98 protein-coding genes and 3 pseudogenes (1 of these 101 running past the window's edge) are annotated in these 115343 nt (G+C 70.6%); 53 read left to right on the top strand and 48 right to left on the bottom strand.

Annotated elements, in window-relative coordinates; genetic code table 11:
• Both hemW and ACIBK3_RS22540 read left to right on the top strand, forming a co-directional pair.
• A protein-coding gene (gene hemW / locus ACIBK3_RS22545; protein WP_399368033.1) for a radical SAM family heme chaperone HemW crosses the window boundary here: on the top strand, window positions 1-1218 show its 3' portion. The gene continues 15 nt to the left of window position 1, outside the view; only the last 1218 of its 1233 coding nucleotides appear in the window; its start codon lies off the left edge, out of view; its stop codon occupies window positions 1216-1218.
• A gap of 102 nt (window positions 1219-1320) precedes the next feature.
• Entirely contained in the window at window positions 1321-1911 is a 591-nt protein-coding gene (locus tag ACIBK3_RS22540) for a Uma2 family endonuclease (protein ID WP_399368031.1), read from the top strand.
• Here the strand turns inward: ACIBK3_RS22540 and ACIBK3_RS22535 are convergent.
• Both ACIBK3_RS22535 and ACIBK3_RS22530 read right to left on the bottom strand, forming a co-directional pair.
• A complete protein-coding gene (locus ACIBK3_RS22535; RefSeq protein ID WP_399368029.1) occupies window positions 1889-2701 on the bottom strand; it encodes a DUF3097 domain-containing protein in 813 nt (270 codons plus the stop codon). The two genes, ACIBK3_RS22540 and ACIBK3_RS22535, sit on opposite strands and share 23 nt — an antisense overlap.
• 34 nt (window positions 2702-2735) lie before the next feature.
• On the bottom strand, window positions 2736-3473 hold the full coding sequence (locus ACIBK3_RS22530; RefSeq protein ID WP_399368027.1) for an MBL fold metallo-hydrolase: 738 nt from the start codon (window positions 3471-3473) through the stop codon (window positions 2736-2738).
• A 165-nt stretch (window positions 3474-3638) separates the two neighbouring features.
• On the opposite strand from ACIBK3_RS22530, the gene hrcA reads away from it, so the two are divergent.
• The 10 genes from hrcA to ACIBK3_RS22480 all read left to right on the top strand — a co-directional run bounded on the left by hrcA (window position 3639) and on the right by ACIBK3_RS22480 (window position 14517).
• Window positions 3639-4655 carry a heat-inducible transcriptional repressor HrcA gene (gene hrcA / locus ACIBK3_RS22525; protein WP_399368025.1) on the top strand — a complete coding sequence of 339 codons (1017 nt, stop codon included), beginning with the start codon at window positions 3639-3641 and terminating at the stop codon, window positions 4653-4655.
• Window positions 4656-5792, top strand: a complete 1137-nt coding sequence (dnaJ, locus tag ACIBK3_RS22520; RefSeq protein ID WP_030928419.1) for a molecular chaperone DnaJ — start codon at window positions 4656-4658, stop codon at window positions 5790-5792.
• Window positions 5793-5995: 203 nt separating this feature from the next.
• Complete coding sequence (locus ACIBK3_RS22515) at window positions 5996-7078, top strand: nitronate monooxygenase (protein ID WP_399368022.1); 1083 nt, start codon at window positions 5996-5998, stop codon at window positions 7076-7078.
• Window positions 7078-7827 carry a 16S rRNA (uracil(1498)-N(3))-methyltransferase gene (locus ACIBK3_RS22510; RefSeq protein WP_399368020.1) on the top strand — a complete coding sequence of 250 codons (750 nt, stop codon included), beginning with the start codon at window positions 7078-7080 and terminating at the stop codon, window positions 7825-7827. The genes ACIBK3_RS22515 and ACIBK3_RS22510 overlap by 1 nt, the downstream gene beginning before the upstream one ends.
• Window positions 7828-7844: 17 nt before the next feature.
• A complete protein-coding gene (locus ACIBK3_RS22505; RefSeq protein ID WP_399368018.1) occupies window positions 7845-8237 on the top strand; it encodes a VOC family protein in 393 nt (130 codons plus the stop codon).
• A gap of 75 nt (window positions 8238-8312) precedes the next feature.
• Window positions 8313-8843 (top strand): hypothetical protein, encoded by a 531-nt coding sequence (locus ACIBK3_RS22500; RefSeq protein ID WP_399368017.1) that lies wholly within the window; start codon window positions 8313-8315, stop codon window positions 8841-8843.
• 74 nt (window positions 8844-8917) lie between these two features.
• The gene (locus tag ACIBK3_RS22495) at window positions 8918-12145 is read left to right on the top strand and encodes a S41 family peptidase (protein WP_399368015.1); all 3228 of its coding nucleotides are present in this window, start codon (window positions 8918-8920) and stop codon (window positions 12143-12145) included.
• A gap of 81 nt (window positions 12146-12226) precedes the next feature.
• Entirely contained in the window at window positions 12227-12580 is a 354-nt protein-coding gene (locus ACIBK3_RS22490; protein ID WP_399368013.1) for a histidine triad nucleotide-binding protein, read from the top strand.
• 18 nt (window positions 12581-12598) lie between these two features.
• The gene (locus tag ACIBK3_RS22485) at window positions 12599-13504 is read left to right on the top strand and encodes a ribonuclease Z (protein WP_399368011.1); all 906 of its coding nucleotides are present in this window, start codon (window positions 12599-12601) and stop codon (window positions 13502-13504) included.
• Window positions 13505-13524: 20 nt separating this feature from the next.
• A complete protein-coding gene (locus tag ACIBK3_RS22480) occupies window positions 13525-14517 on the top strand; it encodes an adenosine deaminase (protein ID WP_399368009.1) in 993 nt (330 codons plus the stop codon).
• 48 nt (window positions 14518-14565) lie between these two features.
• Here ACIBK3_RS22480 and ACIBK3_RS22475 read toward each other — a convergent pair whose 3' ends face one another.
• Window positions 14566-15354, bottom strand: coding sequence for an IclR family transcriptional regulator (locus ACIBK3_RS22475; RefSeq protein WP_399368007.1), 789 nt, complete (start codon window positions 15352-15354; stop codon window positions 14566-14568).
• 129 nt (window positions 15355-15483) lie between these two features.
• Here ACIBK3_RS22475 and ACIBK3_RS22470 point away from each other — a divergent pair, with 129 nt between their 5' ends.
• From ACIBK3_RS22470 to ACIBK3_RS22430, 9 genes and pseudogenes are all read left to right on the top strand, one after another.
• Complete coding sequence (locus ACIBK3_RS22470; protein WP_399368005.1) at window positions 15484-16434, top strand: 5-dehydro-4-deoxyglucarate dehydratase; 951 nt, start codon at window positions 15484-15486, stop codon at window positions 16432-16434.
• The gene (locus ACIBK3_RS22465; protein ID WP_399368003.1) at window positions 16431-17720 is read left to right on the top strand and encodes a glucarate dehydratase family protein; all 1290 of its coding nucleotides are present in this window, start codon (window positions 16431-16433) and stop codon (window positions 17718-17720) included. The genes ACIBK3_RS22470 and ACIBK3_RS22465 overlap by 4 nt, the downstream gene beginning before the upstream one ends.
• A gap of 117 nt (window positions 17721-17837) precedes the next feature.
• Entirely contained in the window at window positions 17838-18965 is a 1128-nt protein-coding gene (locus ACIBK3_RS22460) for a carbohydrate kinase family protein (RefSeq protein WP_399368001.1), read from the top strand.
• A gap of 215 nt (window positions 18966-19180) precedes the next feature.
• A complete protein-coding gene (locus tag ACIBK3_RS22455) occupies window positions 19181-20239 on the top strand; it encodes a PhoH family protein (protein ID WP_399367999.1) in 1059 nt (352 codons plus the stop codon).
• Between the two features lie 14 nt (window positions 20240-20253).
• Entirely contained in the window at window positions 20254-20751 is a 498-nt protein-coding gene (gene ybeY / locus ACIBK3_RS22450; RefSeq protein ID WP_030675542.1) for an rRNA maturation RNase YbeY, read from the top strand.
• A pseudogene (locus ACIBK3_RS22445) lies at window positions 20748-22043 on the top strand (hemolysin family protein); the annotation flags it as partial. The gene ybeY and the pseudogene ACIBK3_RS22445, both read left to right, overlap by 4 nt.
• A gap of 110 nt (window positions 22044-22153) precedes the next feature.
• Window positions 22154-22513, top strand: coding sequence for an MmcQ/YjbR family DNA-binding protein (locus tag ACIBK3_RS22440; RefSeq protein ID WP_399367997.1), 360 nt, complete (start codon window positions 22154-22156; stop codon window positions 22511-22513).
• Between the two features lie 49 nt (window positions 22514-22562).
• Window positions 22563-22913: a cytidine deaminase gene (locus ACIBK3_RS22435; RefSeq protein WP_399367995.1), complete on the top strand. Its 351-nt coding sequence runs from the start codon at window positions 22563-22565 to the stop codon at window positions 22911-22913.
• Window positions 22914-23144: 231 nt separating this feature from the next.
• Window positions 23145-23621 carry a hypothetical protein gene (locus ACIBK3_RS22430; RefSeq protein WP_399367993.1) on the top strand — a complete coding sequence of 159 codons (477 nt, stop codon included), beginning with the start codon at window positions 23145-23147 and terminating at the stop codon, window positions 23619-23621.
• Window positions 23622-23732: 111 nt separating this feature from the next.
• On the opposite strand, the gene ACIBK3_RS22425 is transcribed toward ACIBK3_RS22430, so the two are convergent.
• Window positions 23733-24071 (bottom strand): P-II family nitrogen regulator, encoded by a 339-nt coding sequence (locus ACIBK3_RS22425; protein ID WP_399367991.1) that lies wholly within the window; start codon window positions 24069-24071, stop codon window positions 23733-23735.
• On the bottom strand, window positions 24068-25396 hold the full coding sequence (locus ACIBK3_RS22420; protein WP_399367989.1) for an ammonium transporter: 1329 nt from the start codon (window positions 25394-25396) through the stop codon (window positions 24068-24070). The genes ACIBK3_RS22425 and ACIBK3_RS22420 overlap by 4 nt, the downstream gene beginning before the upstream one ends.
• 193 nt (window positions 25397-25589) lie before the next feature.
• Between ACIBK3_RS22420 and era the strand changes: the two genes are divergently transcribed.
• Window positions 25590-26549, top strand: coding sequence for a GTPase Era (gene era, locus ACIBK3_RS22415; protein ID WP_399367987.1), 960 nt, complete (start codon window positions 25590-25592; stop codon window positions 26547-26549).
• Between the two features lie 109 nt (window positions 26550-26658).
• Here era and ACIBK3_RS22410 read toward each other — a convergent pair whose 3' ends face one another.
• The 4 genes from ACIBK3_RS22410 to ACIBK3_RS22395 all read right to left on the bottom strand — a co-directional run bounded on the left by ACIBK3_RS22410 (window position 26659) and on the right by ACIBK3_RS22395 (window position 30660).
• Window positions 26659-27909: an MFS transporter gene (locus ACIBK3_RS22410; RefSeq protein ID WP_399367985.1), complete on the bottom strand. Its 1251-nt coding sequence runs from the start codon at window positions 27907-27909 to the stop codon at window positions 26659-26661.
• Entirely contained in the window at window positions 27906-29240 is a 1335-nt protein-coding gene (locus ACIBK3_RS22405) for a GH1 family beta-glucosidase (protein WP_399367983.1), read from the bottom strand. The genes ACIBK3_RS22410 and ACIBK3_RS22405 overlap by 4 nt, the downstream gene beginning before the upstream one ends.
• Window positions 29241-29301: 61 nt before the next feature.
• Window positions 29302-29568, bottom strand: coding sequence for a protealysin inhibitor emfourin (locus ACIBK3_RS22400; RefSeq protein WP_399367981.1), 267 nt, complete (start codon window positions 29566-29568; stop codon window positions 29302-29304).
• 21 nt (window positions 29569-29589) lie between these two features.
• The gene (locus tag ACIBK3_RS22395; RefSeq protein ID WP_399367979.1) at window positions 29590-30660 is read right to left on the bottom strand and encodes a M4 family metallopeptidase; all 1071 of its coding nucleotides are present in this window, start codon (window positions 30658-30660) and stop codon (window positions 29590-29592) included.
• A gap of 349 nt (window positions 30661-31009) precedes the next feature.
• On the opposite strand from ACIBK3_RS22395, the gene leuA reads away from it, so the two are divergent.
• The 5 genes from leuA (at window position 31010) to ACIBK3_RS22370 (ending at window position 37838) form a co-directional block, all read left to right on the top strand.
• A complete protein-coding gene (gene leuA, locus ACIBK3_RS22390; protein WP_399367977.1) occupies window positions 31010-32731 on the top strand; it encodes a 2-isopropylmalate synthase in 1722 nt (573 codons plus the stop codon).
• A gap of 185 nt (window positions 32732-32916) precedes the next feature.
• Window positions 32917-33612: a TerB family tellurite resistance protein gene (locus tag ACIBK3_RS22385; RefSeq protein ID WP_399367975.1), complete on the top strand. Its 696-nt coding sequence runs from the start codon at window positions 32917-32919 to the stop codon at window positions 33610-33612.
• Window positions 33613-33760: 148 nt separating this feature from the next.
• The gene (locus ACIBK3_RS22380) at window positions 33761-35839 is read left to right on the top strand and encodes an MMPL family transporter (RefSeq protein WP_399367973.1); all 2079 of its coding nucleotides are present in this window, start codon (window positions 33761-33763) and stop codon (window positions 35837-35839) included.
• A 152-nt stretch (window positions 35840-35991) separates the two neighbouring features.
• Complete coding sequence (locus tag ACIBK3_RS22375; protein ID WP_399368900.1) at window positions 35992-37176, top strand: sensor histidine kinase; 1185 nt, start codon at window positions 35992-35994, stop codon at window positions 37174-37176.
• On the top strand, window positions 37173-37838 hold the full coding sequence (locus tag ACIBK3_RS22370; protein WP_399367970.1) for a response regulator: 666 nt from the start codon (window positions 37173-37175) through the stop codon (window positions 37836-37838). The genes ACIBK3_RS22375 and ACIBK3_RS22370 overlap by 4 nt, the downstream gene beginning before the upstream one ends.
• A 23-nt stretch (window positions 37839-37861) precedes the next feature.
• Here the strand turns inward: ACIBK3_RS22370 and ACIBK3_RS22365 are convergent, their stop codons facing one another.
• From ACIBK3_RS22365 to ACIBK3_RS22350, 4 genes are all read right to left on the bottom strand, one after another.
• Window positions 37862-38797, bottom strand: coding sequence for a dihydrodipicolinate synthase family protein (locus tag ACIBK3_RS22365; protein ID WP_399367968.1), 936 nt, complete (start codon window positions 38795-38797; stop codon window positions 37862-37864).
• Window positions 38797-38934 (bottom strand): hypothetical protein, encoded by a 138-nt coding sequence (locus ACIBK3_RS22360; RefSeq protein WP_399367967.1) that lies wholly within the window; start codon window positions 38932-38934, stop codon window positions 38797-38799. Before ACIBK3_RS22360 ends, ACIBK3_RS22365 begins: the two co-directional genes overlap by 1 nt.
• Window positions 38935-39013: 79 nt before the next feature.
• Window positions 39014-39979 (bottom strand): hypothetical protein, encoded by a 966-nt coding sequence (locus ACIBK3_RS22355; RefSeq protein WP_399367965.1) that lies wholly within the window; start codon window positions 39977-39979, stop codon window positions 39014-39016.
• The gene (locus ACIBK3_RS22350) at window positions 39976-40539 is read right to left on the bottom strand and encodes a SigE family RNA polymerase sigma factor (RefSeq protein WP_399367963.1); all 564 of its coding nucleotides are present in this window, start codon (window positions 40537-40539) and stop codon (window positions 39976-39978) included. Before ACIBK3_RS22350 ends, ACIBK3_RS22355 begins: the two co-directional genes overlap by 4 nt.
• Window positions 40540-40618: 79 nt before the next feature.
• On the opposite strand from ACIBK3_RS22350, the pseudogene ACIBK3_RS22345 reads away from it, so the two are divergent.
• Window positions 40619-40963 (top strand): annotated as a pseudogene (locus ACIBK3_RS22345) (protein phosphatase); the annotation flags it as partial.
• Window positions 40964-41059: 96 nt separating this feature from the next.
• On the opposite strand, the gene ACIBK3_RS22340 reads toward ACIBK3_RS22345, so the two are convergent.
• Window positions 41060-43756, bottom strand: a complete 2697-nt coding sequence (locus ACIBK3_RS22340) for an RICIN domain-containing protein (RefSeq protein WP_399367961.1) — start codon at window positions 43754-43756, stop codon at window positions 41060-41062.
• 462 nt (window positions 43757-44218) lie between these two features.
• Between ACIBK3_RS22340 and ACIBK3_RS22335 the strand changes: the two genes are divergently transcribed.
• Window positions 44219-45052, top strand: coding sequence for a FadR/GntR family transcriptional regulator (locus ACIBK3_RS22335; RefSeq protein ID WP_399367958.1), 834 nt, complete (start codon window positions 44219-44221; stop codon window positions 45050-45052).
• 391 nt (window positions 45053-45443) lie between these two features.
• On the opposite strand, the gene ACIBK3_RS22330 is transcribed toward ACIBK3_RS22335, so the two are convergent.
• From ACIBK3_RS22330 to ACIBK3_RS22300, 7 genes are all read right to left on the bottom strand, one after another.
• Window positions 45444-45803 (bottom strand): hypothetical protein, encoded by a 360-nt coding sequence (locus ACIBK3_RS22330; protein WP_399367956.1) that lies wholly within the window; start codon window positions 45801-45803, stop codon window positions 45444-45446.
• Between the two features lie 184 nt (window positions 45804-45987).
• The gene (locus ACIBK3_RS22325) at window positions 45988-47604 is read right to left on the bottom strand and encodes an alpha/beta hydrolase (protein WP_399367954.1); all 1617 of its coding nucleotides are present in this window, start codon (window positions 47602-47604) and stop codon (window positions 45988-45990) included.
• A 170-nt stretch (window positions 47605-47774) separates the two neighbouring features.
• Window positions 47775-48467: a response regulator gene (locus ACIBK3_RS22320; protein WP_399367952.1), complete on the bottom strand. Its 693-nt coding sequence runs from the start codon at window positions 48465-48467 to the stop codon at window positions 47775-47777.
• A complete protein-coding gene (locus ACIBK3_RS22315) occupies window positions 48464-49660 on the bottom strand; it encodes a sensor histidine kinase (protein WP_399367949.1) in 1197 nt (398 codons plus the stop codon). The genes ACIBK3_RS22320 and ACIBK3_RS22315 overlap by 4 nt, the downstream gene beginning before the upstream one ends.
• Window positions 49661-49920: 260 nt before the next feature.
• On the bottom strand, window positions 49921-51417 hold the full coding sequence (locus ACIBK3_RS22310) for an alpha/beta hydrolase (protein ID WP_399367947.1): 1497 nt from the start codon (window positions 51415-51417) through the stop codon (window positions 49921-49923).
• Window positions 51418-51483: 66 nt separating this feature from the next.
• On the bottom strand, window positions 51484-51675 hold the full coding sequence (locus ACIBK3_RS22305; protein WP_399367945.1) for a DUF397 domain-containing protein: 192 nt from the start codon (window positions 51673-51675) through the stop codon (window positions 51484-51486).
• Window positions 51657-52487: a Scr1 family TA system antitoxin-like transcriptional regulator gene (locus tag ACIBK3_RS22300; RefSeq protein WP_399367943.1), complete on the bottom strand. Its 831-nt coding sequence runs from the start codon at window positions 52485-52487 to the stop codon at window positions 51657-51659. Before ACIBK3_RS22300 ends, ACIBK3_RS22305 begins: the two co-directional genes overlap by 19 nt.
• A gap of 115 nt (window positions 52488-52602) precedes the next feature.
• Between ACIBK3_RS22300 and ACIBK3_RS22295 the strand changes: the two genes are divergently transcribed.
• From ACIBK3_RS22295 to ACIBK3_RS22280, 4 genes are read left to right on the top strand one after another with little or no spacing between them, the layout of a single operon-like run.
• Window positions 52603-52809, top strand: a complete 207-nt coding sequence (locus ACIBK3_RS22295) for a hypothetical protein (protein ID WP_399367941.1) — start codon at window positions 52603-52605, stop codon at window positions 52807-52809.
• Window positions 52810-52814: 5 nt separating this feature from the next.
• Window positions 52815-53030 carry a hypothetical protein gene (locus ACIBK3_RS22290; RefSeq protein ID WP_399368898.1) on the top strand — a complete coding sequence of 72 codons (216 nt, stop codon included), beginning with the start codon at window positions 52815-52817 and terminating at the stop codon, window positions 53028-53030.
• A 37-nt stretch (window positions 53031-53067) separates the two neighbouring features.
• The gene (gene recO / locus ACIBK3_RS22285) at window positions 53068-53817 is read left to right on the top strand and encodes a DNA repair protein RecO (RefSeq protein ID WP_030928269.1); all 750 of its coding nucleotides are present in this window, start codon (window positions 53068-53070) and stop codon (window positions 53815-53817) included.
• A 57-nt stretch (window positions 53818-53874) separates the two neighbouring features.
• Window positions 53875-54708, top strand: a complete 834-nt coding sequence (locus tag ACIBK3_RS22280) for an isoprenyl transferase (protein ID WP_399367939.1) — start codon at window positions 53875-53877, stop codon at window positions 54706-54708.
• A 77-nt stretch (window positions 54709-54785) separates the two neighbouring features.
• Here ACIBK3_RS22280 and ACIBK3_RS22275 read toward each other — a convergent pair whose 3' ends face one another.
• The 4 genes from ACIBK3_RS22275 to ACIBK3_RS22260 all read right to left on the bottom strand — a co-directional run bounded on the left by ACIBK3_RS22275 (window position 54786) and on the right by ACIBK3_RS22260 (window position 57923).
• The gene (locus ACIBK3_RS22275; RefSeq protein WP_399367936.1) at window positions 54786-55196 is read right to left on the bottom strand and encodes a Fur family transcriptional regulator; all 411 of its coding nucleotides are present in this window, start codon (window positions 55194-55196) and stop codon (window positions 54786-54788) included.
• Window positions 55197-55276: 80 nt separating this feature from the next.
• Window positions 55277-56179 (bottom strand): metal ABC transporter permease, encoded by a 903-nt coding sequence (locus ACIBK3_RS22270; RefSeq protein ID WP_399367934.1) that lies wholly within the window; start codon window positions 56177-56179, stop codon window positions 55277-55279.
• Window positions 56179-56946: a metal ABC transporter ATP-binding protein gene (locus tag ACIBK3_RS22265; protein ID WP_399367932.1), complete on the bottom strand. Its 768-nt coding sequence runs from the start codon at window positions 56944-56946 to the stop codon at window positions 56179-56181. The genes ACIBK3_RS22270 and ACIBK3_RS22265 overlap by 1 nt, the downstream gene beginning before the upstream one ends.
• A 17-nt stretch (window positions 56947-56963) precedes the next feature.
• Window positions 56964-57923, bottom strand: a complete 960-nt coding sequence (locus ACIBK3_RS22260; RefSeq protein ID WP_399367930.1) for a zinc ABC transporter substrate-binding protein — start codon at window positions 57921-57923, stop codon at window positions 56964-56966.
• A gap of 196 nt (window positions 57924-58119) precedes the next feature.
• On the opposite strand from ACIBK3_RS22260, the gene ACIBK3_RS22255 reads away from it, so the two are divergent.
• From ACIBK3_RS22255 to ACIBK3_RS22240, 4 genes are all read left to right on the top strand, one after another.
• A complete protein-coding gene (locus ACIBK3_RS22255) occupies window positions 58120-59502 on the top strand; it encodes a glycine--tRNA ligase (RefSeq protein WP_399367928.1) in 1383 nt (460 codons plus the stop codon).
• Window positions 59503-59609: 107 nt separating this feature from the next.
• Window positions 59610-60218, top strand: a complete 609-nt coding sequence (locus tag ACIBK3_RS22250; protein ID WP_399367926.1) for a LysE family translocator — start codon at window positions 59610-59612, stop codon at window positions 60216-60218.
• A gap of 127 nt (window positions 60219-60345) precedes the next feature.
• Entirely contained in the window at window positions 60346-61350 is a 1005-nt protein-coding gene (locus ACIBK3_RS22245) for an aldo/keto reductase (RefSeq protein WP_399367924.1), read from the top strand.
• Window positions 61351-61376: 26 nt separating this feature from the next.
• On the top strand, window positions 61377-61994 hold the full coding sequence (locus ACIBK3_RS22240) for a TetR family transcriptional regulator (protein WP_399367922.1): 618 nt from the start codon (window positions 61377-61379) through the stop codon (window positions 61992-61994).
• Between the two features lie 12 nt (window positions 61995-62006).
• On the opposite strand, the gene ACIBK3_RS22235 is transcribed toward ACIBK3_RS22240, so the two are convergent.
• The 3 genes from ACIBK3_RS22235 to ACIBK3_RS22225 all read right to left on the bottom strand — a co-directional run bounded on the left by ACIBK3_RS22235 (window position 62007) and on the right by ACIBK3_RS22225 (window position 65013).
• Entirely contained in the window at window positions 62007-63152 is a 1146-nt protein-coding gene (locus ACIBK3_RS22235; protein ID WP_399367920.1) for a serine hydrolase domain-containing protein, read from the bottom strand.
• Window positions 63153-63233: 81 nt separating this feature from the next.
• Window positions 63234-63440 (bottom strand): hypothetical protein, encoded by a 207-nt coding sequence (locus ACIBK3_RS22230; RefSeq protein WP_399367918.1) that lies wholly within the window; start codon window positions 63438-63440, stop codon window positions 63234-63236.
• A gap of 145 nt (window positions 63441-63585) precedes the next feature.
• The gene (locus ACIBK3_RS22225) at window positions 63586-65013 is read right to left on the bottom strand and encodes an MFS transporter (RefSeq protein ID WP_399367916.1); all 1428 of its coding nucleotides are present in this window, start codon (window positions 65011-65013) and stop codon (window positions 63586-63588) included.
• Window positions 65014-65166: 153 nt separating this feature from the next.
• Between ACIBK3_RS22225 and ACIBK3_RS22220 the strand changes: the two genes are divergently transcribed.
• Genes ACIBK3_RS22220 through ACIBK3_RS22210 form a run of 3 tightly spaced genes read left to right on the top strand, consistent with a single transcriptional unit; the run spans window position 65167 to window position 71129 of the window.
• Window positions 65167-66087, top strand: coding sequence for a helix-turn-helix domain-containing protein (locus tag ACIBK3_RS22220; protein WP_399368896.1), 921 nt, complete (start codon window positions 65167-65169; stop codon window positions 66085-66087).
• 59 nt (window positions 66088-66146) lie between these two features.
• Window positions 66147-66653, top strand: a complete 507-nt coding sequence (locus tag ACIBK3_RS22215) for a hypothetical protein (RefSeq protein ID WP_399367914.1) — start codon at window positions 66147-66149, stop codon at window positions 66651-66653.
• 9 nt (window positions 66654-66662) lie between these two features.
• A complete protein-coding gene (locus ACIBK3_RS22210; RefSeq protein WP_399367912.1) occupies window positions 66663-71129 on the top strand; it encodes an HAD-IC family P-type ATPase in 4467 nt (1488 codons plus the stop codon).
• A 102-nt stretch (window positions 71130-71231) separates the two neighbouring features.
• Here the strand turns inward: ACIBK3_RS22210 and ACIBK3_RS22205 are convergent, their stop codons facing one another.
• The 3 genes from ACIBK3_RS22205 to ACIBK3_RS22195 all read right to left on the bottom strand — a co-directional run bounded on the left by ACIBK3_RS22205 (window position 71232) and on the right by ACIBK3_RS22195 (window position 73086).
• Window positions 71232-71765 carry an SMI1/KNR4 family protein gene (locus ACIBK3_RS22205; protein WP_399367910.1) on the bottom strand — a complete coding sequence of 178 codons (534 nt, stop codon included), beginning with the start codon at window positions 71763-71765 and terminating at the stop codon, window positions 71232-71234.
• Window positions 71759-72301: a hypothetical protein gene (locus ACIBK3_RS22200; RefSeq protein WP_399367908.1), complete on the bottom strand. Its 543-nt coding sequence runs from the start codon at window positions 72299-72301 to the stop codon at window positions 71759-71761. Before ACIBK3_RS22200 ends, ACIBK3_RS22205 begins: the two co-directional genes overlap by 7 nt.
• A 236-nt stretch (window positions 72302-72537) precedes the next feature.
• A complete protein-coding gene (locus tag ACIBK3_RS22195) occupies window positions 72538-73086 on the bottom strand; it encodes a hypothetical protein (RefSeq protein WP_399368894.1) in 549 nt (182 codons plus the stop codon).
• A 342-nt stretch (window positions 73087-73428) separates the two neighbouring features.
• Here ACIBK3_RS22195 and ACIBK3_RS22190 point away from each other — a divergent pair, with 342 nt between their 5' ends.
• On the top strand, window positions 73429-73557 hold the full coding sequence (locus ACIBK3_RS22190) for a hypothetical protein (protein WP_399367906.1): 129 nt from the start codon (window positions 73429-73431) through the stop codon (window positions 73555-73557).
• On the opposite strand, the gene ACIBK3_RS22185 is transcribed toward ACIBK3_RS22190, so the two are convergent.
• Both ACIBK3_RS22185 and ACIBK3_RS22180 read right to left on the bottom strand, forming a co-directional pair.
• Entirely contained in the window at window positions 73542-73994 is a 453-nt protein-coding gene (locus tag ACIBK3_RS22185; protein WP_399367904.1) for a hypothetical protein, read from the bottom strand. The genes ACIBK3_RS22190 and ACIBK3_RS22185 overlap by 16 nt on opposite strands.
• Before the next feature lie 164 nt (window positions 73995-74158).
• The gene (locus tag ACIBK3_RS22180) at window positions 74159-81769 is read right to left on the bottom strand and encodes a DNRLRE domain-containing protein (RefSeq protein ID WP_399368892.1); all 7611 of its coding nucleotides are present in this window, start codon (window positions 81767-81769) and stop codon (window positions 74159-74161) included.
• A 1256-nt stretch (window positions 81770-83025) separates the two neighbouring features.
• On the opposite strand from ACIBK3_RS22180, the gene ACIBK3_RS22175 reads away from it, so the two are divergent.
• Window positions 83026-83619, top strand: a complete 594-nt coding sequence (locus ACIBK3_RS22175; protein ID WP_399367902.1) for a hypothetical protein — start codon at window positions 83026-83028, stop codon at window positions 83617-83619.
• 380 nt (window positions 83620-83999) lie between these two features.
• Here ACIBK3_RS22175 and ACIBK3_RS22170 read toward each other — a convergent pair whose 3' ends face one another.
• The gene (locus ACIBK3_RS22170) at window positions 84000-85439 is read right to left on the bottom strand and encodes an MFS transporter (protein WP_399367900.1); all 1440 of its coding nucleotides are present in this window, start codon (window positions 85437-85439) and stop codon (window positions 84000-84002) included.
• A gap of 94 nt (window positions 85440-85533) precedes the next feature.
• Between ACIBK3_RS22170 and dusB the strand changes: the two genes are divergently transcribed.
• Window positions 85534-86709: a tRNA dihydrouridine synthase DusB gene (dusB, locus tag ACIBK3_RS22165; RefSeq protein WP_399367897.1), complete on the top strand. Its 1176-nt coding sequence runs from the start codon at window positions 85534-85536 to the stop codon at window positions 86707-86709.
• 40 nt (window positions 86710-86749) lie between these two features.
• Here the strand turns inward: dusB and ACIBK3_RS22160 are convergent, their stop codons facing one another.
• The 3 genes from ACIBK3_RS22160 to ACIBK3_RS22150 form a co-directional block, all read right to left on the bottom strand.
• A complete protein-coding gene (locus ACIBK3_RS22160) occupies window positions 86750-88702 on the bottom strand; it encodes a CDP-alcohol phosphatidyltransferase (RefSeq protein ID WP_399367895.1) in 1953 nt (650 codons plus the stop codon).
• Window positions 88703-88905: 203 nt separating this feature from the next.
• Window positions 88906-90843 carry a glycogen debranching N-terminal domain-containing protein gene (locus ACIBK3_RS22155; RefSeq protein ID WP_399367893.1) on the bottom strand — a complete coding sequence of 646 codons (1938 nt, stop codon included), beginning with the start codon at window positions 90841-90843 and terminating at the stop codon, window positions 88906-88908.
• Window positions 90844-91043: 200 nt separating this feature from the next.
• A complete protein-coding gene (locus tag ACIBK3_RS22150; RefSeq protein WP_399367891.1) occupies window positions 91044-92429 on the bottom strand; it encodes an MGH1-like glycoside hydrolase domain-containing protein in 1386 nt (461 codons plus the stop codon).
• Between the two features lie 214 nt (window positions 92430-92643).
• Between ACIBK3_RS22150 and ACIBK3_RS22145 the strand changes: the two genes are divergently transcribed.
• Together ACIBK3_RS22145 and ppdK are read left to right on the top strand one after the other, a co-directional pair.
• Complete coding sequence (locus ACIBK3_RS22145) at window positions 92644-93846, top strand: ROK family protein (RefSeq protein WP_399367889.1); 1203 nt, start codon at window positions 92644-92646, stop codon at window positions 93844-93846.
• Between the two features lie 403 nt (window positions 93847-94249).
• Window positions 94250-96997, top strand: a complete 2748-nt coding sequence (gene ppdK, locus ACIBK3_RS22140; RefSeq protein ID WP_399367887.1) for a pyruvate, phosphate dikinase — start codon at window positions 94250-94252, stop codon at window positions 96995-96997.
• A 262-nt stretch (window positions 96998-97259) separates the two neighbouring features.
• Here the strand turns inward: ppdK and ACIBK3_RS22135 are convergent, their stop codons facing one another.
• From ACIBK3_RS22135 to ACIBK3_RS22115, 5 genes are all read right to left on the bottom strand, one after another.
• Entirely contained in the window at window positions 97260-98006 is a 747-nt protein-coding gene (locus ACIBK3_RS22135; RefSeq protein WP_399367885.1) for a phosphotransferase family protein, read from the bottom strand.
• Window positions 98007-98195: 189 nt separating this feature from the next.
• Complete coding sequence (locus ACIBK3_RS22130; protein ID WP_399367883.1) at window positions 98196-98621, bottom strand: TIGR03668 family PPOX class F420-dependent oxidoreductase; 426 nt, start codon at window positions 98619-98621, stop codon at window positions 98196-98198.
• 179 nt (window positions 98622-98800) lie between these two features.
• Window positions 98801-99289, bottom strand: coding sequence for an excalibur calcium-binding domain-containing protein (locus ACIBK3_RS22125; RefSeq protein WP_399367880.1), 489 nt, complete (start codon window positions 99287-99289; stop codon window positions 98801-98803).
• A 140-nt stretch (window positions 99290-99429) separates the two neighbouring features.
• On the bottom strand, window positions 99430-100935 hold the full coding sequence (locus ACIBK3_RS22120; protein ID WP_399367878.1) for a sensor histidine kinase: 1506 nt from the start codon (window positions 100933-100935) through the stop codon (window positions 99430-99432).
• Window positions 100932-101759, bottom strand: a complete 828-nt coding sequence (locus ACIBK3_RS22115) for a winged helix-turn-helix domain-containing protein (RefSeq protein ID WP_399367876.1) — start codon at window positions 101757-101759, stop codon at window positions 100932-100934. The genes ACIBK3_RS22120 and ACIBK3_RS22115 overlap by 4 nt, the downstream gene beginning before the upstream one ends.
• A gap of 214 nt (window positions 101760-101973) precedes the next feature.
• Between ACIBK3_RS22115 and ACIBK3_RS22110 the strand changes: the two genes are divergently transcribed.
• From ACIBK3_RS22110 to ACIBK3_RS22100, 3 genes are read left to right on the top strand one after another with little or no spacing between them, the layout of a single operon-like run.
• Window positions 101974-102615 (top strand): carbonic anhydrase, encoded by a 642-nt coding sequence (locus ACIBK3_RS22110; RefSeq protein WP_399367874.1) that lies wholly within the window; start codon window positions 101974-101976, stop codon window positions 102613-102615.
• Window positions 102612-104660 carry a SulP family inorganic anion transporter gene (locus tag ACIBK3_RS22105; protein WP_399367871.1) on the top strand — a complete coding sequence of 683 codons (2049 nt, stop codon included), beginning with the start codon at window positions 102612-102614 and terminating at the stop codon, window positions 104658-104660. The genes ACIBK3_RS22110 and ACIBK3_RS22105 overlap by 4 nt, the downstream gene beginning before the upstream one ends.
• A gap of 28 nt (window positions 104661-104688) precedes the next feature.
• Complete coding sequence (locus ACIBK3_RS22100; RefSeq protein WP_399367868.1) at window positions 104689-105615, top strand: oxidoreductase; 927 nt, start codon at window positions 104689-104691, stop codon at window positions 105613-105615.
• Between the two features lie 98 nt (window positions 105616-105713).
• On the opposite strand, the gene nirD is transcribed toward ACIBK3_RS22100, so the two are convergent.
• From nirD to ACIBK3_RS22085, 3 genes are read right to left on the bottom strand one after another with little or no spacing between them, the layout of a single operon-like run.
• Window positions 105714-106073: a nitrite reductase small subunit NirD gene (nirD, locus tag ACIBK3_RS22095; RefSeq protein WP_399367867.1), complete on the bottom strand. Its 360-nt coding sequence runs from the start codon at window positions 106071-106073 to the stop codon at window positions 105714-105716.
• Window positions 106070-108688, bottom strand: coding sequence for a nitrite reductase large subunit NirB (nirB, locus tag ACIBK3_RS22090; RefSeq protein ID WP_399367865.1), 2619 nt, complete (start codon window positions 108686-108688; stop codon window positions 106070-106072). The genes nirD and nirB overlap by 4 nt, the downstream gene beginning before the upstream one ends.
• Window positions 108688-109914 (bottom strand): NAD(P)/FAD-dependent oxidoreductase, encoded by a 1227-nt coding sequence (locus ACIBK3_RS22085; protein ID WP_399367863.1) that lies wholly within the window; start codon window positions 109912-109914, stop codon window positions 108688-108690. Before ACIBK3_RS22085 ends, nirB begins: the two co-directional genes overlap by 1 nt.
• 316 nt (window positions 109915-110230) lie before the next feature.
• Here ACIBK3_RS22085 and ACIBK3_RS22080 point away from each other — a divergent pair.
• Window positions 110231-110403: pseudogene (locus ACIBK3_RS22080) on the top strand (transposase); the annotation flags it as partial.
• Between the two features lie 57 nt (window positions 110404-110460).
• Here ACIBK3_RS22080 and ACIBK3_RS22075 read toward each other — a convergent pair.
• A complete protein-coding gene (locus tag ACIBK3_RS22075; protein WP_399368963.1) occupies window positions 110461-110835 on the bottom strand; it encodes a hypothetical protein in 375 nt (124 codons plus the stop codon).
• Window positions 110836-110921: 86 nt separating this feature from the next.
• Window positions 110922-111425 carry a MarR family winged helix-turn-helix transcriptional regulator gene (locus tag ACIBK3_RS22070; protein ID WP_399367861.1) on the bottom strand — a complete coding sequence of 168 codons (504 nt, stop codon included), beginning with the start codon at window positions 111423-111425 and terminating at the stop codon, window positions 110922-110924.
• Between the two features lie 383 nt (window positions 111426-111808).
• Between ACIBK3_RS22070 and ACIBK3_RS22065 the strand changes: the two genes are divergently transcribed.
• From ACIBK3_RS22065 to ACIBK3_RS22055, 3 genes are read left to right on the top strand one after another with little or no spacing between them, the layout of a single operon-like run.
• Window positions 111809-112453, top strand: a complete 645-nt coding sequence (locus tag ACIBK3_RS22065) for an NAD(P)H-dependent oxidoreductase (protein WP_399367859.1) — start codon at window positions 111809-111811, stop codon at window positions 112451-112453.
• Between the two features lie 14 nt (window positions 112454-112467).
• The gene (locus ACIBK3_RS22060; protein ID WP_399367857.1) at window positions 112468-113412 is read left to right on the top strand and encodes an NADP-dependent oxidoreductase; all 945 of its coding nucleotides are present in this window, start codon (window positions 112468-112470) and stop codon (window positions 113410-113412) included.
• Between the two features lie 36 nt (window positions 113413-113448).
• Entirely contained in the window at window positions 113449-113949 is a 501-nt protein-coding gene (locus tag ACIBK3_RS22055) for a cupin domain-containing protein (protein ID WP_399367855.1), read from the top strand.
• 74 nt (window positions 113950-114023) lie between these two features.
• Here ACIBK3_RS22055 and ACIBK3_RS22050 read toward each other — a convergent pair whose 3' ends face one another.
• Window positions 114024-114401 (bottom strand): MerR family DNA-binding transcriptional regulator, encoded by a 378-nt coding sequence (locus ACIBK3_RS22050; protein WP_399367853.1) that lies wholly within the window; start codon window positions 114399-114401, stop codon window positions 114024-114026.
• 76 nt (window positions 114402-114477) lie between these two features.
• Between ACIBK3_RS22050 and ACIBK3_RS22045 the strand changes: the two genes are divergently transcribed.
• Window positions 114478-115206 carry an SDR family oxidoreductase gene (locus ACIBK3_RS22045; RefSeq protein WP_399367851.1) on the top strand — a complete coding sequence of 243 codons (729 nt, stop codon included), beginning with the start codon at window positions 114478-114480 and terminating at the stop codon, window positions 115204-115206.
• Window positions 115207-115343: the final 137 nt, after the last annotated feature.

The following is a 115343-nucleotide window of genomic DNA, read 5'->3' as shown; positions in this document are numbered from 1 at the left end:
CCCGACGGCGAGCCCGTCCCCGACGACGGCGCGCTGCCCGCGTCCGCGCTCGCCGGGGCGGCCGACCGCCCCCTCGGGTTCTACCTGCACGTCCCGTACTGCGCGACCCGCTGCGGCTACTGCGACTTCAACACGTACACGGCGACCGAGCTGCGCGGCACCGGCGGTGTCCTCGCCTCCCGCGACAACTACGCGGACACCCTGATCGACGAGATCCGGCTGGCCCGCAAGGTCCTCGGTGACGACCCGCGCGAGGTCCGCACGGTCTTCGTCGGCGGCGGCACGCCCACGCTGCTGGCCGCGGGGGACCTCGTACGGATGCTGGGGGCGATCCGCGACGAGTTCGGGCTGGCCGAGGACGCGGAGGTCACGACCGAGGCGAATCCCGAGTCGGTGGACCCGGCGTACCTCGCGGAGCTCCGGCAGGGCGGCTTCAACCGGATCTCCTTCGGCATGCAGAGCGCGAGGCAGCACGTGCTGAAGGTCCTGGACCGCACGCACACACCGGGGCGCCCCGAGGCGTGCGTCGCCGAGGCCCGCGCGGCCGGGTTCGAGCACGTCAACCTGGACCTGATCTACGGCACCCCGGGAGAGTCGGACGACGACTGGCGGGCCTCGCTGGAGGCGGCGCTGGGGGCCGGTCCGGACCACGTGTCGGCGTACGCCCTGATCGTCGAGGAGGGCACGCAGCTGGCTCGGCGGATCCGCCGGGGCGAGGTGCCGATGACCGACGACGACGTGCACGCGGACCGGTACCTGATCGCCGAGGAGACTTTCTCGGCGGCCGGTTTCGACTGGTACGAGGTGTCGAACTGGGCCACCTCGGACGCGGGACGTTGCCTGCACAACGAGCTGTACTGGCGGGGCGCCGACTGGTGGGGGGCGGGGCCGGGGGCGCACTCGCACGTGGGCGGGGTGCGGTGGTGGAACGTGAAGCATCCGGGGGCGTATGCGGCGGCGCTGGCTTCCGGCCGCTCACCGGGCGCCGGTCGGGAACTCCTGTCGGAGGAGGACCGGCGGGTGGAGCGGATCCTGCTGGAGCTGCGGCTGCGGGAGGGCGTACCGCTTGAGCTGCTGCGGCCGGAGGGGCTCGCGGCCTCCCGGCGGGCGCTGGGGGAGGGGCTGCTGAAGGGTGGGCCGTACGAGGAGGGGCGTGCCGTGCTGACACTGCGGGGGCGGCTGCTGGCGGACGCGGTGGTCAGGGATTTGGTGGATTGATCACTCGGCGGAGTGAATCGGTGCGGAACGCCGGTTCGGTCCCTAACCTAATTCGTAACCTGCTGCCGGAACTGACGGTGGCGGAAACCGGAGGCTGCGGAGATGACCGCTGTGGACGACCGACCGATGACCACCGGCATCGTGAAGATCTTCGAGGACCTTGAGGTTCCCGAGGGCTTCAAAGTCGAGCTCCTCCGGGGGGAAATTGTGATGATGGCGGGGCCAGACGTGGCCCACAACGACATCGTGGAGGCGGTTCAAGACCAGATCCCCCGACGGCACTGGCGTCGACTCCAGACCCAGGACATCGCCATCCTTGAGGAAACCAGCGAGCCGCAGCCTGACCTTGTGGTGCTTGAGCGAGGTGCCGGACCCGGTCACGGAAGGCTGATGCCGTCCGAGGTCATTACCTTGCTGGTGGAAGTCGTCTCCAAGACGAGCGTGGAGCGAGACTACGGAGTGAAGCGCTCGATCTACGCGGCTGCGAAGATCCCCGCCTACTTCATCATCGACCCAGTCATGGCCCAATGCGTACTTCTCACGGAGCCGGTGGGACATGGAGAGGCCGCGGACTACCGGCGTCAGCGCATCACGAAGTTCGGCGATCTCACGCCGCTGGAGCCCCTGGGCATCGAACTGGACACCAGCGAATTCGCAACGTACGAGAAGGTCAGGCCCCACCGCTACCCGTAACGAAGTCGATCAACTCCTCCACCCTCCCCAACAACTCCGGCTCCAGATCCCGGTAAGACCCCACCCGCTTCAGAATCGCCTGCCACACCGCCCCGGTGTTCTCCGACGGCCACCCCAGCGCCCGGCACACCCCCGTCTTCCAGTCCTGGCCGCGCGGCACCCGGGGCCAGGCCTCGATGCCGACGGCGGACGGCTTCACCGCCTCCCATATGTCGATGTACGGGTGGCCGACCACCAGCGCGTGTTCACTGGCCACCGACGCGGCGATACGTGACTCCTTGCTCCCCGGCACCAGGTGGTCCACCAGCACGCCCAGCCGCGCGTCCGGGCCGGGTGCGAATTCGGCCACGATCGCCGGCAGGTCGTCCACGCCCCCCAGGTACTCCACGACCACGCCCTCGATGCGCAGGTCGTCGCCCCACACCTTCTCGACCAGCTCGGCGTCGTGCCGGCCCTCGACGTAGATGCGGCCCGCCCGGGCCACGCGGGCTCGGGCGCCGGGGACGGCGACCGAACCGGAAGCGGTACGGGACGGTCGTACCGGAGTCGACGGCGGCCGTACGAGCGTCACCACGCGGCCCTCCAACAAGAACCCCCGCGGCTCCAGTGGGAAGACCCGGTGCTTGCCGTGGCGGTCCTCCAGGGTGACCGTGCCGGCCTCGCAGCGGATCACCGCGCCGCAGAAGCCGGTCCCCGGTTCCTCGACCACCAGGCCGGGCTCCGCCGCGACCTCGGGTACGGGCTTGGGCTTCTTCCACGGCGGGGTCAGGTCCGGAGAGTACTGGCGCATTCGGATGACGATAGGAGAAGCGGCCGGGGAGCACTCACGACACGCCGAAACGGGCCGCCAGCGCGTCCCGCTGCGCCCGTACGAAGGCCGCGTCCACCACCGCTCCGTGACCGGGCACGTACAGCGCGTCCTCGCCGCCCAGGTCGAGGAGCCGGTCCAGGGCGGCGGGCCAGTGGGAGGGGACGGCGTCGGGGCCCGCCTGGGGTTCGCCGGACTCCTCGACCAGGTCGCCGCAGAAGACCACCTCGGGGGAGCCAGGGGATCCGGGGACGAGGACCGCGAGGTCGTGCGCGGTGTGGCCGGGGCCCACGTTCGCCAGCAGGACCTGCCGGCCGCCGCCCAGGTCCAGGGTCCACTCGCCGCTGACCCGGTGGCGGGGCGGCACCAGGGCGTCCACCGCCTCCTCGGCCAGGGAGGCGTCCAGGCCGTTGCGGACGGCGTCCTCGCGCAGCTCCTCCCGCGCCTGCCCGCCGTCGAACACCGTGTCGATGCCGACGGCGCCGAACACCTCCGCCCCCGAGAACGCCGCGGCGCCGAGGACATGATCGAAGTGGGGGTGGGTAAGCGCGAGATGAGTCACACGGTGGCCGGTGAGTCGCTCCGCCTGCCCGCGCAGTCGCGCGCCCTCCGTGAGGCTCGACCCGGCGTCGACCAACAGGGCGCTGCCGTCGCCGACGGCCAGCCCCACCGTGCAGTCCCAGCCAGTCAGCCGACACCGCCCGACCCCGGCCGCCAGCCGCTGCCATCCCAGCTCTTCCCAAGTCACCGTCATACGGCGACGCTAGCCAAGACAGCACGTCCGGGCACGGTCTCGCGGGACCGGCCTTGCCCGAGTCGTACTACTCGGCCGTACACTGGGCCGGGGAACTCTGGCACTCGGATGTGACGAGTGCCAGGACAGGCGCCACGGGGACGACTTTCTGGAGGTGTGTGCGCGATGCTGAGTGAACGAAGGCTCCAGGTGCTGCGCGCCATCGTCCAGGACTACGTCGGCACCGAGGAGCCCGTCGGGTCCAAGGCGCTCACCGAGCGGCACAACCTCGGCGTGTCCCCGGCGACGGTCCGCAACGACATGGCCGCCCTTGAGGACGAGGGGTTCATCGCCCAGCCGCACACCAGTGCCGGGCGGATCCCCACGGACAAGGGGTACCGGCTGTTCGTCGACAAGCTGGCCGGCGTCAAGCCGATGACCGGGCCCGAGCGGCGCGCCATCCAGAACTTCCTCGACGGTGCCGTCGACCTGGACGACGTCGTGGCGCGGACGGTGCGGCTGCTCGCGCAGCTGACCCGGCAGGTCGCCGTAGTGCAGTACCCCTCGCTGACCCGCTCGACCGTGCGGCACGTGGAGCTGCTCTCGCTCGCCCCCGCGCGGGTGATGCTCGTGCTGATCACGGACACCGGCCGGGTCGAGCAGCGGATGGTCGACTGCCCGGCGCCGTTCGGCGACGGTCCGCTCGCGGATCTGCGGGCGCGGCTCAACAGCCGGGTCGCCGGCCGTCGTTTCACCGACGTGCCGCGCCTGGTGGAGGACCTGCCGGAGGCTTTCGACCATGAGGACCGCGGCACGGTTTCGACGGTGCTCTCCACTCTGCTGGAGACGCTCGTCGAGGAGAACGAGGAGCGGCTGATGATCGGCGGCACCGCCAATCTGACCCGCTTCGGACATGACTTTCCCCTCACGATCCGGCCCGTCCTGGAGGCACTCGAGGAGCAGGTCGTGCTCCTCAAGCTCCTTGGTGAGGCCGGGGATTCGGGCATGACCGTACGCATCGGTCACGAGAACGCCTATGAGGGACTCAACTCCACGTCCGTGGTGTCGGTCGGCTACGGTTCGGGCAACGAGGCAGTCGCCAAGCTCGGCGTGGTCGGACCGACCCGCATGGATTACCCGGGAACGATGGGAGCGGTACGCGCAGTGGCACGGTACGTCGGACAGATCCTGGCGGAGTCGTAAGTGGCCACGGACTACTACGCCGTTCTCGGCGTGCGCCGCGACGCGTCGCAGGAAGAGATCAAGAAGGCCTTCCGGCGGCTCGCACGCGAGCTGCACCCGGACGTCAACCCCGATCCGAAGACCCAGGAGCGGTTCAAGGAGATCAACGCCGCTTACGAGGTGCTGTCGGACCCGCAGAAGAAGCAGGTCTACGACCTCGGCGGCGACCCCCTCTCGCAGGCGGGCGGCGCCGGGGCGGGCGGTTTCGGCGCGGGTGGCTTCGGCAACTTCTCCGACATCATGGACGCCTTCTTCGGTACGGCGTCCCAGCGCGGTCCGCGCTCGCGCACCCGGCGCGGCCAGGACGCGATGATCCGGCTGGAGATCGAGCTCGACGAGGCGGCCTTCGGCACCACGAAGGACATCCAGGTCGACACGGCCGTCGTCTGCACCACCTGCAGCGGTGAGGGCGCGGCGCCGGGCACCTCGGCCCAGACCTGTGACATGTGCCGCGGCCGGGGTGAGGTCTCCCAGGTCACCCGGTCCTTCCTCGGCCAGGTCATGACGTCCCGGCCGTGCCCGCAGTGCCAGGGCTTCGGCACCGTCGTCCCGACGCCGTGCCCCGAGTGCGCGGGTGACGGACGGATCCGCTCGCGGCGCACGCTGACGGTGAAGATCCCCGCCGGTGTCGACAACGGCACCCGGATCCAGCTCGCGGGCGAGGGCGAGGTCGGGCCCGGCGGCGGACCCGCCGGTGACCTGTACGTCGAGATCCACGAGCTGCCGCACTCGCAGTTCCAGCGGCGCGGCGACGACCTGCACTGCACGGTCACCCTCCCGATGACCGCGGCCTCCCTGGGCACCAAGGTCCCGCTGGAGACGCTGGACGGCCTGGAGGAGGTCGACATCCGGCCCGGCACCCAGTCCGGCCAGTCGATCCCGCTGCACAGCCGCGGTGTCACCCACCTGCGCGGCGGCGGCCGGGGCGACCTCATCGTGCACGTCGAGGTCCAGACCCCGACCAAGCTCGACCCCGAACAGGAACGACTCCTGCGCGAGCTGGCCAAGCTGCGCGGCGAGGAGCGTCCGCAGGGACAGTTCCAGCCGGGGCAGCAAGGGTTGTTCTCGCGGTTGAAGGACGCGTTCAACGGGCGCTGACGTGAGCTGCGGGGCGACTGCTGGGGGTCCGGGGGTCGGCCCCCGGACAGACGCAGTCAGCCGGGGCAGCAAGGGTTGTTCTCGCGGCTGAAGGACGCGTTCAACGGGCGCTGAGGGCGGGTCGCCAGGCCTTGAAGCGCTGGCACATGCCAAGGGGAAGGCTGGATTCGGACTTGTTCGGAGGACGTGACAACATGCCGTCCATGTCCTCCGCACTGACCGATCTCTTCCACTATCCGATCGTGCAGGCCCCCATGGCGGGCGGTGTCTCCGTGCCGACGCTCGCCGCCGCCGTGTGCGAGGCCGGCGGGCTGGGGTTCCTCGCTGCCGGGTACAAGACGGCCGACGGCCTGTACCAGGAGATCAAGCAGCTGCGGAGCCTGACGGCCCGCCCCTTCGGTGTGAACCTCTTCATGCCGCAGCCCGAGTACGCGGACCCCGCCGCGGTCGACGTCTACGCCCACCAGCTGGCCGGCGAGGCCTCCTGGTACGAGACCGAGCTCGGCGACCCCGAGAGCGGCCGTGACGACGGCTACGACGCCAAGCTCGCGGTGCTCCTCGACAACCCGGTGCCGGTGGTCTCCTTCCACTTCGGCACCCCCGGCCCGGACGTCCTGGACTCGCTGCGCCGGGCCGGCACCTTCACCCTGGTCACCGCGACCACCGCGGACGAGGCCCTCGCCGTCGAGCGTGCGGGCGCCGACGCGGTGATCGCGCAGGGCGTGGAGGCCGGCGGCCACCAGGGCACCCACCGGGACCTCCCGGAGTCCGACGGCTCCGGCATCGGCCTGCTGTCACTGATCGCGCAGATCCGCGAGACCGTGCGCATCCCGATCGTCGCGGCCGGCGGCATCATGCGCGGCAGCCAGATCGCCGCCGCGCTCGCCGCGGGCGCGAGCGCCGCCCAGCTCGGCACGGCGTTCCTCGCCACCCCGGAATCCGGCGCGAGCGCCGTGCACAAGCAGGCGCTGACCAACCCCCTGTTCGTCCGTACGGAGCTGACCCGGGCCTTCTCCGGGCGTCCGGCGCGCGGCCTGGTCAACCGGTTCATGCGCGAGCACGGGCCGTACGCGCCCGCCGCCTACCCCGAGCTGCACCACCTGACCTCGCCGCTGCGCAAGGCGGCGGCCAAGGCGGGCGACGCGCAGGGCATGGCGCTGTGGGCGGGACAGGGCCACCGGATGGCCCGCGACCTGCCCGCGGGGCAGCTGGTGGAGGTGCTGGCCGCCGAACTCGCCGCCGCCAAGACAGCGTTGTGCGCCTTTCCGGCCCAGGGTGACGCCTGATGACCGCGCCGGTGTTCCTCGTCGAGCACCTCGACGCGGGCGCCACCGGGCCGTACGTCCTGGACGGTCCCGAGGGACGGCACGCCGTCTCCGTGAAGCGGCTGCGGCCCGGGGAGGCCGTGATCCTCACCGACGGTGCCGGGCGCTGGGCGGAGTGCGAGGTGAGCGGCACCGAGGGCAAGGACCGGCTGATCGTCCGGATGGCGCGGGTGGCCGAGGAACCCGAGGAGTCCCCCCGTATCACCGTCGTCCAGGCCCTCCCCAAGGGGGACCGCGGTGAACTGGCCGTCGAGACGATGACCGAGACCGGCGTCGACGCGATCGTGCCGTGGGCCGCCTCCCGGTGCATCACCCAGTGGAAGGGCGACCGCGGCCTGAAGGCCCTCGCCAAGTGGCGGGCGACGGCCCGCGAGGCCGGCAAGCAGTCCCGACGGGTGCGCTTCCCCGAGGTCACGGACGCGGCCGGCACCAAGCAGGTTGCCGCACTTCTCGCCGAAGCCGACTTCGCCGCCGTCCTGCACGAGGACCGCGACTACGGCAGTGAGCCGCTGGCGAGGGCCGAACTCCCCGCCGACGGCGAGATCGTGCTGGTCGTCGGCCCCGAAGGCGGCGTGTCGCCCGAGGAGTTGGCGTTCTTCCAGGAGGCGGGTGCGAAGGCGTACCGCCTGGGCCGTACCGTGCTGCGTACGTCGACCGCCGGCACGGCAGCCACCGCGCTGGTCCTCGGCCGCACCGGCCGCTGGTCCTGACCTCCGGGAGAACGGCCGTGGAACTCGCCCAAGTACGCCTGCTCGTCACCGACTTCGCCCTCTGCTACCGCTTCTACGCCGACGTCCTGGGCCTCAAGCCGCAGTCGGGCGCGACGAACGGGCCGTACGAGAAGTTCTCTCCCGCCACCGGCGCCGCGGGCATCGCCCTCCAGGACCGGGCGATGATGGCCGAGGTCCTCGGCGAGGTGGGCGACCCCGCGAGCGGCCACCGCTCCCTGGTCGTGCTGCGCGTCGACGACCTCGACACCTACTGCGAACAGATCACCGCCCGGGGCGCCACCCTGGTACACGGGCCGGCACCCATGACGGACCGCATGCGGGTGGCCCACCTCAAGGACCCGGAGGGCAACCTGGTGGAACTCCAGGAGTGGCTGCTGCTGCGCGGCTGACGCGGACGGGGCGGGGCGCGCGGGTGGCCGTATGCGCTCTACCGTCGTGGGGCGGTCGGTGGCAGGCTGCCCTCCATGGGGGCGTTGAGACGAATCCGGCGCCTGCCACGAGGGCAGCGTGTGGCGGCCGTGGCGGGGCTTGCCGTGGTGGTCGTGGGCGGGGTCGCCGGCTGTGAGCCGGGCGGACTGAACACCGCGACCGTGGCCTATACGACCGACCGGACCGCGACGGCCGAGCTGGAGCGGCAGAAAGCCGATGTGCGGTGGCTGAACTGCACGGGCTCGTACGACGACGGTGTGACACCGACCGCGACCGCGAACACGGTCGTCAAGGTCGACTGCAAGGGCGAGACCGACGACGGCAAGGACATCACGGTCACCGGCAAGGTGACGCGTGCCGTCAGCGGGGCCTGTGTGCGCGGGGACCTCACCGCCAGGATCGACGGCAAGCAGTGGTTCCACGTGGAGGGGCTGGGCAACTGCAACGCCAGGACCACCCCGCCGGTGAACAACCCCGGGCAGCCCGGGCCCACCGTCACGGTGACCGTCACCCGGACCGTCTGGTGCCAGGGCGACCCCACCTGCTGGCCCGTCCAGGGCAAGTAGGTCGCCCGCGGCGGTGCTTGGCCAAGTGATCGGAACCCCTGGCCCCGGGTGGCACGCGTGCGTAGGGTGATCGGGTGACACAGCCAGCGACGTCGGGTTCTCCTGCGTATTTCCGGTATCCGCATCCGCACGGCGAGTTGGTCGCCTTCACCGCCGAGGACGACGTGTGGCTCGCCCCGCTCGACGGCGGCCGGGCCTGGCGGGTGAGCGCCGACAACGTGCCGGTGACCCACCCCCGTATCTCGCCCGACGGCACGACCGTCGCCTGGACCTCGACCCGCGACGGCGCCCCCGAGGTGCACATCGCCCCGGTCGACGGCGGCCCCTCCACCCGCCTCACGCACTGGGGCAGCGAACAGACCCAGGTCCGTGGCTGGACCCCCGACGGACAGGTCCTCGCGGTCACCACGCACGGGCAGGCGAGCCTGCGCCGCAAGTGGGCGCACGCCGTCCCGCTCGACGGCGGACCCGCCACCCGGCTGCCGTACGGCCTGGTCGGCGACGTCGCCCACGGAGGCGGGGGCACGGTCGTGGTGTCCTCGTCCATGGGTCGCGAGGCGGCCTGGTGGAAGCGGTACCGGGGCGGCACGGCGGGCAAGCTGTGGATCGACCGCGAGGGCGACGGCGAGTTCGTACGGCTGCACGAAGAGCTGGACGGAAACCTGGAGTACCCGCTGTGGGCGGGGGACCGGCTCGCCTTCCTGTCCGACCACGAAGGCGTCGGCGCGCTGTACTCCTCCCTCGCCGACGGCTCCGACCTGCGCCGTCACACCCCCCTTGAGGGAGGCTTCTACGCCCGGCACGCGGCCGGTGACGGCACCCGGGTCGTGTACGCCAGTGCCGGCGAGCTGTGGATCCTCGACGACCTGGACGGCGCCGAGCCGCGCCGGCTGGAGGTACGGCTCGGCGGGCAGCGCGTCGACCGGCAGCCGTTCCCGGTGAACGCCGCCCGCTGGTTCGGCTCCGGCGCCCCCGACCACACCGCCCGCGGCAGCGCCATCAGCGTCCGCGGCACCGTGCACTGGGTCACCCACCGCTCCGGGCCCGCCCGCGCGCTCGCCGCCGAACCCGGCGTACGGGCCCGGCTGCCCCGCACCTTCCGCGCGGACGGCGAGGAATGGGTGGTGTGGGTGACGGACGCGGAGGGCGACGACGCCCTGGAGTTCGCGCCCGCCACCGGCCTCGCCCCCGGCGCCACCCCGCGCCGCCTTGCCGCCGGACAGCTCGGCCGCGTCCTCTCACTCGCCATGGCCCCCGACGGCAGCCGGGCCGCGGTCGCCGCCCATGACGGACGCGTGCTGCTCGTCGAACGGGAGACCGGCGAGGTCCGCGAGGTCGACCGCAGCGACGACGGCGACGTCTCCGGCCTCGTCTTCTCACCCGACTCCGCCTGGCTCGCCTGGTCGCATCCCGGCCCGCGCCCGCTGCGTCAGCTGCGGCTCGCCAACACCACCGACCTGTCGGTCACCGAGGCGACCCCGCTGCGCTTCCAGGACTACGCCCCCGCGTTCACCCTCGACGGCAAGCACCTCGCCTTCCTGTCCAACCGCTCCTTCGACCCCGTCTACGACGAACACGTCTTCGACCTCGCCTTCGTGGTCGGCGACCGCCCGCACCTGATCACCCTGGCCGCGACCACCCCCTCGCCGTTCGGTCCGCAGCGGCACGGCCGCCCCTTCGAGGCACCGGACAAGGACGAGACCCCCGACAGCGAGGGCACCCCGGCCACCCGCGTCGACCTCGAGGGCCTAGCCGACCGGATCGTGCCGTTCCCGGTCGAGGCCGCCCGCTACTCCAACCTGCGGGCCGCGAAGGACGGCGTGCTGTGGCTGCGGCACCCCGTCCAGGGCGTCCTCGGCTCATCCCGGGCCACCCCCGACGACCCCGACCCGAAGACCGAGCTGGAGCGGTACGACCTCGCCCAGCAGCGCATCGAGCACCTCGCCTCCGACGCGGACCACTTCGCGGTCAGCGGCGACGGCAAGCGGGTCCTGCTGTGGACCGACGGACGGCTCAAGGTCGTCCCCAGCGACCGGCGTGCCTCCAACGACGACGACAGCGACAGCAACATCACCGTCGACCTCTCCCGGATCCGGCACCTGGTCGACCCGTCCGCCGAGTGGCGGCAGATGTACGAGGAGACCGGCCGCATCATGCGCGACCACTTCTGGCGCGCCGACATGAACGGCGTCGACTGGACCGGCGTCCTCGACCGCTACCGGCCCGTCCTGGACCGGGTCGCCACCCACGACGACCTCGTCGACCTGCTCTGGGAGCTGCAGGGCGAACTGGGCACCTCGCACGCCTACGTCAGGCCGCGCGGCGGCCACGGCGGCGGACCCCGCCAAGGGCTCCTCGGCGCGGACATCTCCCGCCACGAGGACAGCCCGCAGGGATCGGCGCGGTGGCGCATCGACCGCATCCTGCCGACCGAGACCTCCGATCCCGACGCCCGCTCCCCGCTCGCCGCACCCGGCGCCGCGGTGCGCGCCGGGGACGCGATCGTCGCGGTGGGCGGAGTGCCGGTCGACCCGGTCACCGGGCCCGCCCCGCTCCTCGTAGGTACGGCGGGCAAGCCGGTCGAGCTGACGATCTCACCGTCCGGCGGCGGCGAGCTGCGGCACGCGGTCGTCGTCCCGGTCGCCGACGAGGAACCCCTGCGCTACCACGCGTGGGTCGCGGACCGGCGGGCGTACGTGCACGAGAAGTCCGGCGGTCGGCTCGGCTATCTGCACGTGCCCGACATGCAGGCGCCCGGCTGGGCCCAGATCCACCGGGACCTGCGCGTCGAGGTCGCCCGGGAGGGTCTGGTCGTCGACGTCCGGGAGAACCGGGGCGGGCACACCTCCCAGCTCGTCGTCGAGAAGCTGGCCCGGCGGATCGTCGGCTGGGCCCTGCCGCGCGGGATGCAGCCGTACAGCTACCCCGAGGACGCGCCCCGCGGACCGGTCGTCGCCGTCGCCAACGAGTTCTCCGGCTCCGACGGGGACATCGTCAACGCGGCGATCAAGGCGCTGGGGATCGGGCCGGTGGTCGGCGTGCGGACCTGGGGCGGCGTGATCGGGATCGACAGCCGGTACCGCCTGGTCGACGGCACGCTGATCACCCAGCCGAAGTACGCATTCTGGCTGGAGGGGTACGAGTGGGGCGTGGAGAACCACGGCGTCGACCCGGACGTGGAGGTCGTACAGCGACCGCAGGACTACGCGGCGGGGCGGGACGTCCAGCTGGACGAGGCGGTGAGGCTGGCGTTGGCGGCGCTGGAGGAGAACCCCGCCAAGGTGCCGCCCTCGTTGCCGTGACCCGCCCTGGGGCTCCGCCCCCGGCCTCGGGCCTCGATACGATGCCGCCGTCAGAGATCATCCCGGCGTGAGGAGCCGCACATGACAGGGGAACCGCAGGACGACTGTCTGTTCTGCAAGATCGTCGCGGGACAGATCCCGGCGACGATCGTCCGTGAGACCGACACCACCGTCGCGTTCCGGGACATCAACCCCCAGGCGCCCACTCACGTGCTGGTGATCCCGAAGGCCCACCACGTGGACGCCGCGGCGCTGGCCACCGCGGCCCCGGAGCTCGCCGCCGACGTCCTGCGCGAGACCCAGGCCATCGCCGACGAGGAGAAGCTGGAGAGCTACCGGATCGTCTTCAACACCGGCAGCGGCGCGGGCCAGACCGTCTGGCACGCCCACGCGCACGTCCTCGGCGGCCGTGGCCTGCAGTGGCCACCCGGATAACACCGAAAGCAACCCCTCGTGTCCGTACGTGAGTTGGTCGTCCTCGGCACCGCCAGCCAGGTCCCGACCCGGCACCGCAACCACAACGGCTACCTGCTGCGCTGGGACGGCGAGGGCATCCTCTTCGACCCCGGCGAGGGCACCCAGCGGCAGATGCTGCGCGCCGGGGTCGCCGCGCACGACCTCAACCGGATCTGCGTCACGCACTTCCACGGGGACCACTCGCTCGGCCTCGCCGGAGTCATCCAGCGGATCAACCTCGACCGGGTTCCGCACGAGGTCACCGCGCACTACCCGAAGTCCGGGCAGCGCTTCTTCGACCGGCTGCGGTACGCCACCGCCTATCGCGAGACGGTCGAGATCGTCGAGGCGCCGGTCAGCGCGGACGGGGTGATCGCCGAGCCGGGCGGCTGCACCCTGGAAGCCCGCAAGCTCTCCCACCCCGTCGAGTCCTACGGCTACCGCCTCGTCGAGCCCGACGGCCGCCGTATGCTGCCCGACCGGCTCGCCGCGCACGGCATCAAGGGCCCGGACGTCGGACGGATCCAGCGGGAGGGCGTTCTGAACGGTGTCCTGCTGGACGACGTCAGCGAGACGCGGCGCGGGCAGCGGTTCGCGTTCATCATGGACACCCGGCTCTGCGACGGCGTGCACGCGCTCGCCGAGGGCTGCGACCTGCTCGTCATCGAGTCGACCTTCCTCGACGAGGACGGACAACTGGCCGCCGAACACGGTCATCTGACGGCTGGTCAGGCCGCCGGTGCGGCCCGGGACGCCGGCGTACGGCATCTCGTGCTCACCCACTTCAGCCAGCGCTACTCCGAACCGGAGGAGTTCGAGCGGCAGGCAAGAGCCGCCGGGTTCGAGGGGGAGCTGACCGTCGCTCACGATCTGCTGAGGGTCCCGGTTCCGAAACGGCGATAAAGCGGCCGTACGATGCTTTGATGTCCCTCCCCAAAGCAGAACTGCACCTCCACATCGAAGGCACGCTGGAACCCGAGCTGGCCTTCGAGCTCGCCGCCCGCAACGGCGTGTCGCTGCCGTACGCCGACACGGACGAGCTCCGTGAGGCGTACCGGTTCGAGGACCTCCAGTCCTTCCTGAACCTGTACTACGAGCTCATGGCCGTGCTCAGGACCGAGCGGGACTTCGAGGACCTCGCGGACGCCTACCTGGCCCGGGCCGCCGCACAGGGAGTGCGGCACGCGGAGATATTCTTCGACCCGCAGGCCCACCTCGCCCGGGGTGTCGACATGGGGACCGTCGTCGAGGGGCTGTGGCGGGCGCTGGGCAAGAGCGAAGAGGCGCACGGCGTCTCCACGCAGCTGATCCTGTGCTTCCTGCGCGACGAATCCGCCGAGTCGGCGCTGGAGACCCTTCAGGCCGCGAAGCCGTACCTCGACCGGATCGCCGGCGTCGGGCTGGACTCGGCCGAGGTCGGGCATCCGCCGGTGAAGTTCCGCGAGGTGTACGAGGCCGCCGCCGCCCTCGGCCTCAGGCGGGTGGCGCATGCCGGTGAGGAGGGCCCGCCGGAGTACATCACCGAGGCCCTGGACGTGCTCGGCGTCGAACGGATCGACCACGGGCTGCGCTGTGTGGAGGACCCGGCGCTGGTGGAACGGCTGGTGCGCGAACGCGTCCCGCTCACCCTGTGCCCCCTGTCCAACGTCCGGCTGCGCACGGTCGACGTCCTCGGCGACCACCCGCTGCCCGCGATGCTGGAGGCCGGCCTGCTGTGCACGGTCAACTCCGACGACCCGGCCTACTTCGGCGGCTACGCGGGCGACAACTTCGACGCCGTACGCCAGGCGCTGGGCCTGAGCGAGGACCAGCTGCGGGAACTCGCCCGCAACTCCTTCCTCGCGTCCTTCCTGGAACACGACGAGGAGCGGCGGGCGCGGTATCTCGCGGAGGTGGAGGCGTACGAGTTCTCGTGACCGGGGACCCGTCCGGTCAGGATCTCGGTGTGGCCCGGGGCCGGCCCGTCAACGCCACTGCGCGGCCCCGCCCGCCGCGTGTGCCGTCGCCGTCGCCTCGATCTTGGCCCTGATCTCCCGCATCACCGCGACGATCCGTTCCTCGTGCTCCGGCGTCAGCCGGGCCACCGGGACCGAGCAGCTGATCGCGTCCTGCGCGGGGGAGTCGTAGCGCAGGGCGAAACCGAAGCCGACGATGCCGAGGACGCCCTCCTCGCGGTCGATGGAGTAGCCGCGCCCGCGGACCCGCGACAGATCCGCCGCCAGTGACGCGCGGCTGGTGTGCGAGTTCGCGGTGAGCGCCTCGTACGGCCCCTCGGGCAGTTCCGCGTCGTCCCGCTCGGCCAGCAGCGCCTTGCCCAGCGCGCCCACGTGCGCCGGCAGCCGCCGCCCCACCCGGCTGATGGTCCGCAGGTACTCGTGCGACTCACGGGTCGCCAGATACGCCACGCCCCGGCCGTCCAGCCGCCCCATGTGGATCGTCTCGCCCAGCGATTCGGAGGCCTCGTCCAGATACGGCCGTACGACACGCACGCGCGGGTCGGAGTCGAGGTAGCTGGTGCCGGTGAGCAGGGCGTGGATGCCGATGCCGTAGAGGGAGCCGGTGACGTCGGTGCGGACCCAGCCCCGGGAGATCAGGGTCTGCAGCAGCGCGTACATCGAACTGCGCGGCACGCCCAGCTCGTCCGCGAGCTCCTGCAGCCGCGCCGGACGGTCGCCCCGCGCGGCGAGCAGCTCCAGCAGCTCGACCGTGCGTGCGGCCGACTTGACCTCGCGGACGCCCCCTGTCTCTGACATGCGTCGATGGTAAGCGGGGACGGAGGCGGCGGACCGGGACCGGACACCGCGCCTTGACGGACCCCGTTCGCCTATCTAATCTCCATCTTCATACGTAGACAGCGGCTGGGTGGGGAGATGACGAGGGAGATGACGACGGTGAATGTCGACACCGACGCGGTGACGCGGCGCCTTGAGGAAGGCATGGCGAACGGCGTGCTGTCCTTCCCGCTGACCAGCTTCCACGCCGACGGCTCCCTCGACCCGGACGGCTTCCGCGCGTACGTCGCGGCCCAGATCGCCACCGCCCCCGGCGCCGTCTTCCCCGCCTGCGGCACCGGCGAGTTCTTCTCCCTGGACGAGGACGAGTACCGCCAGGTCCTCACCATCACGGTCGAGGAAGCGCGCGGGCGCGTCCCCGTCGTCGCCGGCATCGGATACGGCTGGGCGCAGGCCGCCCGCTTCGCCCGCATCGCCGAGGAGGCCGGCGCGGACGCCCTCCTCGTCCTGCCGCACTACCTGGTCGCCGCCCCGCAGGACGGGCTGGTCGCGCAGCTGGAGCAGATCGCGGCCCGCACCCGGCTGCCGCTGATCGCCTACCAGCGGGGCCAAGTCGCCTTCACAGCCGCCTCCTTGAAGCGCGTCGCCGCCATCGGGACGGTCATCGGCCTCAAGGACGGCCACAGCGACCTCGACCGACTGCAGCGCCTCACCCTCGCCGCCCCCGAGGGCTTCCTGTTCTTCAACGGCGCCTCGACCGCCGAGATCCAGGCCCGTGCCTACGCCACCGTCGGCATCCCCGCCTACTCCTCCGCCGTCCACGCCTTCGCCCCCGAGATCGCCAACGCCTTCTTCACCGCGTTCCAGGGCGGCGACCACGGCACGGTCGACAAACTCCTGCGCGACTTCTACGTCCCCCTCGTCGAACTCCGCGACCGGGTACCCGGATACGCCGTCTCCCTGGTGAAGGCGGCGGCCCGGCTGCGTGGCCGCCCGGTCGGACCCGTACGCGCCCCGCTCACCGATCCCTCTGACGCCGACCTCGCCGACCTCAGGCAGGTCCTGACCGCCGGACTCGACCTCGTGGGAGCCGCGCTGTGAACCTCACCATCACGGACGTCCGCCTCACGCCGATCCTGGTCGCCGACCCGCCGCTGCTGAACACACAGGGCGTGCACCAGCCGTACACGCCCCGGCTGATCGTGGAGGTCGTCACGGCCGACGGGATCACCGGTGTCGGCGAGACGTACGGCGACACCAAGTACCTCGAACTGGCGCGGCCCTTCGCGGACAGGCTGATCGGCCGTCAGGTCAGCGATCTCAACGGCCTGTTCGTGATCGCCGACCAGGTCTCCGTGGACGACTCCCGGGTCGCGGGGCAGGTCGACGTCGGCGGGCTGCGCGGCGTCCAGACCGCCGACAAGCTGCGGCTGTCCGTCGTCTCCGGTTTCGAGGTCGCCTGCCTCGACGCCCTCGGCAAGGCGCTCGGCCTGCCCGTGCACGCCCTGCTCGGCGGCAAGGTGCGGGACGCCGTCGAGTACAGCGCGTACCTCTTCTACAAGTGGGCCGACCACCCCGAGGGCGTGGCCTGCGAGAAGGACGACTGGGGCGCCGCCGTCGATCCGGCCGGGATCGTCGAGCAGGCCCGGACGTTCACCGAGCGGTACGGCTTCACGTCCTTCAAGCTCAAGGGCGGGGTCTTCCCGCCGGACGAGGAGATCGCCGCCGTACGGGCCCTGGCCGAGGCGTTCCCCGGGCATCCCCTGCGGCTGGACCCCAACGGGGCCTGGAGCGTGGAGACTTCGCTGAAGGTCGCGAAGGAGCTCGGGGACGTCCTCGAGTACCTGGAGGACCCGGCACTCGGCACGCCGGCCATGGCCGAGGTGGCCGCGCGGACCGGCGTGCCGCTGGCCACCAACATGTGCGTGACCACCTTCGCCGAGATCGAGGAGGCGTTCACCAAGGGCGCCGTCCAGGTGGTGCTCTCCGACCACCACTACTGGGGCGGACTGCGCAACACCCAGCAACTCGCGGCGATCTGCCGCACGTTCGGCGTCGGGGTGTCCATGCACTCCAACACCCACCTGGGGATCAGCCTGGCCGCGATGACCCATGTCGCGTCCACCGTCCCGAACCTCCACCACGCCTGCGACTCCCACTACCCGTGGCAGTCGGAGGACGTGCTGACCGAGCGCCTCACCTTCGACGACGGCAAGGTCGCCGTACCGGACGCGCCCGGCCTGGGTGTCGTACTCGACCGGGACCGGCTCCGGCTCCTCCACCAGCGGTGGTTGGACGACGACGGATCGCTGCGCGAGCGGGACGACGCGGCGGCGATGCGGGTGGCCGACCCGGAGTGGGTCACACCGTCGGTGCCGCGCTGGTAGACGGCCGGGATCACCCCGGACGGTGCCCAGCCGAACGGTGGTTGAGCTGCGACGACGGCGAGTTGTCAGTGAGGTGGTGCAGACTGGCTGGATCCGTACCTCGTCAGGGAGCGCACCGTGATCGCGTCCACCGCGTCCATCGGAGAGGACCACCACAACCGGCCCCGGGTCGACCCGCTGGCCGCCCTGCGCACGCCGGACGACCCGCCCTGGGACGTGTACCTCACGGGCACCGTCTTCCTCGACATCGTCTTCACCGGGCTCGACTCCGCCCCGGTGCGCGGCACCGAGTCCTGGGCCCGCGGCATGGGGTCCAGCCCCGGCGGCGTGGCCAACATGGCGACGGCCCTGGCGCGGCTCGGCCTCAGGACCTCCCTCGCGGCCGCGTTCGGCGACGACCACTACGGCGAGTACTGCTGGGACGCCCTGGAGCGCGGCGAGGGCATCGACCTCGCCCCGTCCCGCACGGTCCCCGGCTGGCACTCCCCGGTCACCGTCTCCATGGCGTACGAGGGCGAGCGCACCATGGTCTCCCACGGTCACGAGCCGCCCCCGGAGGAGCCCGCGCCGGACTGCCCCCCACGCGCGCGTGCCGCCATCGCCTCCCTCACCCCCGGCCGCCGCGCCCCCTGGATCGCCCAGGCCGCGAGCAAGGGCGCCCGCATCTTCGGTGACGTCGGCTGGGACGACACCGGGGCGTGGGACCTGGCGGGTCTCCCCGACCTCGAACACTGCGAGGCGTTCCTGCCGAACGCGGAGGAGGCGATGCGGTACACCGGCACCGACTGCCCGCGCGCCGCCGCACACGCGCTCACCGCTCACGTACCGCTCGCCGTGGTCACCCTCGGTGCGGAGGGCGCGTACGCGGTGGACCGGCGCACAGGGGAGACCGCGGAGGTACCGGCCATCGCGGTGGAGGCCCTCGACCCCACCGGCGCGGGGGACGTCTTCGTGGCGGGCTTCGTCACCGGCACCCTCGCGGGCTGGCCGCTCGCCGACCGGCTGGCCTTCGCCGGTCTGACGGCCGCCCTGTCCGTCCAGGAGTTCGGAGGGTCCCTGTCGGCGCCGGGATGGTCCGAGATAGGGGCCTGGTGGCGCAAGGTGCAGTCCCTCGACGGCCAGGATCAGGATCCCACGGCGCTGGGACGGTACGGGTTCCTGGCGGGCCTGGTCCCGGAGGACTCGACGACGCCGTGGCCGTTGCGCAGGGCGGTGCCGACGATCGGCTTCGGCCGCTCGGCGTAACCACCCCGCGTCGCGGGTGACCGGCGGCACCGGGGGAGAGGGTGCCGCCGCGAGCGCCGTCCCCGACAGCACCCGCTTCAGCACTCCGCTTCAGCACCCCCACTTCGAAAACACCTACGGCGTTGTCAGTTCCGCGTCGTACTCTTGGAAGCGCGAGGCCGCTCTCAGCTACGCGGCCGTGATGAGGAGGAACCGCAGGCCTTCAGCGCCGGCCCATGACTCAGACACCCACAGCTCACACACCCGCGCAGGGGCAGGCGAAAGCACAGTTCACCGTCCCCGCCCAGCACCCCATGGTGACCGTGCTGGGTTCCGGCGACGCCCTGCTGCGCGTGATCGAGAAGGCCTTCCCGGCGGCCGACATCCACGTCCGGGGCAATGAGATCAGCGTGATCGGCGACCCCGTCGACGTCGCCCTCATCTCACGCGTGTTCGAGGAGATGATGCTGGTGCTCCGCACCGGGCAACCGATGACGGAGGACGCGGTGGAACGCTCGATCGCCATGCTGAAGGCGAGTGAGAACGGCACGAGCGACGGCCAGGAGACCCCGGCCGAGGTGCTCACGCAGAACATCCTCTCCTCCCGCGGCCGCACGATCCGCCCCAAGACCCTCAACCAGAAGCGGTACGTCGACGCGATCGACAAGCACACGATCGTCTTCGGCATCGGCCCCGCCGGTACCGGCAAGACCTACCTCGCCATGGCCAAGGCGGTCCAGGCCCTGCAGTCCAAGCAGGTCAACCGCATCATCCTGACCCGCCCGGCGGTGGAGGCGGGCGAACGCCTCGGCTTCCTCCCCGGCACCCTCTACGAGAAGATCGACCCGTATCTGCGCCCGCTGTACGACGCACTGCACGACATGCTGGACCCGGACTCGATCCCGAGGCTGATGGCAGCGGGGACGATCGAGGTGGCGCCGCTGGCGTACATGCGCGGCAGGACCCTTAATGACGCCTTCATCATCCTGGACGAGGCCCAGAACACCAGCCCCGAGCAGATGAAGATGTTCCTCACCCGGCTCGGTTTCGACTCGAAGATCGTGATCACGGGTGACGTGACCCAGGTCGACCTGCCGAACGGGACGAAGTCCGGTCTGCGGCAGGTGCAGGACATCCTCGAAGGGCTGGACGACGTCCACTTCTCCCGGCTGTCGTCGCAGGATGTCGTCCGGCACCGGCTGGTCGGCCGTATCGTCGACGCGTACGAGAAGTACGACAGTGAGAACGGGACGGAAAACGGCACCCACAAGGGCGGCCGCAACCAACGGAAGTAGACAAGCGCCACACCATGTCGATCGACGTCAACAACGAGTCCGGAACCGAGGTCGACGAGCAGGCGATCCTCGACATCGCCCGCTACGCGCTCGCGCGGATGCGCATCCACCCGCTCTCCGAGCTCTCGGTGATCGTCGTGGACGCCGACGCCATGGAGCAGCTGCACATCCAGTGGATGGACCTGCCGGGGCCCACGGACGTCATGTCCTTCCCGATGGACGAACTGCGTCCGCCGTCGAAGGACGACGACGAGCCCCCGCCGGGTCTCCTCGGTGACATCGTGCTGTGTCCCGAGGTCGCGGAGAAGCAGGGCAAGGAAGCGGACACGCAGCACTCCATGGACGAGGAGCTCCAGCTCCTCACCGTCCACGGGGTGCTGCACCTGCTGGGCTACGACCATGAGGAGCCCGACGAGAAGGCCGAGATGTTCGGTCTCCAGGCGGCCATCGTGGACGGCTGGCGTGCGGAGAAGGGCCTGACCGGTCCGTCCCCGGCCCCGACCGTGTCATGAGTCCCACTCTCGTCTCGGGCGCGATCGCCCTGGTCGTCGTCGCGTGGCTCGCCGCCTGCGCGGAGGCGGGTCTCGCGCGCGTCTCCAGCTTCCGCGCCGAGGAGGCCGTACGCACCGGCCGCCGCGGCAGCGCGAAGCTCGCCCAGATCGCCGCCGACCCGACCCGCTATCTGAACCTGGCGCTGCTGGTGCGAGTCGCCTGCGAGATGGCGGCCGCCGCGCTCATCACGTACGCCTGCCTCCAGGAGTTCGACGGCACCACCGAGGCGCTGCTGGTCGCGATCGGGGTGATGGTCCTGGTGTCGTACGTCGCCGTTGGCGTCTCCCCGCGCACCATCGGCCGCCAGCACCCGCTGAACACGGCCACGGTGGCGGCGTACGTCCTGCTGCCGCTGGCCCGGGTCATGGGCCCCATCCCGTCGCTGCTCATCCTGATCGGCAACGCGCTCACCCCCGGCAAGGGCTTCCGCCGCGGGCCGTTCGCCTCCGAGGCGGAGCTGCGGGCGCTGGTGGACCTCGCCGAGAAGGAGTCGCTGATCGAGGACGACGAGCGCCGGATGGTGCACTCGGTCTTCGAGCTGGGCGACACGCTCGTACGGGAGGTGATGGTCCCCAGGACCGACCTCGTCGTCATCGAGCGGTACAAGACGATCCGTCAGGCGCTGACCCTGGCGCTCAGGTCCGGGTTCTCGCGGATCCCCGTCTCCGGGGAGAGCGAGGACGACATCGTCGGGATCGTGTATCTGAAGGACCTGGTCCGCAAGACGCACATCAGCCGGGACGCGGAGAGCGAGTTGGTGTCGACCGCCATGCGTCCGGCGGCCTTCGTGCCCGACACCAAGAACGCCGGTGACCTGCTGCGCGAGATGCAGCGGGACCGCAACCACGTGGCCGTGGTCATCGACGAGTACGGCGGCACGGCCGGCATCGTCACCATCGAGGACATCCTCGAGGAGATCGTCGGCGAGATCACCGACGAGTACGACCGCGAACTGCCGCCGGTCGAGGACCTCGGCGACGGCCGCGTCCGGGTCACCGCCCGCCTCGACATCACCGACCTGGGCGAGCTGTACGGACTGGAGGAGTACGACGACGAGGACGTGGAGACCGTCGGCGGTCTGCTGGCGAAGGCGCTGGGCCGCGTCCCGATCGCCGGCGCCTCGGCGATGGTCGAACTGCCGGACGGCCGTGAACTGCGGCTGACGGCGGAGGCCTCGGCGGGCCGCCGGAACAAGATCGTGACGGTGCTGGTGGAGCCGGTGGACCCGACGGAACCGACCGAGGACGCCAAGGACTCAAAGGACGCCAAGGGCTCCAGGGACGCCAAGGAGTCCAAGGGCTCAAGGGACGCCAAGGGCCCCAAGGACGCCAAGGTCCTCGCGGACGAGGAGACGAAGCCGGAGTGACCCCCCAGGAACTGCGCGCGTTCTGCCTGTCCTTCAACGAGGCCGTGGAGGACTTCCCCTTCCGTCCGGAGATCTCCGTCTTCAAGGTCCTCGGCAAGCTCTTCGCCCTGACGACGCTGGACGCCCGTCCCCTCACGGTCAACCTCAAGTGCGACCCGGAGGACGCGATCCGGCTGCGCGCCGAGCATCCGGGACTGATCGTCCCCGGCTGGCACATGAACAAGCGGCACTGGAACACGGTGACGGTGGACGGCGACCTGCCCGACGGGCTGGTGCGGGAGCTGATCGAGGACTCGTACGACCTGGTGGTGGCGGGTCTGCCGAGGGCCGAACGGCTGCGCCTCGACCGTCCCTGAAGGCCGCCCTCGGGACCGGGGGCGTACGCCGGGTTCGTATGCTCGGGTCATGACCGACAGCGCGCTTGACCCCGAGGACCGCAAGATCGTCACCCTGGCCCGTTCCGCGCGGGTCCGCAACGGCGTGCCGGAGGGGGCGGCCGTGCGGGACGACACGGGCCGTACGTATGTCGCCGGGACCGTGGCCCTGGACTCACTGAAGCTGAGCGCGCTGCGGACGGCGGTGGCCATGGCGGTGGCGTCGGGGGCCAAGTCGCTGGAGGCGGCGGCCGTGGTGACCGAGGCGGACGGGGTGGCGGGGGAGGATCTGGCCGCCGTACGGGACCTCGGCGGGGCCGGGACCCCGGTGTACGTGGCGTCGCCGGACGGGAGTGTCCGGCTGACCGTCTCCGCGGACTGAGACCGACGGCGGGGCAGTCGGAGGGGCCGTCGGTGGCGCCGCCCGGCGGAAAACAGCCCTTGCCAGCCGTCGGCGCACGCGCATCAATGGAACCGGTGGTTCCGACGGACCGTCAGATACCGGCCCGCGTGGCGCTCCGCACCGCGCCCGTGGGCCCGATGGCCGTCGGTGCGCCTTTCCCGTCCATCCCCACATGGCAATTCCCCCACAAGGGAAGGGAACCGGATCCCCATGAGAGGCAAGCGAACGACAACAGGTGCGGCACTGCTGGCCGGGGCCCTCGCGGTCACCGGACTCGCCCTCGCGCCCACCGCGGTGGCCGTCACCCCGGACACCGCGACCATCACCGCCGACTGCGGAGCCTTCGGCGGCGGCGAGGCCACCCTCACCGCCACCCAGGAGGGCACCGCCGCCACCCTCACCCTGAGCTCCTCCGCCATCACCGCCCCCCTCGCCCTGGCGCAGGACTCGATCACGTCCACGCTCACCCTGGTGAACACGGCCGGCGGCACCACCGCCTTCACCGGCACCAGGAATCCGGCCATGGCGGCCGGCGACCCGGTCACCGTCGGCCCGCTCGACGGCACCGTGGCCTCCGGCGACACCCTGGAGGCCTACGGCGGCTCGCTGCAGATGACCGTCTTCGGCATCACCATCACCTGCACGGCGACCGGACCGCAGTCACCGGGCCCGTTCGTCTTCGACTGAGTCGCACGGAGTGGGCCGTCAACCTCTGCCTTGAGGGCGGAAGTTGACGGCCCATCAGGGCGAATCAGGGTCCATCGGGGTCCATCGGCCGCTACTGCCGACTCGCCGGGCTCACAGCGCGTCCGGCCCGCGCTCGCCCGTCCGCACCCGCACGACCGTCTCCACCGGCAGCATCCACACCTTGCCGTCGCCGATCTTCCCCGTCTGCGCGGCCTTGACGATCGCGTCGATCGCGGCGTCCGAGTCGGCGTCCTCGACGACGACCTCGATCCGCACCTTCGGCACCAGGTCGACCTGGTACTCGGCACCCCGGTACACCTCGGTGTGGCCGCGCTGGCGGCCGTAGCCACTGGCCTCGGTCACGGTCAGACCGTGCACGCCGAGCTCCTGGAGGGCGGTCTTGACCGCGTCGAGGCGGTACGGCTTGACGATCGCGGTGATGAGCTTCATGCCTGGCTGTCGACTTTCTGGGCAGAGGGGACAGAGGGACCGGAAGGGCCAAAGGACGCGCCGACCTGGGCGCCGTGGCCCAGGACGCCGTGATCGTATGCGGTCTCGGCGTGCACCGTAAGGTCCAGACCGGTGTGCTCCTGCTCCTCGCTCGCGCGGAAGCCGAACGCCTTGTCGATCAGCTTGCCGAGGCCGTACGTGACGAGGAAGGCGTACGCCCCCACCGCGACCACGGCCACCAGCTGCTTGCCCAGCTGGGCGAGGCCGCCGCCGTGGAGGAGGCCCTCGGGGCCGCCGGTCATGGTGTCGACCGCGAAGACGCCGATGAGCAGGGTGCCGATGACGCCGCCGACCAGGTGGACGCCGACGACGTCGAGCGAGTCGTCGTAGTCGAGCTTGAACTTCCAGCTCACGGCGTACGAGCAGACCGTGCCGGCGGCCAGGCCGACGACCAGCGCGCCGAGCAGGGAGACCGAGCCGCAGGACGGGGTGATGGCGACCAGGCCCGCGACCGCGCCGGACGCGGCGCCCAGGGTGGTCGGGTGGCCGTCGCGCCGCTGCTCGACGAAGAGCCAGCCGAGCAGACCGGTGCAGCCGGCGGCGAGGGTGTTGAGGAACGCGGCGGCGGCGAGGCCGTTCGCGCCGAGGGCGGAGCCGGCGTTGAAGCCGAACCAGCCGAACCAGAGCAGACCGGCGCCGAGCATGACCATGGGGAGGTTGTGCGGACGCATCGCGTCCTTCTTGAAGCCCAGGCGGGGGCCGACGACGAGAGCGAGCGCCAGTCCGGAGGCACCGGAGGTGATCTCCACCGGCAGACCGCCGGCGAAGTCGAGGGCGCCGAGCCCGTCCAGGATCCAGCCGCCCGGCCCCCACACCCAGTGGGCGACGGGAACGTATACGAGCAGCGTCCATACCGGGACGAAGACCAGCCAGGCGCCGAACTTCACCCGGTCCGCGACCGCGCCGCTGATGAGCGCGGCCGTGATGATCGCGAAGGTCAGCTGGAAAGTGGCGAAGAGCAGGGTCGGGACGGTGCCGTGGACGCTGTCCGGGCCGAGACCCGCCATGCCCGCGTGCTCCAGTGAACCGATCAGTCCGCCGCCGATGTCGTCGCCGAAGGCGAGGGAGTAGCCGGCGGCCAGCCACACCACCGTGACCAGGGCGATCGACACGAAGCTCATCATCAGCATGTTGAGGACGCTCTTCGTGCGGACCATACCGCCGTAGAACAGGGCGAGACCCGGGGTCATCAGCAGGACGAGGGCGGTGGCGGCGAGCAGCCAGGCGGTGTCGCCGGTGTCGACGCTTGCGGCGGCGAGGGTCACGGTCGTCTCCAACGGTGTGGGGGCCCTGGGGCTCGTCAGAGGGTCACCGGTACGCGTTTCCGGTTGCGTACAGGTGTGTTTCCGTGACGTTTCGTTGCGTGAGGGTTTCCGAAAGCTCACGGAGTGAGGCGTGGAGAGCCGGTGATCGGTCGGTTGTGCGGCACGGCCTTGTGGATCAGGGAGAATGGGCCCCATGAGCGTTCGCAGTCAGTCATCCGAGCCGCCGGCGTCGTCGACGACACCCCACCGCGCAGGCTTCGCCTGCTTCGTGGGCCGCCCCAACGCGGGCAAGTCCACCCTTACGAACGCTCTGGTCGGGCAGAAGGTGGCGATCACCGCGAACCAGCCGCAGACGACGCGGCACACGGTACGGGGGATCGTGCACCGGCCCGACGCCCAGCTGATCCTGGTCGACACCCCGGGGCTGCACAAGCCGCGCACGCTGCTCGGCGAGCGGCTCAACGACATCGTCCGCACGACCTGGGCGGAGGTCGACGTGATCGGCTTCTGTCTGCCGGCGAACGAGAAGCTCGGCCCCGGTGACCGGTTCATCGCGAAGGAACTGGCGTCCATCAAGAAGACGCCGAAGATCGCGATCGTCACCAAGACCGACCTGGTGGACTCGAAGACCCTGGCCGAGCAGCTGATCGCGATCGACCAGCTGGGCAAGGAGCTCGGCTTCGAGTGGGCCGAGATCGTCCCCGTCTCGGCGGTCGCCGACAAGCAGGTCGACCTGCTGGCCGACCTGATCGTCCCGCTCCTCCCGGAGGGCCCGGCCCTCTACCCCGAGGGGGACCTCACCGACGAGCCCGAGCAGGTCATGATCGCCGAGCTGATCCGCGAGGCCGCGCTGGAGGGCGTGCGCGACGAACTCCCGCACTCCATCGCCGTCGTGGTCGAGGAGATGCTCCCCCGCGAGGACCGCCCCGCCGACAAGCCCCTCCTCGACATCCACGCCTTCGTCTACATCGAGCGCCCCAGCCAGAAGGGCATCATCATCGGCCCCAAGGGCAAGCGCCTGAAGGAGGTCGGCATCAAGTCCCGCAAGCAGATCGAGGCGCTGCTCGGCACCCCGGTCTTCCTGGACCTGCACGTGAAGGTCGCGAAGGACTGGCAGCGGGATCCCCGGCAGCTGCGGAAGCTGGGGTTCTGAGGGGTCGCTCCCCGCGGGGACACGCTCCCCACGCGGCCCGGGCAGCAGGTGCGCTCCGAGCCGGCCGGCCACCCATCAGCCGTGTGAACAACCCTGCGGGTCAATACACCTAGTCGACCCCTTTGATCCGCCCCACCAGCACCGCCCCCGCCAGCCCGACCACCGCCGCCACCAGGTACAGCATCCGGTAGCCGCCGAGGTGCGTCACGATCGGCGCGGCGAGGGCGGGGGCGGCGACCTGGGGCAGGGCGTTGGCCACGTTGATGACGCCGAGGTCCTTGCCCCGGTCGGCGGCCTTCGGCAGGACGTCCGTCATCAGCGCGAAGTCGACCGACATGAACACCCCCAGAGCCACGCCCAGCACCGCCGCCGCGACGATCGCGCTCGGCCAGGTCTGCCAGACGGCCAGCAGGGCGGTGGCCGCCGCCATGAGTACCCCGGACCACAGCACGAAGGGCTTGCGGCGGCCCACCCGGTCCGACCAGACGCCGCTCACCACGACGGTGGCCAGCAGCGCCACGCTGTCCACCGCGGTCAGGATCAGCACGCCCCGCTCGGGGTCGTGGTAGTGCAGGCGGTCCCGCAGGTAGTACAGCAGGTAGAGGATCACCAGGGCGTTGCTGAGGTTGATCAGGAAGCGGGTCAGCCAGGCCCAGCCGAAGTCCGGGTAGCGGCGCGGGCTCATCCAGAAGCCGCGCAGGAAGGCCTTCGTGGACCACGCCGGCCGGTCCGCGGCCCCGAGCCTGAGGTCCGGGTACCGGAGCACGTACGGCAACACACCCGCCAGCGCGAACACCGCGCAGGCCGCATACCCCGCCGCGATCCCGCCTGCCGCCGTCGCGAGGCCCGTGCCGGCGACCGCCCCGAGGATCTGCGCCGCGCCGAGCCAGCCGCCCACCGCGCCCCGCTGCGGCCGCGGCACCCGGTCCGGCACCGCCGCCGTCACCGCCGCGAAGGCCGCGTTCAGGGTCAGCTGGACCAGGCACCAGCCGAGCACCATCGGCCACAGCCCGCCCGCGCCGGCGAGCAGCAGCAGCGACAGCGCGCCGCCCGCCGCACCGGCCACGATCCACGGCGTCCGGCGGCCCCGGCGGGCCGTGGTTCGGTCCGACAGCGCGCCGAAGAACGGGTTCGCCGCCAGGGACACCACCGCGCCCGCGCCCGTCACCCACGCCAGCAGCGTCTCCTTCGACATGCCCGTGCCGGGCGCGAAGTCCTCCGCCTGCCGTGCCAGGAGGATCTGCAGCGGGCCGTACCAGCCCACCCAGATCGCCACGTTGGCCAGCGACAGTGCCGCCGTCCAGCCCGTTCCGACCCGGTCTGCCGGCTCGGCGAGGGCATCCGGCGGGGCCGCGGTCATCTCTGGGCCCGCAGCAGCTCCCGGTACCAGTCGTACGACGCTTTCGGGGTCCTCTTCAGCGAGCCGAAGTCGACGTGCACCAGCCCGAACCGCCGCGCGTACCCCTCCGCCCACTCGAAGTTGTCGAGGAGGGACCAGACGAAGTAGCCGCGGACGTCCACGCCCGCGTCCAGCGCGTCGTGGACGGCCCGGACGTGTCCGTCGAGGTAGGCGATCCGGTTCTGGTCGTCGACGCCCTCGTACGAGCAGCCGTTCTCGGTGATGACGACGGGCGGGAGCCGGTCGTCGTAGCGGTCCCGGAAGGCGGTGAGCAGTTCCGTCAGGCCCTGCGGGACCACCGGCCAGCCGAAGTCCGTCACCGGGACGCCCTCGATCTCCCGTACCGAGAAGGGGAGTTCCGCCGGGATCGTCAGCCCGCCGAACTCGATGTCCTCGCCCTGCGGCGCGCCCACCCGGGTCGGCGCGTAGTAGTTGACGCCGTACCAGTCGACGGGTTCCCCGATGACCTTCAGGTCGGCCGCCACGTCACCGGGCATCAACTCGCCGAGCCCGTCCGGGTATTCACCGAGCAGGACCGGGTCCGCGAACAGGCGGTTCAGCAGCAGGTCGTAGAAACCGGCCGCCTCCACATCCGCGGGTTCCCGGGACGCCGGCCACGTCGGACCGTGCGAGTTGGCGATGCCGATGTCCGTGGCACCGGCCGCGCGCAGGGCCCGTACGGCCAGACCGTGGGCGAGGAGCTGGTGGTGGGCGGCCGGGAGGGCGTCGAACATCAGCCGCTTGCCCGGGGCGTGAACGCCCAGCGCGTGCCCGAACAGCGTGTGCTCGGCGGGCTCGTTGAGCGTGATCCACTTCCGCACGCGGTCGCCGAGCCGCTCGGCCACGAGCGACACGTACTCGGCGAAGCGGGCGGCGGTGTCCCGGTCCAGCCAGTCCAGCGTGACCGGCAGGTCCCAGTGGAAGAGGGTCGGGACCGGGCGGACGCCGGCCTCGCACAGCTCGTCGACCAGGCGGTCGTAGAAGTCGAGGCCGCCGGGGGAGTTCACCCGCGGCCAGGAGACCGAGAAGCGGTACGCGTCCACGCCGAGGCCGGCCAGGAGTGCCACGTCCTCGCGGTAGCGGTGGTAGTGGTCGCAGGCCACCGATGCCGTGGAGCCGTCCTTCACGTGGCCCGGCTCGGCTGTGAAGGCGTCCCAGACGGACTGCTCGCGCTCGTGAGCCGCTCCCTCGATCTGGTGCGCCGAGGTCGAGACGCCCCACAGGAAACCGGCCGGGAACTGAGGTATCGGGTCGGTCGCGCCGCCCTCAAAAGTCGCCATGCGCCGGATCATCCGTACCAGCGGTAACCGAAGTCAACGGGCAGGCAGGAACAAGCAGTTGCGCGTGTGCCGCTCAGGCACCCTCCTTCAGCACCCGCGAGATCAGCTTCCGCTGTTCCTCCGTGAGCCGGGGATCGGCCGCGTACACCGTCCTGTCGTCCACGGTGATCTGGTAGCTGAAGCCGTCCGGTACCCCGACCGGGGGCGTGCCCCGGCCGGCGGCGACCGCCTGCTCGGCCAGGGCCTGCCACTCGTGGGCGTCGGGCCGTCCCGAGGTGTCCACCTCGGCGTGCCGCTCGATCCCCGCGAACCCGCCCGTGCGCCGCACTTGAATACGCATGGGTCCCTGTCTAGTACGGAGTCACAGGATCCGCACCCCGACCTGCTCCCACGCCTTCTCCACGGCCTGGAGTTCCTCGCCGCCGTCGCCGAAGCGCTCCCGCGCGGCCTTCACGGTCAGCTTCGCGAAGTCGCCGAAGAACGCCTTCTCCGACAGCTCCCCGCCGGTCAGGACGTCGTACCAGATCTGGCCCGCCTTCTCCCAGGCGTGGCCGCCGAGGGCGGTGGCGACCAGGTAGAAGGCGTGGTTGGGGATGCCGGAGTTGATGTGGACGCCGCCGTTGTCGCGGCCGGTGCGGACGTACTGGTCCATCGTGGCGGGCTGCGGATCCTTGCCGAGGACATCGTCGTCGTACGCGCTGCCCGGCTCCTTCATGGAGCGCAGGGCCTTGCCGGTGACGCTCGGGGCGAGCAGGCCCGCGCCGATCAGCCAGTCGGCCTCGGCGGCGGTCTGGCCGAGTGTGAACTGCTTGATGAGGGAGCCGAAGACGTCGGACATCGACTCGTTGAGGGCGCCCGGCTGCCCGAAGTACGTGAGGTTCGCCGTGTGCTGCGTGACGCCGTGGGTCAGTTCGTGGCCGATGACGTCGATCGGGATGGTGAAGTCGAGGAAGATCTCGCCGTCCCCGTCGCCGAACACCATCTGCTCGCCGTTCCAGAAGGCGTTGTTGTAGTTCTCGTCGTAGTGGACGCTCGCGTCCAGCGGCAGGCCGTCACCGTCGATCGAGTGGCGGCCGTAGGCCTTGAGGTACAGGTCGAAGGTGGCGCCGAGGCCGGAGTAGGCGCGGTTGACCGTGGCGTCCTGGCCGGGCTGTGAGCCCTCCTCGCGCACCTTGGTGCCGGGCAGCTCGGTGCCGTGCCCGGCGTCGTAGAGAGTGCGCAGCGGCTGGTCGGCGGGTGCCTTCGCGGACGGCGCCGCCGCGAGACGGAACTCGGTGGTGACGCGGCGGCGGCCGCGCAGCTCGCTGTCGCGCATCAGGGTGCGCCGGGCGGGACCGGAGAGCGCTGGGTCGTCGCTGCGGGCCAGCTTGTCCAGGACATGCGGCGGTACGACGGTACAGAAGACGGGCTCGAAGCCCCCGTTGGTGGTCATGCCGGGCACCCTTGCACTCAGTTATGCCGGTGTCACCACCCGCAACCATGATTGGTGAAATATCGGGACAGCGAGCCGCACGCTGAGTGACGAAGTGGTATGGCGAAGTGGTATAGCGCACGTTTTGTCCCGATGGTTCCCGCGGTCCCGCATACTGATACAGGCCCGCGCAACCGGCGTGGCTCGGCTAGGCTGCGGAGCATCATGCGTTTCGGGCTGCTTCTCCTTAGCTGCCGCGGCGAGGGCCTGTAATCAAGGCCGACTCCCTCCCCGCGGTGCTTTGGCGTTGCGTCGTCGGCCGTCCTTCCGGCCCCGCGGACACCGCGGACATTCGAGGAGCCCCCGCATCATGGCGAACCGCCAGCAGCCCAGTGACATGCCGATCCACAAGTACGGCCAGTACGAGCAGGTCGACATCCCGGACCGCACCTGGCCCGACAACCGGATCACCGTAGCCCCCCGCTGGCTCTCCACGGACCTGCGCGACGGCAACCAGGCCCTGATCGACCCGATGTCGCCCGAGCGCAAGCGCCGGATGTTCGACCAGCTGGTCAAGATGGGCTACAAGGAGATCGAGGTCGGCTTCCCGGCCTCCGGCCAGACCGACTTCGACTTCGTACGCTCCATCGTCGAGGAGCCGGGCGCGATCCCCGACGACGTCACCATCTCCGTACTGACCCAGGCCCGCGAGGACCTGATCGAGCGGACCGTGGAGTCCCTGAAGGGCGCCAAGCGCGCCACGGTCCACCTGTACAACGCCACCGCGCCGGTCTTCCGCCGCGTGGTCTTCCGCGGCTCCAAGGACGACATCAAGCAGATCGCCGTCGACGGCACCCGCCTGGTGATGGAGTACGCGGAGAAACTGCTGGGTCCGGAGACGGAGTTCGGCTACCAGTACAGCCCCGAGATCTTCACCGACACCGAGCTGGACTTCGCGCTGGAGGTCTGCGAGGCGGTCATGGACGTCTGGCAGCCCGGCCCGGGCCGCGAGATCATCCTCAACCTGCCCGCGACGGTGGAGCGTTCGACGCCGTCCACGCACGCGGACCGCTTCGAGTGGATGGGCCGCAACCTGTCCCGTCGCGAGCACGTCTGCCTGTCGATCCACCCGCACAACGACCGCGGTACGGCCGTCGCCGCCGCCGAGCTGGCGCTGATGGCCGGCGCCGACCGTGTCGAGGGCTGTCTGTTCGGGCAGGGCGAGCGCACCGGCAACGTCGACCTGGTCACCCTGGGCATGAACCTGTTCTCCCAGGGCGTCGACCCGCAGATCGACTTCTCCGACATCGACGAGATCCGTCGCGTGTGGGAGTACTGCAACCAGATGGAGGTCCACCCGCGCCATCCGTACGTGGGCGACCTGGTCTACACGTCCTTCTCCGGCTCCCACCAGGACGCCATCAAGAAGGGCTTCGACGCGATGGAGGCCGACGCGGCCGCCAAGGGCGTCTCCGTCGACGACCTGGAGTGGGCGGTCCCGTACCTGCCGATCGACCCGAAGGACGTCGGCCGCTCCTACGAGGCGGTCATCCGGGTCAACTCGCAGTCCGGCAAGGGCGGAATCGCGTACGTCCTGAAGAACGACCACAAGCTGGACCTGCCGCGCCGGATGCAGATCGAGTTCTCGAAGATCATCCAGGCCAAGACGGACGCCGAGGGCGGCGAGGTCACCGGCGGCGACATCTGGGCGACCTTCCAGGACGAGTACCTGCCCAACCCCGAGAACCCGTGGGGCCGCATCCAGGTCAGGAACGGGCAGTCGACGACGGACAAGGACGGCGTCGACACGCTGACCGTCGAGGCCGAGGTGGACGGCGCCGAGACCACTCTGGTGGGCACCGGCAACGGTCCGATCTCCGCGTTCTTCCACGCGCTGCAGGGCATCGGCATCGACGCCCGTCTGCTGGACTACCAGGAGCACACGATGAGCGAGGGCGCCTCCGCGCAGGCCGCTTCCTACATCGAATGCGCGATCGACGGCAAGGTTCTGTGGGGCATCGGCATCGACGCGAACACGACGCGTGCCTCGCTGAAGGCGGTCGTCTCGGCCGTCAACCGAGCGGCTCGCTGACCAGCGTCACCGGCGGTTCGAGGACCCCGTTCGCCCTTGCCGGGGCGGGCGGGGGCCCGTCGTATACCGGCCATTTGCTGTGGAGGTCACGGAAAGGTCTCCTCCAGGGTAATGACGCCGCCTCTCGGATGTGGCTAACATCACGCAAGCGCTGCGATGTTGCCGCGTGGTTACGGAGGTGCGACGTGCTCCAAGGACGGGGACGAAACGGCTCTGCCGCCAGGCCTGTGCGCCTCCTGGGCACCCGTACCGCGTGGACGGCCGTCGGGGACGGCGAGTTCTTCTGCCCCGGCTGCGGAGGCGACCGCAACTACCAGCGGCTGACCGGCCGCCGCCGCTTCACCCTCCTCGGGGTGCCGGTGGCCCCGCGCGGGGACACCGGCCCGGTCGTGGAGTGCGCGGCCTGCCGCCGCCACTTCGGCACCGACGTGCTGGACCACCCGACCACCACCCGCTTCTCCGCGATGCTCCGCGACGCCGTCCACACCGTCGCCCTCGCCGTGCTCGCCGCGGGCGGCACCTGCTCCCGTACGTCCCTGGAGACCGCCGCTGCCACGGTCCGCGCCGCCGGCTTCGACGACTGCACCGAGGACCAGCTGGAGGCCCTGGTCGAGGCGCTCGCCGCCGACACCGGACGGGTCTACGGCCGCCCCTGCGGAGCGGGCCTGGCCATAGAGCTCCACGAGGCCCTGGAGCCCCTGGCCCCCCACCTCGCGCCGGCCGGCCGCGAATCGATCCTCCTCCAGGGCGCCCGCATCGCCCTCGCGGACGGCCCGTACACCCCCGCGGAACGCGACGCCCTCACCACGGTGGGCGCCGCGCTGACCATCTGCGCGGACGACGTGACACGGCTGCTGGCGGCGGCGCGTACGCCGTCGTAGTACGGCCTCGATTACTCCCCAGGGAGTAAGGCCGGCCCTCCGGCCACCCCACGCGGTACCCCCCAACTCGCCCTTCCGCCCGACGTCTCGCCCCCTTCCCCCCGGAAGTCTGGAACCGACCCAGACAACCGACCGAAGGGGGCCCGGCATGGGGGCCGCAAAGACAAGAGGGCCGGGACGACGACGTGCCGTGCCCTGGCTGGTGCTCGGGCTGTGGATCGCCGTGCTGGCGCTCACGTCGCCGTTCGCGGCGAAGCTGGCGGACGTGCAGCGGGACCGGGCCGTGGACTATCTCCCGGCGAGCGCCGACTCCACGCAGGTCGCGAAGATCGAGGAGCGGCTGCCCGGCGGCGAGGCCACCGAGATGGTCGTCGTCTATCACCGGGACGGCGGGCTGACGGCCGCCGACAAGGCGACCGCCGCCGAGCAGCTCGAGCGGATCGCGGGGGCGCACCGGCTCACCGGCGAGCCGAGCGGCGTCCCGTCGAAGGACGGCACCACCCTGATGTACCCGGTCGCGAGCACCGAGCCGGGCATCGACGAGAAGGCCCGGGACGTGCTCGTCAACGACGTGCGGGAGGTCGCCCGGGGCGGGGACGGGCTGAGCGTCGACGTCGGCGGACCGGCGGGGCTGGACACCGACGCGAGCGAGGTCTACGACTCGCTCGACGGGCCGCTGCTCTACACCACCGCGGCCGTCGTCGCGCTGCTGCTGATCCTCATCTACCGCAGCCCGTTCCTGTGGCTGGTGCCGCTCGCCGTCGCGGGGATGGCCGACTACCTGTCGATGGGGGTGGCGTACGGGCTGAACCAGGGATTCGGGACCCCTGTGTCCGGCCAGAGCTCCGGCATCATGACGATCCTCGTGTTCGGCGCGGGCACCGACTACGCCTTGCTGCTCGTCTCTCGCTACCGCGAGGAACTGCGGCGGATCCAGCGGCCGTACGACGCCATGGTGGCCGCCCTGCGCGGCTGCGGGCCCGCCGTGCTCGCCTCCTCCGGGACCGTCGCCGCCGGGCTGCTGTGCCTGCTCGCCGCAGACCTCAACAGCAGCCGGGGCATGGGGCCGCTCGGCACGGTGGGTGTGCTGTGCGCGCTTCTCGCCATGCTGACCCTGCTGCCCGCGCTCCTCGTGCTGCTCGGGCGCCGCGTCTTCTGGCCCCTCGTGCCGCGCCACGGCAGCACGCCCAAGGCCCGCCGGTCGCTGTTCGCCGCGATGGGCAGTTCCGCCGGACGCCGGCCGCTGACCGTGCTCGCGGGCGGTGCCGTCCTGCTCGGCGCGCTCGCGCTGGGCACGCTCAACCTGCCCGGCAGCCTCAAGCAGGAGGACTCCTTCACCAGCAAGCCGGACGCGGTCGCCGCCATGGAGACACTCGCCGCGGCCTACCCCGAGCGCGGCACCCAGCCCATCACCGTCATCACGCCCACCGACCAGGCCGCCGCCACCCTGGCCGAGGTCCGGGACACCCGGGGCGTCGACAGCGTGGAGCGCGGCCGCAGCGGGGAGGGCTGGACCGAACTGTCCGTCATCGCCACCGCCGCGCCCGAGTCCCCGGGGGAGACGGCCACCATCGAGGCCCTGCGCGACACCCTCGACGGCTCCTACGTCGGCGGTCCCAGCGCCGAACAGCTCGACCTGAAGGACACCAACGCCCGCGACCGGCTGGTCGTCGTGCCGCTCGTCCTCGTCTCCGTCCTGCTGATCCTGATCGCCCTCCTGCGGTCACTCGTCGCGCCACTGCTCCTGGTGGGCGCCGTGGTCGCGGTGTGGGGCGCGGCCCTCGGCATCGGCGGACTCGTCTTCGGGCCGGTCTTCGGCTTCGAGGGCACCGACCCCGGACTCGGTCTGCTGTCCTTCGTGTTCCTGGTGGCACTGGGCGTCGACTACGGCATCTTCCTGATGCACCGGATGCGCGAGGAGTCCCTGAACGGCGCCGAACCGGTCGCCGCCGCCCTCACCGCGCTGCGCACCACCGGCGGGGTCATCGCCTCCGCCGGAGCCGTCCTCGCCGCCACCTTCGCGGTGCTCACCAGCATGCCGCTCGTCCAACTCGTCGAGCTGGGCTTCGTCATCGCTGTCGGCGTGCTCCTCGACACCTTCCTCGTCCGCACCTATCTGGTGACCAGCGCGAGCGTGGCGCTGCGCCGCACGGTGTGGTGGCCGGGGCGGCTGTCACGGGCACCGGAGCCTGCGGTACGGCAGGAACGCCAGCCGGAGCCGCTGTGAGCCCTCGGGCGTCCTTCCCCTCCCGGAAGGGCGCCCTCCTCCCGGAGGATGAGCCCGTGAAGGTGACAGAGGATGAGCCCGTGCAGGTGACAGAGGACGAGCCCGTGCGGGCGGCCAGGACGGTTCGGCGTCCCCGCCGGGGCGAGCGGATCATGGCGGCCGTCAACCGCGACCCCCTGACCGCGCCCCATCGGACACGCAACGACGCGCTGCTCGCGGCCGGCCTCGCCGTGCTCGCCACGGCCATCGCCCTCTTCGTCGACGAGGCACGGAGCCCCGGCCCGCTCGGCTGGGCCCTGTTGCTCGCGGCGCATGTGCCGCTCGTCTGGCGGCGCAGCCGTCCGCTCCTGGTGCTGGCCGCGGGGGTGGCCTGCGTGGTGCCGTACCACGCGCTCGAGTTCAACCATCTGGCGGCGACCCCGGCCTCGTACGTCGCCCTCTACACGGTCGCCGTCACCGGCCGCCCCCTGCGCACGATCCTGACCGGCGTCACGGTGCTCGCGATCGCCCTGAGCGTGATGGTCAACGTCGACACCCACGAGGCCGCCGAACTGCTGAGCACCTCCGGCTGGGTGATCGCCTGTCTCTTCTTCGGCGTCGACGTCCGCTACTACCGCCAGTACGTCGCCTCCATCGTGGAGCGCGCCGAACGCGCCGAACGCACACGCGACGAGGAGGCCCGGCGGCGGGTCGCCGAGGAGCGGCTGCGGATCGCCCGCGACCTGCACGACCTGCTCGCGCACAGCATCACCCTCATCGGTGTGCAGACCTCTGTCGCCGCGCACGTCCTGGCCGCGGACCCCGAACGCCTGGACCGGGAGACCGTCGCCAAGGCCCTCGACGACATCGCCGGGACCTGCCGCACCGCACGCGGCGAACTGCGTACGACGCTGGAGGTGCTGCGGGCCGCCGAGCACGGGGAGACGCGCGGCCCGCTGCCCGGCCTCGCCGGGCTGCCCGACCTGGTGGAGACCGCGCGGCTCGCGGGCGCCCGGGTCGAGCAGCGGGTACGGGTGCGCGGGGTCCCGCCCGCCGTCGGCGCCGCCGCCTACCGCATCGTCCAGGAGGCGCTGACCAACGCGGTCCGGCACGCGGGACCCGAGCCCGCCGTACGGGTCGAGCTGTACGAGGAGCGGGGCGCCCTGCGTCTCGCGGTCACCGACGGCGGCACCGGGCCCACCCCCGGCAACACTCCCGGTTTCGGGCTGGTCGGGATGCGGGAGCGGGCCCGCAGCGTGGGTGGCACACTCGATGCCGGACCACGGACCGGGGGCGGCTTCGAGGTGACCGCCGTACTGCCGCTCGCCGCCGTCACACCCGGAGGGGGAACGGGATGACCATCCGCGTATTGCTCGCCGACGACCAGACGCTGGTACGGGAGGCGTTCGCGATGCTCGTGGAGTCGGCGCGGGACATGGAGGTCGTCGGGCAGGCCGGCACCGGGCGGGAGGCGGTCGAGCTGGCCCGCGACGCACGGGCCGACCTGGTGGTGATGGACATTCGCATGCCCGACCTCGACGGCATCGAGGCGACCCGGCTGATCGCCGCCGACGAGGACCTGGCCGGGGTGAAGGTGCTGGTCCTCACCACCTACGACACCGACGAGCACGTCGTCGAGGCGCTGCGCGCCGGAGCCTCCGGGTTTCTGCTGAAGGACACCCGTCCGGCCGAACTCCTCGACGCGATCCGCACGGTGACGGCCGGGGACGCGCTGCTGTCGCCGGGGCCCACCGCCCGGCTGATCGCCCGGTTCCTGTGCGGCCCGTCGGCCACGGTGGCCGGGAGCGGACCGGAATGCCTGTCGGAGCGCGAGCGCGAGGTACTGGCGCTGGTCGCGCGAGGCCTCAACAACACGGAGATCGCGGAGGCGTTGGGGCTCAGCCCGCTGACCGCGAAGACGCACGTCAGCCGGATCATGGGGAAGCTGGGGGCACGGGACAGGGCGCAACTGGTCGTCGTGGCGTACGAGTCGGGGACGGTGATTCCGGGGACGATGTGACCCGGAGTCGTCCTCCCCGTCCGCTAGAGCAGCCCGGCCGCCACGAGGAACGTGCCCACCCGCTCCATCTCCGCCTCCGACAACGGCACCTGCGGCTGGGCCGTCAGCGGGCAGTCGATGACGCCGCGCAGGTGCAGGGCCGCCTTGAAGGCGCCGAGGGCCGAGGAGCCGGCTCCCATGCGGGCCGGGTCGCCGGCGCCCACCATGCCGAAGAGGGCGCACAGCCGTTCCTGCTCGGCGCGGGCCGCGTCCCGGTCGCCGGTGCGGCACAGGCGGTCCAGGCGGACGTACCCCTCGGGGTCGACGTTGGCGAGGCCCGGCACCGAGCCGTCCGCCCCCACCGCCATCGCCGCGTCGACGATGACCTCGGAGCCCGTGAGCAGGCTGAAGCCGGCGTGGCCGGGGCGGGCGCGGACGCCGGAGACGACCGTGCGGAAACCGGCCAGGTCGCCGCTGGAGTCCTTGAGGCCGGCCAGGACGCCCTCGGCGGCGAGGTCCAGGAGCACGTCCGAGGGGAGCTTGGTGTGGACGGCCATCGGGATGTCGTAGGCGAGGACGGGCACCGGGCTGCCCGCCGCGACCAGGCGGTAGTGGCGGGCGATCTCGGCCGGATGGGTGCGGGTGTAGAAGGGCGCGGTGACGACCACCGCCTCGGCGCCCGCCGCCGTGACCTCGCGGACGTGCTCCAGCACCCTGGCCGTCGTCATGTCGATCGCCCCGGCCAGCACCGGCAGCTGCCCCCCTACGTGGCCCACGACCGTCTCCACCACCAGCCGCCGCTGCCGGTCCGGGAGGAACGCGGCCTCACCGCTCGACCCCAGCACGAACAGTCCGCGCACCCCGCCCGCCACCAGATGGTCGACGAGCCTGAGCAGCGAGGGGACGTCCACCTCGCGGTCCGGTGTCAGGGGCGTGCAGACGGGCGGTACGACACCGGTCAGCGGGGCGGGGAAGGTCATCAAGGCTCCTCGGCGTTGCTCTCGCGGACCAGGTCGTCCGTCGACGCGTCTTCCTCCCCCTCCTCCGGATGGTGACACCGGAAGCGGTGTCCGAGGGCCGACGCGGCCGAGAGCACCGCGGCTTCCAGCGACAGCACGGTGCCGAGCGGCCCGCGCCGTGAGCGCGTAAGGCTCCGGGGGCGCCGACCCCCGTGCGGCGCCCCCGGAGCCTCGCTCTTACGGGAGGGTCTTCTCGTACGACGTGTCCTGGTCGGAGTCGTACAGCAGCTTGCCCCCGGTGTCGTAGCCCTTGATCCGGGGGGCCGCCGTGACCTGCTGGTTCAGGGTGCCGGAGGCGACGAACCAGCCGTGGTCCAGGACCGCCTCGTTGGTGGCGTCGCCGTAGGAGACGGTCACCCTGGCCACGGACGGTTCGACCGCGCCGATCACACCCCACTGGAACGGCAGCTTCCAGTTGCCCTTGTCGAGGAACGACTGCTGGTAGAGCTTGCCGGCGTTGGCGTCGGCCAGCACGGGCGGGGAGTCCGGCAGCCCGTCGGCGCCGCCGATGTTGAGCCCCGAAGCCTCGCTGTCCACGATGTGGCAGATCAGCCGGATCTGCTGCGGCTCCTCCCGCACGGCGACGATGTACTGGCCGTCGCCGGGGGAGTTGGAGTCCCCGGTGCTGCTCATCGCCAGGATGATCCGGTAGTCGTCGGCCGCGCCCAGGTCCGGGCCGACGGAGCGGCCGGTCGGGAACTGCCGGTGGTAGGCGAGACACTTCCCCAGCCCGTCCGAGGCCTGCGCGAGCGTGATCCCGTCGTGCAACTGGCCCGGGGTGGCCGGTCCCGCGGGCCCGGTCGGCGTGGGCGACGGGGTCGGCGTCGTGGCATGCGTGGCACTCGCCGACGGCCGCGCGGCCGTCGTCCGACCGCTCCCCTGCGGCCCGCCCAGGGCGTACGCTCCCACGGGCACCGCGGCCAGTGTCACCAGCGCGGCTCCGGCCGCCACCACCCGGCGCCGCCGCTCGGCCCCGCCCTGGCGGCGGATCGTGGGGTACGGCGCCGGCGACGGCCGGATCGTGTACGCGTCCTCGGCGAGCAGCTCCCGCAGCCGCTCCTCGAAGCCCTCGTCGAAGCTGTCGTCGCCGTTCCCGCCGGCGTCCGTTTCCGGCCCCGGTTGCGGCCACTGTTCCTCGTTCACCTGCTACCCCCCTGCCGGTACGGCGTCCCTTCCATGCCGACGGGCTGACGGGCTGATCCGTCCATGGCCAGGGTGAGTCCCGGATACGTACGCAACTTCGCCAGCGCCTTGGACGCCTGGCTCTTCACCGTGCCGGGGGAGCAGCCGAGGATCTGGGCCGTCTCCGCCTCCGACAGGTCCTCCCAGTACCGCATGACGACCACCGCCCGCTGCTTCGGTGGCAGCCCGGCCAGCGCGCCGAGCAGCACGCCGCGCTCGTCGGCCCGGGACACGGCGTCGTCGCGCCCCGCCCGCTCCGGTGGCGCCGAGGTCAGCGCCTCCATGACCCGCCGCTTGCGGAACCGGTCGCTGTTGCAGGTCACGAGCATCCGCCGGACGTACGCCTCCGGACTGTCGCTCCGTGACACGCGCCGCCAGGAGCGGTACGCCTTCGCCAGCGCGGTCTGCGTCAGGTCCTCGGCGTGGTGCACGTCGCCGGTCAGCAGGTACGCGGTCCGTACCAGACGGGACCACCGCGCTCTGACGAATTCCTGGAACTGCGCCTCTTGTTCGGCCTGCATCAAGCACCCCCTCGCCCTCCAGACCACCGTTGCGGCGGATTCGGTTGCCCGGACTCCGGTACCGAGTTCGAATGGTCCCGTGGAAAGCGACCACAGCGACGAGAGCGACGAGCGGTGGAACGAAGGGGACCCGGGAGTCCTGCGGTTGCCCTCCGGGCGGCTGGTGCGGGGCCGAGGACTGCGACGCCCGCTCGCCCCGGGCGCGCCGACACCGTCGTACGGCGTCCATCTGCTCGGCAGGCGGCCGCCTGACGTCTCCTGGGAGGCCCGCTGGATCCGCTGGCCCGACTTCCGGCTGCCGGCGGATCGTACGGCGGCCCGTGTGGTCCTGACCCAGGCGTGGGAGCGCGCCGCCTCGGAGCGGGTGGAGGTCGCCTGCGGCGGCGGCCGGGGCCGGACGGGGACGGCGCTGGTTCGATGCCTGACCTGGGGAAACGTCGAGCGGTGGGAGTGAGCGGCACAGGGCCGGGAGTCTGTCTCCCTGCCCTGTGCCGCTTCGTCCGGCCGCGGCCTTACCGGATCACTGGATCGTCCAGGTCTGGTTCGTCTGGTTGAGCGCCGTCCACTGGTCGATGGCGGCGCCCGCGGTCGTCGAGGCTCCGGCGACCTCCAGCGCCTGGCCGCTCTCGAAGTTGCGGATGACCCATCCGCCGCTGACCGGTTCGAAGTACCAGAGTTGGTTGTTGCCGCCGTTCCAGGTCCACTGATCCAGCGTCGTGCCCCTGGAGTGGGACCCGTTGCCGATGTCCATGACCTTGCCGCTGTTCCTGTTGACGATCTTGTAGAGGTTGCCGCTGACCGGCACGATGTTCCACTGCTGGTTGGTGCCGCCGTTGCTCGGCCACTGGATCACGCCCGCGCCGTCGGCGGTGTTGCCGTTGGCCACGTCGGCCGGCATTCCGCTGCCCGCGTTCCTGATCGTGTAGTACGTCGACGGGTTGACGTTCGGCGTGCCGGTCGAGTCCTCCAGGGCGCCGTCCGCCTGCTGGACGCCGAAGTCCTCGATGAAGAAGTAGGCGCCGTCGGTCTTGGCGACGCGCACGTAGCGGAACTTCTGGCGTACGTCGATGTTGCCGGTGAGTGTCGATCCGTACGGCAGGGTCGCGGAGCCCTGGCGTCCCACCACCGTGTAGGTGGCGAAGGTCGGATCGTTCGAGGCCCGGATCTCGAAGTTGCTGCGGGTCTCGGGCTGGTCGAGCTCCTGGCGGGTGGTCAGCGAGAACTGGCCCAGCTCGTACGCCTGGCCCAGGTCGGTCTGCCACCATGCCGAGGTGTCGGCGCCGGTGGGCGACCAGCCGGTGGTGGTGTTGTTGTCGTCGGCCTTGTCCGGGCTGTAGCCCGCGGAGTTGACGGAGGAGGCGGAGGCCGGCTTGTTCCAGGTGAGGTTGGTCTTCGCCTGGAGCCCCTGGTACGCGGGCTCCAGGCCGGAGGCCTCCATGATCGAGGTGCCGGTGGTGGCGTTGCCGGACAGGGTGACGTTGGTGCCGTTGTGGTTCTGGTTGATGAAGCCGGCGGTGTGCGACAGGACGTTGTTCGAGACGGTCATGTTGTTCGACCCCTCGTCCAGGTAGATCCCGGCCACCGCCGAGCCGCATGCCGCGGAGCTTCGCACCACGTCGTGGATGTAGTTGTTGTTGATCACCGTGCCGGGGTCGTTCGACAGGTGGTAGATGCCGGCGGTGTCGCACAGCCGGTTCAGCGCGTTGCCGATCCGGTTGTAACTGATCGAGTTGTTGCCCTCCGAGTTGGCCGCGGACTGCCAGCCCCAGCCGAGCGAGATGCCCGCCCACGGGGTGTCGGAGATGTCGTTGTGGTTGATCGTGGTGCTGTTGACGAAGCCCGCGTTGATGCCGGCCGTGCCCAGGTAGTCCTCACCGATGTGGTTGATCAGGTTGTCGGTGACGGTGACGTTCTTGACGACCTCGCGGGCGTCCTCACCGGCCGGCGACGCCGGCGGGTTGTAGATGGCGTGCATCTCGACTGTGGGGTCGGAGAACTTGCCCAGCATGATGCCGTTGCCGGAGACGTCACGGACGACGTTGCCGGTCACGGTGCTGTTGTGCACGCCGTGGTGGAGGTCGAGCGCGGTGGCGCCCATCTGGGTGAACGTGTCGCCGGTGAAGGAGATGCTGTCGGTGTCGGAGACGTGGACACCGGCCGGAGGACGGCCGACGTACTGGTTGTTGCTGGTGTCGGCCGAGAGGTTGTAGTTGCCGCCCTGGCCGTTCAGCTCACCGTTGTCGGTGGCCTCCATCCAGGTGGTCCGGGCGAAGGTGACCCCGGAGAACCGCAGGTTGTGAGCCGGGCTGTTGAGGCTCGTGCCGTTGATCTCGAAGAGCGTCGGAAGTGTCGGGGCCTGGACGGTCGCCGTCGACATGTCCTCCCCGGCGCGGGGCTTGTAGTAGACCGTCTGCGCGGCTGTGTCGACGTAGAACTCACCTGGCTCGTTCAGGAACTCGTGGGCGTTCTCGAAGTGCAGGGGCGAGCCGTTGGACAGCACCGGGTAGGGGCGCGGAAACAGGATCCCCGCCTCGTGGTCCTGGATCGAGACGTTGGCCATGCCGTTGCTGTTGGTGAACGACTTCAGGCGCAGGTAGTTCTCCGTCCACTGCAGTTCCAGATCCATCTCGACCTGGCTGAAGTTGCCCCAGTTCGAGATCTGCGAGCTGAGAACCTTGAGCAACTTGTTGGTCTTGTCGCTGCCCTGGAGCTGGAAGTCGGAGCCGATGTCGGGGTAGCGGGCTCGGGTGGCGCGGGTCCCGTTGACGTACATCTGCCGGAAGTTGAGGGTACCGACCGGTGCCTTGTACTCACCGTTGCCGACCGCGGTCCAGCCGCTGATGGTCTTGCCACTGGTCACCACCGGCGTCTCGCCGTTGTACGCCTGGTAGACCACCGTGTGGCCGTTCGTGCCCGAGTCGCCCGTGCCGAAGGTGACCGGGCTGGTGAGGGAGTAGGTGCCTCCCCTCAGGTTCACGACGATGTCGTCGGACATGTTCGTGTCGATGTTGCGGACGGCCCTCTGGGCGGCCTGAATGGTCCTGAAGGCTGCCGTCGTGCTGGTTCCGGAGTTGCTGTCGCTGCCGTTGACGGGGTCGACGTAGAAGCTCGTGGCGGCTGCGTAGGCGGGCTGGGCCGGCAACACGCTCGCGATGGCGACCATCACCACTGCCGCGACTGCCTGGCTCAGCCCGGCGCCGATGCGCGGACCTCTCATCCTGATGTCCTTCCTCGGATCGCATACGGGTCGGCTGTGCCGAAGGTGCGGCGACGGCATCACCTGCTCGCCGGGCGCGGATGTGTATGACTTATGTATGCCGCAGGTCTGCCACCTCTGAAGTCCTTCTGGGGCAAAAGGCGTAGACCAGGTGAAAACGTGGAAGAACTCATCGGCCCTGCGCTGCCTATAGGTAGTATTTATCGGGGCCGGGGGACGACGGTGTCAAGAGGGATGCACGTGTCTGATTTTCGCTGCAGTGACCCGTGTGACACATGCCCGTCACGGAGTCCAAGCGCGCCGCCGCAGGCCGGGGCTGTGCCGGGTCGCCAGACCGGGCCGCTGAGGCGGGTTGCGACCTTCGGGGTCATCGTCACCAGATGAGTCGTACTCTTGCAGCTGACGGCACGATGAGGGGGACCGCAGATGGCCGAGGCGACGCCGACTCGATGGGACACGGTTTTGACCACACCGGACACGACCGGCACCGCCCCGATGGCCGGCGTGGCCCGCTCCGACGCCGATGAGGCCAACCGGCTGTCGCCGGGCACGGCCCGGTCGGCCAGTGGCTACCGGCCCGGGTACGAGGTGGCCGCCGAACGGGTCCTGGAGCTGATCGTCACCCTGGGACTGGCCCCCGGCGACCGGATGCCCACCGAGAACGACCTCGCCGAGCGCCTCGGCACCAGCCGTACCGTCGTCCGCGAGGCCGTGAAGATCCTCTCGGCTCTGGGGCGCGTCCGCGCGCAGAAGGGCCGCGGGCTGTACGTGGCCGACGATCCGGGGATGTTGGGCGGTGGCCGCGGCAACCCGTTCTTCCTGCCCACCGACCTCGAACACGTCTACATGCTGTTCGAGTTCCGCCGGGCGCAGGAGATGGAGGCGAGCCGCCTGGCCGCGACCCGGGCCACCCCCGCCGAACTGCGTGCCATCGAGCAGGCCGTCGAGGTGTGTCGGCACGGGTTGGAGATCGACCAGGTCGAGATGTTCGCTCGCGGAGACGACGCCTTCCACGACGGTGTCGCCTCCGCCTCGCACAACTTCTTCCTGGCCATCGCGGTACGGGAAGCCCGGCGACTGCAGAGCCAGTCCAACATCATCGGCTTCCCGGGCGTGCTCGGTGGCCACGCGGCGAAGGCGGTCGAGGAACACGCCGCGATCTTCCGGGCGATCCGGAACGGTGAGCCGGAGACCGCGGCGCAGGCCGCGGCCGTACACATCGACAACACCCTTCAGGACTACCGCCAGGAAATCCAGCGTCGGCTCTTCCACCGGACCGGTGGATCCAGCCGCTGATCCGCCGCAACCGCACCACCGGCGAACTCGCCTACTACCGCTGCCACTCCACCACGCCGAACCTGAGGCGACTGGGATGGTTGCCTCAGGGCGGTGGGCGAGCATCTCGCGCATGCGGGCGACAGGACGCACCACTGTTTCCCGGTGCACCTTCGCGACCTGTGCACGCGCGTTGCCGCGGCAACCCGCAACGACGTCCCTGTCGAACCTCCGGAATGCTCCCAGGAGAAACTCCGTGCGGCCCATCGGAAGAAGGCGGAGGCGGCCCGCCGTATCGTCGCGGAGGGGTGAGCCGGTCATCCCTTCGGCGCGGTGCCGTAGACCATCGGCGGACGGACGGGCGGGGCGGCGACCGGCACAGTGGCGGCATGGAGAAGACGAAGACTGTCTCTCAGCCTTCTCGAGGTTCGACCGGGCCAGCTGTCCGGGCGCCTGAATCCTTACGTGCCGAGAGCAGGAACAGGACCGCAGCGGTGGCGGTGAACCCGAAGCCGACGTTCATGCAGACCATGACCGTCTCGAATGAGGCGTCGGCGATCCGGGGGATGCCGTTGACGAGCATGAGGGCGTAGATGCACAGAATGCCGTAGGCCCGAAGCCGCATCCCGGCCTGTCGCTTGCGCATCCACGGCGGTGTCCACCCCGCCAGTATCGCCACCGGCGCCGGGAGCATGAGCGCCGTGGACACTGCCAGCGCTATCCAGTGGTACAGCGGATTGCCGTTCACCCCGCCCCCTTCGTAGGCGATCACCAGCCTACGGAGGGTTGGCGAGGCCCGTCCATGCCGAACACCGCGAGCTTGCGGCGAACCTATCCGGTCAGAGCACTGGCCCACAAAGAGCCCTCGCCTCCGCGATGACGGAGTGGAACGCGTGCATCACCGTCGTCCCCCATGACCTGGTCGCCGCGTTCGCCTTCTCGCTCGCGTCACCGGATCACCTCTTGCGCTGGACGTCGGTGCAGTAGACGTTCTTGCCCGGCAGGTGGCCGGTGGTCAGGAAGTCGACGGTCGCCTTGTCGGCGCAGGCGGAGCCTTCGTTGTAGACGTAGTGCCCGCCGTTGTCCACGCCGACGAAGGCAGAACTGTCGCCGAGGGCCTTGTGCAGCCCTGTGCCGCCCTCCCACGGAGTGGCGTTGTCCCGGCGGTTCTGGAGGATCAGGGTGTTGCGCGGGCCTTCGCCGGTCACGGTGACGGGCTGCTCGGCCGGCTTCTTCCAGTAGGCGCAGGCCCAGATGTTGCCCGGCATTCCCGCGGTGAGGGGCCACGCCTTGCGGTCGGCGGCGCTGCGGGTGGCGTAGCCGTCGGTGTCATGGGGCCATTCGGCGTCGCCGCAGACGAGAGCCAGGAACATGGTGGCCTGGTTGTCCGCGGGGACACCCGGAGGCTGCGGGCTGTCGGCGAGGATCTGCTGGAGAACCTCGTTGTCGGCGTCGGTGGCGCTGCCGTCGGCCAGGTCGGCGGCGGCTTTCCAGAAACCGACCAGCGGTGGAAGCGTGTCGTTGTGCAGAAGCATGCCGTAGGTGATGTTCCGCAGCAGCGGTCCGTCCAACGACAGCTGCATACCGGGCACGGGGACGGGCATGCGGTCGAGCCGGTCGGCGAGGGCGAGGTAGCTCTGGGTCACCTGCTTGACGCTGTCGCCCAGCCCGAGGGTGCCGTCCTGGGCCGCGGCGACGGCGGCCGCGTCGGGGAACCGGTCGGCCATGCCCTTGCCCCAGCGGTCCGCCACTTCGTCGGCCCACGCATTGGTGGCGTCGATGTTGCCTTCCAGGATCATCCGGTCGGTCCGGTCCTGGAACAGGGCCCTGTAGACGGCGCCGAGGTAGGTGCCGTAGGACTGGCCCCAGTAGGAGATCTTCCGCTCACCGAGCGCCTGGCGGATGCGGTCCATGTCGCGGGCGGTGTTGGCGGTGGTGAAGTACTGCAGGGTGTCGCCCACCGTGTCTGCGCACTTCTCGGCGTTGGTCTTGGCGAAGGCCACGTTCTTGGTGATCGAGCCGTCCGCGGCGGGATAGGGGAAGAGCCCGAACACACTGGGGTCCTTCAGACCGCAGCTCTGCGGAGTGCTGTGCTCGACGCCGCGCGGGTCGAAGCCGATCAGGTCGTAGCTGTCCAGCACGGACTTCGGCAGCGTGGACGCCATGGTTGCGGGCATGTCGAGACCACCCACGGCCGGTCCGCCGGGGTTCAGCAGCAGGACGCCACGCTTCTTCCCGGGTTTGGCGGTGGCCAGCCGCGAGACCGCCACCTCGATCTTCTTGCCGCCCGGATCTCGGTAGTACAGCGGGACCTTCAACGTCCCGCAGGTCAGACGAGGATTTCGGCTCGTTCCCTCGGCCGGCTCCGGGCACGTGCCCCAGGTGATCTCCGGCTTGTCCGCGGCCTGCTCGGCCTCCGCGGTCTGCTTGGCGGCCTTGGCCTGCGGCGTGTCCTCGGCGTCCCCGCCGCATGCGGCCAGCCCGGCTCCGGCCAGCGTCGAAACCACCAGGGCCGTGGCGAACCGACGGCCGCCGGGGAACCCGGACTTCCCGGAACTGCGCGTCCCTCTCATGGTGTTGCCCTCCTGCTGCTCGGCACGGTCGGACCGCTGGTCCGATCGCTGCGTTGACAGTCACAGAGTCAACAAGAGAGCGCCGGTGCCGCACTTCACCCCTGGGTGGACACATCGTGTAGCTCGCTCGGGGGACAACGCTTTCGAGGACAACGAGGTTCGTGTCGGGCTCAGTCCCCGCGCCCCGCCAACCCCGCCCGATACGCCAGGACCACCGCCTGGACGCGGTCGCGGAGGTTCAGTTTGGTGAGGATGCGGGAGACGTAGGTCTTCACGGTCTCAGGGCTGATGACCAACTCGGTGGCTATCTCGGCGTTGGACAGGCCCTCACTGATGAGGAGGAGGACCTCGTGCTCGCGGGGGGCGAGGACCTTGAGGCGGTCGCGTTCGGGGGACGCGGAGGCGGCGGAGGGGCGTAGGCGTTCGGCGAAGCGGCCGATCAGTGCGCGGGTGACGGCGGGGGCCAGGAGGGACTCACCGCGGGCAACGGTGCGTACCGCGTTGATCAGTTCGGGCGGTGCGGCGTCCTTCAGCATGAAGCCGCTGGCACCGGCGCGGAGGGCCTCGTACACGTACTCGTCGACGTTGAAGGTGGTGACGACCAGGATCTTCGCGGGGCTGAGGGACTCGGGGCCCGCCAGGTGGCGGGTGGCCTCGATTCCGTCGAGCAGGGGCATGCGAATGTCCATGACGACGACGTCCGGCTTCAGCTCCTCCGCGCTCCGGATCGCCGCTCGGCCGTCCACGGCCTCCCCCACGACCTCCATGTCGGGCTGGGCGGAGAGGATCGTGACGAAGCCGGTGCGTACGAGGGCCTGGTCCTCGCAGACCAGCACCCTGATCACGGCGGGCGGAACACTCACGCGGTACCTCCCGTGGGGATGCGTGCGTACACGCGGAACCCGCCCTCGGGGCGGGGCCCTGCCGCGAACTCGCCGCCCGACATCTCCACCCGTTCCCGCAGCCCGGTCAGGCCCCGGCCTCCCGAGACCTGCGGGGCGTCGTCGCGGAGGGCGGCGAACGCGGGCGCGCCGTCGGCCGTCCCGGCGGTGGTGACCTCGACGTCCGTCCAGCCGGGGGTGTGTGCGAGCCGTACCAGCGTTCGTTGGCCCGCGGCGTACTTCACAGCGTTCGTCAGGGATTCCTGCACGACGCGATACGCCGTGAGGTGGGCACCTATGGCCATGTCCGGCTGTTCTCCGTCCTCGACCAGCCAGATCGGCTGGCCGCCCGCTCGTGTCTGCTCCACCAGGTCGGGCACCCGGCCCGGCATCGGCGTCCGGGACGCCGAATCGCCGGTCGCCTCCAGCACGCCGAGCAGGAACCGGAGTTCGGCCAGCGCGCGGCGGCCGGTGCCGTTGATGGCGACGAGGGCCTCGTTGACGCGGTCCGGCGACTCGGTGACGTACTGCGCCGCGCCGGCCTGCACCACCATCGCGGTCACATGGTGGGTTACCACGTCGTGCAACTCCCGGGCCATGCGGCTGCGTTCCACGGCGATGGCCGCCTGCGCGGACAGGAGCCGCCGCTCGGCCTCGCGTACCCGCCGCTCGCGGACCAGGACGCCCAGGGCCCACATCGCCGTCAGAGCCACGTAGTAGACCAGATAGTCGGTCAAGCCGTTGGGCGAATCCAACGTGTACAGGACGGCGCAGAGGACCGCGTATCCGCCCGTCGCCATCAGTGGTACGACCCGCGGGAGGGGTTCCTGGTGGGCACCCACCGAGTACAGCGCGATGTACAGCCCGAGGCTGCCGAAGGTCGGCGGGTAGCCGAGGGACTCGTGGACCGCGAACGAGATCCCCACCACCGCGAGACAGGCGGTCGGCCACCGGGTGCGCACCGCGAGCGGCAGGGTCTGCCCCAAGGTCACCAGCACGCTTCCGTCGGACGCGCCGTGGGTGGTAAGGGCGCCGAGTTCTGCCCCGATCCGCGACAGCGGCGCCGCGAACGACAGCACCGTGAAGACGAGCGCGAACTCGCGGTCCCTGGTGGCGGTGGGGCGTGATTCCCACCACCGCGACAGCAGGCGGAGCCGGGCGGTCGCAGCGGACACCGGGCTCGTGCGTGCGAGGTCCGTCGGGGTGGGGGATGCAGAGCCCGATGGTGCACGGGCTGCTTGGTCTTCCATCATCCCCCATGATTCGGCGGGTCCAGCGCTGAGCGACTTGAGGACCGGGCCACGGCCCGCGGGCCGCCAGCCCGTTCGGTACGACCCGTCCGGCATCCGCACCACACGGCACGGCACGGCAGGGCCGGCCAGTCTAGCCCGGTGAATGTAGCGCCCGGTGGCAGAGAAGCTATGCGGTCACAGCACTAGCGGCAGTAGACGTCCTGAGCCGGGCGCTCTCCGGTGGCCAGGAACCGGGAGGCGGTCTCGTCGCCGCAGGCGTTGCCGTTGGCGAGGTAGGAGTCGTGGCCGGTGGAGTTCACGGTGACCATGACGGCGCGGTCGCCGAGGGCGCGGCGGAGCTTGAGGGCGCCGGCGAGCGGGGTGACGGGGTCGTGTTCGTTCTGTACGAGGAGGATGTTGGAGGGCCCCTGGTCGGTGATCCGTACCGGCGGCTCCTTCGGCGCGAACGGCCAGGCGGCGCAGAGCATCGCGTTACGGGGCATGCCGGCGGTCAGCGGGAACTTCACCCGGCTCTCGTCGACGTCCTTCTGGTACTCGGCCTCGGAGGTCGGCCAGGCGATGTCGTTGCATAGCGTCCCGGCGCCGACGGCCGCCACGTTCTGCAGTACCGCCTCCGGCGGGGCGGCGGGCGCGGGCGGCACCGTACCGGCCTGTGCCGCGAGGATCAGCTTGGCCAGAGCGGGGAAGCTGCTGGGCCGGGAGAGGTCGTCCAGCAGGGTCTGGCGCAGCACGTTGCCGTTCAGCTCCTCGGGGTTGGCGCCGGGCCAGGGGATCGGCTCCCGGTCGAGCCGCTCGGCGAGCCGGAGGAACAACGGCCGCACCTCGGCCGCCGTCCCGGCCAGCCGGTCCGGGTTGCCCGGCGCCGCCGCCCACTTCGCGAACTCGGGGAAGGTGTCCTCGACCCCCTGCTCGTGCGCGGCCAGCCAACCCCGGGAGACGCGGGTGGGGTCCGGGTTGTCGTTGCTGTCCAGCACGACGCGGTCGGTACGGTTCGGGAACAGCCGGCTGTAGACGGCTGTGACGTACGTCCCGTACGACACCCCCCACGCGGAGATCCTGCGCTCACCGAGCGCCGCCCTCAGACGGTCGAGGTCGCGGGCCTCGTTGGCCGTACTGAGGTGCCGGATCAGCTCACCGCCGTTGCCGGCGCAGGCGCCGGCCATCCGCCTGGCGGTGACCATGTTCTCGCCGACGGACCCGTCCGGGGCGGGCCACGGCCGCAACTTGGAGGTGGCGAGGTCGGCGTGGTCGAGTCCGCAACTGACGGAGGTGGAGGGGGCGAGCCCGCGCGGCGCGAACCCGATCAGGTCGTAGGCGTCCCGCACGGCCTGCGGCAGCTTCTGCCCCTTCCCCGACGGGTCGCCCAGACTGGTCCCGCCCGGCCCACCGGGGATGAGGAACAGGGCGCCACGGCGTGTGCCGGGGTTCTCGCTCGGTATACGGGAGACGGCGATGTCGATCTTCGGCCCGCCCTGGTCGGCGTAGTCCATCGGCACCGTGAGAGTGGCGCACTGCTGACGGGGGTCGAGGCCGGTGCCGGCGCACTTGGCCCAGGCGAGGGAGGAGGTAGGCGTGGGGGCGGAGGCTGGGGTCGCCGCGGACGCGGTCAGTGGGGCGGTGAGCCCGAGGAGGGCCGCGGGGACGGCGACGAGGGAGGCGTTGCGCGTGATCTGCTTCATGGGGAGGAGCCTGGTCGATCTTCGCCGGGCACCCCATCCGGTCAACTGCCGTATCCACAGGGGGGTTTACCCCAGGTGCCGGACGAACTCCGCCCAGGCGGCCGACCTGACCAACAGCACCGGCCCCCCGGGGACTTTGCTGTCTCGGACGGGAACGACACCGGGGACTCCGTCGGCGACCTCGACGCAGTTGCCTCCGTCGCCGTTGCTGTAGCTGCTCTTGCGCCAGCTCGCGTTGCTCAGGTCGTACTCGTGCATCGTCTGAAGTCCTCAGCCGCCGACTCGATCAGGGCGAGGGACGCCTCCGGCGACAGCGCGGCGCCCCTGAGTAGATCGTATGTGCGCTGTGCTCGCTTCACCACGGCCGGGTCGTCGAGCAACGTGCCCGAAAACGACGTCTCTGTATAGGCGACCGGGGGTGCGTCGTCGAACTCCATGAGCCGGAGGGAGCCACTGTCGGCGGGTGCCCCTGCTGCGAACGGGAGCACCTGGAGCAGCACCCTCCGTTCACGTGCCAACGAGGCCAGATGCTCCAGCGCCTGAGCTGCGACCTCCGGTCCGCCCGCCGGGATGCGGAGGGCCGCTTCGTGCACGATCGCCCAATACACGGGCCTTGTAGCGTCCCTGAGGATCTGGGACCGCTCCATGCGGGCGGTGACCTTGTCGTCGACGAATTCGTCCGAGGCGAACGGATGTGTCGCCAGGGTGAGCGCTCTTGTGTAGGCCGGCGTCTGCAGGAGCCCCGGAACGGCGGTCGGTTCGAAGTCGCAGATCGATGTCGCCAGCCGCTCCAGCTCCACAACCCCCGCGAAGTAATCCGCATACCGCCGGTCGTCAATCAGCTTCCGGCACAGCCGCTCGAAAAAACCGTCGGTTTGTAGTACCTCGTCAATCCGCTGGGCCACATCCAATTGCGGTTTCCGAATGGCCTGTTCGAACTGCCCGATGTACCCGCCGGACACGAAAACCCTCAGCCCCAGCTCCGCCTGGGTGATCCCCGCGTCCTCCCGCCTGCGCTTGAGCTCTGCTCCGAAGAACTCCCAGACCGCCTGCCGTGAACCGTTGGCCATGGCCAACCTCCTTGTGCTGACCCGCACTTGTAGTGCACAGACGCCTGCCGAGTGTAGAGGGAGAGGGGCATTGTGGAGAGGGAAGGAGTGAAACCCGAAAAGGAAGGGGAGCACGGTGGGTGCACAGCACTCGGCGCTCGGCGTCGAAGAAGCGGAGGACACGGTGAACGAATTGCGCGCGGCGCTTCTTGTCGCGGGAATTGCACTCCCGTCACTGGGGCTCGATCCGGTGAGCCTCGCGCGGGAGGCGCCCTGCCCGCTCGTCGAATTGGGGAGGTGTTCCGTGGAGACCGCGCGACGGCTCGCGGAGGCTCTGCGATGAAGGCGATGAAGCCGCCCAGGGGGTCGTATGTCGTGGACACCCGGACGGGACGGGTGGGGATCGTGATGGGGCATGAGGGGCCGTACGTGCAATTGAGACCGCTCGGCGGCGGCAGGGAGTGGGACGCCGGTCCGGACGCCGTGCGTCGGGCCACCCCGGCCGAGCGGCTGAGCGCGGCGACGGCGTACGCCAACGCACGCAGCCGCGGCGAGGTGCCTTGAGGCACTGAACGCTGCCGTCGTAGGCGAGAATGGGCCCATGAGTCTGTTCCGCGACGACGGCATCGTGCTGCGCACCCAGAAGCTGGGTGAGGCGGACCGGATCATCACGTTGCTCACGCGGGGTCACGGGCGGGTACGGGCCGTGGCCCGCGGGGTACGGCGGACCAAGTCGAAGTTCGGGGCCCGGCTGGAGCCCTTCTCCCACGTCGACGTGCAGTTCTTCGCGCGGGGGAGCGAGCTGATCGGGCGCGGGCTGCCGCTGTGTACGCAGAGCGAGACCATCGCGCCGTACGGCGGCGGCATCGTCGCGGACTACGCCCGCTACACCGCCGGGACGGCGATGCTGGAGACCGCCGAGCGGTTCACCGACCACGAGGGCGAGCCGGCGGTGCAGCAGTATCTGCTGCTGGTCGGGGCGCTGCGGACGCTGGCCCGTGGTGAGCACGCACCGCATCTCGTTCTCGACGCCTTCCTGCTGCGGTCCCTCGCCGTCAACGGATACGCGCCCAGCTTCGGCGACTGCGCGAAGTGCGGGATGCCCGGGCCGAACCGGTTCTTCTCCGTGGCGTCCGGAGGATCGGTCTGCGTCGACTGCCGGGTGCCCGGGAGTGTCGTACCGTCGCCGGAGGCCCTGGAACTCCTCGGAGCGCTGCTTACGGGAGACTGGGAGACTGCGGACGCCTGCGAGGCGCGGCATGTGCGGGAGGGGAGCGGGTTGGTGTCCGCTTACCTGCACTGGCACCTGGAGCGCGGACTGCGCTCGCTCAGGTACGTGGAAAAGTCGTGAGCACCACAGAGCACAAGCACCACAGAGCACAAGCACCACAGAGGAGACGAGAAGCACATGGCCGGACGCGGGATTCTGGGGCGCCAGCGCCGCGAGTACAGGACGCCGGAGCCGCACCCGTCCGGGGCGCGGCCGCCGAAGCTCCCGGGTGAGCTGGTCCCCAACCATGTGGCGATCGTCATGGACGGGAACGGGCGCTGGGCGAAGGAGCGCGGGCTGCCGCGTACGGAGGGGCACAAGGTCGGCGCCGAGCGGGTGCTGGACGTGCTGCAGGGCGGTCTTGAGATGGGCGTCGGGGCGATCTCGCTGTACGCCTTCTCCACCGAGAACTGGAAGCGGTCGCCGGACGAGGTGCGCTTCCTGATGAACTTCAACCGGGACTTCATCCGCAAGACCCGGGACCAGCTCGACGAACTCGGGATCCGGGTGCGGTGGGTCGGGCGGATGCCCCGGCTGTGGAAGTCCGTCGCCAAGGAGCTCCAGGTCGCGCAGGAGCAGACCAAGGACAACGACAAGCTGACGCTGTACTTCTGCATGAACTACGGCGGCCGGGCCGAGCTCGCGGACGCGATGCAGGCGATCGCGGAGGACGTGAAGGCGGGACGGCTGGACCCGTCGAAGGTCAGCGAGAAGACGATCCAGAAGTACCTGTACTACCCGGACATGCCGGACGTCGACCTGTTCCTGCGGCCCAGCGGGGAGCAGCGCACGTCCAACTACCTGCTCTGGCAGAGCGCGTACGCCGAGATGGTCTTCCAGAACGTGCTGTGGCCGGACTTCGACCGGCGTGACCTGTGGCGGGCGTGTCTGGAGTTCGCGTCGCGGGACCGGCGGTTCGGCGGGGCGATCCCGAACGAGGAGCTGCTGGCCATGGAGGGCAAGCAGGAGTGACGGAGGTCCGGGGACTCAGCCCCCGGATTCCACGGGCTGAGCCCGGATTCGACGGGCTGAGCCCGCATTCCACGGGCTTACTTGGCCGCGCAGTCCTCGCACGTTCCGAAGATCTCCACCGTGTGCGCCACGTTCACAAAGCCGTGCTCCTGCGCGATGGCCTCCGCCCACTTCTCCACCGCCGGGCCCTCGACCTCGACGGCCTTGCCGCAGACGCGGCAGACGAGGTGGTGGTGGTGTTCGCCGGTGGAGCAGCGTCGGTAGACGGACTCGCCGTCGGAGGTGCGCAGGACGTCGACCTCGCCGGCGTCGGCGAGGGACTGGAGCGTGCGGTAGACCGTGGTCAGCCCGACGGAGTCGCCCTTGTGCTTGAGCATGTCGTGCAGTTCCTGCGCGCTGCGGAACTCGTCGACCTCGTCGAGCGCCGCAGCCACGGCGGCCCGCTGCCGGGTCGCACGGCCCTTCACGGACGGTCCTGCGGTGGTCACCGGTTGCCTCCTCGCGTCTGCCCCTGCCCGGCCATTGTGCCAGTCCGGTCTGTCAGAGCCTGTGGCTCGGGCTTCCCCGGTCAGACGCCGACCTTTTCGTCGGGCTCACGGCCGGCCGGAATCGCGCACTCCGCCGGGTCCCCGGCGGGCTGTGCGGCGGCCAGTGCCCGTGCGCGGCGCCGGGCCAGCGGGGCGGCCAGCGCGGTCATCGCGATGAACGCGGCGATGGTCAGCAGCACGATCGTCGCACCGGGCGGTACGTCCTGGTAGTACGAGGTCACGGTGCCGCCGATGGTCACCGTCACGCCGATGGCCACCGCGACCGCGAACGTCGCGACGAAGCTGCGGGTCAGCTGCTGGGCCGCCGCCACCGGCACCACCATCAGTGCCGAGACCAGCAGCAGGCCGACGACGCGCATCGCGACGGTCACGGTCACCGCCGCGGTGATCGCCGTCAGCAGGTTCAGCGCCCGCACCGGCAGGCCCGTGACCCGGGCGAACTCCTCGTCCTGGCTGACCGCGAACAGCTGGCGGCGCAGACCCAGGGTGACCAGGACCACGAACGCGGCCAGCAGACAGATCGCCGTGACGTCGGACTCGCTCACCGTCGAAAGGGAGCCGAAGAGGTACGAGGTCAGGTTGGCGTTGGAGCCCGTCGGCGCGAGGTTGATGAACATCACACCGCCGGCCATACCGCCGTAGAAGAGCATCGCGAGGGCGATGTCGCCGCGGGTCTTGCCGTACCAGCGGATCAGCTCCATGAGGACGGCGCCGAGGACGGACACCAGGGTCGCCATCCACACCGGGGAGGCGTTCAGGAGGAAACCGAGGCCGACGCCGGTCATGGCCACGTGGCCGATGCCGTCACCCATCAGGGCCTGGCGGCGCTGGACGAGGTAGATGCCGACGGCGGGGGCGGTGATGCCGACGAGGACGGCGGCGAGCAGGGCCCGCTGCATGAAGGCGAAGTTCAGGAGGTCCATCAGCTCAGCAGTCCCGTACGGATCGGTTCGGCGCCCGCCGGAGCGTGCGGGTGGACGTGGTCGTGGCCGGGCAGGGCGTGTTGACCCAGGGCGCGCGGGGGCGGGCCGTCGTGGGTCACGCAGCCGTCGCGCAGGACGACCGCCCGTTCGATCAAGGGCTCCAGGGGGCCCAGTTCATGAAGGACGAGCAGGACGGTCGTACCGGATGCCACCTGGTCCCTCAGTGTCTGTGCCAGGACCTCCTGGCTGGCCAGGTCGACGCCCGCCATCGGCTCGTCCATGATCAGGAGTTCGGGTTCGGCGGCGAGGGCGCGGGCGATCAGCACCCGCTGGTGCTGGCCGCCGGAGAGGGCGTCGACGGAGTCCTTCGCGCGGTCGGCCATGCCGACCAGCTCCAGGGCCCGGCGTACGGCGGCGCGGTCGGCCTTGCGCAGCACGCCGAAGCGGGCCCGGGACAGCCGGCCGGAGGAGACGATCTCGGTGACCGTCGCCGGCACGCCCCCCGCGGCCGTGGTGCGCTGCGGTACGTAGCCCACCCGCGCCCAGTCGCGGAAGCCGTGCCGCGGGGCGCCGAACAGCTTGATCTCGCCGGCGCTGACCGGTACCTGGCCGATGATCGAGCGGATCGCGGTCGACTTGCCGGAGCCGTTGGCGCCGAGCAGCGCGACGACCTCACCGCGGTCCACGGTGAGGTCGATGCCGCGCAGGACGGGCCGCGAGCCCAGCTCGGCGCGCACGCCGCGCAGGGAGATGACGGGCTCGCTCACGAGGTCCTCCGTAGGGATCACTTGGCGCCGAGAGCGGTCTGCAGCGCCTTGAGGTTGGACTCCATGACCTGGAAGTAGTCGCCGCCCCTGGACTTGGACGTGATGCCCTCGATCGGGTCGAGGACGTCGGTCCTCAGGCTCGAGTCCGAGGCGATGGTCTTCGCGGTCTTGTCGCTGACGAGCGTCTCGTAGAACACGGTCGTGACGCCGTCGGCCTTCGCCATCTTCTCAAGGTCCTTGACGCGGTTGGCGCTGGGCTCCGACTCGGGGTCGAGGCCGTTGATGGCCTCCTCGGTGAGGCCGTAGCGCTCGGCGAGGTAGCCGAAGGCGGCGTGCGTGGTGACGAAGACCTTGGTCCTGGTGTTCGTCAGGCCGTCCTTGAACCGGGTGTTGAGGGCGCCGAGCTTCGTGACCAGGGCGGCGGTGTTCTTCTTGTAGTCGGACGCGTTGTCCGGGTCGGCCTTCTCGAAGGCCTTGCCGACACCCTCGGCGACCTGGGCGTAGCGCACCGGGTCGAGCCAGATGTGGGGGTCGAGGCCGGCCAGCTCCTCGTCCTTGTGGTCGTCGTGCTCGGCCGCGTGACCGCCGACCTCGTTGCCGTGCTTCTCCAGCGAGGTGAGGGAGGCAGCGTCGATCTTGGTCTTGACCTCGGACTGGGTCACCGCGTCGTCGACGGCGGGCTGGAGGTTCTTCAGGTAGAGCACCGCGTCGGACTCCTGGAGCCGCGCGGTCTGCCGCGCGCTGATCTCCAGGTCGTGCGGCTCCTGACCCGGCTTGGTCAGGCTGGTGACGTTCACATGGTCCCCGCCGATCTGCTGGGCGAGGAACTGCAGCGGGTAGAACGACGCGACGACGTCGAACTTGTCCGTGTTGCCGGCCGCGGCGCTCTCGGCGGAGCAGGCGGAGAGGGTGGCGAGGCCGAGGGCGGTGACGGCGGTCACGGCGGCCGTGGGTATGAGGCGACGTCGTACGTTCATGACAGTCATTTTCATCAAATATGGAAACCGTTGTCAACAAGCTCCCGGGTGCGGGTTGGGTAAGGGCCCGGTGAGGAGCCGGGGGTGCGCTCGAAGGCCATCCGATTTGATTGAGGGGCAGTCCCCGCCGGTAACCTGAAGCATTCGCTCTGAAGCAACTCGCTTCGTCGCCCGTCGTCGTAATGAAGAGAGCACCGTGGCCGCCGACAAGATCGACACCATCGTCAGCCTGAGCAAGCGCCGTGGCTTCGTATTCCCCAGCAGTGAGATCTACGGCGGCACCAAGGCCGCCTGGGACTACGGGCCGCTCGGTGTCGAGCTCAAGGAGAACCTCAAGCGCCAGTGGTGGCGCTACATGGTGACGTCGCGCGAGGACGTGGTCGGTATCGACTCGTCCGTCATCCTGGCCCCCGAGGTCTGGGTCGCCTCCGGTCACGTCGCCACCTTCTCCGACCCGCTCACCGAGTGCACCGCCTGCCACAAGCGGTTCCGCGCGGACCACCTGGAGGAGGCGTACGAGGCCAAGAAGGGCCACGCCCCGGAGAACGGTCTGGCGGACGTGAACTGCCCCAACTGTGGCAACAAGGGCCAGTTCACCGAGCCCAAGCAGTTCTCGGGTCTGCTCTCCACCCACCTCGGCCCGACCCAGGACACCGGCTCCATCGCCTACCTGCGTCCCGAGACCGCGCAGGGCATCTTCACCAACTTCGCCCAGGTGCAGACCACTTCGCGCCGCAAGCCGCCGTTCGGCATCGCGCAGATGGGCAAGTCCTTCCGCAACGAGATCACGCCCGGCAACTTCATCTTCCGCACCCGTGAGTTCGAGCAGATGGAGATGGAGTTCTTCGTCAAGCCGGGCGAGGACGAGAAGTGGCAGGAGTACTGGATGGAGCAGCGCTGGAACTGGTACACGGGCCTGGGCCTGCGTGAGGAGAACATGCGCTGGTACGAGCACCCGAAGGAGAAGCTCTCCCACTACTCCAAGCGCACCGCCGACATCGAGTACCGCTTCCAGTTCGGCGGCAACGAGTGGGGCGAGCTGGAGGGTGTCGCCAACCGCACCGACTACGACCTCGGCGCCCACTCCAAGGCCTCCGGCCAGGACCTCTCCTACTTCGACCAGGAGGCCGGCGAGCGCTGGACGCCGTACGTCATCGAGCCGGCGGCCGGTGTCGGGCGCGCGATGCTCGCCTTCCTGCTCGACGCGTACATCGAGGACGAGGCACCCAACGCCAAGGGCAAGCTGGAGAAGCGCACGGTGCTGCGGCTCGACCCGCGGCTGGCGCCGGTGAAGGTCGCGGTGCTGCCGCTGTCCCGCAACCCCGAGCTGTCCCCGAAGGCCAAGGGGCTCGCCCAGACGCTGCGCCAGAACTGGAACATCGACTTCGACGACGCGGGTGCGATCGGGCGCCGCTACCGGCGTCAGGACGAGATCGGTACGCCGTTCTGCGTGACGGTCGACTTCGACACGCTGGAGGACAACGCGGTGACCGTCCGCGAGCGGGACTCCATGAAGCAGGAGCGGGTGTCGCTGGACCAGATCGAGGGGTACCTGGCCGCGCGCCTGATCGGCTGCTAGGACTCCACCCCTCCTCTCTTCAGAGCTCCTCGCCCGCTCTTTGGCCCTCGATACGGGTCCCTCAGTGGACCTGTGTCGAGGGCCGTCGCGCTACCAGGGTGGACCGCATGAGCATCGCGTTCCTTCTCACCACCCTTGTCGTCTGTGTCACCCCGGGCACCGGGGTCGTCTACACCCTCGCCACCGGGCTCTCCCGCGGCCGGCGCGCCGGCGTGGCCGCCGCCGTCGGCTGCACGCTCTCGATCGTCCCGCACGTGCTGGCCACCGTCACCGGCCTCGCCGCGCTGCTGCACGCCAGCGCGACGGCCTTCCAGGTCCTCAAGTACGCCGGGGTCGGCTACCTCCTCCACATGGCGTGGGCCATGGTCCGGGACAAGGGGGCGATGGAGCTCGAACGGGACACCGCGCCCGCCACGACCCGGCAGGTGATCACCCGTGCTGTGCTGATCAACGTCCTCAATCCCAAGGTGACGATCTTCTTCCTGGCCTTCCTGCCCCAGTTCGTGAGCCCCGACGAGCCGCACTCGGTGCTGCGGATGGCGGCGCTCGGCGGTGTCTTCATGCTGGTGACCTTCGTCGTCTTCGTCGGGTACGGGCTGCTCGCGGCCTCGGTGCGCCACCACGTGACCGCACGGCCCCGGGCGATGGCGTGGCTGCGGCGGAGTTTCGCGGTGTCCTTCGTGGCACTCGGGCTGAAGCTGGCGTACAGCGGCTGACGACGGCGACGGACCAGTCGCGGCCGGCGGTGGCGTCGGACCAGGGCGGGCCGGCGACACCTCAATGACGGACAGTGACAGCTGACAGATATTGAAATCTGTCAGCTGTCATGTCATGGTGGATGCCATGACGATGCACACGCGCACCCTCGGAAGCACCGGCCCCCAGGTCTCCGCACTCGGTCTCGGCTGCATGGGCATGTCCGCGCTGTACGGCGACGCGGACCGGGCCGAGTCGATCGCCACGATCCACGCCGCCCTGGAGGCGGGAGTGACCCTGCTCGACACCGGCGACTTCTACGGCATGGGCCACAACGAAATGCTGATCGGCGAGGCGCTGCGCACCGCACCCGCCGCCCGCCGCGAACAGGCCCTGACCAGCGTCAAGTTCGGCGCCCTGCGAGACCCCGACGGCGGCTGGTCAGGCTACGACGGACGCCCGGCCGCCGTGAAGAACTTCGCCGCGTACTCGCTCCAGCGCCTCGGCGTCGACCACATCGACGTCTACCGGATCGCCCGGCTCGACCCCGCCGTGCCGATCGAGGAGACGGTCGGCGCGATCGCCGAGCTCATCGAGAAGGGGTACGTCCGTCATGTCGGGCTGAGCGAGGTCGGCGCCGAGACCATCCGCCGGGCCGCCGCCACCGCCCCGATCTCCGACCTGCAGATCGAGTACTCCCTCATCTCGCGCGGTATCGAGGCCGAGATCCTGCCGGCCACCCGTGAACTGGGCATCTCCGTCACCGCGTACGGCGTGCTGTCCCGGGGCCTGATCTCCGGGCACTTCAGCCGCGACCGGCAGCTCGCCGCCAACGACTTCCGGGCGCACTCTCCCCGCTTCCAGGGTGAGAACCTCCAGCACAACCTGAACCTCGTCGAGGCGCTGCGGAAGATCGCCGAGCAGAAGGGGGTCAGCGTCGCCCAGATCGCGATCGCCTGGGTGCTCTCCCGCGGCGAGGACATCGTGCCGCTGGTCGGCGCCCGTACCCGGGAGCGGCTGACGGAGTCGCTCGGCGCGCTGGACGTCACGCTGGAGCCGGCCGAGCTGGCGGCGATCGAGGACGCGGTGCCGGCGGACGCCGCCGCCGGGGAGCGCTACCCGGCGGCCCTGATGTCGCAGGTCGAGCGGTGATCCCCGCTCCGGGTACGGTCTGACCCATGGCACCGACCACCGAGACCCTGACCGCCGAGCGCATCCTCGAGGCCACCGAGGAGGTGCTGCGCCGGTACGGCCCGGCCAAGGCGACCGTGGTGGACGTGGCCCGCGCCCTCGGCGTCAGCCATGGCAGCGTCTACCGGCACTTCCGGACCAAGGCGGCGCTGCGGGAGGCGGTGACGAAGCGGTGGCTGGACCGTACGACCGAGGTGCTGGCCCAGATCGTCGCCGGGGACGGTGACCCGGAGACCCGGCTGCGGGACTGGCTGGCCGCGCTGTTCGCCGCCAAGCGCCGCAAGGCGGGCGGCGATCCGGAGCTGTTCGCCACGTACCGGGTCCTGGCCGGCGAGGCCGGTGAGGTGGTCGGCGAGCACATCGGTGAGCTGATCGGTCAACTGGCCGTGATCATCCGGGCGGGCGTCGACACCGGCGCCTTCACGAGCGCCGACCCGGCGACCACCGCCGCCGCCGTCTTCCACGCGACCGACCGCTTCCACGACCCCTGCCACGCCCGGGAGTGGGAACTGCCGGAGATACAGGGCGAGTTCGAGGCCGTGGTGCACCTGGTGGTCCGGGGGCTGCGCGCGGCAGAGGGCACTTTCGCAACAGGCCCTGGCTGAGGCCCAGGGACTTCAGCCCGCCGCCGTGCAGCGCCAGAAGTCGCGCATCAGGGGCGTCGGGGTCGGGTTCCGCATGCCCACCTGGGTGAGCAGGATCGCGACCGTGCCGGTGGGCGGGACGATGTGAGCCGTGGTACCGGTGCCGCCGACCCAGCCGTAGCGGCCCGGGACGTTCCACGGGTCGACCGGGGTGACGTCGACCTGGCCGCCGTAGCCCCAGCCCTGGTCCTCCAGGAACAGGGCGCCGATCTCGCGTTGGCGTGCCGTGAGGTGGTTGGTGGTCATACGGCTGACCGCGCCGGGGGACAGCAGGCGGTGCCCGTTCGCCGTGCCGGCGCCGAGGATCAGCCGGGCGAAGGCCAGCCAGTCGTCCGCCGTGGAGGCGAGGCCTCCGCCGCCGGAGGGGAACGCCGGGACCGTGCTCCAGTCGCCGTCCGGGGCGTCCGCGAGTTCCAGCGCGCCCGACCGCCCGACGCGGTAGTAGCTCGTGAAGCGGTCCCGTTTCGACGCCAGTACCTCGAACGCCGTGTCCTTCATGCCGAGCGGCTCGAAGATCCGTTCCGCCAGGAACTCCGGGAGCGTACGGCCCGACGCCCGCGCGACCAGGATGCCCTGCAGGTTGGACGATGTGTCGTAGAGCCAGGCCTCGCCCGGCTGGTACGCCATGGGCACCCGGGCGAGCGCGGCCAGCCAGGTGTCCGGATCCGGGTACGCCTGCGGCTCACGGCCGTCCTTCTGGACGTCGAACAGTGCCTGGACGGCGGGCAGCGAGAAGTCGGACGGGAAACCCCAGCCGGTGCGCGAGCTGAGCAGGTCCTCGACAGTGATCGGGCGGGCCGCGGGGACCACGTCGTCCACCGGGGCGTCGGGGGTGCGCACCACGTTCGGCTTCGCCAGCTCCGGCAGCCACTCCTCGACCGGGTCGTCGATCCCGACCAGCCCGTCCTCCACCAGCATCAGCACCGCCGCGGCCGTGATCGGCTTGGTGATCGAGGCGATCCGGAAGATCGTGTCCCGGGCCATCGGGGCGGTGCCCTGGGCGTCCACGGAGCCGACGGTCACCACCTCGACGTCGTCACCGCGGGCCACCAGGCCGAGAGCACCCGGGACCGACCCGTCGTCCACATACCGTCGCAGGATGTCGTGCAGATCGCTCATGGCTCGGCCTTCCGGTCCGGGTGATCGTCGTACGTACGACCCCTCCCGCGACGGAAAGTCATCGGAGAGCGCCGGGCGGACCTACGTCCCCGCCGGATCCACCGTCGCCTGATGAGCCTGAGCCAGATGCTCCTCCGCCTTCAGCCAGGGCAGGAACTGCGCGCCCTTGCGCCACCCGCACGTGTCACAGCTGATCGTGCGCTGTACGCCCGACCGCCGCACCCGCACGACGTGTTCGCGTCCGTGCTGGTCCCAGCGGCTCACCTTGCTCGTGTTGATCTCCAGCATGCTGCCTCCAGGGGCCGCGACCTGTGAGTCGGTCGACGCAGCAAGGAGTGTGCAGCAAGACCAACATCAACGGGGGATCCTTCACACCGAGTTGTCCAAGCCGTGCTCTGACGCCCGGTCCGCGCGGGAGCAGCCCACGGGAGCCTCAGTCGATCGTCCTCGGCAGGCGCAGGCTCAGCAGACCGGTCACGGCGATCGCCCCCAGCTGCACGAGCAGCGTGGTGATCAGGGCGTCCCGCATGCCCAGGCCGGGGACGAGGGAGAGGAACAGGGTGCCGAGGGTGGCCACGCCGAGGGCCAGCGCGGACTGCTGGGTGGTGGTCATCACGCCGCTGCCGACGCCGGCCCGGGCGGACGGCACCTCCGACAGCACGATCCGGAAGATCACCGGGAGTTGGAGCGCCTGGCCCACCCCCGCGACCGCGCCGCCCGGGAGCAGGGCGAGCAGGCCGAGGTCCGGCCAGGAACGCCACGCGGCCAGCGCGATCAGGGCTATGCCCAGCGCCTGCAGCAGGGCGCCCGCGGTCACCACCCGGGTGCCGTACCGGGTGATCAGGCGTGGTCCGGCGATCGAGGTGACGAGGAACGTCACCGCCAGCGGAGCCAGCGCCAGACCCGCCTGGACGGGGCCGAGGCCGGCGCCCTCCTGCAGGGCCACCGCGATCACGAACATGAAGCCGCTGAACCCGACGGAGAACGGCAGGATCATCACCAGTCCGCGCCGCAGCGACACCAGCGCGAACAGGCTCGGCGGCACCAGTGGCGTACGGCCCAGCCGGTCCGCCCGGCGCTCGACCGCGTAGAACGCCGCCGCCACGCCGGGGAAGGCGGCCAGCGACAGCCACGTCCACAACGGCCAGCCCGACGCCCGGCCCTCGGTCAGCGGGACCAGCAGAGTGAGCAGCGCGGCGGCCAGCAGGACCGTGCCGGGGCCGTCCACCGGCTCGGGGCGCCGCGCCCGGGTCTCCGGGACCGCGCGGGCCGCGAGGACCAGGCCGACCAGGACGACCGGCACGTTCACCAGGAACACCGCGCGCCAGCCGGTGCCGGCGATGTCGGCGGACACCAGAACGCCGCCGAGGATCTGGCCGAGCACCATGGACAGGCCGGCCGTGGCGCCGTACAGACCCATCGCCTTGGCCCGGCGCGGGCCCGCGGTCGCCGCCTGGATGGTGGCGAGGACCTGCGGCAGCATCGCGGCGGACGCCGCGCCCTGCGCGACCCGGGCCGCCACCAGGGTCCAGGCGGTGGGCGCGAGCCCGCAGGCCAGTGAGGTCAGGCCGAAGGCGGCCATGCCGCCCAGGAAGAACCGGCGCCGTCCGAACAGGTCGCCGAGGCGACCGCCCAGGACGAGCAGGACGGCGTACGCGAGGCCGTACCCGGAGACCACGAGTTCCAGGACGGACTCGCTCGCCGAGAGGTCCGCGCCGATGGTGGGAAGGGCGACGTTGACGATGAAGAAGTCGATGAGGGGCAGTGCCGCGGCCAGCAGCACGGTGAAGAGTCCGAGTCCGCCGAGCGAGGGTGGCGCCACGGGGGAGCGGACCTGGTGCGAGGTGATGGTTTCGGTCACGCTCCACAGCCTGCGACCGCCGTGAGACTGGTACCAGAGTCTCTTTATCCTGGTACAAGAACCACCTGGAAACAGGGTCCGGGCGCAGGCAGGCTGGAGGGCATGACCACCATGGCAGACATGGCCGACGTGGCTGACACGGCCCAGGAGAGCATGCCCGGAGCCGCGCAGGGGCCCGCCGTGTCGGAGATCCGGCGGCACGAGCTCGCCGCCTTCCTGCGCCACCGCCGCGAGCACATCACCCCGGAGCAGGTCGGCCTGCCGCGCGGCAGGCGGCGCCGCACCCCGGGACTGCGCCGTGAGGAGGTCGCCCAGCTCGCCGCGGTCGGCGTCACCTGGTACACGTGGCTCGAACAGGCGCGGGCCATCCAGGTCTCCGTCCAGGTCCTCGACGCCCTCGCCCGCGCCCTGCTGCTCGACCCCAGCGAACGCGCGCACCTGTTCCAGCTCGCCGGAGCCGTGGACCCGACGCCGGCCACCGTCTGCCCGTCGATCACCCCGGCGCTGCGGACGGTGCTGGAGCAGCTGGAGCCGGTGCCGGCCTGCGTGCAGAACAGCCGGTACGACATCCTCGCCTACAACCGCACCTACGGTCTGCTGCTGTGCGACCTGGACGCGGTGCCGCCCGAGGACCGCAACTGCATGCTGCTCTGCTACACCCACGACGAGTGGCGCTCCTCGATCGTGCGCCTGGAGGAGACCCAGCGCCTGATGGCCGCCCGGCTCCGCGCCACGATGGCCGGCCACCTCGCCGAGCCCGCCTGGAAGATGCTGCTCAAGCGGCTGCGCGCGGAGTCCCCGGACTTCCGCGAGGCCTGGGAGCGGCACGAGGTCGGCACGCACCGGGTGCGGCGCAAGGAGTTCCTCAACCGGTACGTCGGCCGTCTGGTCGTCGACCACACCGACCTGTGGCTGGGACCGGAGGCCGGGCCGCGCGTGGTGACGTACGTGCCCTGCGACGAGGAGTCGCGGCAGCGGCTGGAGCGGCTGCACGCACTCGCGCTGGAGCGGGAGGGGGAACGGGAGCGGGAGCCGGAGAACCGGGAGAACGGGGTGGCCCTGTCCTGCGGATGACTCTCCGAAGTGCGGGAACTCGGTGATCGGAAGGTGAGGTACCGACCACGAGGAGAGTCATGGCCGAGCAGAAGTCGACACTGGATTTCCCGCAACCGCTGCGAGCGGCCGCCTCGGTACTGCGCAAGGTTCCCGGCGCCGGGACGGTGGGCCGGGCGGCCGAGGGCGCGCTGGACAAGGTCGGAGCGGTGTCGCCGCGCGGGCGGCGGATCGCCGTGTACACCGGTGCCGGAGTGCTGGGTGTCGCGGGAGTCGTGGAGTGGCCCGTCGCGGTCACCGGAGCGGCGGTGGCGTGGCTGACGCAGCCACGGCGTGCGGAGACGGACGGGAAGAGCGAGGCTGAGGAGAGCCAGAGGGCCGAGGGCGCCGGAGCCGTCGGTGGACCGGAGGGTGCGGGCCGCCACGCCGATGTGCCGGGCGGCGATACGCCGACGCCGCAGGTGCTGGCGTCCCACGCCCCGTCGGGCGCGGGGCGTACGGCGGTGCCGAGGACGCCCTCCGACAAGTTGCCCACCCACCATGCGGCCCCTGCCGCGGGGGCCCGGCATGAGCGTACGAGCGGCTGAGGGAGCGTGATGAGCACAGGACTTCTCACCCGCCCGACAGCGGTCGCCGCCGACCTCGTGCTGGCCGGTCCGCGGCTGCTGGCGCGCGGGGCGGCTCCGGCGGTCGGCGCGGCCGCCGGAGCCGCGGCGGGCACGGCCCGCGCCGGCGTACGCGGCGCGGACTTCGCCCTCCGCATGGCCCGGGTCGCCCGGACGGCGGCCCCGGGCCGCCACACCCGCGACTGGCGTTCGGGAACCCGGGCCCACTTCGCACTGCGCGCGCAGACAGAGACACCACGACGGACCCCACCAAAGACAACAGAGACGCCCGAGGCGATAGAGACCGCCGAGACAACAGAGGCGACAGAGACAACACAGGCGACAGAGACAACAGAGGCGACAGAGACAACACAGGCGACAGAGGCTACAGAGACAACCGAGGCGCCAGAGAGGCCGGAAACCCCTTCCCCCCGCACCGAACACCTCGCCCGCCGGGTCGCCGCCGCCCTCGCCGAGCACCCTGACGTGGCGCTCGCGTACTGGGACCGCGGGCTGGAGCGGCTGGTCGTGGTCGCGGTCGAGGACGCCGTCAGTGACGAGGTGATGGAGCGCGCGTCCGCGCTGGCGGAGCGGCACGGGTTGGTCCCCGTGGGCGGCGACGACGTGGAGGAGCTGACGCACCCCGGTGATCCGGCCTCCGTGCGGACCACCGCCCTGGCGCTCGGCGCCGACGCGCTGGGTGCCGCGGCCGCCTTCACCGCGTCGGCGCTGCGGCTGCCGCCCTCGCCCCGGCTGGTGACGGCGACGGTGACCCTGCTGCGGGAGAATCCCCGCTTCCGTTCCTGGCTGCGCGCCCGGCTCGGCGGTTCCCGGATGGACGTGGCGCTGGCCTCCGCCAACGCGGTCGTGCACGGCGTCGGCCAGACCCCCACCTCGCTGCTGCTCGACGGCACCCTGCGCGGCTGCCAGCTCGGGGAGGCGCTCGCCCGTACGGCCACCTTCGAGACCGTGCACGACGAGCTGTGCGCCCCGGACCGGGACAGCGTCCCGGCGGACCCGACGCTGCGCCCGCCGCTGCGGACCTCGCCCGCCCAGGAGTACGCCGCGCACGCCTCCGCCGGCAGCCTGCTGGGCGCCGTCGCCGCGATGCTCGTCAAGCACGACGTCGCCGAGGCCGCCGAGGCGGTCCTGGCCGGCTCGCCCAAGGCCGCCCGGTACGGTCCCGCCGCCTTCCACGCCGTCCTCAGCGCCGCCCTGTCCGGGACGGGTGTGCTGGTGCGCGACCCGGACCGGCTGCGGCAGCTGGAGATGGCCGGCACCGTCGTCCTCCACCCGAGCGCGCTGCGCACCCCCGGAGCCGGCGCGGACCCCTGGACGGAGGCCGTCCTCGACGCCGCCCGGCGCGCCGGACTGCGGGTCGTGGTCGTGGACGATCCCGCGCTCGCCGACTTCACCGGCCTCGCCGACCAGGTGGTCGGCGCCGACCGTCCGCTGGGCGAGGTGGTGGACGAACTGCGCCACGAGGGCGGTGTCATCACCGTCGCCCGGCCCCGCCCGCACGCCGACGCCGACGTCACCGAAGGGCTCCTGCGCGGTGACGTGGCCGTCGCCGTCACCGACGCGGACGGTCAGGTGGTGTGGGGTGCGGACGTCCTGGCCCCGCACGGCCTGACCGACGTATGGCGGCTGCTGAGCGCCGTACCCGTGGCCCGTGCGGTCGGCCACCGGTCGCAGACCCTGGCCCGGTCCGGCGCCGCGCTGTCCGGGCTGCTGGTGGCCGTCGGCGAGTCCCGCCGGGGCAACGGTTCGCCCCTGCCCGGACTGCGGCACGCGCCCGTCGACGTGAGCGCCGCCGCGGCCCTGCTCAGCGGGGCCCGCGCGGCCCTCCGCGTGGCGCTGACCCGCGCCCCCCACCCCAGGCCCCGGGTGGCCTGGCACGAACTGGACCCGGACGACGTCCGCGACCGGCTGGCGCGGGAGGCGCCCCCGGAGCCGGGCGCCGTCGAACAGGCGACGGCCCGGATGCGCACGGCCGCCGACACCGTCGTACGACTGCCCGCGCTGGCCCCCGCACGCTGGTCGCTGCAACTCGGCCGGGCCGTACGGAACGAGCTCGACGATCCGCTCACCCCGGTGCTGGTGGTCGGGTCGGCCGCGTCGGCGATCCTCGGGTCGGTCGTGGACGCCCTGCTGGTCGTCGGCGCCCTCGACCTGAACGCGCTGGTCGGCGGGTTCCAGCGGCTGCGGGCCGAGCGGGCGCTGTCCGGGCTGCTGGCGCAGCAGAAGCAGAAGGCGCGGGTCGCGGACTCCCCCGAGGAGACCCATGTCGTGGACGCCGCCAAGCTCAGCCCCGGCGACGTCATCGACCTCAAGGCCGACGACGTGGTCCCGGCCGACGCCCGGCTGCTGTGGGAGGACGGCCTGGAGGTCGACGAGTCCGCGCTGACCGGCGAGTCCCTGCCCGTCGACAAGGACATGGACCCGGCCCCGCACGCCTCCGTCGCCGAACGGCACTGCATGGTCTTCGAGGGGACGACCGTGGTGGCCGGACGCGCCCAGGCGGTCGTCGTGGACACCGGCGAGCGCACCGAGGCCGCCCGCGCCGTCGCCCTCGCCGCCCGGGTCCCGCCGGCCAAGGGGGTGCAGGCCCGGCTGCAGGAACTCACCCGCAAGGCCATGCCGTTGACGATGGCGGGCGGCGCCGCGGTGACCGGCCTGTCACTCCTGCGGGGTACGCCGATCCGGCAGGCGGTGAGCGGTGGCGTGGCCGTCGCGGTGGCCGCCGTACCGGAAGGGCTGCCGCTGGTGGCGACGGTGGCGCAGCTGGCCGCCGCCCGCCGGCTGAGCAGCCGCGGAGTCCTCGTCCGCGCCCCGCGCACACTGGAGGCGCTGGGCCGGATGGACACCATCTGCTTCGACAAGACCGGCACCCTCACCGAGAACCGGCTGCGCCTGGTCCGCGTGGCCGACGCCGACGGCACCGTCCACACCCTCGACGAGCCCGGCGCGGCCGGCCCGCTGCGGACCGCCGCCCGCGCCTGCCCCCAGCTCAACGGCGACTCGGCCCGCCAGCCGCACGCCACCGACGAGGCCGTCCTGGACGCCGCAGGACCCGACGAGGACTGGGAGCAGATCGAGGGCCTGCCCTTCGAGGCGGCCCGCGGGTACGCCGCCGCCGTCGGCCGGGACGGGGACGGTTCCCCGGTGCTGGTGGTCAAGGGCGCCCCGGAGACCGTGCTGCCCGCCTGCGCCGTCCTGCCCGCCCACATCTGGGACCGGTCCCACTCCCTGGCCGGTCACGGGCTGCGGGTCCTCGCGGTGGCCCGGCGCCCGCTGAAATCGGGCGAGAAGGCGGCGGACGTACTCGACGAGCCCCTGGACGCACTGGAGTTCACCGGCTTCCTCGCCCTCGCCGACGTGGCCCGCGAGTCGTCCCCGGCGCTGGTGCGGGGGCTGCGGGAGGCGGGTGTACGGCCGGTCGTGCTGACCGGCGACCACCCGCAGACCGCCCGCGCCATCGCCGCCGACCTGGGCTGGCCACAGGACGCGAGCGTGGTCACCGGCGATGAACTCGGCGCCGCCGACCGCTCGGCCCGGGCCCGGATGCTGCGGGACGCCGACGTGGTCGCCCGGGTCGCGCCCGAGCAGAAACTCATGGTCGTCGAAGCGCTGCGGGACGCCGGCCGGGTCGTCGGCATGGTCGGCGACGGCGCCAACGACGCGGCCGCCATCCGCGCCGCCGACATCGGCGTGGGCCTCCAGGCCCGCGGCTCGGCCGCCGCGCGCAACGCCGCCGACATCGTGCTCACCGACGACGACATGACGGTCCTCATCGAGGCGGTCCGCGAAGGCCGCGCCCTGTGGCACAGCGTCGCCGACGCCATCGCGATCCTCATCGGCGGCAACGCGGGCGAGGTCGGCTTCGGCATCGTCGGCACCCTGCTCTCGGGCGCCGCCCCCCTGTCCACCCGTCAGATGCTCCTGGTCAACCTGTTCACGGACCTGTTCCCGGCGATGGCCGTCGCGGTCACACCGACCCAGCAGGAGGAGGAACCCGCAGACGAGGGCCCCGGCGGACCCCTCGCCACCTCCGTCCTGGGCGCCCCGCTGATCCGCCAGATCCGCCACCGCGCCCTCACCACCTGCCTCGGCGCGACCGTCGCCTGGCTCTTCGGCCGCTTCACCCCGGGCACGGCCCGGCGCTCCACCACGATGGCCCTCTGCGCGGTGGTGGGCACCCAGCTGGCCCAGACCCTGGCCGACCGCCGCGGCAGCCCCCTGGTCCAGATCACGTCCCTGGGCTCGGCCGTCGCGCTGGTGGCGCTGGTCGAGACCCCGGTGGTGAGCCAGCTCTTCGGCTGCACGCCGCTGGGCCCGGTGGCGTGGGCGGCCGTGGCACTGGCGATCGCGTCGGCGCTGGCGGGCCAGAGGGCGCTGCCCGCGGTGGAGGAGGCGATCGTCAAGCGCTGGCCGAAGCTGGCCGTGCAACTGACCTGACGAGGGTCTTTCGTCGTTGCAGTGATCGCCCCCGGGAACCCTGGGGGCGATCACTGTTCACGCGTGCCTGCGGATGAGTTGCCGATCAGTCGATACGGTCGCTCAGTCGTTCAGGCCCAGTACCTTCGGGTCGTCGCTGGGGAAGCCCCTGGGCATGCCCGGCACGTCGATGGTGCGCCCGTACACGCCGGCCAGGAACTCGACGGCACCGACCGGGAACTCTGACCAGTCGCCGTTGGCTCCGCGGACGACAACTGGCCATGCGTCGGGGTCCGCGGGGCTCGTCTTCCAGTAGAAGGAGTCCCCCGAATTGGACGCCGCCCATTCGATCAGGCCTCCCGGCTGCGGGTAGGGGACGTAGTTCTCGGTGTCGCCCATCTCGTACAGATCCTGCAGGATCTCGTCCTCCCGGGACTCGGACGCCCACAACGCCTCGGTGCCGGGCAGGGGGACGGACACGCTCAGGAAGTCGTCGATGACCAGCACCGGGTACGCCTCCGCCAGAGCGCGGAAGTCCGAGGGCAGCGCCGTCCCGAGGACCGCCTCAAGGGCGGCCCAGTCCACGCTGTGCCCTGCCGGCACACGCCACGGTGTCATCGCCGGAAGCGCGACCTCCAGCTCTTCGATCCTCAGCATGTCGTCTGCCAATCTGTGCTCGGAGCCGGCGCAAAGAACGGCTCGGGTACCAAAGCCGCGATGGAGAAGGGCTCGAACTCCGGGTCGGCCACCACCCGGTAAATGAACTCGGGTGTGGACATGTCCAACTGACGCCACTCCCGGTACCCCCGCCCTCGTGTCACGATGGGCCACTCCTCTGCCCCCTTCCCGTTGGCCAGCCAGTGATACTCACCTTCGGCCTGACTGAAGCCCCATGGGATGAGCCCCACTTGACCCGACTGATAGATCCGATACGGCGCGTACAGCGGGTCGTGGGCCTCGGCAGGAGCGTCAGCACTCAAACCCCGCCAGGTGTTGGCGAGATCGAAGGCTCCTCCAGGAGCGACGGAAAGGATTTGCAGGAAGTCGGAGAAGAGCCCTTTCCCGAAGACCGCGGCAAGGCGCTTGTAATCCTCGGGCAGTGACAGAGCAAGACGCTCCTCGGTATCACCCCAGGACATGTCCCCTTGACGCGGCTCCCAATGGGTTACTTCCACCAGTCGGTCGATCCACATGCTGACCCCCCGCTTTCTGCCGCTATCGAATCTCATCACAGACGGCTTCGGTCCGTGGGGACGGGTTCGAATGCCGGCATGGGTCGCAGGGCGTTGTCGATATCGGCGACCTGTGCCGGGGTGAGGAATTCCTTTTCCACGACGCTCCCGATGAGGATGCCACCGTCGGACGTCTCCACAGATTGCGCCGCGATGGCTGATGTTCCACCGCCGCCTGGCGCCAGTTTCCGACTTGCTTATACGAGACTCAAGCGCTCCAACAAGGTGAAGAAAAGATCCTCTGCGAAAGGATCAGCCTCCTTTTGGAAGACCTCGGCCAGCGGTTCCCTTGCCACCAGGCGCCCCGTCAAGTGAGCCCAATTGACGGCGTGTGTCGCAGCCTGTTCTGGTGTCAACATCCAGTCCTCCAGCTGCTGCCCCTCCGCAGCCAGATAGCCCGCCATTGCTTTGGGACCCAGACAGGCAGTCCAAGCCCCATTACTGGAGTCGGCGGCCTCGATCACCACGCAATCACTGTCCATCACAAATCCGACAATCGCAGGCCTGCCGGTTTCCTCGGCAAGAGCAAGGGCCAGGTCATCGGCCTTGATGCCAGGCTCTGCCGGATGCTCCCAGACCTGCCAATCTCCCGACAGGCGCCGACTCAGTGTCAAACCTGGGGTCGCCTGCGTACAGGCCAGACCGCCAAGGGGGGAAGCAGATTCGGCAACAGCGAAATATCCCCAATATCCCATCGCTTCTCCCGTATAACTGTTCTGTCGCATTCTGCGCCAGAGGCGGTGCATACCCACGCCGACGCAACAATATCTTACTGCCGCCCCGGCGAGAAGAAGGTGGTCGGTGAGCGGGCTCCTCCTGCCCGGAGAATGAACAGGAGGAGCCCGTCACGACTTACCGATCACTCGTTCACGGAAACACCGGAACAAATATCGGGCCGTCGACAGGCGCAGGCGTCCATGGATTGTTCGACCAGTCGTGATTGGTGATGTTCCTTTGCCACCAGTCCCGGAATTTGTCCAGCGTGCCTGGACCCGGCTCCTTGACAGGCTCCTGAATCAGTTCGGGAACAACGATGGGCGGGGGCGTCCCCTTGGCGGCGGTGTGCGTCCGCACCCTCCTACACGCCGGTGATCCTGCAAGGGACCTCGGCGGTCAAGTCCGGCAGCTGGACCACCCGCTCCTCCACCAGCTACCTCGGCGGCAAGTCCTACTCCAGCGGGTCCAAGCGGATCCGCCCCGACTACGGCCTCGTGTAATACACCTGTCGCTCCCTCACCTCGCGCAGCAGCAAATCACCCGCGTACGGCCGGAACTTCACCCAGTTCTCCGGGTACCCCAGCAAGTGGTCCGTGACCCGGATGCTGGTCATCTCCTTGATGAAGGGGCTCTCGCCGCCCAGCGCCAGCAGGCGTTCCAGGAAGTGTGCGCAGCGCTGTGCGAGCGCCGCGTCCAGGGGAGCGGCCGCCAGGAGCGGCGTCAGCTGCCCGCGCACAAAGATCTCACTGATCAGGGTGTACGCCCCGATTTCGGCGGGAGGGCGCCCCATCTGTTCCGCGTCCTCGCGTTCGTCCTCCTCCAGGTCGAGGATCGACTCCCGTTGCTCCGGGAAGCACTCCCAGAGGAGGTTCCGCACGAGCACGGCCGCCGTGGGGCCGGTGACCCCGTGCTGAGCGTCGTCCGCCGCTTCCGGCATGGTGCTTGTTCCTTCGTTCGTAGCGCGTAGCTGTCTGCCGACAGCTCTGGTCGTTCTGTCGGGAGAGCGCCCCCCGAGTCGGTCTTCCCCGGCAAGGGGCACCTTCTCGGGGGGCGCTCAACCGAGGCCGCTGCCGACCGTCAGTCGCAGAGCGGCGTCAGCCGTCAAGCGACCTCGGGCACCGGGCAGCCGCCGGTCACGTCGCAGGGCTGATCGCCTCGGAAGAGCGAGCGCAGGCCGTCCCAGATGAACAGGAGGTCACCCAGGGCGCCCGCCCCATTCAACACCTTGGGCAGCTTGGGCTCGCCCTTGAGCCTCGGCACCCCGTGCGGGTTCGGCTCGAACGTGCCACCCGAGATGGCCTTCATCGACGGCGCCCGCCACATGCGCTCACCTGCCGATTTCACCGCGTTGTGGACCTCCTTGTTCTCCTTGAGGAGTTTGGTCACCGCGCCGTTCTCGTCGACCGTGTTCAGGGCCTTCCACAGTTCGTCCGCCTCGGCCAGGGCGACGTTGCGGTCAGCCTCGGAGAGATGGACCTTCTTGTCCGGCTTGCGGTCGTCCTCAAGGAGCTTCGTCAGCCGGGTCAGCTGGTCGGCGGCGTCCGCCACATGCCAGAGGCCCTTGGTCTGCTTGCCCGTCTTGAGTTCGTTGAGAAGTGCGGAGCCGACCTTGCCGTCCCCGACCTCCGCGACAGACCCCGGCTTGAGGTAGATGTCGCCGAGGATTCCGCGCAGTCTGTCGTTCTCGACCGTGGGTGCCACCGCCGCGGCCGGCGTCAGGAAGCTGCTGCCGACTCCGCCGCCGCCACAGGTGTTACCGATCTCCGGTACGCCCGGTGCGCAGGGGAGATGGCCGTCCAACTCGACGAACGAGACGGGGTTGCCGCCTGTGAACGCGTAACGGTTTCCGGTGTACGGGTCCGCCCCGAGACTCATGTCGGCGAGCGCTCCGGTGTACATGTCCCGGGTCGTGAAGCGGTTGAGCCCGGGGTCGTAGTCCCGGAAACCCATGTCGTACGTGCCGGACCGGGCGTCCCAGCGTTTCGCGTTGTAGCGGTACGGGTTGTAGGCCTCCTTGGTGGGGTCAGTGGTGTCGGGCTTGTCGATTCCGGTGAACTCGGACTTGTCGTCCTTGCCGTACGCCGTGTAGCCGTACGTCGCCTTCGTGTCGCCGTTCTTGTCCGTCAGCGTCTCGACGTCGGTGTGGCTGTTGTAGCCGTAGTAGCCGTCCTCCGTCGTGCCGTCGGTGTTGTGTTTGATCTGCGACAGGCGTTCGCCCCAGGGACCGTACTGGTACGACTTGGTCAGCCGGCTGCCGACCTTCTCGTCCAGGATGTCGCCGGACAGCCCCAGGTACTCGTAGTCCGTGGTCTTGCCGTCCGCCGTCATCGACGTGGTGCGGTTCAGCGGGTCGAAGGTGTACTTTGTCGACTTCAGTGCACCGGTGTCGTCCATCTGCTGGGACTCCACGACCTGGTCGAAGCCGTCGTACACGTTCCGCTGGATCACCTTGCCCGCGGACGTGACGGACTCCTGACGCCCGTACGGGTCATAGGTGTACTTGGCCGTCGCGCCGCCCGACGTCATCGTCAGGAGCCGGTTGCGGTCGTAGTCGAATGCGGTGCTCGTCCCGCCCACCGTCTGGCTCACGACGTTGGCGTTGTCGTCATGGACGTACGTCTCCGTCGCCGCCCCGTTGCCCGTCTTGACCGACTTGGCCAGGCGGTCCGCCGGGTCATAGGTGTAGTCCGTCGTGGAGGACAGGTACGCCACGTGGTCATCGGCGTTCATCTTCTTCGCGACGTCCTGCGCCCTGTTCCCGTTCGGGTCGTAGGCGTACGCGTGGGAAGCGACGAGTGTCCCGTTCTGCTTTTTCTCCGCCGTCGACTTCAGTGAGCCGTCCAGGTAGTACGTGTAGTCGACCGTGTTGGCGTTGCCCTTCGTCTCCTTCAGCTTCTGAGCGCGCGGCGTGTAGGTGTACGAAGTGACCTTTGGAGAGGCGTCCGTGGGCGTCTTGCCCACCGATACCGTCTGCACCAACTCCCGCAGGTCATACGTGTACTTGGAGAACTGGTCGGGGTGCGTGACCGTCTCCGGCTTGCCGTCCGCGTCGTAGGTGAAGGACGTGGTCCTCCTGTCCTGCCCGGCGCGCGACTCGGTCACCTTCTCGACCTCGTTGAGATCCGTGTACGTGATCGCGTAGCCGTCGATGTCCGCGCCCGGTGTCGCGTCCTTGATGGATGTGAGGTTGCCGTTGGTGTCGTAGGCGTACGAGAAGTCGCGCTTCTGGTCCGTGACGGGATCACCCGACGTGTCCCGGACCAGTTTCACCGCGTCAGCGACCACGACTCCTCCGCTGTTCGCGAACAGCTGGATCTTGGCGTCGCCTCCCTGCTGGAAGGTGTACGAACCGACCGGAACCCAGGACCCGGTGGCGGCGGTCTGGTCGACCGTCTTGTCCACCGAACCCGTCGCGTGCGTCAGCGTGTACTTCGCCGTCGTCGCCGCGCCCGTCACCTTGGGGTATTTCACGTATGCCGTGTACGTGCCGTCCTTCGGGATGTTCAGCGTCCACGTGAAGGAGTCGGAGCCGCTGCCTGCCGCGTGCGTGCGGTGGTCATAGCCCTGCTGGCCGGTGGCGTCACCCGTCGTCCACGTACCCGTGGACGACGTGTTCTGCGTGTCGGAGTTGTCGACGAGGACCACCGACCTCCCGACCGGAATGCCGTCGTCCGTACGGGACTTGAGCTTTCCGTCGGGATAGTACGACCACGCCATGGTGCGTGAGGAATCGCCGCCCGCCGAGGTGAGCGTGCGCCGCGACTGCTGGCCGAGGTCGGTGTACTCGTACGTCGTGAGGATGTCCCACGGGTCCGTCGACGACTTCGTCCAGCCGTTGTCGAAGTACGTGTATGTCGTGTCGTTGCGGACCGACTGGCCCTGCGACGGCGGCAGTGACGTCTTTGCGACACGGCCCACGGCGTCGTAGTCCGTGCGCGTATAGACGTCCGCCTTGTTGTATCGGGCGTCGTTGGGGTCGTACGGCTGGAACTGCTTGACCGGACGGTTCAGCGCGTCGTACTCCGTGCGCGCCGTGAAGGCGACTGTGGAACCCGCCGCAGAGGCGCGCGGCGTGATCAACTTCGTGGTGTTGCCGACCTGGTCGTACTCGTACTTGGTCGAACGCGTACTGATGCCGTCGTACGGGACCTTTGCCTCGGTCGGCTTGCCCCGCTCGTCGTAGGTGATGGTGGCGGTGTTGTTCTCCGCGTCCGTCGTCGAGGTCACGAGCGCGTCCTTGTCATAGCCGCGCTTGCTGGTCCTGCCTGCCGCGTCCGTGACCTCGACGACCCGGTGGTCGAGGTCGTACGCCGTCTTGGACGTGAAGTCGTCGGGGTCGGCAGTGGCGTTCTTCTTGGGATCCAGGACCTTCACGACGTTGCCGACGGAGTCGTACACATACGAGACCACGTCACCCTTGACGTTCACCACCGATGTCAACTGGTAGATCTCGTCGTAGTAGTTGGACGTGGTGTATGAGCCCGCCGTCGCACCCGTCAGGTTCCCCTTGGGCTCCGTGGCCGCCTTGAGGTTGCCGACCTTGTCGTATGCGTAGGTGGACTTCCGCTCGTCGGACGTGTCGGTGTCCTTGGGCGCCGTCGCCCAGCGGATCTGGTCGGCGTCGTCGTAACCGGCCGTCGACACTGCTCCATTGGGCGCCGTCGCCTGCGTAACGTTGTCGTTCGCGTCGTACTGCGGCGCCGGCGTGGTGATGAGCACGCCCGCCTTCTGGTCCTTCGGCACCGTGTTGATCAGCGGACGGCCGAAGGTGTCGTAGGTCTGCGTGGTCTTCAGAGCCAGTCCGTCCCTGTCCTGGGTGACCTGGGTGACCTGGCCCCGCTCGTCATACACGTACGATGCCGACTTCTGCAGTGCGTCCGTGATGGTCGCCGGGAAACCGGTCGGCCCGAACGCGCTGTTCGCGGTCACGTGACCGTTCGCGTCCGTCACCTTGGTCAATTGACCGTAGGCGTCGTACTCGTACGCGGTGGTGTAGTCCCCGGCCGTGGTCGTCGCCACGCCCTTGGGGTCGGTGACCGTCTTCAGGTTGCCGAACGAGTCGTACCCGAACTGCCAGGCACGGCCCTCCGGAGACGTCTTGCGGTAAAGGTCGGCCGAGAACCCGTCCGCCCTCGTCTGGTACTCGTACCTCGACGCGTCGGCCGGGTACGTGCCCGGCGCGCAGTCGGACTGCGCCGGTACGCCCGCCTTGTTGTTCTCCGCGTCGCGCGACCAGAGCGGGTAGCCAGTCTTCTGGTCGTAGCAGTACGCGGTCTTCGCCCCGTTGGCCTCCTCCAGGTACGTGACGTTGTTGTCCGCGTCCCAGCTCATCTTCGTGGCCTGGGACTTGGCGTTGGTCGTCTGGACCGGGCGGCCGAAGTCGTCCGTGACGTACTGCGTCGCGTGCGTCTCGGGGTCGGTGACCGTGGTGTCGGTGAACTTCGTGTTCGCGGTGTCGGCCGCGTACGCGAAGCCGGTGTCGCCCTGCAGACGGTCGGTGATCGTCTTCGTCCACCAGTGGTACGTCGGGTCGTCACCGTTCTGCGGCGCGTAGTACGCCAGGTTGGTGTCGTGGCCGCGCGGGTCGGTGGCCGTGACCAGCTTGACGTTCTTGTTGCCCTGGGTGGCGTCGTAGGTGAACTTGAAGACCTTCGGCTGGGTGGAGCCGTCACCGTCGGTGAACTGCCCGAGCAGGCCCTTCGTCGTGTAGAAGAAGGAGATCTTGCGGCCCGAGATGTCCGTCATGGACTTCACGTGGTCGTAGATCTTCGAGTTGGTCAGGTTGGTGCCGCTGACCTTGGCGCCCGTGTCGTCGATGTAGTCGTACGACGCGTCGCCCTTCTTGTAGTAGTCGACCCTCAGGGACTGACGGGAGGCCGGGTCGGTGATGTACGTGAGGAACTTGGTCGGCTTGTTGTTGGACTTGCGCTCCTCGTACGTGTAGGTCTGCGTGTTGCCGTTCTTGTCGACCGTGGACGTCAGATAGCCGTCGCAGCCGAAGAGGAAACGGGTGCCGTCGGGACGCAGGAGCGTCCAGGCGTCCGGGACCGGGTCCTTGTCCGGCGTGCAGTCCAGGCCCGCCTTCATCGTGACCTTGTAGTGCACGCCCGCCGGCGCCTTCCACGATCCGTCCGCCTGCTTGCGGAAGACGTGCGTGGTGCCGTCACCGTCCGGGAGACGGATCTCCGTCGGATTCGGGTTCGGGTGGAAGTCCAGCGGCGCGCCGAGGCGTATCGGCCCTGCCGCCTGGCCGGACCAGCCCGCGCCGAGCACCGTGTCGGAGGTGTCGAGCGAGTTGTACGAGAAGCGGGCGAAGGTGGTCAGTCCCCGGCCGGGGTTCGTGAACGCGTTGTACGACCAGACGCTGTTGCCCGAGGCCAGGTTGTTCATCACCGTCGAACCGGCGCCGGTGTTCTTGCCGGTGTACGAGTAGAACTTCTCCAGGCCCAGGGTGTTGGAGGTGGGGTCCTCGACCGCCACGTTCTGCTTCAGGGACGGGATGCCGCCGGTTCCGGCGGACAGCCAGCTGCCGTCGGAGACCTTCTTGACGTCCCAGCCCAGCACGTAGTCGGTGCGCTTGCTGCCCGAGTCCGAGTTGATCGGCGTGTTGACCGTGGCCCTGATGGTCGCCGACTGGCCCGGCGAGAGCGCCGGGATGGCCGTGGAGGCCTGGTTGCCGCCGGTCGTCACGTCCGTGCCGTCGGGGAGCTTCCAGGTGTACGACATCACGCGCTCGCCGGACGCCCAGGCGCTGGACGTGGTGTTGGTGACGGTCATGTCCACCGTGTAGGTGGAGTTGGGGGTCATCCGGGCCGGGGTCTGCGGCGCGTAGTACGTGTCGTCGGTCGTCGAGTCCACGTAGATGACGCGCAGCAGCGGGCCGAGCTGCGGGTCGGGCGCCTCCGAGGACAGGAACAGGGTGCGTTCCTGCGGGCCGGTGGTGGTCTCGTCCTTCAGCTTGACCAGGGCGCCCTTGTTGCTGGACGGCGTCTTGGTCCAGCCCTGGGTGAGGCTGGTGGCGTCCCACCAGTGCCGGCCGACCTCGGAGACCGTGCCGACCGTGTCCGAGACGGTGCCCGAGTAGTCGCCGCCCGCCGCCGTCCACGCCGTGGTCGACGTGGCGTTGTTCCACGTCGCCGTCGTCTCGGCGAAGTCCTTGGTCAGGCCATGGAGTTCATAGATCGCCCCGTCGGTGCCGGTCGTGGTCTCCGCGCCCCACATGAACAGGCGCGACTCCAGCACCGTGGCCGTGGTCGGGATGCTCGACGTGGTGAACTTCATGGCCGCGCGGGTCTTGCCGTACGTCGAGGAGTTGTTGCCGACGCTCAGCCACTTCTGGCCGACACCGAAGGAGGCGATGGTGTCCTCGTTGGTGGTCGGCTGCGCGGACGACAGGGTCGTGTCGGTCACCCCGGACGTGCCCTGGATCAGCCGCATGGTGCGGCCCGCCTTCGGCACGCCGACGATCCGGGTCGGTGAGCCGAGCAGCTGGCCGTTCTTGGTCTTCACCGCGAGCTGGTAGTAGTACGACCGCCCGATCTCCACCGAGGAGGAGTCCGGCGTCGGGGTCGCGGTGGTGTCCGTGTACGCCGTGACCGCCTTGTCGACCGGAGCGACCAGGGTCGCCGCGGACGGTGTGAACGCCTGCTGCGTGGAACGGTGCAGCTGGTACTCGGCGATGTCCAGGCCGGTGTCGCCGGTGGTGTTCGTGTACGCCTTCCACGACAGCTCGGGACCTGTGCCGTGCACGACGGTCGGTGAGTTGAGCGTCGTGCCGACCTTGCCGTAGGTGACGGTCAGGCGGGGAATGGTCGCGGTCTCGCCGCCGTAGTCGCCGTCGCCGGACTCGTAGCGCGGGCCGCCGGTCGGGGCGGTGGCCGACTCGTCGGTGGCCTTGAGCACGAACCCGTTGTTGGCCGTGCCGTTCAGCCACTGCTGCACGGTGTCGGTGACCGGGAACTTGTGCCACTGGTTGTACTCGCCGGTGTTCTTCACGATCGACGCCGGGTTGGTGAACCGCACCGCGTCCGCGATCACCGCCGTCGACGCGGAGGCCGGGCCGTCGCCGAGGACGACCTTGCCCGCCGTGCCCTTGGCGAAGTTGATCTGCGAGCCGCCGTTGAGCGCGGCCCACACACCGTTGGTACCGGTCTGCTGGTTGACCGTGTAGGTGGCGGTGCCGTCCTGGGACGTCACCGTGTACGGCGCGTTGGTGGCCCGGTCGGTCGCCGCCACATAGTGGGCCTCGACCTTGTAGCTGGCCGCTTCCTTGATGTCCGGCTGCCAGGTGTAGGTGTCCCCGGCGACGGCGTCCTTGTTGGACCGGTAGTCGGCGCCGATGCCGTACTGGGCCAGCGACGAGGTCGAGGCGGGCCAGGCGCCGACGGCCGCCGTGGTGCCCGCGTCACCGTCGTCCACCTGGACGCTGGTGCCGGACAGCTCACCCACCAGGGAGCTCGTGTTGGACCAGGTCGCTGTCGACTCGGTCCACGCACCCGTCGCCCGGTAGGCGCCGATGGTGACATCGTTGGCATTGGTGGTGTGCGCCTGGTCGAAGTACATCTCCAGACGCGCCGAGTCGATCGTCGTACCCGCCGGGATCTCGCTCAGCGGGAACTTGATCAGCGAGCGGGCGGTACCCGTGTCCGTCTTGCCCGCCGCCAGCTTCCAACTGGTGTTGAAGTTCGTCGACGCCTGGTCGGAGAGGACCATCGTGTCCTGGGAGTCGGACGGCGACGGCGCGATTGTGATCGTCGGATCGATGACGACCGGGTACTGCCGCTCCTTGGCCGCCAGCCACTTCGTGTCCGGAGTGACGGTCAGCTTCCAGGAGTCACCGTCCTTGCTGAGTTTCTGGGTGACCTTGGTGCTGTAGGTCTTCCCGAAGACGGACTTGTCCGCCTTCTTCGCGTCCGTCATGTACGGCGCCGGGATCACCAGCTCCGGCGTGTGCGGCAGCTCCCCGTACAGGGCGATCGAGCCGTCCTCGCGCGCCTTCGGCACCAGCCCGTCGGTGTCCAGCGTGAAGCTGAACTTCAGCGGCCCGGCGGGGCGTTCGGCGAGGGTGATGTTCTCCTTCACCCGGCCCGGGCCCACCGCGTACTCCAGGTCCGCGCCGTGCAGCGCGTTCTTGTACGTGACCGTGGAGCCCTTGGCCGTTGGCTTCAGGCCGCTGTCCGCGCCTTCGGCGCCGAGGGTGACCGAGCGGCCGTCGGGCGTCTCGAAGCGCACCAGCCGGTCCGCGTCCGCACCGAACCAACTCCGGCCCTCATTCGTCGTGTTGGCGAACTCGAAACCCTTCGCCCCGCTCTCGCGGACCCTCGTGTCGATCGCCCTCCAGGCCGCCTTTCCGCCCGACCGGTAGGAGGTCGGCACCGCAGACAACTCCGCCTGGACACGGCCGTCCGACAGCTGCCAGAACCGCGCATTCGCCGTCCGCCGCCCCGTCAGCTCCCGAACTCGCGTAGCCTTCGGATCGGCCTTGCCCTTCGGTAGCTTCTGCCGGTCGGCAATCCCCAATTCGTCATGCGACGGCGGCTTTTCGTTTCTTTCGCCGTCATCCGCGAACCAGCCCCTGACGGCATCGACAATTCCCTTGTCGTCACCGTCCGAGGCGGACGTGGCATAAGCGACCTGGGGCAGCGCGGTACTCGTCACCGCGGCCACCACCAGGCAGGCTGTGAGCCTGCCCAATCTGGGTCTCACGCCAAACCTCTTCTCATGCGTCGTGAACCAAACGTGCCGCCGAGAACTGGCCTCTTTCTGCATGGGCCAGAGGTCATGGACGGCGGCGCCGGATTTCTAGTCATTCCGGTGACGCCAAGTCAAGTGAGGAGACATCAGAGACAGTTGGCGCCAAACAAGACAGCCGGTGTCCGATATTTCCGCCCGCTGGCAATCGGGTCGCGACATCGTGTATAACCGCCCGGTCCGAATCCCGAGCATCCGAATTCCGAGGGGGATCATTCATGGGCGGCAAAACCCGGGAATCCGCACTGTCCGAACCGGAGCCCGAAGAACCGGACACGCGAACCGCCCCGGAACCGGGTGACGCGAACAAGGAGACGAAGCTCGTCGACTCCGGAAAAGACGCGCAGCCGTACGGCACCGAACGGGCAGCCGGCACGCCGTCACGCCTCCGGCGCGCGGACCGTGCGGGTCTGGCCGTGATCGGCGCGGCGCTGGCCGCCTGCGGCGGCCTCGTCCTGTACGGCGTGCTCGACACCGGCCAGGGCGGCGGCGGGCCCCAACACCGGACCCCCACCGCCGCGGTGACCTATGAGGTGACCGGCCAGGGCACCGCCGACATCACCTACCAGGCCCGCAGCGAAGCCGGAAAGGCCACCGTTGTCAGAGCGGCCCGGCTGCCGTGGCGCACGAGCGTCGAGGTGCCCCTCGGCCGGGACCCGATCGTCAGCATCGTCCTCGGCGACCAGGGCGGGCAGGCCCGCTGCACCCTCGCCGTCCGCGGACACCACGTACAAAGCGCCACCGCCACCGGCACCTTCGGCCGCGCCACCTGCGCCGGCCCCCTGCCCAGCCCGGACACCACCACTCGCTGACCACACACCTCGAAGCCGGTACCACGGCCGGCAGGCCACACCGTATGCACGAAAGACGACAGGGAAGAGCGACGAGCCCCGGAAGACCCCGCGCCCGCCGCCCGCCCGCCACCAAGCCCGGGGCCCGGCTGACCCGGCTGACCGCCGGCGGCGCCGCTGTGTTCGGCGGGGCGGGCCCGGCACCGCCGTCGTCACCACCGCACCCGACCACACCGCAGCCGCCGAGGAGGCACGCCCCGCCCGTGCGCACATGCCCGCACCGGCCGGCTCCGGCACCTCTCGGCGCCCCCTGCCGTGCAGGGAGGGCCGTCGACGCCGACGGCACGCATCGTGTCTGGTTCCAGTACGAGCTCAGCGGAACCGCCTGAGGGACGCGGCGCCTACGCCCGAACCGCCTGCCGCACCTCGGGAGACTCCAGCTGCTCGGCCGTCCGCTTCGCGGTTCCCCGAGCCCAGGCACCACTGGTCACCGCACCCAGCACCAGTACCGCGAGCCCGCACCCGGCGAGGATCCACCACCCCGGCGCGGCGGCGGAGACGAAGGTCTCCCGGTACGACGACGCGCCGACCCCCGCCGCCAGCACCGCTCCGATCACCGCGACGCCCAGGGTCTGCCCCAGCTGCCGGCTGGTGGAGGCGACGGCCGCGGCCACCCCGGCCTGACTGCGCGGCATCCCCGAGACCGCCGTATTGGTGATCGGCGCGTTGACGAACCCGAAGCCGATCCCGAACAGCGCGTACCCCGCGAACAACGTGATGTTGGACGTCTCGGCGTCGAACGCCGCGAACAACACCCCGCTCGCGGTCATCATGACCCCGGCGATCAGCAGCGGCACCCGCGGCCCGACACTCCCGACCAGCCGCCCGGACAGCGGTGCGCACAGGAACGTCGGAACGGCCATCGGCAGCATCCACAGCCCCGCGTGCATCGCGTCCAGGCCGCGCACGTTCTGCAGGTACAGCGTCGACAGGAAGAGGAACCCGCCCAGACTCGCGAACCCGCACACCGCGATGGCGGTCGCCCCGCTGAACGGCGCCGACCGGAAGAACCGCAGATCGATCAGCGGCTCGTCCCGCCGGGGCTCGTACCGGACCAGCCCCGCCAACGCGGCCAGCGCCACGGCGAAGAACGGCAGTACGGCGACCAGGCCCGCGTTCGGCGCCTCGATGATCCCGTACGTCAGCGCCCCGAACAGCACGATCACCAGCACCTGGCCGATTGGATCGGGCCGACGGGCCTTGGGCGCCCGGGACTCGGGCACGTACCGCAGGGTGAGCAGCAGCGCGGCCAGGCCCACCGGCAGGTTGAGCCAGAAGATCGAACGCCAGCCGACCGACTCCACGAGCAGTCCGCCGACCAGCGGCCCGGCGGCCATGGAGATGCCGACCACCGCACCCCACGCACCGATCGCCCGCGCCCGCTCGCGCGGGTCCGTGAAGGTGTTGGTGATGATCGACATGGCGACCGGGTTCAGCATCGAACCGCCCACCGCCTGCACCATTCGGAAGGCGATCAGCGCCTGAAGGTTCGGCGCGAGGGAGCACAGCGCCGAGCCGAGGGTGAAGACGACCAGCCCCGCCATGAACACCCGCTTGCGGCCGAGCCGGTCGGCGGTGGAGCCGGCGAGCATCAGCAGCGAGGCCAGGACCAGGGTGTACGCGTCGATCGTCCACTGCAGGCCGGCCGTACTCGCGTCCAGTTCTCTCTGCATGGAGGGCAGCGCGACGTTCAGGACGGTGTTGTCGAGGCTCACGATCAGCAGGCTCATACAGCAGATCGCGAGCACCAGCATGCGACGACGGGGGCTGAGATCGGGCATGCGGTTCAGCGTACGCCGACTTCGATAGTGTGTCTAACTAATGACTCTGTCACGGTCATCGTCGGCACGGCTCGGCGTGCGTGACAATGGGGGAATGCCCACGACCGCGCCCACGAACAGCACGCCCCTGACCGGCACGACCGGTACGGCCCTGCGGATCGGCCCGCACGCCGTCCAGCCGCCCGTCGTCCTCGCCCCCATGGCAGGGATCACCAACGCGCCCTTCCGCACCCTGTGCAGGGAGTTCAGCGGCGGCAAGGGGCTGTTCGTGAGCGAGATGATCACGACCCGGGCGCTGGTCGAGCGCAACGAGAAGACCATGCAGCTGATCCACTTCGACGCGACGGAGAAGCCGCGCTCGATCCAGCTGTACGGTGTCGACCCGGCCACCGTCGGCAAGGCCGTCCGCATGATCGCGGAGGAGGACCTCGCCGACCACATCGACCTGAACTTCGGCTGCCCGGTCCCCAAGGTGACCCGGAAGGGCGGCGGCTCCGCGCTGCCGTACAAGCGCAACCTGCTGCGGGCGATCCTGCGCGAGGCGGTCAGCGGCGCCGGTGACCTGCCGGTGACGATGAAGATGCGCAAGGGCATCGACGACGACCACATCACCTACCTCGACGCCGGCCGCATCGCCGTCGAGGAGGGTGTGACGGCCATCGCCCTGCACGGCCGCACCGCCGCCCAGCACTACGGCGGCACCGCCGACTGGGACGCCATCGCCCGCCTGAAGGAGCATGTGCCGGAGATCCCCGTGCTCGGCAACGGCGACATCTGGTCGGCACAGGACGCGCTGCGGATGGTGCGGGAGACCGGATGTGACGGCGTGGTCGTGGGGCGCGGCTGCCTCGGGCGGCCGTGGCTGTTCGCGGACCTGGTGGCGGCCTTCGAGGGACGGGACGACTACCGGCGACCGGTGTTGCGCGAGGTCGCCGACGTCATGGTCCGGCACGCCACCCTGCTCGGCGAGTGGATCGGCGACGAGGCCCGCGGGGTCATCGACTTCCGCAAGCACGTGGCCTGGTACCTGAAGGGCTTCGCGGTCGGCTCCGAGATGCGCAAGCGGCTCGCGATCACCTCCTCGCTGGACGGACTGCGGTCCGGTCTGGACGAGTTGGACCTCGACCAGGCCTGGCCGTCCGGCGCCGACGGGCCGCGCGGCCGTACGTCGGGCAACAACCGGGTGGTGCTGCCGGACGGCTGGCTGAAGGACCCGTACGACTGCGCGGGGATCGGCGAGGACGCGGAGCTGGACACCTCCGGGGGCTGATCGGTCCTTTCCGCTCCGGAGGTGTCCGGCGCGGACGGGATCAGTCCTTGGACGGGTGGGGTGTCGAGCCGTACGCCGTCAGGAAGCGGTCGCGGAACGAGCTCATCTTCCACACCGGGGCGTTCTTGGCGGGCCTCAGACCCTCCGACCAGTTCCAACCGGCGATCTTGTCGAGTACCTTCGGGTCCTTCGCGACGATCGAGACGGGCACGTCACGGCTGGCGTGGTTGCCGCTGACCCGGGCGATCGGCTGGTGGTCGCCGAGGAAGACGAGGACGGTGTCGTCGTTGCCGTAGCGCTCCAGCCACTGGGTGAGGCTGGTGACGGAGTACTGGACGGACTTGCCGTACTCCTGCTTGGAGCGGGTGCTGTCGGTGATGATGTCGGAGGGGTGGGTGCCGGCCTTCTGGATCGGCCCGAAGAGCGAACCGTCGCCGAGCTGGTCCCAGCCCACCATCTTCGGGATCGGGGACCAGGGCTGGTGACTGGAGGTCAGGATGATCTCCGACATGAGCGGCTTGTCGCGCTTCTTGCCGTGCTCCAGCCGCTGGAAGGCCTCCAGGGTGTACTGGTCCGGCATGGTCGACCAGCTGAACTTCGGGCCCTTGTAGCCCATCTGGAAGGCGTTGTAGACCTTGTCGAGGCCGTAGAAGCTCTGCTCCGGCCAGCCCTTCTGGACACCGGGCATCACACCGACCGTGTCCCAGGCGCCGGTCTTCTTGAAGGCCTTGGTGAGGCTGAGATGGTCGCTCGACATGACGGTCCGGTAGCGCTGCTGGTTGTCGATCCACAGGCCGGACATGGTGGTGGAGTGGCCGAGCCAGCTGCTGCCGCCGTAGGTCGCCGAGGTCAGCCAGCCGCTCTTGGCGCGGAACCCGGCCTTCTTCAGCGCGGCGGTGCTGCGGTCGAGCGTCCTGTCGACGCCGGGTGCGATGCCCGGGTCCTCGATGGCGCTGCGGCCGTAGCTCTCGATGAAGGTGAAGATCATGTCCTTGCCGCGCAGATCGGGCACGAGCTGGTCGCCGGGTGTGTCTCCGAACTGGTCGGCCTTGGCCTCCTTCTGGAACGCCGCCTCGTCCCGCAGCGTGGTCTTCACCCGCCAGGCCTGCGTCTTCAGGGCACCGGCGGCCCGGTCGGAGGCGATCGGCATGCCGTTGAACTGAAGGCCGAGGGTGGAGCAGGTGATCCAGACCGTGCCGGCGATCAGGGTGGCGCGGGTCGCGGTCCGGGTGTCGCGCACCAGCAGGTTGCTCAGCCGCACCGTCGCCAGCGCCATGAGCACCAGCGTCAGCACGACGAGGACCACCGCGCCGACCGCGGCGGCGACGGCGGTCGTCCGGCCCATCGAGTCCGCGACGTACGACTGCGCGTCGTCCAGCAGGCTCCAGTCCAGGATGAGGTTGAAGCTCCGGCCGAGGTACTCCCTGAACCCCATGTCGAGGAAGTTCACGATCGTCAGCGCACCGAGGACCGCGCCGGAGAACGCCGCCAGGATCATCCGCGGCCGGCGCGGCAACGCGAGCATCGCCGCAGCCCCGATGATCGCCTCCGCCGGCAGCCGCGTGAACCGGTTGGGCTGGAGGGTGGCGACCGTGTTCGGCATCAGCATCGCCCCGAGCACCAGGACGGCGGCCAGCGCGGTGATCGTCCAGTAGAGGACACGGGCGGCGGTGGGGTGACGGGTGCGCCAGGAACGCCAGTGGGCCAGGCGGGTTATGAGGCGGGCCTTGGCGGTGGTGGGGGCGTCGCCCTCGGATGCACCGGGCGCGGCCTCGGCGGTGTCGGCGGTGTCGGACGTGGCCTTGTCGGCTACGGCGGATTCGGGCGCGGCCTCGGCGGTCACGGCCGTGTCGGATGCCGCCGTGTCGGTCACCGCCCTCTCCAGTACCGCCTCGGCGGCTCCCTCCGGGGTCTCCTCACTCGCCGGAGGGACAGCGGCGGTGCCGTCGGCGGCCGTGTCCGGCGGTCGGCGAAAGCGCGTGAAGACAGGCACCCGGAGGTCCTTCCGTACGAAGCCCGGTGGAGCGGCGGGCCCGGCCTCTGGGGGGCCGGGATCCACCGCATTCCCGTACGGTTCGGCTCCGTCCGCTGTTCAGCCCTTTTGCCCAGTGCTCGGCAAACACCGCGCAAACGACTGCCCAACCGGCGCCGGGAGCGGGCCGGGCTCCTGGGGCAGGCCCGGTGCCAGACGCGGTGTCAGGCGCCCCCGACCGCCGTGAGCAGCGCCAAGGGTGCCGCCGCCGAGCGGGACTCCCGTACGCAGGCGTGCGGGTAGGGGACCGGCTCCGCGTGGGTGTCGCGGCCGTAGCCCGCGAGGACCTCCGGGAGGCGGTGGCCGGTCGCCGTCGCCGCGTCGACCAGGGCGTGGGCGACCGTGCGGGCCTCGTCGTGCAGGCCGTAGCGGGCGAGCCCCAGGCTGATCAGCGCGTTGTCGTGCGGCCAGACGGAACCGCGGTGGTAGGAGAGCGGGTGGTACGCCGACTGCCCCGAGGCGAGGGTGCGCACGCCCCAGCCGGAGAAGAAGTCCGGTGCCAGCAGCCGCCGGCCCACCTCCTCGCCGTACTCCTTGTCCAGCAGGCCCGACCAGAGCAGATGGCCGGCGTCCGAGGCGAGCGCGTCCACCTGGCGGCCCTCGCCGTCCAGGGCCAGCGCGGGGAAGGAGCGGTCCGGCATCCAGAAGTCCCGCTGGAAACGGTCGCGCAGATCACCGGCGGCCTGTTCGAGGAGCGCCGCGTAGGTCGCGTCCTCCCACACCGTGCGCGCCACCCACGCCGTGCGGCGCAGCGCGTCGTACGCGTATCCCTGGGCGCCCGCCGCCATCACCGGGCCGCCGGCGCGGGTGCCGTCGGCCGAGCAGATGGCGCCGGGGGAGTCCTTCCAGTTCTGGTTGGCGAGGCCGCCCTGGTCGGCGCGGTAGACCAGGTAGCCGCGGGAGGTGAGGCCGCCGTGGTCCAGCATCCAGCCGATCGCCGCGCGGGCGTGTGGTTCCAGGCGGCGGGCGAGTTCGGTGTCCCCGGTGTGTTCGACGTACGCGCCGAGCAGGACGAGGAACAGCGGGGTGGCGTCCACCGAGCCGTAGTACCGGCCGAACGGCACCTGGCCGAAGTGCGCCAGTTCGCCGTGCCGCACCTCGTGCACGATCTTGCCGGGCTGGGCGACCGACTCGGGGTCGGTCTCCGTGGCCTGGGTCGCGGCGAGCGCGGGCAGGGTGGCGGCGGCCAGCTGCGGGCGGTAGGGGAGCGCGAACAGGGAGGTCAGCAGGGCGTCACGGCCCAGCATGGTGAGGAACCAGGGGGCTCCCGCCGCCGGGACACGCAGGTCCTCGCCGTCCGGGCCGGTCGCCGGGACCTGGAGCGAGGCGAGGTCCGCCAGCCCGCGCGCACAGGCCGCGGCCAGCTCCGGCCAGCCGGTCGGGAAGGCCACGCCCTCCACGAACTCGCCTTCCAGCGCGAGGAGTTGCTCGTTCACTGCCGCAGGGGAGCGCGGGACGCGCAGGGCCCGCCGGTCGCCGTGCGGGCGGGCCATCACCCGCAGGGTCAGCTCCGCCGAACCGTGCGGCTCCAGGTCCAGCGTCCACACCAGGCGACGGGCTCCGGTGCCGGTCTCCTCGACGCCGTCCGGGGCGGGCTCGGCCGTCACCGTCGTACAGGACCGCCATGGACCGCGCTGGTAGGTGAACTCCACGCCGTCGTCCATGACTCGGCGGGAGCGGGTGGCTCCTATTTTCGCGTAGGTGCGGTGGTCGGAGCGCAGTTCGAACTGGTCGGTGAAGTCGGCGTCCGCGGTGACCGCGAGGCGGACCGTCGTCGGCACCGGCCGGTTGCTGGTCACCCGCAACGACTCGACGAACGCGCCGTCCGAGACGGCCTGTTCACGGAAGAGGGTGTACGCGGGCGGCTCCAGCCGTCCGCCGCGCGGCACCAGCACACAGCGTGCGGTGTCCCCGTCGGCGACCGGCGACAGTTCCTCGGGCACCGCGCCGTCGACGGTCAGCTGCCACCGGCTGAGGTGCCGGGCGTCGCGCACGAACAAGCCGTCCGGAAAGCTGCCGTTCCGGACGCCGCTGATGTCCCCTCCGTCGCCGACGGCGGCGAACGTCCCGCCGTGCACGAGCAGATGATGCCGGTCCGTCATCCCCGGTCCCCTCCCTTGACTCCCTGGTCACCCACGCCATCCATGCCGTCCACGCCACGCACGCCGTCCATGTCACCCACGTCGTCCCTGCCGTCCATGCCACCCACGCCCTCCATGCCACTCGCGTCGCTTGTCACTTGGGTGACTGAAGTCATGAATTTCACTGATGTAACCGATATCGCTGATGTCACTGGTGTCACTCAAGTCGCTTGTGCGAACGTGCGGAGGGCCGTCGGGGACACGACGTCTCCGGGGCCCGTGTGCAGCAGGTCGAGGGTGAGCGCGGCGGTCCAGCTGAAGCCGGTCGCCCCGCAGGCCTCACCGGTGTACGGGTCGACGTACTCCGCGAAGTCGGTGGCGGCGGCCAGCTCCAGGGCCTCCGTCCGCAGCGCGTCGGCGCGATCCCGCTCGCCGTGGGTGCGCAGCCCGCGCTCCACCAGCCAGCTCGTGTTGAACCAGGCCGGCCCGCGCCAGTACCGGTGCGGGTCGAAGGCCTCGCCGAGCAGGTCGTAGCTCGGGACCAGCCGGGTGCTGTCGCCGAGGCCGAAGTGCGCTCCGCCCAGGGTGCGCAGCAGCCCGGCCGTGACCTCCCGCGGCAGGTCCGGCAGCAGCAGGGGGACCAGCCCGGAGACCCCGCGCTCGGGGATGAGCTCCCCGGTCGTGACGTCCCGGCACAGGAACAGGCCCGCCGCCGGGTCCCACAGCCGCTCCACGAGCGCCGCCGTCAGGCGCTCCGCGCGCGCGTGCCGGGCGGTACCGGCCGCGCCCAGCTCCTCCGCGATCTGCGCGAGAGCGTGCTCGGAGGCGATGAGCAGGGCGTTGAAGGAGGGGTCCTCGACGGCGAACGAGCTCGCACCGTCCGCGTATCCGCGGTCCCGGTAGTCCGTCGCCAGCCGTACGTACCGTCCGTAGTCCAGGTCCGTCGGCCGGTCCTCGGCCGCCCCGTGGTCGAGGTCGGCGCGGCGGAAGGAGCGGGCCGGGGCGGGCGTGATGCGCGCGAGCGGGGCGTCCCAGCAGGGGCTGTTGTCCATACCCTGTTCCCAGGGGTGCACGACGGACGCCAGGGAGCCCCCGCCCAGGTCGCGCCGGTGCAGCAGATACCGGTGCCAGGCCGCGAGCCGGGGGTACACCCGGGCGAGGAAGCCGCGCGACCGGGACAGCCCCGGGTCGGCGCGGTGCACCAGCCAGGCCGCCAGCGCGTGCACCGGTGGCTGCACGATGCCGGACGTCTGTACGGTGCGCGGGGCGCCCGCGGCGCGCCCCGCGGTCGAGGAGCGCCAGAAGTCGGGGCTCGGGAAGTACGCGTCGAGCGGCACGGAGGGGTTGAAGACGATGTGCGGGATCCGGCCGTCGTCCCACTGGGCGTCGAGCAGCGTCTCCAGCTCCGTCTGGGCCCGCAGCGGCGAGAGGTGGCGCAGGCCGATCGCGATGAACGCGGAGTCCCAGGACCACTGGTGCGGATACAGGCCGTGGGACGGCACCGTGGAGGTGCCGGTCCAGTTGCGCTCCAGCACCCGGGCCGCCCTGACGTGCAGCGAATGTGTCCGCGTGGCTGGACCGTATACAACGCTCCCGGAAGCCGTCACCTCACCATGGCCGGAAAAGGGGGGTGAGGAAATGGTGCGTACGGGATCCAAGGGTCCCGTGTTGCGGGCGGTGAGCTGCGTTGCGCGATCCACTGAGGACTCCCCGAAGACGTACGGCCAACCGGTTCGGCGATGACTGCCGTAGGGTTACGTCTATTTAACACGCAAAACTCAATATGTAATGCAAGCTTGGGAAACACAAGGGGGTGTGCACATGAGCGCGCGAGGTCAGGTCGGTGCAGGAGATCTGCTCGAACTGGTGCGCAGCGGCCGTGCCACGACCCGTGGCGCGCTCCAGCAGGCCACCGGCCTCTCCCGCGCGACCGTGGGCCAGCGTCTCGACCGTCTCTTCCGCGCGGGCTGGCTGCGCGAGGGCGCCGGCGGCCCGGTCGACTCGCCCCTCGGCGGGCGTCCGTCCATCACGCTCGAGTTCGACGACGCCCACGCCGTGGTCCTCGCCGCCGACCTCGACACCCGGCACGCCCGCGCCGCCGTCCTCTCCCTGACCGGCGAGATCCTGGCCGAGCACGCCGGCACCCTGGTCATCGGGGACGGCCCCGACGCCGTACTCGGCGAACTCGGCCACTGGTTCGCCGAGCTCCTGGAGAAGGCGGGCCACCGCGCGGACGAGGTCTGCGGAATCGGCCTCGCGGTACCGGGCCCCGTCGACACCGGAACCGGCAGGGTCGTCCAGCCGCCGATCATGCCCGGCTGGGACGGCTACGACATACGGGGCCGCCTGGCGAGAGCGTTCGGCGAGCACACGGGGGCGGGCCCGGTGCCGGTCCTCGTCGACAACGACGCCAACCTCATGGCGTACGGCGAACAGCGCACGACGTACCCCGAGTGCTCGGCGTTCGTGCTGGTCAAGGTGTCGACCGGGATCGGCGCCGGGGTCGTCGTCGACGGCTCGGTCTACCGGGGCATCGACGGCGGCGCGGGCGACCTCGGCCACATCCGGGTCCCGGCGGGCGCGCAGGCGCTGTGCCGGTGCGGTTCCTACGGCTGTCTGGCCGCTGTCGCCAGTGGCGGCGCCGTGGCCCGGCGGCTGGCGGAGGCCGGGGTGCCGGCGGCGTCCGGTTCGGACGTACGGGACCTGCTGGCGGCCGGGCATCCGGAGGCGGCGGCGCTCGCGCGGGAGGCGGGGCGGCAGGTCGGGGACGTTCTGGCGACGGTGGTGACACTGCTCAACCCCGGCGTGCTGATGATCGCCGGGGACCTGGCCGGCACCCCGTTCCTCACTGGCGTACGGGAGCTGCTGTACCAGCGGGCGCTGCCCCGCTCCACGGCCCACCTGGAGGTGGTGACCTCGCGGCTCGGTGACCGGGCCGGGCTGGTCGGGGGCGGCGCGATGGTCGTGGAGCACCTGTACGCGCCGGAGCGGGTGGAGGAGCGGTTGGCGGCGTTGGGCGTGTGAGGTGAGTGTCCCTCTCGAGACCCGTCCGCATGGTGAAATCCCGGCGCCTGTGGCAGCGTGATTCTCGCCACCCTTGATAAGGGCAGCGCTCACATGAGCGGATCATGAGCGACTGCACTTCTCCAAAGGGTGGCACTGAGTGCCACGCCTTGATCGTTCATCGATCGAAATCATTCGTGCCGAGAGCCGCTCAGGTGAGCGGAATCCGAGATCTATGGATGCCGTTGCGTTCAAGAAGTGAAAACATCCGCCCGTCTCTGCTTGCCAAGCTTTGACTTTTGATCCGCTGGCGGACGAGTGGTTACAGGCGCATGACGCGCAAGTGGACGTACCCAGACGCCTTTGATCTGGGTATGTTCCTGGCCGTCAGGGCAGCCACCGCGGCGTCAAGGAGTCGAGACCCGTGTCGGAAAACAAAGATCCTCAGGTAGCTGAGCACAGCGAGAGCGTTGAGGGCGTGAAGTTCGTCTACGACTTCACCGAGGGCAACAAGGACCTCAAGGACCTCCTCGGCGGCAAGGGCGCCAACCTCGCCGAGATGACCAACCTCGGCCTCCCGGTCCCTCCGGGCTTCACGATCACCACGGAGGCCTGCAAGGTCTACCTGGACAGCGGCGAGGAGCCGGCCGCACTGCGGGACGAGGTGAGTGCGCACCTCGACGCGCTGGAGCAGCGCATGGGCAAGAAGCTCGGCCAGGCCGACGACCCGCTCCTGGTGTCCGTCCGCTCGGGCGCGAAGTTCTCGATGCCCGGAATGATGGACACGGTCCTCAACATCGGCCTGTCGGACAAGTCGGTGCAGGGCCTGGCCAAGCAGGCCGGCGACGAGCGCTTCGCGTGGGACTCCTACCGCCGCCTCATCCAGATGTTCGGCAAGACGGTCCTCGGCGTCGACGGTGACCTCTTCGAGGACGCGCTGGAGGAGGCGAAGGCGGCCAAGAAGGTCCTGGTCGACACCGAGCTGGAGGCCGCCGACCTCAAGAAGCTGGTCACCAGGTTCAAGAAGATCGTCAAGACCCAGGCCGACCGGGACTTCCCGCAGGACCCGCGCGAGCAGATGGACCTCGCCATCCACGCGGTCTTCGACTCCTGGAACACCGACCGTGCCAAGCTGTACCGCCGCCAGGAACGCATCCCGCATGACCTCGGCACCGCGGTCAACGTCTGCTCGATGGTCTTCGGCAACCTCGGCCCCGACTCGGGCACGGGCGTCGCCTTCACCCGCGACCCCGCCTCCGGCCACCAGGGCGTCTACGGCGACTACCTGCAGAACGCCCAGGGCGAGGACGTGGTCGCGGGCATCCGCAACACGGTCCCGCTGGCGGAGCTGGAGACGATCGACAAGAAGTCGTACGACCAGCTGATGCAGATCATGGAGACCCTGGAGAACCACTACAAGGACCTCTGCGACATCGAGTTCACGATCGAGCGCGGTCAGCTGTGGATGCTCCAGACGCGCGTCGGCAAGCGCACGGCGGGCGCGGCGTTCCGTATCGCCACGCAGCTCGTCGACCAGGGCCTGATCGACGAGGCGGAGGCGCTCCAGCGCGTCACGGGCGCCCAGCTCGCCCAGCTGATGTTCCCCCGCTTCGACGAGGACGCCAAGGTCGCGCAGGTCGGCCGGGGCATCGCGGCGTCGCCGGGCGCGGCGGTCGGCAAGGCGGTCTTCGACTCGTACACCGCCGTGAAGTGGTCGCGCTCCGGCGAGAAGGTCATCCTGGTCCGCCGCGAGACCAACCCCGACGACCTCGACGGCATGATCGCGGCGGAGGGCATCCTCACCTCGCGCGGCGGCAAGACCTCCCACGCGGCCGTGGTCGCGCGCGGCATGGGCAAGACCTGCGTCTGCGGCGCGGAGGAGCTCGAGGTCGACACCAAGCGCCGCCGGATGACGGTGCCGGGCGGCCATGTGGTCGAGGAGGGCGACGTCATCTCCATCGACGGCTCGTCCGGCAAGGTCTACCTGGGCGAGGTCCCGGTCGTCCCGTCCCCCGTGGTGGAGTACTTCGAGGGCCGGATGCACGCGGGCGCCCACGACGCCGACGAACTGGTCGAGGCCGTGCACCGGATCATGGCCTTCGCCGACCGCAAGCGCCGCCTCAGGGTGCGCGCGAACGCGGACAACGCGGAGGACGCGATGCGCGCCCGTCGCTTCGGCGCCCAGGGCATCGGCCTGTGCCGTACGGAGCACATGTTCCTGGGTGACCGCCGTGAACTGGTCGAGCGCCTGATCCTGGCGGACACCGAGACCGAGCGCGAGGAGTCGCTCAAGGCGCTGCTCCCGCTCCAGAAGCAGGACTTCGTGGAGCTGTTCTCGGCGATGGACGGCCTCCCGGTGACGGTCCGTCTCCTGGACCCGCCGCTGCACGAGTTCCTCCCGGACATCACGGAACTGTCGGTCCGGGTCGCCCTGGCGGAGTCCCGCCAGGAGCCGCACGAGAACGAACTGCGCCTGCTCCAGGCCGTCCACCGCCTGCACGAGCAGAACCCGATGCTGGGCCTGCGGGGCGTACGCCTCGGCCTGGTCATCCCGGGCCTGTTCACCATGCAGGTCCGCGCCATCGCCGAGGCGGCGGCCGAACGCAAGGCGGCGAAGGGCGACCCGCGCGCCGAGATCATGATCCCGCTGGTGGGCACGGTCCAGGAACTGGAGATCGTCCGCGAGGAGGCCGACCAGGTCGTCGCCGAGGTCCAGGCGGCGACGGGCACGGACCTGAAGCTGGCGATCGGCACGATGATCGAACTCCCGCGGGCCGCGCTGACCGCCGGCCAGATCGCGGAGGCGGCGGAGTTCTTCTCCTTCGGCACGAACGACCTGACCCAGACGGTATGGGGCTTCAGCCGGGACGACGTGGAGGCCTCCTTCTTCACGGCGTACCTGGAGAAGGGCATCTTCGGCGTCAGCCCCTTCGAGACGATCGACAAGGACGGCGTCGGCTCCCTGGTGAAGCTGGCCGCCGAGGCGGGCCGCGCCACCCGCCCCGACCTGAAACTCGGCGTCTGCGGCGAACACGGCGGCGACCCGGAGTCCGTCCACTTCTTCCATGAGGTGGGGCTGGACTACGTCTCCTGCTCGCCGTTCCGGATTCCGGTGGCGCGGCTGGAGGCCGGCCGGGCGGCGTCGTCCTCGAACGGGAGCGACCACCGGTAAGCACCGGGGCCTCGGCTAGCGGCAAGCCCTGCGGGCCTCGGCCTGCCGAACCCCGGAACCGCCTACCGTCCCCGACCCTCACTGATGGGCGGCGGTTCCGGAGCACGAAGAGAGGGCGGCACCCTGTGCGGGGGTGCCGCCTTCTCGTGCGTCATCTGCGGAGACTCTCAAGCTACGCCGCTGACCTGGCGAGTTGTCGTCTGCTGACGTCGGTTGCCCGTTGGACCCGTGCCAAGCCATTGCAAGTCGGGCCCGCGCAGCCTCACATCCGGGATCTCAGTACGTCGACCTCACAGCCCGGCGCGAACGGGTCGAAGCCGTGCTCGATCAGCCAGCGGACTATCAGCAGGCTTCGCAACGACCACCACGCGTGGATCACGTCGAGGTCGATGCCGGTGCCATAACCGGCGAGGACGTCGTCGAGGTGCTCCTCGTGTCCGAGCGTGAAGGTGGCGAGGTCGTACAGGGCATCACCCTGGCCCGCCTCGGACCAGTCGATGATGCCCGTGACCTCGTCGCCGTCGACGAAGACGTGATCGATCTGCAGGTCGCCGTGCGTGAACGCCGGAGTCCACGGCCGGAGCGCGGCCTCGGCGACCTGGCGGTTGCGGGTGACCAGGTCGGCGGGCAGGACGCCGTTCGTCACGAGCGACTCGCACTCGTCGTCGAGTTCCGCCGCCAGCGCGACGATGCTCCGGCCGGCCTGACCCGGCCGGGACGGCAGCGGCGCGTCGTGCAGCTTCCGGATGGCGGCGCCCGCCGCGGCCCACGCCGCCGGCGACCCGGTCGACGGCCCGCCGAGGCGCCCGAGCGTCGTCCCCGGGAGTGCGGCGGTCGCGAGCACGGACGGCTTGCGCCACAGGACCTCCGGGGTCGGGACCGGCGCCAGGGCCATCGCCTCGACCTCGGCATCGATGCGCGCCTGATCGGCGTCCACCTTCAGGAACACGTCACCGACGCGCAAAGTCGCGCGCTCGGAATGGGCGACGACGACTTCGACCTCATCCATGGGCGACCAGTATCCCGGGGCTGATCGCCGACGTCGCCGGGTTTGTCGCGTGCGATGACGCGACCGACCGCGTCCCGCCACCCGGAGAACCCGGCAGCACAGAACTGCTCCTCGACGCCGTCGAACTGGTCGACACCATGCGTGCCGCCGACTCGATCGGCAACAGCTGGTTCGGCTCACCCGGCAAAGCTATGCGAACGCCCAGCCGGTCCACTGCTCGACCCGGACGGCGACCACGGGGCCCTGGGGAGGGGACTCCCCGTACTGGTCGGCCTGGTTGTACTTGCCGCACAGCAACTCCACCGCGCGGTGTCGCTCCTGTCGGTCCGTCAGCACTTCCCCTCGGCCGTCGGCGCGCGCCCACCACAGCGCTGACCAGTCCTCGTCGTAGTGGTCGACCAGCACCGTCACCGAGGGATTCTCCCGGATGTTGCGCAGTCGCCGCAGATTCCACGTGTCCTTGGGTTTGTGGTCGATCGCGAAGTACAGGACGTCGTTCAGGACGGCGAAGGTCACCGGCACCGCGTGGGGCACCCCGTGGGCGTCGGCTGTCGCCAGCCGGGCGACCGGCGACGCGACGAAGCGTTCCCGGGCGACGTGCGGCGAGAGTTTCATGCGTCCCACCGTAGCGAGGCCCTGCCGCGGGGAGGGGCGGTACTCGGTCGAGGTGCCGCCCCGCCGGAGTGGTTCGCTGGGCAGCGGTGACGCCGTCCCTGGTCGTCAACGCCCGCGGTCTCCGCCGCCGGTCGCAAGACGGGTCGGTCCGGACCCGGTCCGGCGGGGCTGAGGGCGGCTCAGGTGTCGCAGGCGATGCCGTCGTTGTCGCGGTCCAGGTGGGAGGCGTAGCCGGGTTCGCCCCGGTAGATCGGCGCGGCGCCGGCCGCGCGGACCTCGCTGCAGTTCGCGTAGGAGACGTTCGCGTCCGACGAGCCGCTGTCGTCGGACCCGCTGCCCGCCGCGGGTCGGGCGGTGACCGTTCTCGTCACCTTGACCGTCTTGGTGGCGGTCACCGTGGGTGCCGGCTCGGGTGCCTTCGCGGGCGCCGTCACGGTCGCCGTCGCGGTCGCGGTGACGGTGACCGTCGGCTGCGGCTTGGCGGCTGCCGGCTTCGCGTCGGTCGTCTTCACGTCGGTCGTCTTCGGGTCCTCGCCGGAGGCCCCCGCGCCGATGCCCAGGAAGAACGCCAGCCCGAGGGCGGGGAACAGGTACCGCTTCCGGGCCCACTTGGGCGCGGGCCTGGAAACGGTCGGCGGCACGGGCGCAGGCGTGTACGGGTTGGTCATGGCGGTCCCCCAGAGGTGTCACGTGAGGGGATGACCGTAATCCTGAGCCCGCCGCTTGTGGAGAAGTAGTGTTCATTTCGTGATGTTCGTGCGGCCTTACGGGCGGAACGGTCACCTCGGGTGGGCCACCTGGCTTCCCGTCAGTGACGGCTTCCGCTCCCGGCCCCGATCCGCGTCGGTGCCTCGCGGCGCCGCGGGCCCGGTCGGGCCGGGGGACGGGTGCCCGGTGCGGGGTGGGCCGACGGTAGGCGGATCACCGCGTCCAGGCCGCCCGTGCCCGCGGAGCGCAGGCTCGCCTCGCCGCCGCTCGCGTGGGCGAGGCGCTGCACCAGGGCGAGGCCGAGGCCGGTGCCGCCCTTCGGGGCGCCGGGAGCGCGCCAGAAGCGGTCGAAGGCGCGGGCGCGCTGGTCCGCCGTCATGCCCGGGCCCTCGTCGGTGACGTGCAGGTCGACCCAGCCGGGGCGGACGTCGCGCAGGGCGCGGCGGGACGGGCCGTGCAGGCGCAGCTCGATGGTCACCGTGGTGCCGGGCGGGGAGACGCGCAGCGCGTTGGAGAGCAGGTTGTCCAGGATCTGCTCGATCGCTCCGGGCACGGCGAGCACCGGGCCGACGCCGCCCGCGAGCAGGGCCAGGGAAACACCCTGCCGGGCGAAGAGCGGCGTCCACGTGTGGTGGCGTTCCGCGCAGACCGCGCCGACGTCGACCGGGCCGGGGGTCGCCGCGTGCTCCTCCAGCCGGGCCATCGCCAGCAGGCCCTCGACCATGCGGGCCAGCCGGTCCGTCTCGGTGACGGCGGCGGTGAGGCTGGACCGGCCGCGGGCCGAGACGTTCGGCTCCAGATTCTCCAGGCGCAGTCGCAGCGCCGCCAGCGGGGTCTTGAGCTGGTGCGAGGCCTCGCCCGCGAACGCGTGCTGGGATTCGAGGAGATGGGCGAGCCGGGCCGACGTACGGTTGAACGCGGCGGCCAGGCTGCGGACCTCGGGCGGGCCCTCGGTCACCGTGACCGTGACCGGTGCCGCGCGGCTGCCGGCCGCCAACTCCTGGGTGGCCAGCTCCAGTTCACGGATGGGGCGGCCGGTCCAGCGGGCGATCGCGAACGCGGCGAAGGTGACCGCGGTGAGGACGCCCAGACCGCCGAGCGCGAGCAGCAGCCAGACGTGATGGACGCGTTCGTGCACCATCTGGGTCGGCACCGTGAGCCATACGGCACCCTCCGGCCGGGCACCGTGCCCGACGGGTGCCGCGACCGACAGGTACTGGACGCCGCCGATGGTGGACGTACGCACGTCCACCGTGGACGCGCCGCGCAGCGCCGCCGCGATGCCGGGGCGGGACGCCAGCGCCCCGGACACCTCCGGGGCCAGCGGGTGCGAGGTGGCGAGCGGCGCTCCCGCACCGTCGACGACCACCACCTGGCCGCCGATCCGGGCGGCACAGTGGGCCACCCGGCCGGGCAGGTCCCGCTCGGCCCGGCCGGCGGCGAGGGACAGCGCCGCGTACGCCGAGACCGACTCGGCCTCGTCCTTCGCCAGGGTGATCACCCGCTCCCGCTCGCCCCGCGAGTACACGAAGCCCAGCGGGATCTCCAGACAGAGCAGGACCAGCGCGGCCAGGCTGAGATAGCTGAGCAGCAGCCGGCGGGTCATGGCCGGCCGACCGGACCGGTGTGCACCGCCAGCCGGAAGCCGACCCCGCGCAGGGTCTGGATCCAGCCCGGGTGCCCCAACTTCCGCCTCAACGAGGCCACATGGACGTCCAGCGTCTTCGTCGGCCCCTCGTAGTGCGGGTCCCAGACCCGGTCCAGGATCTGCTGCCGCGAGCACACGGCGCCCGGGTCCTCGGTGAGCAGCGCGAGCAGATCGAACTCCTTGGGGGTGAGCGAGACCGGTATCTCACCGACCCAGACCTGCCGGGTACGGCGGTCGACGACCAGCGGGCCCGGTTCGTACGACGGCGGTTCGGGGACCGTGGCGTACGACGGGGTCGGTGCCGTCTCGTACCGGGGGGAAGACATGGGCGTGGCGGACATGGGCGTGGATGTGGAGGTGGACACGGGGGTGGATGCGGGGGTGGGCATCGGCTCCGCCGGCGGCTGCTCCGGCATCGCCCGCGTCCGCTGGGTCCGGCGGGTCACCGCCCGTACCCGGGCCACCAACTCCCGTACGCTGAACGGCTTCGCCAGATAGTCGTCGGCGCCCAGCTCCAGACCCAGCACGCGGTCGGTCTCCTCGCCGCGCGCGCTGAGGATGAGGATCGGAACGTCGGAGACCCGGCGGATGCCCCGGCAGACATCGATGCCGTCCATGTCCGGCAACCCCAGGTCGAGCAGGACGACATCGCCGTACGGACCTCTCAGGCCGTCGGTGCCGGTGGCCACGTGGTCGACCGTCAGGCCGAAGTGGCCGAGCCCCTCGGCGAGCGGTTCGGCGATCGTCTCGTCGTCCTCGATGAGCAGCACTCGTAGGCCCATACGCCCCGTCTCTCCGTGAACCGTGAATTCCAAGCAGCCCGAATTCACGTTCGGTCTATTGGCGTTTACACGTTACAAGACAATCGCACCTGGGCGCCTCCCGCCAAAGAATGTTCCATTCCTGGCCGGGCCCTGGTGTTCGCTTAACCTTCCTCTGGTGCGGGCCCCTCTACGGTGTGGTGACCAGGACGAACACCCTGTCAAGGAGGCAGAGTTGAAGGCATTGCTGGATCGTGCCCGCACGTTCACGCAGCGGGTCGAAGGTGAGATCGGCGCATACCAGAAACTGGCCGAGGGGCAATATCCCGAGGCGCTCTTCATTACCTGCTCGGACTCGCGGGTCATCCCCGCACTCATTACCGACGCCCGGCCCGGCGAGATATTCGAGCTGCGGAACGCGGGCAATATCGTGCCGCCGTACGGGCAGCACGGGGCGTCGGGTGAAGCAGCCACCCTGGAGTACGCACTCGAGGTGCTCGGGGTTCAGGACGTGGTGGTGTGCGGTCACTCACACTGCGGGGCGATGGGCGCGCTGAAGTCCGGCGACGACCTGACCCGCCTGCCGGGCGTCGACGCGTGGCTCGCCCTGGCCCGCCCGGAACTGGCCCCGGTCCTGACCGGCACCTCCGGCACCTCCGACGGCTCTGAGGGCTCCGACGGTTCGTACGATCCGTCCCTGGCGGACGTGGCGCAGCGCAACGTCGTCAACCAGCTGGCCGCGGTGCGCAGTTACCCGAGCGTGCGGCAGCGGCTGGAGGAGGGCCGGCTGCGGCTGCACGGCTGGTACTACGAGGTCGACACCGGCCGGGTGTACGAACTCGACGACGACGGCCACTTCCGGGTGCACGCCGGATGAGCGGGGCGCATGCGCGGGGCCGGACCCGGGGCGGGGGACGGGACGGGGCGCGCGGTGAGTCGGCCACCGGGCCCCGGACCGCCCCCGGGGCGGCGATGCGGGGGGCTCCCGAGACCGCCTTGCAGGAAGAGGCATCCGGCGCGGTGCGCACGGGCCGGCAGGAGGGGCCGCAGGCCGCGACGCATACTGCCTGGCAGGACGAGCCGCATACTGCCTGGCAGGACGAGCCGCATACTGCCTGGCAGGGCGAACCGCATACTGCCTGGCAGGGCGAACCGCATACTGCCTGGCAGGGCGAGCCGCCCGCCTCCACCCCCCATCCCCCGCGCCCGGCTCCGCCGTCGTCCTCCACTCCCGCGAACGGCCTCAAGGGCCTCAATGATCCCAAGGGCCCCAAGGGCCCCAAGGGCCTCAAGGGCCTCAAGGGCCTCAAGGGCCTCAAGGGCCCAAAGGCCGGCCTGGCCACCGACATCACCGCCTCCCTCGTCGTCTTCCTCGTCGCGCTGCCGCTGTGCATCGGCGTGGCCGTCGCGTCCGGGGTGCCGGCCGAGCTCGGGATCATCTCCGGGGTGATCGGGGGGCTGGTGGTCGGGGCGGCGCGGGGAAGCACGCTGCAGGTCAGCGGGCCCGCGGCCGGGCTCGCCGCGCTGGTCGCGGAGACCGTCGCCGAGCACGGCGTGGCGATGCTCGGGGTGATCGTGCTGTGCTCGGGGATCCTGCAGATCGTCCTCGGGGTCGTGAAACTCGGCCGGATGTTCCAGGCGATCTCCCTCGCCGTGGTCCAGGGCATGCTGGCCGGCATCGGACTGCCGCTGATGTTCAGCCAGGTCTACCCGATGGCCGACTCCAAGGCACCCGGAGTCCCGATCGAGAACATGGCCGGCATCCCCGCTCTGGTCGCCGACATCCTCACCGACCGGCAGGCGATGATCGCCACGCTGCTCGGTGTCGTCACCGTCGTGCTGAGCTTCCTGTGGAAGAAGGTTCCGGGGCCGGTCAAGAAGGTCCCGGCCGCGCTGGTCGCCGTGGGGATCGGCATCGCGGTGGCCGCGCTGCCCGGCGTGGACGTGAAGACGCTCCAGGTCGGTGACCTGCTGGCCGCGGTGAGCGTGCCGGGCGGGGAGCAGTTCGCGGGGCTCGCCGACGTGGCGATCATCACCTCCATCCTCACCTTCACGGTCATCGCCTCCGCGGAGAGCCTGTTCACGGCGGCCGCGGTGGACCGTATGCACAGCGGTCCGCGCACCCGCTACAACACGGAGCTCATCGCCCAGGGCGCCGGGAACACCGTCGCCGGCATCCTCGGCGCGCTGCCCATCACGGCCGTCGTCGCCCGTAGTTCGGCCAACGTCCAGGCGGGCGCGAAGACCCGGCTCTCCCGGACCCTGCACGGGCTGTGGCTGCTCGCCTTCGCCCTCCTGCTTCCGCAGGTCCTGGCGCTGATCCCGATCTCGGTGCTCGCCGGGGTCCTGGTGCACAGCGGCTGGAAGCTGTTCGGGCCGGAGGAGTTCCCGAAGATGTGGCGGCAGGACCGGGGCGAGTTCGTGGTGATGACCCTCACCACGCTGGTCATCGTGGCGACCGCGCTGCTCGAAGGCGTGCTGATCGGACTCGCCGCCGGGATCGTGCTGGCCGCGCTGCGCATGTCGCAGACCGTGATCCGGCAGCACGTCGAGGACGACGCCGCCAAGGTCGTCATGGCCGGCAACGCCACCTTCCTGCGGCTGCCGAAGGTCATCGAGGCCCTGGAGGCCGCTGTGGCCTCCGGCAAACAGCGGATCCGCCTCGACCTGACCGGCGTCACCCATCTGGACCACGCCTGCCGCAACCAGATCGAGGAGTTCACGGTCCAGCAGCGGGGGAGGGGACTCAGGGTGGAGCTGCTGATGCCGGGCCCGGCCGCCCCGACCGCACCCGCCGCCGCTACGGAACCGACGCCCACCTCTGGCCCCGCCCGGAGTCCCGGCCCGGACGCCGAGTGGTTCTACCTGGACACCCGCCCGCTTCCGGACGATTACGCCGGGCGTTCCCCGCTCGTAGGCTGAGACCACCCGTCAGCCGAGGGAGGCCGCCATGTCCGGCTGGACCGAGAAGGACATCCCCGACCAGAACGGCCGTGTCGCCGTCGTCACCGGAGCCAACAGCGGCATCGGGTACGTCACCGCGCGGGAGCTGACGCGGCGGGGTGCCCGGGTGGTGCTCGCGTGCCGGAGTGAGACGCGGGGTACGGAGGCGGCGGGCCGGCTCGCCGCCGAAGTGCCGGACGCGAAGGCGGAGGTCGTGCGCCTGGACCTCGGGGACCTGGCTTGCGTACGGCGGTTCGCGGACGGCTTCTCCTACGACCGGCTCGATCTGCTCGTCAACAACGCGGGCGTGATGGCGCTGCCGTACGGGACGACGGCCGACGGTTTCGAGACGCAGTTCGGCGTCAACCATCTCGGACACTTCGCGCTCACCGGGCTGCTGTTGCCGACGATCCTCGGCACACCCGGTGCGCGCGTCGTGACCGTCTCCAGCATGGCGCACGTGATGGCCAACATCGACATCAACGACCTCAACAGCGATCGTCACTACCGTCGTTGGATCGCCTACGCCCGCTCCAAGACCGCCAACCTCCTCTTCACGCACGAGCTGTCACGCCGGCTGGCGGCACACGGCTCGGACGTGGTCGCGGCGGCCGCCCACCCCGGCTACGCGGCCACCAACCTGCAGACCGCGGGCCCCCTGATGGCCGGCCGCAAGACCAGCGAACGCCTCATGCGACTCGGCAACCGCTACGCCGCCCAGTCCGCCGACACCGGCGCCCTGCCCACCCTCTACGCCGCCACCGCGCCCGACGTACCACCCGACTCGTTCACCGGCCCGTCCTTCGCCATGTTGCGCGGGGCGCCGGGCCCGTCCTGGCGGGCTCCGTGGACTTTCGACGACCGGGCGGGGGAGCGGCTCTGGGCTGCCTCGGAGGAGCTGACGGGCGTGACGTACGACGCGCTGAAGGCCTGACCGGCCGGACTCCCCGGACCCGGCCACATGGCGCGACCTCGGTCCAGGGAGTACGAGCGGTCAGGAAACCCCGCCGTCGGCTGCCGGGGCATGTCGGATCACGAAGCCCGCACCTCGTACGTCGCCACCCGCACCACGTCGTCGTCCAGGCACACCCCGGTCTCCAGGTCGAACCGCTGCTTCAGCAGGGGCGAGGCGACGAACGGGCGGCCCTGGTGGGTGCCGGTCAGGCCGCGGGAGAGGACCGCCGCGCCGCCGAACGGGTCGCGGTTGTCGATGGCGTACAGCTTGCCGGAGCGGTCGCGGAAGAGGGCGACCTGGCGGCCGTCGGGCAGCAGCGCCGCCACCCCGCGGCCCGGCAGCAGCGCGCTCAGGTCGCAGACGGTGAACCAGGTGTCCTCGCCGTCGTTCAGCTGGAGCTGGACCTTCAGGTCGGTGGTCTCGGGTGCCAGGGTCATCGCTGGGCGCTTCCTTCCAGGGGACGGTGGCCGATGGTCAGCAGCGGCAGGTCGGGCTTGATCTGGTCGCGCTCGGGGACGAAGCCGACGACCGGGTCGGGGGTGTCGGGGGCGTTCACGAAGGACACGAACCGGGAGAGCTTCTCGGGGTCGTTGATGGTCTCGGCCCACTCGTCGCGGTAGCCCGCCACGTGCGCCGCCATCAGGGACTCCAGCTCCTCGCAGATGCCGAGGGAGTCCTCGACCACCACGTCGCGGACGTGGTCCAGGCCGCCGGGGATGCGCTCCAGCCAGGTCGAGGTGCGCTCCAGACGGTCCGCCGTGCGGATGTAGAACATCAGGAACCGGTCGATCAGACGGACCAGTTCGGCGTCGGACAGGTCCTGGGCCAGCAGGTCCGCGTGGCGCGGGGTGGCGCCGCCGTTGCCGCCGACGTACAGGTTCCATCCGTTGGCGGTGGCGATGACGCCGAAGTCCTTGGACTGGGCTTCCGCGCACTCGCGGGCGCAGCCGGAGACCGCCGACTTGAGCTTGTGCGGGGAGCGCAGGCCGCGGTAGCGCAGCTCCAGGTCGATCGCCATGCGGACCGAGTCCTGGACGCCGTAGCGGCACCAGGTCTGGCCCACGCAGGACTTCACCGTGCGCAGCGCCTTGCCGTACGCGTGCCCGGACTCGAAGCCGGCGTCCACCAGACGGGCCCAGATGAGGGGGAGTTGCTCGACCCGCGCGCCGAACATGTCGATGCGCTGGCCACCGGTGATCTTCGTGTAGAGGCCGAAGTCGCGGGCGATCTCGCCGATCACGATCAGCTTCTCCGGGGTGATCTCACCGCCGGGGATGCGCGGGACGACGGAGTACGAGCCGTTCTTCTGCAGGTTGGCCAGGAAGTGGTCGTTGCTGTCCTGCAGGGCCGCCTGCTCGCCGTCGAGGACGTAGCCGCTCGCGCCGATCGTCGGGGCGAGGGAGGCGATGATCGAGCCGACGGCCGGCTTGCAGATCTCGCAGCCGTCGCCGCCCCGGGCGTCCTCGCGGCCGTAGCGGTCGAGGAGGTCCTGGTAGGTGTTGATGCGCAGGGCGAGGACGATCTCGTAGAGCTCCTCGCGGGTCTGCGAGAAGCAGCCGCACAGGCCCTTGTCGACCTCGATGCCGCCGGCCTCCAGTTCGGCGGTGACCAGCTGGCCGAGGACCTTGACGCAACTGCCGCAGCCGGTACCGGCCTTGGTGCACTTCTTGACCTCGGGCACGGTCGTGCACTGGTGGTCGGTGACCGCGCCGCGGATCGTGCCCTTGGTGACGTTGTGGCAGGAGCAGATGATCGCCTCGTCCGGGAGGGCGGAGGGGCCGAGCTGGACGGACTCCCCGGCGCCGGCCGGCAGGACCAGCGACTCGGGGGAGACGGGCGGTACGGACCCCGTGAAGGCGCGCAGGGTGCCGTACGCCTCCGCGTCGCCGACCAGGATCCCGCCGAGCAGCGTGCCGTCGCGGCCGATGACCAGCTTCTTGTACAGACCGGCGCGGGAGTCGGAGTAGACGACGTCCAGGCAGTCCTCGGCCGTGCCGTGCGCGTCGCCGAAGGAGGCCACGTCCACGCCGAGCAGCTTCAGCTTGGTGGAGAGGTCGGCGCCGGTGAACGTCAACTGATCGGTGTCGTCCCGGGCGATGGTCGCGGCGGCCGTCTCGGCCTGCTCGTAACCGGGGGCCACCAGGCCGTACACGCGGCCGTCGGAGGCCAGCGCGCACTCGCCGATCGCGAAGACATCCGGGTCGGAGACGGTCCGGCACTGCTCGTCCACCGCGATGCCGCCGCGCTCGCCGACCGTCAGGCCGCTCTCACGGGCCAGCTGGTCGCGGGGGCGGACACCGGCGGAGAACACCACCATGTCGGTGGCGAGTTCGGAGCCGTCGGACAGCTTCATGCCGGTGACCGCGCCGTCCTCGCCGACCACGATCTCCTGCGTGCCCACGCCCGTGTGCACGGACAGGCCCATGTCGGAGATGGTGCGCAGCAGCGCGGCGCCGCCACCCTCGTCGACCTGGACGGGCATCAGCCGGGGCGCGAACTCCACGATGTGGGCGGCCAGTCCGAGGCCCTTCAGGGCGCCGGCCGCCTCGAGTCCGAGCAGACCGCCGCCGACCACCGCACCGGTGGTCGCCTTCGACTTGGCGTACTCCTCGATCGCGAGGAGGTCCTCGATCGTGCGGTAGACGAAGCAGCCCTCGGCGTCCTTGTTCGGGACGGGCGGTACGAAGGGGTAGGAGCCGGTGGCCAGGACCAGGGTGTCGTAGTCGACGACCAGTCCGGAACGGGCGGTGACCTTCTTCGCCTCGCGGTCGATCGTCTCCGCCGGGTCGCCGACGTACAGCTCGATGCCGTGGTCCTTGATGAACTCCATGTCGGTCATGGAGAGGTTCTCGGGCGTCTTGCCCGAGAAGTACGAGGTGAGCTGCACACGGTCGTACGCGGGACGCGGCTCCTCGCACAGCACGACCACGCGGTGCGTGGCGGTCAGGCCGCGCTCGGCAAGCGCTTCGAGGAAGCGTTGGCCGACCATGCCGTGGCCGACGAGCACGATCGTGGGGCGGGGGCCGTTCCCCACAAGTGCGGTCGTGGACATCAGGAGCCTCCATCGTTGGTGAGCAGGTGGAGCAGGGGGCCGCCGTCGGAGGGGAGCGGCTCTGCTCCCTCCCAGGCGCGCGCGAGCGCTCCGACAGTGCCGAGTTCGCCGACGAGGACCCCGCCGACCAGGCGGTCGTCGCGGACGACGACCTTGCGGTAGGTGCCTCGAGTGGCGTCGGCCAGCTGGACCACGTCGTCGCCGGGCAGGGCCTCCGTCTCGCCGAACGCGGCGAGGTCGAACGGCCCGTGGGGGGCGGCCTGCCCGGCGAGCGTGAGCCGGGTCAGGGAACGGGTGCCGGTGTAGCGGGCGTCGGTCCGGCCGGACAGCGACTCGGCCAGGACGTCCGCCTGTTCGAGCGCCGGGGTGGCGAGCCCGTACACCGTGCCGTCGTGCTGGACACAGTCGCCGATCGCCCGGATGTGCGGGTCGGAGGTACGGAGTTCGTCGTCGACGACGATCCCCTTGCGCACCTCGAGACCCGCGACCTGGGCGAGACCCACGCGCGGGTGGACCCCGCAGGCCAGGACCACCAGGTCGGCGTCGAGGGCGTAGCCGTCGGCCATCTCGACCGAGCGGACCGCGCCGCCGACGCAGCGCACGTCACGCACCCGGCACTCGGTGTGGATCTCCACGCCGAGGTCCAGCAGGTGCCGGCGGACCAGCTTGGAGGCGGCCGGGTCGAGCTGGCGCTCCATGAGCCGTTCCGACTGCTGGGCGAGCATGACCTGGGCGCCGCGCAGGGCGAGCGCCCGGGCCGCCGAGACCCCGAGGAGTCCGCCGCCGATGACGACCGCCTTCACACCCGGCCGGACCGCCTTGGACAGGCCCAGGCAGTCGTCCATCGTGCGGAAGGCGTGAACGCCCTCCGGCAGCACGTGGTCGGGGGTGAACAGGCCGCGCAGCGGCGGGAGTACGGGGTTGGATCCGGTGGCCAGGACCAGCGTGTCGTATGCGATCTTCGAGCCGTCCGCGCACTCGACGGTCCGGCTGTCCCGGTCGATGCCGGTGACGCGGGCGCGGGTCAGCGAGGCGGGCGCCGGGAGGGCGATCACCTCGGGGTTGTACCGTCCGGCCAGCACCTCGGCCAGGAGGACCCTGTTGTACGGGCGGTGCTCCTCCTCGCCGACGAGTGTCACGGGAGTGCCGAGCTCGCCGAGCCGCCGGGCGAGACGGACGCCCGCGAGGCCGGCGCCGATCACCACCACACGCGTATTCGAGGTCATGTCTAGGAGCGTGCGGTGCCGGTGTTACCCAGTCGCATCACGTCTGTTTCCCGCGGGGAACGCTGCGCTCAGCGGTGGCGCGGGGCGGGTGTGAGGGTTCCGAGGGGGCGGCGGGGCAGCGCTGTGAGGTGCGGCTTACCCCGGCCCCGCGCGCCGAACCTCTGAAGAGGCTCACGCTTTCCGGCACCCATGGCACCTGCACGTATCTCACGCCCGGAGCCCGCCAGGGTCGATCATGCCGCGGTCTCGCGGCGCTCCCGTGCTCCTCGGCCGGGGCGTTCCGCGGCCGGGACGAGTAACGGAGACGCTCAAGCCGGTGGTCAAGCCGTGGGAGTCGACGAGGAGTTGTGGGCGGTGATCGAGCCGCTGCTACCCAAGGCCGAGCGTAGGACCCGGCACCCGGGACGCAAGCGGCATCCGGACCGGCTGGTCTTCCAGGGCATTCTGTTCGTCCCGCACACCGGGATCTCGTGGGAGCTTCTGCCGCGGGCACGGAGCAGTACGCGTTTCTCGCGGAGGACGTTGCCCCGCGGTACTGCGGTGCCCTCACTCCTTCGCAGACGAGTGTGCCGGGGTCGGTGTGGATGTCGTGGCCGGTTGACGCAGCAGTTGTTCGATGAGGCGTGCCTTGGCCAGGGCAAGGTGGCGCCGGTAGGTGCCGTAGGGCACCCCCAGTCGCCGGGCGGCGGCCTTGTGGGTGCGCAAGGCCGTGATGTAGGTGGCGGTGAGAGCCTCGTGGGCTTTGACGCCCGCCGGGTCGATCTGTATCGCGTCCAGGGCGGCGGTGATGGCACCGCGCAAGTCCGAGGTCGGGTCGGGTGAGCCTGGCGGCACGAGATGGGAGTGCAGCAGGACGCTGGTCGCGAATTCGCGTGGGGTGTGCCACGTGCGCAGCGCCTCCAGCACGCCTTCCTCGAACACGGCGCGCGGCAGGGATTCTTCCCACTGGCCCCACGTTGATGAGCGGGACGTGTCGTTGTCCCTTCCGCGTGGCCTGGGCCGGATCCTTATGCTCCGCCTTTGCGGCGGCGCGGCGCGGCCGAGCGAGACGGCATCGAGCGCATGTGGTCGCGCACCGGCGCCAGCAGGCCGGCGAGAGCCTTGGCGTCGTCGCGCGAAAGCGGCTCGAACAGCAGGCCGCTGACCACCTCGACGTGCCCCGGCAGCACCTTCGCAAGCAGCTCGCGCCCGGCATCGGTGATGGTGACGGTGATGCTCCGCTCGTCGTCCGGCGAGGGAGCGCGGACGACCAGGCCCTCCCTTTCGAGCAGATCCACCTGGTACGTCAGACCGCTGCGGCTGTAGACGACGCCGTCGGCCAGGTCGGTCATGCGGTGGCTGCCCGTCGGCGAGTCTCCGAGGCGGGCCAGCAACTGGAACTGCACATAGCTGAGACCGCCGGTCTCGCGCAGCTGCTGCTCGACGGCGTGCCGGAGCCGGCTGGTCACCTCGATGAGGTCGAAGTAAGCGCCGAGCTGCACGGGGTCGAGCGACGGCGGTGAATCAGGCATGACCGAAGTCTACTGCTTCGAATTCGAAGGGTGTGGGGTGCCGGCTTCCAGTTACCGCGGGCGGCGCCGGAACCGGACTTCTCCGCGTGTTCCGATGCCATCCCGGCCGGGTGAATCGAGCCGGACGCGAGGGTCTCACGGGTCTGATGTCGTGACCTCGTGCGCACGGTGTGGGCAGTGTTGGGCCCGGCTGAGCACCGCAGAACATGGAGATCGGGCAGTGGTGCGGCGCAGGGTTGCGAGCAGAAGGACGGCGCCGCCGCCCACGGATCTCGAGGACCGGCCATGACCATCCCCTGCCTCGCGCAACCTCGTCCTCGGCCCTCCCCGGTGACGGCGCGACCGCCCGGCCGCGAGGAGGAAGCCATGCACACGATGCCGGGATGAGCACCGCCGCGTGGAGCCCGGTGTCCTTGGCCGTCCTGTGCGCCGGCGTCGGCTACGGGCACCCGACCCGCTTGCTCGCGGACTGGGTCGCGGAGGCCGTGTGCCGGTCACTTGCGGCCGGTGGTGCACGCGCCGAGGTGGAGGTGCTGGAGCTGCACCGGCTGGCGGTCGACCTCGCCCAGCACTCCGCCCACGACCGCGTCAGCCTCGACCTGCGGGAGGCGATCGCGGCGGTCGCGGCGGCCGACGGGCTCGTAGTGGCGACCCCGGTGCTCGCCGCCTCCCTGAGCGAGGTGTTCGACTTGTTCTTCGCCGCCCTCGGGGACGAAGCCCTCTCCGGCATGCCGGTGCTGCTGGCACTCGACAGCGGCCGCCGGACCTCGCGCAGGTGCTACGCGGGCGCCTGGCCGGCGTGCACGCCGACCCCGTGCCTACGGTCGTCGTCGCCGACCCCGCCGACTGGCAGGCCACGGCTCACAGCGACGCGGCACGGCTGCGCGCCTGCATCGACCGAGCCGCCGCCGAACTCGCCGTGGCGATGCGCTCGCACCGGCAGTGACCGACAACACTTGCTTCGAATTCGAAGCAGAGGTACCGTCATCGCAGGTACTTCGAATTCGAAGCACATTGGATCGCAGTGAAGGTGAGAACCGAAATGAAGGCAGTGCGTTTCCACGAGTACGGCGACCCCGACGTCCTGCGCTACGAGGACGTGGAGCAGCCCGTCCCCGGGGCCGGCGAGGTCCGCGTCCGCGTCGCCGCGACGTCGTTCAACTCCGTCGACGGCAACATCCGCGGCGGCTTCATGCGCGGCCCCATCCCGGTGGTGCTGCCGCACACTCCCGGCACAGACGTCGCCGGCACCGTCGACGCGCTGGGCGACGGCGTGGACGGCATCGCGGTCGGCGACGACGTCATCGGCTTCCTGCCGATGGACAAGCCCGGCGCCGCCGCGCAGTACGTCCTCGCGCCGGCCGAGGTCCTGACACCGGCACCCAAGAGCATCCCCCTGCCCGACGCCGCCGCGCTGCCGCTGGTGGCCCTGACCGCGTACCAGGCGCTGTTCGACCACGGCAAGCTGACGGCCGGGCAGCGCGTGCTGATCAACGGCGCCGGCGGCGCGGTCGGCGGCTACGCCGTGCAGCTGGCCAAGGGAGCCGAGGCCCACGTGATCGCCACGGCCGGCCCGCGCAGCACCGAGGCGGTCACGTCGGCCGGCGCCGACGAGGTCATCGACCACACCACCACCAGCGTGAGCGCGGCAGTGACCGAACCGGTGGATCTCGCACTCAACCTCGCACCGGTCGACCCGGCCGAACTCGCCGCGCTCGTCACGCTGATCCGTCCGGGCGGAATCCTGGTCAACACCACGGTGTGGATGCCCGCCCCTTCCGACGAGGAGCGCGGCGTGCGGGGCATCGACCTGTTCGTCCGCAGCGACGCCGAGCAGTTGGCGCGGCTGGTGGCGCTGGTCGACCGCGGCGAGCTGCGCGTCGCTGTCGCCGAGCGGGTGCCGCTGGCCGAGCTGCCGGCGCTGCACGCCCGGGCCGCCGAAAACGCGGTGCACGGCAAGGTCATCGTCGTCCCGCCCGGCACCTGATCCTCACCTGACTGACCATTCAAGGAGACGATTCCGATGATCCCCGACGACGACCCGTCCCGCTCGCTGACCGTGGCGAACCCCGACGACCCCGGCACGACGTACATCTCTCTGGTGGGCAACACGTACGCGATGCTGGTCACCGGCGAGCAGACCAACGGCCGGTACTGCCTGATCGACATGCGCGTCCCCGACGGCGGTGGCCCGCCGCCGCACCGGCACGACTTCGAGGAGATGTTCACGATCCTCGAGGGCGAGATCGAGTTCACCTTCCGCGGCGAGAAGCACACCGTAGGGGCAGGGTCCACGGTCAACATCCCGGCCAACGCGCCCCACAACTTCCGCAACGCTTCGGGTGCGCCGGCCCGCATGCTGTGCATGTGCACCCCCGCCGGCCAGGACGAGTACTTCACGCGCATCGGCGATGTCGTCGCGGGCAAGGACGCGCCGCCGCCCCAACTGTCGCAGGACGAGCTCGCGGAGCGCCGCCGCCGCGCGGCCGAGTTGGCCTCGGCCTACCGGAGCGAGTTCCTGTGACTCACGGGGCCGGCACGCCCGGCACCGGTCGACAGGGTGAAGGTGGCGGAACAATGAAGTCCGGCCGACCGCGTCTACGGGTGCGTGTCCGTGATCGCGATGACCTCGTCGAGGTGGTCCAGGGCGGCCTGCATGTCGTCGATCTTGGCCTGGAGGCGCTCGCGCTCGGCTCGCAGCATGGCTCGTTGCTCGGCGTCGGTGTGCCCGGAGTCCCAGCACGGAAGGAGTTCGGAGATCCTTCGGCTGGTGAGGCCGGCGGCGAACATCTGCTGGAAGAAGCGGACCAGGGGGATGGCGTCCTGCCGGTACAGGCGCTGGCCGGACGGACTGCGCTCCGCGGTGAGCAGCCCTTGCTGCTCGTAGTAGCGCACGGCGCGCACCGAGACGCCGGCACCCCGTGCCACCTCGCCGATGCGGATCAACCGCTCGGCCGCGGCCACTGTGACAGTCATGGTGATTCCTCTCACCCCTGGCCCTGACGATCAGCCCTTGCCTCTGACGCTAGCGTCAGGTTTTAGCGTACCGGCCATGGATATCAACAACTCCGTCGCCCTTGTCACCGGAGCCAACCGCGGCCTGGGCCGCGCCTTCGCCCAGCGCCTGCTCGAAAGGGGCGCCCGCAAGATCTACGCGACGGCCCGCCGACCGGAGACCGTGGACCTGCCCGGGGTCGAGGTGCTGCCCCTCGACATCACCGATCCCGCATCCGTGAGGGCCGCCGCCGAGGCCGCCCCGGACGTCTCGCTACTCATCAACAACGCGGGAATCAGTACGGGGACCGACCTGGTGACCGGTTCGCTGGACGCGGTGCGGCACGAGCTGGAGACCAACATGTTCGGCCACCTGGGAATGATCCGGGAGTTCGCGCCGGCGCTCGCCGGGAACGGCGGGGGCGCGATCGTCAACGTCCTCTCCGCCATGTCGTGGTTCGGGGTCAAGGGCGCCAACGCCTACCACCTGACCAAGGCCGCCGCCTGGGCCATGACCAACGGCGTCCGCCTGGAGCTCGCCGAGCAGGGCACGCTCGTCACAGCGGTACATCTCGGCCTGGCCGACACCGACATGACGGCGGGCTGGCCCGTGGACAAGATCGCTCCGTCGGACCTGGCCGACGCGGCGCTCGACGGTGTCGAGGCGGGCTCCGCCGAGGTCCTCGCCGACCAGTGGAGTCGGGACGTCAAGTCCCGTCTGCCGCTGACGCCGGAAGAGTTCAACGCCGCGATGGACCGCGCCCTGGCGGCGCTGATGGCGGGCTGAGAGGCATGAGGTGACCGCGGTACTGGATGAGGCGTAAGGAGCCCTGAGACGCCATCCGCTTTCCGAACGTGATCGTTTAGTTCGGGTGGGTGGGCATGAACTCCGGTCGGCAGCGGGAGAGATGGGCGTGGTTCGTC

It is taken from the genome of Streptomyces sp. NPDC050287 (genome assembly GCF_044459385.1).
GTDB lineage: Bacteria > Actinomycetota > Actinomycetes > Streptomycetales > Streptomycetaceae > Streptomyces.
This window is presented reverse-complemented; position numbering and strand designations above follow the sequence as displayed.

Coding starts and splice junctions, on each gene's coding strand:
- ACIBK3_RS22250 (WP_399367926.1), top strand. CDS start 59,610: ATGAGCATCGCGTTCCTTCTCACCACCCTTGTCGTCTGTGTCACCCCG.
- ACIBK3_RS22115 (WP_399367876.1), bottom strand. CDS start 101,759: ATGGGCCTACGAGTGCTGCTCATCGAGGACGACGAGACGATCGCCGAA.
- ACIBK3_RS22535 (WP_399368029.1), bottom strand. CDS start 2,701: ATGCGCCAGTACTCTCCGGACCTGACCCCGCCGTGGAAGAAGCCCAAG.
- ACIBK3_RS22400 (WP_399367981.1), bottom strand. CDS start 29,568: ATGCGTATTCAAGTGCGGCGCACGGGCGGGTTCGCGGGGATCGAGCGG.
- ACIBK3_RS22145 (WP_399367889.1), top strand. CDS start 92,644: ATGAGCGCGCGAGGTCAGGTCGGTGCAGGAGATCTGCTCGAACTGGTG.
- ACIBK3_RS22500 (WP_399368017.1), top strand. CDS start 8,313: ATGGGGGCGTTGAGACGAATCCGGCGCCTGCCACGAGGGCAGCGTGTG.
- ACIBK3_RS22530 (WP_399368027.1), bottom strand. CDS start 3,473: ATGACGGTGACTTGGGAAGAGCTGGGATGGCAGCGGCTGGCGGCCGGG.
- hrcA (WP_399368025.1), top strand. CDS start 3,639: ATGCTGAGTGAACGAAGGCTCCAGGTGCTGCGCGCCATCGTCCAGGAC.
- ACIBK3_RS22510 (WP_399368020.1), top strand. CDS start 7,078: ATGACCGCGCCGGTGTTCCTCGTCGAGCACCTCGACGCGGGCGCCACC.
- ACIBK3_RS22310 (WP_399367947.1), bottom strand. CDS start 51,417: ATGAAGCAGATCACGCGCAACGCCTCCCTCGTCGCCGTCCCCGCGGCC.
- ACIBK3_RS22455 (WP_399367999.1), top strand. CDS start 19,181: ATGACTCAGACACCCACAGCTCACACACCCGCGCAGGGGCAGGCGAAA.
- ACIBK3_RS22105 (WP_399367871.1), top strand. CDS start 102,612: ATGAGCGGGGCGCATGCGCGGGGCCGGACCCGGGGCGGGGGACGGGAC.
- ACIBK3_RS22375 (WP_399368900.1), top strand. CDS start 35,992: ATGGCGGCCGTCAACCGCGACCCCCTGACCGCGCCCCATCGGACACGC.
- ACIBK3_RS22175 (WP_399367902.1), top strand. CDS start 83,026: ATGGGCGGCAAAACCCGGGAATCCGCACTGTCCGAACCGGAGCCCGAA.
- ACIBK3_RS22245 (WP_399367924.1), top strand. CDS start 60,346: ATGACGATGCACACGCGCACCCTCGGAAGCACCGGCCCCCAGGTCTCC.
- ACIBK3_RS22290 (WP_399368898.1), top strand. CDS start 52,815: ATGAAGCCGCCCAGGGGGTCGTATGTCGTGGACACCCGGACGGGACGG.
- ACIBK3_RS22405 (WP_399367983.1), bottom strand. CDS start 29,240: ATGATCCGGCGCATGGCGACTTTTGAGGGCGGCGCGACCGACCCGATA.
- ACIBK3_RS22055 (WP_399367855.1), top strand. CDS start 113,449: ATGATCCCCGACGACGACCCGTCCCGCTCGCTGACCGTGGCGAACCCC.
- ACIBK3_RS22180 (WP_399368892.1), bottom strand. CDS start 81,769: ATGGTCCTCTCCGACCAGGCGTCGACGAACTTCAACACCAGTTGGAAG.
- ACIBK3_RS22230 (WP_399367918.1), bottom strand. CDS start 63,440: ATGCTGGAGATCAACACGAGCAAGGTGAGCCGCTGGGACCAGCACGGA.
- ACIBK3_RS22185 (WP_399367904.1), bottom strand. CDS start 73,994: ATGCCGGAAGCGGCGGACGACGCTCAGCACGGGGTCACCGGCCCCACG.
- ACIBK3_RS22070 (WP_399367861.1), bottom strand. CDS start 111,425: ATGCCTGATTCACCGCCGTCGCTCGACCCCGTGCAGCTCGGCGCTTAC.
- dusB (WP_399367897.1), top strand. CDS start 85,534: ATGCCCACGACCGCGCCCACGAACAGCACGCCCCTGACCGGCACGACC.
- ACIBK3_RS22475 (WP_399368007.1), bottom strand. CDS start 15,354: ATGTCAGAGACAGGGGGCGTCCGCGAGGTCAAGTCGGCCGCACGCACG.
- ACIBK3_RS22540 (WP_399368031.1), top strand. CDS start 1,321: ATGACCGCTGTGGACGACCGACCGATGACCACCGGCATCGTGAAGATC.
- ACIBK3_RS22130 (WP_399367883.1), bottom strand. CDS start 98,621: ATGAAACTCTCGCCGCACGTCGCCCGGGAACGCTTCGTCGCGTCGCCG.
- ACIBK3_RS22045 (WP_399367851.1), top strand. CDS start 114,478: ATGGATATCAACAACTCCGTCGCCCTTGTCACCGGAGCCAACCGCGGC.
- ACIBK3_RS22325 (WP_399367954.1), bottom strand. CDS start 47,604: ATGAGAGGGACGCGCAGTTCCGGGAAGTCCGGGTTCCCCGGCGGCCGT.
- recO (WP_030928269.1), top strand. CDS start 53,068: ATGAGTCTGTTCCGCGACGACGGCATCGTGCTGCGCACCCAGAAGCTG.
- ACIBK3_RS22305 (WP_399367945.1), bottom strand. CDS start 51,675: ATGCACGAGTACGACCTGAGCAACGCGAGCTGGCGCAAGAGCAGCTAC.
- ACIBK3_RS22195 (WP_399368894.1), bottom strand. CDS start 73,086: ATGCACCGCCTCTGGCGCAGAATGCGACAGAACAGTTATACGGGAGAA.
- ACIBK3_RS22480 (WP_399368009.1), top strand. CDS start 13,525: ATGTCCCTCCCCAAAGCAGAACTGCACCTCCACATCGAAGGCACGCTG.
- ybeY (WP_030675542.1), top strand. CDS start 20,254: ATGTCGATCGACGTCAACAACGAGTCCGGAACCGAGGTCGACGAGCAG.
- ACIBK3_RS22215 (WP_399367914.1), top strand. CDS start 66,147: ATGGCCGAGCAGAAGTCGACACTGGATTTCCCGCAACCGCTGCGAGCG.
- ACIBK3_RS22200 (WP_399367908.1), bottom strand. CDS start 72,301: ATGTGGATCGACCGACTGGTGGAAGTAACCCATTGGGAGCCGCGTCAA.
- nirD (WP_399367867.1), bottom strand. CDS start 106,073: ATGACCCTGGCACCCGAGACCACCGACCTGAAGGTCCAGCTCCAGCTG.
- ACIBK3_RS22100 (WP_399367868.1), top strand. CDS start 104,689: ATGTCCGGCTGGACCGAGAAGGACATCCCCGACCAGAACGGCCGTGTC.
- ACIBK3_RS22220 (WP_399368896.1), top strand. CDS start 65,167: ATGCCCGGAGCCGCGCAGGGGCCCGCCGTGTCGGAGATCCGGCGGCAC.
- ACIBK3_RS22060 (WP_399367857.1), top strand. CDS start 112,468: ATGAAGGCAGTGCGTTTCCACGAGTACGGCGACCCCGACGTCCTGCGC.
- ACIBK3_RS22300 (WP_399367943.1), bottom strand. CDS start 52,487: ATGGCCAACGGTTCACGGCAGGCGGTCTGGGAGTTCTTCGGAGCAGAG.
- era (WP_399367987.1), top strand. CDS start 25,590: ATGAGCGTTCGCAGTCAGTCATCCGAGCCGCCGGCGTCGTCGACGACA.
- ACIBK3_RS22240 (WP_399367922.1), top strand. CDS start 61,377: ATGGCACCGACCACCGAGACCCTGACCGCCGAGCGCATCCTCGAGGCC.
- ACIBK3_RS22125 (WP_399367880.1), bottom strand. CDS start 99,289: ATGACCAACCCGTACACGCCTGCGCCCGTGCCGCCGACCGTTTCCAGG.
- ACIBK3_RS22430 (WP_399367993.1), top strand. CDS start 23,145: ATGAGAGGCAAGCGAACGACAACAGGTGCGGCACTGCTGGCCGGGGCC.
- ACIBK3_RS22365 (WP_399367968.1), bottom strand. CDS start 38,797: ATGACCTTCCCCGCCCCGCTGACCGGTGTCGTACCGCCCGTCTGCACG.
- ACIBK3_RS22425 (WP_399367991.1), bottom strand. CDS start 24,071: ATGAAGCTCATCACCGCGATCGTCAAGCCGTACCGCCTCGACGCGGTC.
- ACIBK3_RS22515 (WP_399368022.1), top strand. CDS start 5,996: ATGTCCTCCGCACTGACCGATCTCTTCCACTATCCGATCGTGCAGGCC.
- ACIBK3_RS22370 (WP_399367970.1), top strand. CDS start 37,173: ATGACCATCCGCGTATTGCTCGCCGACGACCAGACGCTGGTACGGGAG.
- ACIBK3_RS22120 (WP_399367878.1), bottom strand. CDS start 100,935: ATGACCCGCCGGCTGCTGCTCAGCTATCTCAGCCTGGCCGCGCTGGTC.
- ACIBK3_RS22085 (WP_399367863.1), bottom strand. CDS start 109,914: ATGACCTCGAATACGCGTGTGGTGGTGATCGGCGCCGGCCTCGCGGGC.
- ACIBK3_RS22435 (WP_399367995.1), top strand. CDS start 22,563: ATGACCGACAGCGCGCTTGACCCCGAGGACCGCAAGATCGTCACCCTG.
- ACIBK3_RS22395 (WP_399367979.1), bottom strand. CDS start 30,660: ATGACCACCAACGGGGGCTTCGAGCCCGTCTTCTGTACCGTCGTACCG.
- ACIBK3_RS22260 (WP_399367930.1), bottom strand. CDS start 57,923: ATGAACGTACGACGTCGCCTCATACCCACGGCCGCCGTGACCGCCGTC.
- ACIBK3_RS22350 (WP_399367963.1), bottom strand. CDS start 40,539: ATGCAGGCCGAACAAGAGGCGCAGTTCCAGGAATTCGTCAGAGCGCGG.
- ACIBK3_RS22065 (WP_399367859.1), top strand. CDS start 111,809: ATGAGCACCGCCGCGTGGAGCCCGGTGTCCTTGGCCGTCCTGTGCGCC.
- ACIBK3_RS22270 (WP_399367934.1), bottom strand. CDS start 56,179: ATGGACCTCCTGAACTTCGCCTTCATGCAGCGGGCCCTGCTCGCCGCC.
- ACIBK3_RS22490 (WP_399368013.1), top strand. CDS start 12,227: ATGACAGGGGAACCGCAGGACGACTGTCTGTTCTGCAAGATCGTCGCG.
- ACIBK3_RS22380 (WP_399367973.1), top strand. CDS start 33,761: ATGGGGGCCGCAAAGACAAGAGGGCCGGGACGACGACGTGCCGTGCCC.
- ACIBK3_RS22155 (WP_399367893.1), bottom strand. CDS start 90,843: ATGACGGACCGGCATCATCTGCTCGTGCACGGCGGGACGTTCGCCGCC.
- ACIBK3_RS22050 (WP_399367853.1), bottom strand. CDS start 114,401: ATGACTGTCACAGTGGCCGCGGCCGAGCGGTTGATCCGCATCGGCGAG.
- leuA (WP_399367977.1), top strand. CDS start 31,010: ATGGCGAACCGCCAGCAGCCCAGTGACATGCCGATCCACAAGTACGGC.
- ACIBK3_RS22280 (WP_399367939.1), top strand. CDS start 53,875: ATGGCCGGACGCGGGATTCTGGGGCGCCAGCGCCGCGAGTACAGGACG.
- ACIBK3_RS22170 (WP_399367900.1), bottom strand. CDS start 85,439: ATGCCCGATCTCAGCCCCCGTCGTCGCATGCTGGTGCTCGCGATCTGC.
- ACIBK3_RS22135 (WP_399367885.1), bottom strand. CDS start 98,006: ATGGATGAGGTCGAAGTCGTCGTCGCCCATTCCGAGCGCGCGACTTTG.
- nirB (WP_399367865.1), bottom strand. CDS start 108,688: ATGTCCACGACCGCACTTGTGGGGAACGGCCCCCGCCCCACGATCGTG.
- ACIBK3_RS22410 (WP_399367985.1), bottom strand. CDS start 27,909: ATGACCGCGGCCCCGCCGGATGCCCTCGCCGAGCCGGCAGACCGGGTC.
- ACIBK3_RS22340 (WP_399367961.1), bottom strand. CDS start 43,756: ATGAGAGGTCCGCGCATCGGCGCCGGGCTGAGCCAGGCAGTCGCGGCA.
- ACIBK3_RS22470 (WP_399368005.1), top strand. CDS start 15,484: ATGACGACGGTGAATGTCGACACCGACGCGGTGACGCGGCGCCTTGAG.
- ACIBK3_RS22210 (WP_399367912.1), top strand. CDS start 66,663: ATGAGCACAGGACTTCTCACCCGCCCGACAGCGGTCGCCGCCGACCTC.
- ACIBK3_RS22235 (WP_399367920.1), bottom strand. CDS start 63,152: ATGAGCGATCTGCACGACATCCTGCGACGGTATGTGGACGACGGGTCG.
- ACIBK3_RS22205 (WP_399367910.1), bottom strand. CDS start 71,765: ATGCTGAGGATCGAAGAGCTGGAGGTCGCGCTTCCGGCGATGACACCG.